This window comes from Streptomyces sp. NPDC006733 (assembly GCF_040636125.1).
Classification (GTDB): Bacteria; Actinomycetota; Actinomycetes; order Streptomycetales; family Streptomycetaceae; genus Actinacidiphila.
The window spans coordinates 1-114,527 of sequence record NZ_JBEYJD010000011.1; the positions used below are offsets into that span (position 1 = coordinate 1).

98 protein-coding genes, 1 pseudogene and 2 riboswitches are annotated in these 114,527 nt (G+C 71.9%); of the genes and pseudogenes, 40 read left to right on the forward strand and 59 right to left on the reverse strand.

Annotation, left to right across the window (positions count from 1 at the left end):
- The 3 genes from ABZ721_RS11970 to ABZ721_RS11980 all read right to left on the reverse strand — a co-directional run.
- The coding region (locus ABZ721_RS11970) for a hypothetical protein (RefSeq protein WP_358788506.1) at positions 1–210 on the reverse strand (210 nt) is incomplete at its 3' end.
- A 22-nt stretch (positions 211–232) separates the two neighbouring features.
- Positions 233–742 carry a protein phosphatase gene (locus ABZ721_RS11975; RefSeq protein WP_358788507.1) on the reverse strand — a complete coding sequence of 170 codons (510 nt, stop codon included), beginning with the start codon at positions 740–742 and terminating at the stop codon, positions 233–235.
- Between the two features lie 344 nt (positions 743–1,086).
- Entirely contained in the window at positions 1,087–1,479 is a 393-nt protein-coding gene (locus tag ABZ721_RS11980; protein ID WP_358788508.1) for a hypothetical protein, read from the reverse strand.
- Between the two features lie 337 nt (positions 1,480–1,816).
- Between ABZ721_RS11980 and ABZ721_RS11985 the strand changes: the two genes are divergently transcribed.
- Together ABZ721_RS11985 and ABZ721_RS11990 are read left to right on the forward strand one after the other, a co-directional pair.
- Complete coding sequence (locus ABZ721_RS11985) at positions 1,817–4,129, forward strand: molybdopterin-dependent oxidoreductase (RefSeq protein ID WP_358788509.1); 2,313 nt, start codon at positions 1,817–1,819, stop codon at positions 4,127–4,129.
- A gap of 134 nt (positions 4,130–4,263) precedes the next feature.
- Positions 4,264–4,815, forward strand: coding sequence for an EF-hand domain-containing protein (locus tag ABZ721_RS11990; RefSeq protein WP_358788510.1), 552 nt, complete (start codon positions 4,264–4,266; stop codon positions 4,813–4,815).
- Positions 4,816–5,046: 231 nt separating this feature from the next.
- Here the strand turns inward: ABZ721_RS11990 and ABZ721_RS11995 are convergent, their stop codons facing one another.
- Positions 5,047–5,409 carry a hypothetical protein gene (locus ABZ721_RS11995; RefSeq protein WP_358788511.1) on the reverse strand — a complete coding sequence of 121 codons (363 nt, stop codon included), beginning with the start codon at positions 5,407–5,409 and terminating at the stop codon, positions 5,047–5,049.
- A 190-nt stretch (positions 5,410–5,599) separates the two neighbouring features.
- Complete coding sequence (locus ABZ721_RS12000; RefSeq protein WP_358788512.1) at positions 5,600–7,642, reverse strand: glycosyl hydrolase; 2,043 nt, start codon at positions 7,640–7,642, stop codon at positions 5,600–5,602.
- Positions 7,643–8,286: 644 nt separating this feature from the next.
- On the opposite strand from ABZ721_RS12000, the gene ABZ721_RS12005 reads away from it, so the two are divergent.
- Positions 8,287–8,748 (forward strand): hypothetical protein, encoded by a 462-nt coding sequence (locus tag ABZ721_RS12005; RefSeq protein ID WP_358788513.1) that lies wholly within the window; start codon positions 8,287–8,289, stop codon positions 8,746–8,748.
- Positions 8,749–9,284: 536 nt separating this feature from the next.
- Here the strand turns inward: ABZ721_RS12005 and ABZ721_RS12010 are convergent.
- From ABZ721_RS12010 to ABZ721_RS12030, 5 genes are all read right to left on the reverse strand, one after another.
- Positions 9,285–10,688 carry an erythromycin esterase family protein gene (locus ABZ721_RS12010; RefSeq protein WP_358788514.1) on the reverse strand — a complete coding sequence of 468 codons (1,404 nt, stop codon included), beginning with the start codon at positions 10,686–10,688 and terminating at the stop codon, positions 9,285–9,287.
- A gap of 427 nt (positions 10,689–11,115) precedes the next feature.
- The gene (locus ABZ721_RS12015; RefSeq protein WP_358788515.1) at positions 11,116–11,580 is read right to left on the reverse strand and encodes a hypothetical protein; all 465 of its coding nucleotides are present in this window, start codon (positions 11,578–11,580) and stop codon (positions 11,116–11,118) included.
- Positions 11,581–12,055: 475 nt separating this feature from the next.
- Positions 12,056–13,036: a zinc-binding dehydrogenase gene (locus ABZ721_RS12020; RefSeq protein ID WP_358788516.1), complete on the reverse strand. Its 981-nt coding sequence runs from the start codon at positions 13,034–13,036 to the stop codon at positions 12,056–12,058.
- Between the two features lie 83 nt (positions 13,037–13,119).
- Positions 13,120–13,704, reverse strand: a complete 585-nt coding sequence (locus tag ABZ721_RS12025; protein WP_358788517.1) for a TetR/AcrR family transcriptional regulator — start codon at positions 13,702–13,704, stop codon at positions 13,120–13,122.
- A 131-nt stretch (positions 13,705–13,835) separates the two neighbouring features.
- Positions 13,836–16,838: a BTAD domain-containing putative transcriptional regulator gene (locus tag ABZ721_RS12030; protein ID WP_358788518.1), complete on the reverse strand. Its 3,003-nt coding sequence runs from the start codon at positions 16,836–16,838 to the stop codon at positions 13,836–13,838.
- A 70-nt stretch (positions 16,839–16,908) separates the two neighbouring features.
- On the opposite strand from ABZ721_RS12030, the gene ABZ721_RS12035 reads away from it, so the two are divergent.
- Positions 16,909–18,111: a hypothetical protein gene (locus tag ABZ721_RS12035; RefSeq protein ID WP_358788519.1), complete on the forward strand. Its 1,203-nt coding sequence runs from the start codon at positions 16,909–16,911 to the stop codon at positions 18,109–18,111.
- 141 nt (positions 18,112–18,252) lie between these two features.
- Here the strand turns inward: ABZ721_RS12035 and ABZ721_RS12040 are convergent, their stop codons facing one another.
- Positions 18,253–19,209: a DUF4331 family protein gene (locus ABZ721_RS12040; RefSeq protein WP_358788520.1), complete on the reverse strand. Its 957-nt coding sequence runs from the start codon at positions 19,207–19,209 to the stop codon at positions 18,253–18,255.
- 389 nt (positions 19,210–19,598) lie between these two features.
- Positions 19,599–20,813, reverse strand: coding sequence for an ROK family transcriptional regulator (locus ABZ721_RS12045; RefSeq protein ID WP_358788521.1), 1,215 nt, complete (start codon positions 20,811–20,813; stop codon positions 19,599–19,601).
- Between the two features lie 206 nt (positions 20,814–21,019).
- Here ABZ721_RS12045 and ABZ721_RS12050 point away from each other — a divergent pair, with 206 nt between their 5' ends.
- The 6 genes from ABZ721_RS12050 (at position 21,020) to ABZ721_RS12075 (ending at position 27,765) form a co-directional block, all read left to right on the forward strand.
- Positions 21,020–22,345, forward strand: coding sequence for an extracellular solute-binding protein (locus tag ABZ721_RS12050; RefSeq protein ID WP_358788522.1), 1,326 nt, complete (start codon positions 21,020–21,022; stop codon positions 22,343–22,345).
- On the forward strand, positions 22,342–23,343 hold the full coding sequence (locus ABZ721_RS12055; RefSeq protein ID WP_358788523.1) for a sugar ABC transporter permease: 1,002 nt from the start codon (positions 22,342–22,344) through the stop codon (positions 23,341–23,343). Before ABZ721_RS12050 ends, ABZ721_RS12055 begins: the two co-directional genes overlap by 4 nt.
- Positions 23,340–24,161 carry a carbohydrate ABC transporter permease gene (locus tag ABZ721_RS12060; RefSeq protein ID WP_358788524.1) on the forward strand — a complete coding sequence of 274 codons (822 nt, stop codon included), beginning with the start codon at positions 23,340–23,342 and terminating at the stop codon, positions 24,159–24,161. Before ABZ721_RS12055 ends, ABZ721_RS12060 begins: the two co-directional genes overlap by 4 nt.
- A 41-nt stretch (positions 24,162–24,202) precedes the next feature.
- Complete coding sequence (locus tag ABZ721_RS12065; RefSeq protein WP_358788525.1) at positions 24,203–25,492, forward strand: Gfo/Idh/MocA family oxidoreductase; 1,290 nt, start codon at positions 24,203–24,205, stop codon at positions 25,490–25,492.
- 211 nt (positions 25,493–25,703) lie between these two features.
- Positions 25,704–27,020, forward strand: coding sequence for a family 16 glycosylhydrolase (locus ABZ721_RS12070; protein WP_358788526.1), 1,317 nt, complete (start codon positions 25,704–25,706; stop codon positions 27,018–27,020).
- A 100-nt stretch (positions 27,021–27,120) separates the two neighbouring features.
- A complete protein-coding gene (locus tag ABZ721_RS12075) occupies positions 27,121–27,765 on the forward strand; it encodes a hypothetical protein (RefSeq protein ID WP_358788527.1) in 645 nt (214 codons plus the stop codon).
- A gap of 125 nt (positions 27,766–27,890) precedes the next feature.
- Here ABZ721_RS12075 and ABZ721_RS12080 read toward each other — a convergent pair whose 3' ends face one another.
- From ABZ721_RS12080 to ABZ721_RS12110, 7 genes are all read right to left on the reverse strand, one after another.
- On the reverse strand, positions 27,891–28,739 hold the full coding sequence (locus ABZ721_RS12080) for a class I SAM-dependent methyltransferase (RefSeq protein ID WP_358788528.1): 849 nt from the start codon (positions 28,737–28,739) through the stop codon (positions 27,891–27,893).
- A 101-nt stretch (positions 28,740–28,840) separates the two neighbouring features.
- On the reverse strand, positions 28,841–29,500 hold the full coding sequence (locus ABZ721_RS12085) for a DUF5825 family protein (protein ID WP_358788529.1): 660 nt from the start codon (positions 29,498–29,500) through the stop codon (positions 28,841–28,843).
- Between the two features lie 34 nt (positions 29,501–29,534).
- Entirely contained in the window at positions 29,535–31,436 is a 1,902-nt protein-coding gene (locus tag ABZ721_RS12090; protein ID WP_358788530.1) for a RiPP maturation radical SAM C-methyltransferase, read from the reverse strand.
- 180 nt (positions 31,437–31,616) lie between these two features.
- Positions 31,617–31,745 (reverse strand): hypothetical protein, encoded by a 129-nt coding sequence (locus ABZ721_RS12095; RefSeq protein WP_358788672.1) that lies wholly within the window; start codon positions 31,743–31,745, stop codon positions 31,617–31,619.
- Positions 31,742–33,616 (reverse strand): prolyl oligopeptidase family serine peptidase, encoded by a 1,875-nt coding sequence (locus tag ABZ721_RS12100; protein ID WP_358788531.1) that lies wholly within the window; start codon positions 33,614–33,616, stop codon positions 31,742–31,744. Before ABZ721_RS12100 ends, ABZ721_RS12095 begins: the two co-directional genes overlap by 4 nt.
- Positions 33,613–34,863 (reverse strand): MFS transporter, encoded by a 1,251-nt coding sequence (locus tag ABZ721_RS12105; RefSeq protein WP_358788532.1) that lies wholly within the window; start codon positions 34,861–34,863, stop codon positions 33,613–33,615. Before ABZ721_RS12105 ends, ABZ721_RS12100 begins: the two co-directional genes overlap by 4 nt.
- Before the next feature lie 737 nt (positions 34,864–35,600).
- Positions 35,601–37,004, reverse strand: coding sequence for a hydrolase (locus ABZ721_RS12110; RefSeq protein ID WP_358788533.1), 1,404 nt, complete (start codon positions 37,002–37,004; stop codon positions 35,601–35,603).
- A 1,194-nt stretch (positions 37,005–38,198) separates the two neighbouring features.
- Here ABZ721_RS12110 and ABZ721_RS12115 point away from each other — a divergent pair.
- The 3 genes from ABZ721_RS12115 (at position 38,199) to ABZ721_RS12125 (ending at position 40,804) form a co-directional block, all read left to right on the forward strand.
- The gene (locus ABZ721_RS12115; protein WP_358788534.1) at positions 38,199–39,113 is read left to right on the forward strand and encodes an NADP-dependent oxidoreductase; all 915 of its coding nucleotides are present in this window, start codon (positions 38,199–38,201) and stop codon (positions 39,111–39,113) included.
- 98 nt (positions 39,114–39,211) lie between these two features.
- The gene (locus tag ABZ721_RS12120; RefSeq protein WP_358788535.1) at positions 39,212–40,306 is read left to right on the forward strand and encodes an alkene reductase; all 1,095 of its coding nucleotides are present in this window, start codon (positions 39,212–39,214) and stop codon (positions 40,304–40,306) included.
- 9 nt (positions 40,307–40,315) lie between these two features.
- Positions 40,316–40,804 carry a MarR family winged helix-turn-helix transcriptional regulator gene (locus tag ABZ721_RS12125; RefSeq protein WP_358788536.1) on the forward strand — a complete coding sequence of 163 codons (489 nt, stop codon included), beginning with the start codon at positions 40,316–40,318 and terminating at the stop codon, positions 40,802–40,804.
- An 84-nt stretch (positions 40,805–40,888) separates the two neighbouring features.
- On the opposite strand, the gene ABZ721_RS12130 is transcribed toward ABZ721_RS12125, so the two are convergent.
- The 4 genes from ABZ721_RS12130 to ABZ721_RS12145 form a co-directional block, all read right to left on the reverse strand.
- Positions 40,889–41,293 carry a type II toxin-antitoxin system PemK/MazF family toxin gene (locus tag ABZ721_RS12130; RefSeq protein ID WP_358788537.1) on the reverse strand — a complete coding sequence of 135 codons (405 nt, stop codon included), beginning with the start codon at positions 41,291–41,293 and terminating at the stop codon, positions 40,889–40,891.
- Positions 41,294–41,641: 348 nt separating this feature from the next.
- Positions 41,642–42,631: a GlxA family transcriptional regulator gene (locus tag ABZ721_RS12135; protein WP_358788538.1), complete on the reverse strand. Its 990-nt coding sequence runs from the start codon at positions 42,629–42,631 to the stop codon at positions 41,642–41,644.
- Positions 42,619–43,263: an HD domain-containing protein gene (locus tag ABZ721_RS12140; RefSeq protein ID WP_358788539.1), complete on the reverse strand. Its 645-nt coding sequence runs from the start codon at positions 43,261–43,263 to the stop codon at positions 42,619–42,621. Before ABZ721_RS12140 ends, ABZ721_RS12135 begins: the two co-directional genes overlap by 13 nt.
- A gap of 335 nt (positions 43,264–43,598) precedes the next feature.
- Positions 43,599–44,282, reverse strand: coding sequence for a ScbR family autoregulator-binding transcription factor (locus ABZ721_RS12145; protein ID WP_358788540.1), 684 nt, complete (start codon positions 44,280–44,282; stop codon positions 43,599–43,601).
- A gap of 106 nt (positions 44,283–44,388) precedes the next feature.
- Between ABZ721_RS12145 and ABZ721_RS12150 the strand changes: the two genes are divergently transcribed.
- Both ABZ721_RS12150 and ABZ721_RS12155 read left to right on the forward strand, forming a co-directional pair.
- Positions 44,389–45,300 carry a ScbA/BarX family gamma-butyrolactone biosynthesis protein gene (locus ABZ721_RS12150; protein WP_358788541.1) on the forward strand — a complete coding sequence of 304 codons (912 nt, stop codon included), beginning with the start codon at positions 44,389–44,391 and terminating at the stop codon, positions 45,298–45,300.
- A 259-nt stretch (positions 45,301–45,559) separates the two neighbouring features.
- Positions 45,560–46,252, forward strand: a complete 693-nt coding sequence (locus ABZ721_RS12155) for an HAD family phosphatase (RefSeq protein WP_358788542.1) — start codon at positions 45,560–45,562, stop codon at positions 46,250–46,252.
- Between the two features lie 135 nt (positions 46,253–46,387).
- Here the strand turns inward: ABZ721_RS12155 and dhaL are convergent, their stop codons facing one another.
- The 7 genes from dhaL to ABZ721_RS12190 all read right to left on the reverse strand — a co-directional run bounded on the left by dhaL (position 46,388) and on the right by ABZ721_RS12190 (position 53,012).
- Complete coding sequence (dhaL, locus tag ABZ721_RS12160) at positions 46,388–47,101, reverse strand: dihydroxyacetone kinase subunit DhaL (RefSeq protein WP_358788543.1); 714 nt, start codon at positions 47,099–47,101, stop codon at positions 46,388–46,390.
- Between the two features lie 14 nt (positions 47,102–47,115).
- On the reverse strand, positions 47,116–48,111 hold the full coding sequence (locus tag ABZ721_RS12165; RefSeq protein WP_358788668.1) for a dihydroxyacetone kinase subunit DhaK: 996 nt from the start codon (positions 48,109–48,111) through the stop codon (positions 47,116–47,118).
- A 252-nt stretch (positions 48,112–48,363) separates the two neighbouring features.
- Positions 48,364–49,038 (reverse strand): HAD family phosphatase, encoded by a 675-nt coding sequence (locus ABZ721_RS12170; RefSeq protein WP_358788544.1) that lies wholly within the window; start codon positions 49,036–49,038, stop codon positions 48,364–48,366.
- Entirely contained in the window at positions 49,035–50,129 is a 1,095-nt protein-coding gene (locus ABZ721_RS12175) for an ABC transporter ATP-binding protein (RefSeq protein ID WP_358788545.1), read from the reverse strand. The genes ABZ721_RS12170 and ABZ721_RS12175 overlap by 4 nt, the downstream gene beginning before the upstream one ends.
- The gene (locus tag ABZ721_RS12180; RefSeq protein ID WP_358788546.1) at positions 50,126–51,007 is read right to left on the reverse strand and encodes an ABC transporter permease subunit; all 882 of its coding nucleotides are present in this window, start codon (positions 51,005–51,007) and stop codon (positions 50,126–50,128) included. Before ABZ721_RS12180 ends, ABZ721_RS12175 begins: the two co-directional genes overlap by 4 nt.
- Positions 50,995–51,849: an ABC transporter permease subunit gene (locus tag ABZ721_RS12185; protein WP_358788547.1), complete on the reverse strand. Its 855-nt coding sequence runs from the start codon at positions 51,847–51,849 to the stop codon at positions 50,995–50,997. The genes ABZ721_RS12180 and ABZ721_RS12185 overlap by 13 nt, the downstream gene beginning before the upstream one ends.
- A complete protein-coding gene (locus tag ABZ721_RS12190; RefSeq protein WP_358788548.1) occupies positions 51,849–53,012 on the reverse strand; it encodes an ABC transporter substrate-binding protein in 1,164 nt (387 codons plus the stop codon). Before ABZ721_RS12190 ends, ABZ721_RS12185 begins: the two co-directional genes overlap by 1 nt.
- 178 nt (positions 53,013–53,190) lie before the next feature.
- On the opposite strand from ABZ721_RS12190, the gene ABZ721_RS12195 reads away from it, so the two are divergent.
- On the forward strand, positions 53,191–53,940 hold the full coding sequence (locus ABZ721_RS12195) for a GntR family transcriptional regulator (protein WP_358788549.1): 750 nt from the start codon (positions 53,191–53,193) through the stop codon (positions 53,938–53,940).
- A 118-nt stretch (positions 53,941–54,058) separates the two neighbouring features.
- Here the strand turns inward: ABZ721_RS12195 and ABZ721_RS12200 are convergent, their stop codons facing one another.
- Complete coding sequence (locus tag ABZ721_RS12200) at positions 54,059–54,775, reverse strand: flavodoxin family protein (protein WP_358788550.1); 717 nt, start codon at positions 54,773–54,775, stop codon at positions 54,059–54,061.
- 212 nt (positions 54,776–54,987) lie between these two features.
- Between ABZ721_RS12200 and tsaD the strand changes: the two genes are divergently transcribed.
- The 4 genes from tsaD to ABZ721_RS12220 all read left to right on the forward strand — a co-directional run bounded on the left by tsaD (position 54,988) and on the right by ABZ721_RS12220 (position 58,119).
- Positions 54,988–56,067: a tRNA (adenosine(37)-N6)-threonylcarbamoyltransferase complex transferase subunit TsaD gene (gene tsaD / locus ABZ721_RS12205; protein WP_358788551.1), complete on the forward strand. Its 1,080-nt coding sequence runs from the start codon at positions 54,988–54,990 to the stop codon at positions 56,065–56,067.
- Positions 56,067–56,672, forward strand: a complete 606-nt coding sequence (locus tag ABZ721_RS12210) for a GNAT family N-acetyltransferase (protein WP_358788552.1) — start codon at positions 56,067–56,069, stop codon at positions 56,670–56,672. The genes tsaD and ABZ721_RS12210 overlap by 1 nt, the downstream gene beginning before the upstream one ends.
- Positions 56,673–57,034: 362 nt before the next feature.
- A complete protein-coding gene (locus ABZ721_RS12215; protein ID WP_358788553.1) occupies positions 57,035–57,808 on the forward strand; it encodes a heavy metal-responsive transcriptional regulator in 774 nt (257 codons plus the stop codon).
- Positions 57,805–58,119: a hypothetical protein gene (locus tag ABZ721_RS12220; protein ID WP_358788554.1), complete on the forward strand. Its 315-nt coding sequence runs from the start codon at positions 57,805–57,807 to the stop codon at positions 58,117–58,119. The genes ABZ721_RS12215 and ABZ721_RS12220 overlap by 4 nt, the downstream gene beginning before the upstream one ends.
- Positions 58,120–58,153: 34 nt before the next feature.
- Here ABZ721_RS12220 and ABZ721_RS12225 read toward each other — a convergent pair whose 3' ends face one another.
- Positions 58,154–59,155: a WYL domain-containing protein gene (locus ABZ721_RS12225; protein ID WP_358788555.1), complete on the reverse strand. Its 1,002-nt coding sequence runs from the start codon at positions 59,153–59,155 to the stop codon at positions 58,154–58,156.
- Between the two features lie 159 nt (positions 59,156–59,314).
- Between ABZ721_RS12225 and ABZ721_RS12230 the strand changes: the two genes are divergently transcribed.
- The 3 genes from ABZ721_RS12230 (at position 59,315) to ABZ721_RS12240 (ending at position 63,471) form a co-directional block, all read left to right on the forward strand.
- Positions 59,315–59,737, forward strand: a complete 423-nt coding sequence (locus ABZ721_RS12230) for a VOC family protein (protein WP_358788556.1) — start codon at positions 59,315–59,317, stop codon at positions 59,735–59,737.
- Between the two features lie 212 nt (positions 59,738–59,949).
- On the forward strand, positions 59,950–61,062 hold the full coding sequence (locus ABZ721_RS12235; protein WP_358788557.1) for a winged helix DNA-binding domain-containing protein: 1,113 nt from the start codon (positions 59,950–59,952) through the stop codon (positions 61,060–61,062).
- A gap of 105 nt (positions 61,063–61,167) precedes the next feature.
- Positions 61,168–63,471 carry an excinuclease ABC subunit UvrA gene (locus ABZ721_RS12240; protein WP_358788558.1) on the forward strand — a complete coding sequence of 768 codons (2,304 nt, stop codon included), beginning with the start codon at positions 61,168–61,170 and terminating at the stop codon, positions 63,469–63,471.
- A 5-nt stretch (positions 63,472–63,476) separates the two neighbouring features.
- On the opposite strand, the gene ABZ721_RS12245 is transcribed toward ABZ721_RS12240, so the two are convergent.
- The 5 genes from ABZ721_RS12245 to ABZ721_RS12265 all read right to left on the reverse strand — a co-directional run bounded on the left by ABZ721_RS12245 (position 63,477) and on the right by ABZ721_RS12265 (position 67,221).
- Positions 63,477–64,361, reverse strand: a complete 885-nt coding sequence (locus tag ABZ721_RS12245; protein ID WP_358788559.1) for a dioxygenase — start codon at positions 64,359–64,361, stop codon at positions 63,477–63,479.
- A complete protein-coding gene (locus tag ABZ721_RS12250; protein WP_358788560.1) occupies positions 64,358–64,525 on the reverse strand; it encodes a hypothetical protein in 168 nt (55 codons plus the stop codon). Before ABZ721_RS12250 ends, ABZ721_RS12245 begins: the two co-directional genes overlap by 4 nt.
- A gap of 139 nt (positions 64,526–64,664) precedes the next feature.
- The gene (locus tag ABZ721_RS12255; protein ID WP_358788561.1) at positions 64,665–65,336 is read right to left on the reverse strand and encodes a 3-oxoacid CoA-transferase subunit B; all 672 of its coding nucleotides are present in this window, start codon (positions 65,334–65,336) and stop codon (positions 64,665–64,667) included.
- Positions 65,333–66,001, reverse strand: coding sequence for a 3-oxoacid CoA-transferase subunit A (locus ABZ721_RS12260; RefSeq protein WP_358788562.1), 669 nt, complete (start codon positions 65,999–66,001; stop codon positions 65,333–65,335). The genes ABZ721_RS12255 and ABZ721_RS12260 overlap by 4 nt, the downstream gene beginning before the upstream one ends.
- The gene (locus ABZ721_RS12265; RefSeq protein ID WP_358788563.1) at positions 65,998–67,221 is read right to left on the reverse strand and encodes a thiolase family protein; all 1,224 of its coding nucleotides are present in this window, start codon (positions 67,219–67,221) and stop codon (positions 65,998–66,000) included. Before ABZ721_RS12265 ends, ABZ721_RS12260 begins: the two co-directional genes overlap by 4 nt.
- A gap of 83 nt (positions 67,222–67,304) precedes the next feature.
- On the opposite strand from ABZ721_RS12265, the gene ABZ721_RS12270 reads away from it, so the two are divergent.
- Complete coding sequence (locus ABZ721_RS12270; RefSeq protein ID WP_358788564.1) at positions 67,305–68,189, forward strand: LysR family transcriptional regulator; 885 nt, start codon at positions 67,305–67,307, stop codon at positions 68,187–68,189.
- Positions 68,190–68,229: 40 nt separating this feature from the next.
- Here the strand turns inward: ABZ721_RS12270 and ABZ721_RS12275 are convergent.
- The 5 genes and pseudogenes from ABZ721_RS12275 to ABZ721_RS12295 form a co-directional block, all read right to left on the reverse strand.
- Positions 68,230–70,056 (reverse strand): annotated as a pseudogene (locus ABZ721_RS12275) (alkyl sulfatase dimerization domain-containing protein).
- 181 nt (positions 70,057–70,237) lie between these two features.
- Complete coding sequence (locus ABZ721_RS12280) at positions 70,238–70,897, reverse strand: GAP family protein (RefSeq protein WP_358788565.1); 660 nt, start codon at positions 70,895–70,897, stop codon at positions 70,238–70,240.
- 13 nt (positions 70,898–70,910) lie between these two features.
- The gene (locus ABZ721_RS12285) at positions 70,911–72,287 is read right to left on the reverse strand and encodes a DUF1254 domain-containing protein (RefSeq protein WP_358788566.1); all 1,377 of its coding nucleotides are present in this window, start codon (positions 72,285–72,287) and stop codon (positions 70,911–70,913) included.
- Positions 72,288–72,307: 20 nt separating this feature from the next.
- Positions 72,308–73,621: a DUF1254 domain-containing protein gene (locus ABZ721_RS12290; protein WP_358788567.1), complete on the reverse strand. Its 1,314-nt coding sequence runs from the start codon at positions 73,619–73,621 to the stop codon at positions 72,308–72,310.
- A gap of 38 nt (positions 73,622–73,659) precedes the next feature.
- Positions 73,660–74,109 (reverse strand): hypothetical protein, encoded by a 450-nt coding sequence (locus ABZ721_RS12295; protein ID WP_358788568.1) that lies wholly within the window; start codon positions 74,107–74,109, stop codon positions 73,660–73,662.
- Positions 74,110–74,405: 296 nt separating this feature from the next.
- On the opposite strand from ABZ721_RS12295, the gene ABZ721_RS12300 reads away from it, so the two are divergent.
- A complete protein-coding gene (locus ABZ721_RS12300) occupies positions 74,406–75,503 on the forward strand; it encodes an AI-2E family transporter (RefSeq protein WP_358788569.1) in 1,098 nt (365 codons plus the stop codon).
- Positions 75,504–75,586: 83 nt separating this feature from the next.
- Positions 75,587–77,308: a SulP family inorganic anion transporter gene (locus ABZ721_RS12305; protein ID WP_358788570.1), complete on the forward strand. Its 1,722-nt coding sequence runs from the start codon at positions 75,587–75,589 to the stop codon at positions 77,306–77,308.
- 48 nt (positions 77,309–77,356) lie between these two features.
- On the opposite strand, the gene ABZ721_RS12310 is transcribed toward ABZ721_RS12305, so the two are convergent.
- The gene (locus tag ABZ721_RS12310) at positions 77,357–78,862 is read right to left on the reverse strand and encodes an MDR family MFS transporter (RefSeq protein WP_358788571.1); all 1,506 of its coding nucleotides are present in this window, start codon (positions 78,860–78,862) and stop codon (positions 77,357–77,359) included.
- Positions 78,863–79,021: 159 nt separating this feature from the next.
- On the opposite strand from ABZ721_RS12310, the gene ABZ721_RS12315 reads away from it, so the two are divergent.
- Positions 79,022–79,624, forward strand: a complete 603-nt coding sequence (locus tag ABZ721_RS12315; protein WP_358788572.1) for a TetR/AcrR family transcriptional regulator — start codon at positions 79,022–79,024, stop codon at positions 79,622–79,624.
- A 467-nt stretch (positions 79,625–80,091) separates the two neighbouring features.
- Here ABZ721_RS12315 and ABZ721_RS12320 read toward each other — a convergent pair whose 3' ends face one another.
- Entirely contained in the window at positions 80,092–80,925 is an 834-nt protein-coding gene (locus ABZ721_RS12320) for an enoyl-CoA hydratase/isomerase family protein (protein WP_358788573.1), read from the reverse strand.
- A gap of 122 nt (positions 80,926–81,047) precedes the next feature.
- Between ABZ721_RS12320 and ABZ721_RS12325 the strand changes: the two genes are divergently transcribed.
- Positions 81,048–81,437, forward strand: coding sequence for a helix-turn-helix domain-containing protein (locus ABZ721_RS12325; protein WP_358788574.1), 390 nt, complete (start codon positions 81,048–81,050; stop codon positions 81,435–81,437).
- Positions 81,438–81,636: 199 nt separating this feature from the next.
- On the opposite strand, the gene ABZ721_RS12330 is transcribed toward ABZ721_RS12325, so the two are convergent.
- The 8 genes from ABZ721_RS12330 to ABZ721_RS12365 form a co-directional block, all read right to left on the reverse strand.
- Complete coding sequence (locus tag ABZ721_RS12330; protein WP_358788575.1) at positions 81,637–82,686, reverse strand: LacI family DNA-binding transcriptional regulator; 1,050 nt, start codon at positions 82,684–82,686, stop codon at positions 81,637–81,639.
- A 296-nt stretch (positions 82,687–82,982) separates the two neighbouring features.
- Positions 82,983–84,431 carry a glycoside hydrolase family 30 beta sandwich domain-containing protein gene (locus tag ABZ721_RS12335; RefSeq protein ID WP_358788576.1) on the reverse strand — a complete coding sequence of 483 codons (1,449 nt, stop codon included), beginning with the start codon at positions 84,429–84,431 and terminating at the stop codon, positions 82,983–82,985.
- A gap of 243 nt (positions 84,432–84,674) precedes the next feature.
- The gene (locus tag ABZ721_RS12340; protein WP_358788577.1) at positions 84,675–86,336 is read right to left on the reverse strand and encodes a carboxylesterase family protein; all 1,662 of its coding nucleotides are present in this window, start codon (positions 86,334–86,336) and stop codon (positions 84,675–84,677) included.
- Between the two features lie 102 nt (positions 86,337–86,438).
- On the reverse strand, positions 86,439–88,790 hold the full coding sequence (locus ABZ721_RS12345) for a glycosyl hydrolase (protein WP_358788578.1): 2,352 nt from the start codon (positions 88,788–88,790) through the stop codon (positions 86,439–86,441).
- 38 nt (positions 88,791–88,828) lie between these two features.
- Positions 88,829–90,262, reverse strand: coding sequence for a glycosyl hydrolase (locus tag ABZ721_RS12350; RefSeq protein ID WP_358788579.1), 1,434 nt, complete (start codon positions 90,260–90,262; stop codon positions 88,829–88,831).
- A gap of 1,297 nt (positions 90,263–91,559) precedes the next feature.
- Positions 91,560–91,922 (reverse strand): hypothetical protein, encoded by a 363-nt coding sequence (locus ABZ721_RS12355; protein WP_358788580.1) that lies wholly within the window; start codon positions 91,920–91,922, stop codon positions 91,560–91,562.
- A riboswitch (cobalamin riboswitch) is annotated at positions 91,910–92,065 on the reverse strand. It overlaps the preceding gene by 13 nt.
- A 908-nt stretch (positions 92,066–92,973) precedes the next feature.
- Positions 92,974–93,152: riboswitch (cobalamin riboswitch) on the reverse strand.
- Positions 93,153–93,381: 229 nt separating this feature from the next.
- A complete protein-coding gene (locus tag ABZ721_RS12360; protein WP_358788581.1) occupies positions 93,382–93,510 on the reverse strand; it encodes a hypothetical protein in 129 nt (42 codons plus the stop codon).
- A 28-nt stretch (positions 93,511–93,538) separates the two neighbouring features.
- Complete coding sequence (locus tag ABZ721_RS12365; RefSeq protein WP_358788582.1) at positions 93,539–95,653, reverse strand: glycoside hydrolase family 2 TIM barrel-domain containing protein; 2,115 nt, start codon at positions 95,651–95,653, stop codon at positions 93,539–93,541.
- A gap of 242 nt (positions 95,654–95,895) precedes the next feature.
- Between ABZ721_RS12365 and ABZ721_RS12370 the strand changes: the two genes are divergently transcribed.
- Positions 95,896–96,666 carry a hypothetical protein gene (locus tag ABZ721_RS12370; RefSeq protein WP_358788583.1) on the forward strand — a complete coding sequence of 257 codons (771 nt, stop codon included), beginning with the start codon at positions 95,896–95,898 and terminating at the stop codon, positions 96,664–96,666.
- 113 nt (positions 96,667–96,779) lie between these two features.
- Here the strand turns inward: ABZ721_RS12370 and ABZ721_RS12375 are convergent, their stop codons facing one another.
- A complete protein-coding gene (locus ABZ721_RS12375; protein ID WP_358788584.1) occupies positions 96,780–97,193 on the reverse strand; it encodes an arsenate reductase ArsC in 414 nt (137 codons plus the stop codon).
- A gap of 89 nt (positions 97,194–97,282) precedes the next feature.
- Here ABZ721_RS12375 and ABZ721_RS12380 point away from each other — a divergent pair, with 89 nt between their 5' ends.
- From ABZ721_RS12380 to ABZ721_RS12390, 3 genes are read left to right on the forward strand one after another with little or no spacing between them, the layout of a single operon-like run.
- The gene (locus ABZ721_RS12380; protein WP_358788585.1) at positions 97,283–97,591 is read left to right on the forward strand and encodes a metalloregulator ArsR/SmtB family transcription factor; all 309 of its coding nucleotides are present in this window, start codon (positions 97,283–97,285) and stop codon (positions 97,589–97,591) included.
- Complete coding sequence (gene arsB / locus ABZ721_RS12385) at positions 97,588–98,679, forward strand: ACR3 family arsenite efflux transporter (protein ID WP_358788586.1); 1,092 nt, start codon at positions 97,588–97,590, stop codon at positions 98,677–98,679. Before ABZ721_RS12380 ends, arsB begins: the two co-directional genes overlap by 4 nt.
- Positions 98,676–99,743: an ArsO family NAD(P)H-dependent flavin-containing monooxygenase gene (locus ABZ721_RS12390; RefSeq protein ID WP_358788587.1), complete on the forward strand. Its 1,068-nt coding sequence runs from the start codon at positions 98,676–98,678 to the stop codon at positions 99,741–99,743. The genes arsB and ABZ721_RS12390 overlap by 4 nt, the downstream gene beginning before the upstream one ends.
- A gap of 29 nt (positions 99,744–99,772) precedes the next feature.
- Here ABZ721_RS12390 and ABZ721_RS12395 read toward each other — a convergent pair whose 3' ends face one another.
- Together ABZ721_RS12395 and ABZ721_RS12400 are read right to left on the reverse strand one after the other, a co-directional pair.
- Positions 99,773–100,267 carry an N-acetyltransferase family protein gene (locus ABZ721_RS12395; RefSeq protein WP_358788588.1) on the reverse strand — a complete coding sequence of 165 codons (495 nt, stop codon included), beginning with the start codon at positions 100,265–100,267 and terminating at the stop codon, positions 99,773–99,775.
- Complete coding sequence (locus tag ABZ721_RS12400; RefSeq protein WP_358788589.1) at positions 100,264–100,626, reverse strand: metalloregulator ArsR/SmtB family transcription factor; 363 nt, start codon at positions 100,624–100,626, stop codon at positions 100,264–100,266. Before ABZ721_RS12400 ends, ABZ721_RS12395 begins: the two co-directional genes overlap by 4 nt.
- A gap of 114 nt (positions 100,627–100,740) precedes the next feature.
- Here ABZ721_RS12400 and ABZ721_RS12405 point away from each other — a divergent pair, with 114 nt between their 5' ends.
- Together ABZ721_RS12405 and ABZ721_RS12410 are read left to right on the forward strand one after the other, a co-directional pair.
- Positions 100,741–102,105: an NAD(P)-binding domain-containing protein gene (locus ABZ721_RS12405; RefSeq protein WP_358788590.1), complete on the forward strand. Its 1,365-nt coding sequence runs from the start codon at positions 100,741–100,743 to the stop codon at positions 102,103–102,105.
- A 40-nt stretch (positions 102,106–102,145) separates the two neighbouring features.
- Positions 102,146–102,616 (forward strand): ArsI/CadI family heavy metal resistance metalloenzyme, encoded by a 471-nt coding sequence (locus ABZ721_RS12410; protein WP_358788591.1) that lies wholly within the window; start codon positions 102,146–102,148, stop codon positions 102,614–102,616.
- Between the two features lie 89 nt (positions 102,617–102,705).
- On the opposite strand, the gene ABZ721_RS12415 is transcribed toward ABZ721_RS12410, so the two are convergent.
- From ABZ721_RS12415 to ABZ721_RS12430, 4 genes are all read right to left on the reverse strand, one after another.
- Positions 102,706–103,290: a DinB family protein gene (locus ABZ721_RS12415; RefSeq protein WP_358788592.1), complete on the reverse strand. Its 585-nt coding sequence runs from the start codon at positions 103,288–103,290 to the stop codon at positions 102,706–102,708.
- Positions 103,291–103,355: 65 nt separating this feature from the next.
- The gene (locus tag ABZ721_RS12420; RefSeq protein ID WP_358788593.1) at positions 103,356–104,606 is read right to left on the reverse strand and encodes an NAD(P)/FAD-dependent oxidoreductase; all 1,251 of its coding nucleotides are present in this window, start codon (positions 104,604–104,606) and stop codon (positions 103,356–103,358) included.
- Positions 104,607–104,725: 119 nt separating this feature from the next.
- Positions 104,726–105,931 (reverse strand): NADH:flavin oxidoreductase, encoded by a 1,206-nt coding sequence (locus ABZ721_RS12425; RefSeq protein ID WP_358788594.1) that lies wholly within the window; start codon positions 105,929–105,931, stop codon positions 104,726–104,728.
- Positions 105,932–106,375: 444 nt separating this feature from the next.
- The gene (locus ABZ721_RS12430; RefSeq protein WP_358788595.1) at positions 106,376–107,830 is read right to left on the reverse strand and encodes a pre-peptidase C-terminal domain-containing protein; all 1,455 of its coding nucleotides are present in this window, start codon (positions 107,828–107,830) and stop codon (positions 106,376–106,378) included.
- Between the two features lie 319 nt (positions 107,831–108,149).
- Between ABZ721_RS12430 and ABZ721_RS12435 the strand changes: the two genes are divergently transcribed.
- The 6 genes from ABZ721_RS12435 (at position 108,150) to ABZ721_RS12460 (ending at position 114,512) form a co-directional block, all read left to right on the forward strand.
- Complete coding sequence (locus tag ABZ721_RS12435; protein WP_358788596.1) at positions 108,150–109,106, forward strand: ABC transporter substrate-binding protein; 957 nt, start codon at positions 108,150–108,152, stop codon at positions 109,104–109,106.
- Positions 109,107–109,188: 82 nt separating this feature from the next.
- Positions 109,189–110,112 carry an amino acid ABC transporter permease gene (locus ABZ721_RS12440; protein ID WP_358788669.1) on the forward strand — a complete coding sequence of 308 codons (924 nt, stop codon included), beginning with the start codon at positions 109,189–109,191 and terminating at the stop codon, positions 110,110–110,112.
- 16 nt (positions 110,113–110,128) lie between these two features.
- Positions 110,129–110,881 carry an amino acid ABC transporter ATP-binding protein gene (locus ABZ721_RS12445; protein WP_358788670.1) on the forward strand — a complete coding sequence of 251 codons (753 nt, stop codon included), beginning with the start codon at positions 110,129–110,131 and terminating at the stop codon, positions 110,879–110,881.
- Positions 110,878–112,113: a M20 family metallopeptidase gene (locus ABZ721_RS12450; protein ID WP_358788597.1), complete on the forward strand. Its 1,236-nt coding sequence runs from the start codon at positions 110,878–110,880 to the stop codon at positions 112,111–112,113. Before ABZ721_RS12445 ends, ABZ721_RS12450 begins: the two co-directional genes overlap by 4 nt.
- A gap of 38 nt (positions 112,114–112,151) precedes the next feature.
- A complete protein-coding gene (locus ABZ721_RS12455) occupies positions 112,152–113,474 on the forward strand; it encodes a cyanophycinase (RefSeq protein WP_358788598.1) in 1,323 nt (440 codons plus the stop codon).
- Between the two features lie 129 nt (positions 113,475–113,603).
- The gene (locus tag ABZ721_RS12460; RefSeq protein WP_358788599.1) at positions 113,604–114,512 is read left to right on the forward strand and encodes a MurR/RpiR family transcriptional regulator; all 909 of its coding nucleotides are present in this window, start codon (positions 113,604–113,606) and stop codon (positions 114,510–114,512) included.
- Positions 114,513–114,527 lie beyond the last annotated feature (15 nt).

Here is a 114,527-nt window from a genome sequence, read left to right on the forward strand (position 1 = left end):
CCCGACGTGCAGCAGGAACAGCGGTTCGCGGCCGTTGTCGACGATCCGCGACCGGTAGGCGTCGGCCAGCCAGTCCCACATGGCGTCACCTCGAAGGTCCGGGACGGTGCGCGGCTCCGGGCACACCACCAAGCCGGGAAGGTGCCCGCCCCGCAGCGTCCGCGCCCACCCCGGCTCCACCCCCGCCATCCCGCCGGCCCCACCGTCCATCCGGACGGTGGGGCCGAGCCGCTCAGCCGATGTCCAGGTCGGCGAGGAGGATGGCGAGGTCGAGACCGGTGGTGAGGTATTCCTCGAAGATCCCGTTGTTGAGGGCCCAGGGGGAACGCCGCTGCCGGATGAGGTCGATCGCGGTCGCCGGTGCGTAGCCCTGCTCGATGAGGGCCTGGCCTACGAGCAGGCCGGAGCGGTTGAAGCCGGCACAGCACCGGACCAAGGTGCGCTGCCCTTCGCCGATGGCCTGCGCCGTGTACTGGGCCAGTTGGTGGACGACGGCGAGCTGGGCGGAGGTGAGAGGGTCGTCGGGGATCTCGGCCACACGGTGCTCGACGCCGGGGGCAGGGCCATGGCCGGGGCGGGTGAACAGACTGATGACCAGTGCGAACTCACGGTCCACGACGGCTTGATGGACCTCGCCCTGGCTGTCCCTCCAGGAGTGGCCGCCCATCCACAGACCGGGCAGGATCTCGTTCCAGGGAGCCTGCGGCTCGGGGGTGCCGCGTTTCTGCTGACGTGTCCTCATGGGGATCCCCCTTCGCGAGACGCGGCAGACGCTCGTTGGTGTGCCCTCTGCTCGCATGATCCCTCGCACTTGCCCTCCGGGAGGCGGATCTCCCGGCCGTACGGGGCAGCTTGTGCCGGATCGTGGGCTCGGTCCACGGACGCAACAGAGCACACCGACGGCTCGGGAAGGTGAGTCCGCTGTCGGACGTGGCTCGGGGATGCGTTCCGTCGGCTGCGCGCACTCGGGCTGCTGCCCCGACCGGTCCATCGCCGCACCGACCAACGGATCACGCGACCCGGTGCCCGAGGCCGCCCCGGGCGCTGCTCACCCCCGCGTCGCGCAGCGCAGAGTCCTTCCCTCCGCTACGTCCGCTTGGGCCGAACTGATCCCGGACCATGCGGTCGGGTGACGCCGCTGGCGAAACGGGCCATCCGCTGACGAAGCCCCTTCCGGCGGCGCCCGGCGCCCACACGCGGCTGCGGCCCCCGTGCGTCCGGGAACTGCGCGGTGGTGAGGCTGCGCTGCCAGGGGTCGTCGGGCGACCGGACCGGGCTCTTGCGGTCCGCCTGCGCCCGCAACTCGCAGTGGGATTCGTAGGAGGTGATCCGGTACGCCTCGTTGTAGGCGGCCAGGGCGCCTGCGAAGGCGGTGCCGGCGACACCGCGGCGGCGCGCGACGGCCGCCACCCACCAGAGGAAGCCCATGATCGCGCCGAGGCATCCGGCGGCTATCAGGAACGGCAGCAGTCCACCCATGCCTTGAAGGTTACCGGGCAGGGAGCAGCCGGTCCGAGCACGGCGAGGTGGCCGTGGCCGTGCGCGGGGAGGGCCGAGACGGGGCTTCAGCCGCAGTGTGCCGCGGGGCAGGGCAGGGGCGCGGCTTCTGGGCTCCGGCGGCCGGGGGCTCGCGCCTGACGGCGCTGCGCGTCGACCCGGCCGGAGCTGCTGTGCATGGGCAGGCGCGGCCGACGGGGTTGGGTGGTGGGCCGCAGGGGAAGTCTCCGTCTCGCGGAGCGTCGACCGAAGGGAAGCCTCCTGCGCCGTGAGCAACCGCTGCCGAGGTCCGGGGAAGCTTCCGGAATGGAGTTGACGCATGGTGGAACGACGCCTGTCGGTAGCGACGCACTGGGGCAGTTTCGTCGCCGTCCTCGAGGCCGGCCGGTTGGTGCGCATCGAGCCCAGGGCCGACGACCCCGCTCCGTCGCCGATCGGCCCCGGCATGGTGACCGCCGCCGACGACAGCGCTCGCGTGTTACGTCCCGCCGTGCGGAAGGGTTGGCTCGACGGCAAGCCCCGCGCCCACGACACGGCCCGCGGCACGGACGCCTTCGTGGAAGTGAGCTGGGACGACGCGATCACGCTGGTGAGCGGGGAACTGCGCCGGGTGCGTGCGCAGCACGGCGACCGCGCGGTGTTCGGCGGATCCTATGGATGGGCCAGTGCGGGCGGATTCCACCAGGCGCAGGGGCAACTCCACCGGTTCCTGGCGCTGGGCGGCGGCTACACCGACTCCCGCAACACCTACAGCACGGCTGCGTTGGAGGTCATCCTCCCCCATGTGATCGGCGGGCATCCGTGGAGCTACCAGTCGCGGATGCCGATGTGGGACGAGATCGCCGACAACTGTGAGCTGGTGGTGGCGTTCGGCGGGCTGGCGCTCAAGAACAGCCAGATCAATCCGGGTGGGCTGGCCCGGCACCGGACGCAGGAGTTGCAGCGCCAATGCCGTGCGGCGGGGGTGCGGTTCGTGAATGTCAGCCCCATCCGCCGGGACACGGCCGGCTTCCTCGACGCCGAGTGGCTGCCCGTCGTCCCCAACACCGACACGGCCGCCATGCTGGGCATCGCCCACACGATGCTGGTCAACGGGTGGCACGATGCGGACTTCCTGCACCGGTGCTGCATCGGCTTCGACCGCTTCGCCTCCTACCTGCGCGGCGAGCTGGACGGCATCCCGAAGGACGCCGCCTGGGCGGCGGAGATCACGGGCGTCAGCCGTGAGGCGCTCATCGATCTCGCGCGTCGTCTGACCACCCAGCGCTCTCTCATCATGGTCAACTACGCGGTGCAGCGGGCCGACCACGGCGAACAGCCGATCTGGATGTCGGTCGTGCTGGCCGCCATGGCCGGCTCGATGGGGCGGCCCGGCTGCGGGTGGGGCGCCGGGTACGCGACGATGGACGCGACCGGCGTCGCCCCGGGCCGGGCCTTCGTCGCGACAGTACCCGCGGTGGCCAACCCGGTCGCGGACTTCATCCCGGTGGCCAGGATCGCCGACACCCTGCTGCATCCGGGCACGACCATCGACTACGACGGCCGGCGCCTCACCCTGCCGGAGCTCCGCCTGATCTACTGGTGCGGCGGCAATCCGTTCCACCACCACCAGGACCTGCACCGGTTGAGCCGCGCCTGGCAGCGCCCTGACACGGTGGTGGTGCACGAAGCCTGGTGGAACACCACGGCCAAGTTCGCGGACATCGTGCTGCCCGTCGCCACCACCTTGGAGCGCGACGACTTCGCCGCCGGATTCTCCGACCCCCACCTGGTCGCGATGCCGAAAGTCCGCGAGCCGGCGGGCGAGTCGCGCACCGACCACCGCATCTTCGCCGCCTTGGCCTCCCGGCTCGGTTACGAGCAGGAGTTCACCCAGTCGCGCTCCGAGATCGACTGGGTCCGCCACCTGTACGAGCAGACGCGAGCCCAACTGGGCGACGAGGCCGCCTTGCCGGGCTTCGACGACTTCTGGCGCGCCTCCACCGCCGAGCTGCCGGCGCTGACCGGACCGTTTCCCGGCAGCTTCGAGGAGCTGCGCTCCGATCCGCAGCGGTTCCCGCTGTCGACACCGTCGGGCCGGATCGAGATCTTCTCGCAGGAGATCGACTCGTTCGGCTACGACGACTGCGCCGGACACCCGGCGTGGTTCGCACCGGTGGAGTGGCTGGGTGCCGATCACGCGGACCGCTTCCCGCTGCACCTGATCTCGAACCAGCCCGCCTCCCGCCTGCACAGCCAGTACGACAACGGGGGCCACAGCCTCGATTCGAAGATCCACGGCCGGGAGCCCATGACGATCAATCCGCTCGATGCCGCGGCGCGCGGTATCGAGGACGGCGCGATCGTGCGCGTCCACAACGACCGCGGGAGCTGTCTGGCGGGCGCGGTCCTGTCGGACGACGTCATGCCGGGCGTCGTCCAACTGTCCACCGGGGCCTGGTGGGATCCGGTCCAGCCGGGCCGGAGCGGCACCTTGGACCGCCACGGCAACCCGAACGTCCTCACCGGGGATCGGCCGTGCTCGCGCCTGTCCCAAGGACCGAGCGCGCACAGTGCGCTGGTCGACGTCGCGCTCTACGACGGCCCACTGCCGGAGGTGCGCGCCTTCACCCCACCACCCCTCGAACAATGATCCGGCAACGTCCCGCCCCGGCGGGCCGGATGGCGCGTATCTCCACGTCACGCGCGTAGCGGGCGGGCTGTGGCCGGTCGGCTCGCCAGACGCCCATTTGCTCCTGCGTGACGACATGAATACTGTGCGCAATCGTGACTGCACTACAAGACCTCAAGTACGGCCAGTGGTTCAAGGGCGCCGACGTCGACGGCGACGGGTTCATCACCCAACAGGACGTCCGCAGGATGAGCGAGCGGTACCTCGCCGCGCGCGGCACCGCGCCGGACGCGGCCACCGCCCGCCGGCTCACCGAGGGTATGGACCTGTTCTGGACGAACGTGATCGCCCCGATGGATCAGGACGGGGACGGGAAGGTCGACCGGCGGGAGATGACCGAAGGGTTCCGGCGGGTCCTGACCGACCCTGCCCTGTACCCGGCGCAGATCGAGCCGGTGACCGACTGCTTCTTCGACCTCATCGACCTCAACGCCGACGGCAAGATCGACCAGGCGGAGTTCCAGCAGATGTTCGACGCCGTCGCCGGCGTCCCCGGCGAGGACTGCGCCGCGGTCTTCGCCGCGTTGGACCGGGACGGCTCCGGTGCGCTGGACCGTGCCGAATTCCACCAGGCGGTCACGGAGTTCTTCTACGGCGACGACCCGAACGCGCCGGCCAACCACCTGTTCGGCAGGATCGCCGGCTGACATCCCCCCACGCGGCCCGGCATCCGCACGCCCCCCACGGCTGGTGGGGGGCGTGCGGCGTGCGGACCTCGGGCCGGACAGCCCCAGGGCCCGCAGAACGCCGACCGGATCGACGCGGCAACGACGCACCGCCCGCGGCACATCCCGCGCTACGCCACCACGCGCACCACAGGCCTCGATCCGGCGACCCTCTGCGCCGAACCTGCTCCCAGGGCGCCGCTGAGGAGAAGGTCAGTGGGCCAGGAGCCCGATGACGAATCCCAGGATGCCGACGACGTCCCCGACCACCCCGAGCCACACCCTCCAGGGGGCGTTCTCGAGGCCCGGCCTCGGCGCCGCGTCGGCGCTGCCGCCGCCTTGCCGCATCGGGGCGTAGGAGCCGGACGGGCGGGCCGTTTTGGGAGTGAGCCACGACGGCGCCGCTGGTGTGCCCTGCCCGAAGGCGGCGCGGCGCTGTCGGTCGCGGGATTCGCGGACTCGTTTCACCGCCTCCCGCACCAGGGCCGCGTTGGCTGCCACGAGCAACGCCACCACCCAGGTCCACCAGGGCAGATACACGAAGTAGACGCTGTCGTTGTCGTTGTCGACGTTCATGGTCCCCCGTCCATGACGCGGTCGGCGCCCCGTCCAGCGGCCCTGCTACGACCGCTGGTCCTTTCGACTATGCCCGATTCCGGTGGGGCCGTCCCACCGGAATCCGCCTCCGGCCCGAACGCGCCCTGCTCCGGCCGCCGGCCGTACCCCGCCCGGCGCCGGCGCGGCACGCACCGGGGCCGGGGGTGGGTCAGGTGGCGGTGCAGGTGAGGGTGGGCGGGGGGTTGGGGCCGCTGAAGGTGCCGAGGAAGCCGAAGGACGCGCTGCCGGCGGCAGGCAGGGCGCCGTTGTAGGGCATATTGCCGGCGGTCACAAAGGCCCCCGTCTGGACGGCCGTGGCGTTCCAGGTGTTGGTGATCCGCTGGTTCCCGGCGTAGGTCCAGGTCACCGTCCACGACCTGATGGCGTGCGTACCGGCCCGGACGGTGACGTCGGCGGTGAAGCCCGTCCCCCAGGCGTTGGTGGTGGCGTAGGTCGCGGTGCAGGCCTCGGTGCCCGGTCCGGTGGTGGTGATGCTGAACGGGGCCGACGCCGCGGAGACGTTGCCTGCGGCGTCGCGGGCCTGGAGGGTGTAGCGGTAGGCGGTGGCGGCGGTCAGACCGGTGTCGGTGTAGGTGGTGGCGGTGGTGGTGCCGCCGATCCGGGTGCCGTCGCGGTAGACGTCGTAGCCGGTGACGCCGACGTTGTCGGTGGCGGCGGTCCAGGACAGGTGCACGGAGGTGGAGGTGGCGGTGCCCGTCAGGCCGCTCGGTGCGGTGGGGGCGCTGGCGTCACTCCCGCCGCCGGTGTGTTTGAAGTCCCCCAACTCGTCGAGCGTGGTCACGTACGGGTCGCGGTAGACGCGTTGGAGGAAGTCGAGGGAGTTGCTGGTGGTGTCCTGCTCGAACCCGGCCCAGGCGACGAAGTAGGCCCAGTCGGCGCGGTAGGCGCGCAGCAGGTCCGGGTCGGGGATGGTGCCCACCTCCGCCAACGCGGCGATCTTCGTGTCGCCGGTCAGGGACAGCTCCCGGTCGTAGGTGACCGCGACCGGGCCGTGGTCGCCGGCCGTGGGGTAGGAGTCGGCACTGACCAGGTCGACGACGTCGCTGCCGGGGTACCAGGCCGGGTCGACGGAGTTCCACACCCAGACCAGGTTGTGCAGGCCGTGCACGGTGGTGAGCCGCTCGTGCAGCAGCCGGTAGAGGGCTTTCGCGGGCCCGGGTCCCTTGGCGCCCCACCAGAACCAGCCGCCCTCGGCCTCGTGCAGCGGACGCCACAGCACGGGTACGCCCGCGTCCTGCAAGCGTTCGAGCTGGACGGCGATGGCGTCGATGTCGCGCAGCAGCAGTCGGTAGTCCGCGCCGGCGGGATCGGCGAGGGCGGCGGCCACGTCGAAGGTGGTGGCGTCGGTGTAGAAGCCGCGCCACCACTCCTTGCCCGGTTGGTCGATCAGGCCGCTGGGGGCGTTCCAGTGCCAGCACAGGCTCACGATGCCGCCCCGGACGTCCCAGGCGAGCGCGTGGTCGGTGTCGTGGCCGACCGTGCCGCGCTCCACCCGGCTGGGCGAGTAGTCCATCAGGTCCAGGCCCTCGATGGCCGGGGCCTTGCCGGTGGCGTTCTCCACCCACTGCGCGTGGGCGGCATCCTGCTGGCCGCTGAGGATGGTCTTGCCGTAGCCGGCGGCCAGGTACTTCGCCAGCGACTTCGCCTCGGGCGTGGCCTGCGGGTCGGTCAGCTCGCCGGTGACGGCGTGGGGCGGGCGCGGTGGTGCCGGGGTGAGCGCGATCGAGTCGATCAGGTACCAGCCCCAGTCGTTGCTGATGGTCACGGTATTGGCGCCGCTGCGGAGCAGCACGTTGCCGGCCGCCACCTCGGCGAACCCCGCGGTGCCCGGCAACGCGATCTCCCCCACGCCGGCATCGTTGACCAGCAGGTTGGCCTTCTTGTCGCCGAAGGGGCCGGCGTAGCGCACCGACAGCGTGTACAGGCCGGCGGGCTGGTCGGGCACGGTGATCGTCACCTGGTCGCCGGCCTGGTCGAAGTTCTCGACGTAGCCGGCGCCTTGGTAACCCGCGAGGGACGTACCGACGGTGACGCCGTTCAGCGCGCCGTCCTCGGCCTGGTACACCTGGGCCGCCGGGGCGTCGGCGGCCTGCGCGGGGGTGGGTTGCTGGAGCGCTGCCGCCGACAGGGCCAGCGCGCCGGCCAGCAGCAGTCCGCCTAATCTGCGGCGGCGCGTTGCGTGGGGGGACAAGGGAGCCTCCTCGTGCGGGGTGGGGAGGGTGCGACTCCCGTGTGGGAGCGCTCCCATCAAGCCAGGAGGACGTCCACCCGTCAAGCAGCGTGCAGGATTTCATCGGAGGGCGGCCACCGGCGGAGCGGGGTCGGCCCGACGAGGAGTCAGCACCCCTGGCGACGCAACCGGCGGTGAACGACCTGGCAGACGCGTGGGCTGGGGCACAGCAGCACCGGCGCCGACGAGACGCCGCGCGTCCTGCTCGGCCGCACCGGGCAGCCAGCTCCAGCTCCCGGTGGACGCCCTCAGTACTCCTACGCCCGCCGGGCGCCTGGGCGTCACCCCGACGGCGCCCCGTCAGCACACCAAGGCCCTGCGCGATGCGGGCCCAATGACCACGAGCCGTACGGGCGCGTCCGCGCTGCAGGTGCCGACGGCTCGGGGACATGAACGGCTCCGCGGAGTACACGGCAGCGCGTCGGGCGGGGACGGCGTTTAAGCGATGGCTTAAGTCCGTAGCCGGTGCACCCGATCACGAGCAGGATGCGTGCCGGAGCCCGGTTCGTGGAACCGGAGCGACGACCCGGGGCAGGGCAGACACTTCGGTGGGATCTGTCCCCGAGCACCTCGGTCGCCGCTTCGACGAGAGACAGGAGACGTCCGTGCACAACTTCGATGGGATGAAACGGCGCGCCCTCACCGCCGCCGCCGTCTGCGGGATCGTGGCCAGTGCCACGCTCTTCGGGGCAGGCACTGGGTCAGCCGCCGCGAACGCGGCGCCGCCCGGCTACTCCGGTCCGTTCCTGGGCGACTGCAAGGGCCACTGGGTCAAGACCATTCCCCTCCCGGACGGCTACGGGGAGATCAAAGTCTGGAAGGATCCGGCGGGCAGCGGCACGTACTGCGCCAAGACCTACGACAACCGTGAGGGCGACCACAACATGGAGGTCCGCCTGCGCCACTACGGGTGGGCGACCTGGTGGAACGACACGGGCGTGTACTCGACCTACGCCGGAGGCATCTACGTCTCCCAGGCCAACAGTTGGTGCACGTTTGTCGACGGATGGGTGGTGGTGAGCGGCACCAAGCACTGGGTGCCCGAAACCCTGGTCTGCGAGGACTGACCTGACTCTGCCGTGGGTGGCGGAGTTCCCGGTGCGGCAGAAGAGTCGACGGGCAAGGTCGGGTGGTTCCGCCGACCGGGGGGTGGGTCTGGCGCCGCACGCTCCGTCGTCCTCCGGCCGAAGCCGTTGACGAGCGGCCGCAAGCCGCTGGCCGTAGTCGGACGCGAGCAGCTCAGGAAGTGCCTTGTCGAGCAAGTCGGCGATCCGATGGATCGGCACCCAGACCGCCGGATCGTCGACAACATGGCTGAGGTCGGTCCTCTGGAGCTTCGCCAGCCAGTGCGACAGCACCAGTGCCTCATCTCATCACGCGTGAGCTTGATCATCACCTGGGTATCAATCATGCACACTCCTACAGCTCGGCCTGGCGGCCGCCGCACGAACCTCCTGGCCTTGCACCTTGACCCACGAGCGCAGGGTCACCCCGCACCCGTCCGACGCCACCCGCCCCGGGAGCCGGCACCGTCGGGTGGGACCGCTCCCCCGGGCGCCCCGCCCGCCGGCGCCGAGGGCGGGCGGACGGGGCGGCGGCGCGGTCAGCGTCGGCCGGTGGGTGAGGTGAGGAGCGTGGCCGCGGTGACCTGGTGCAGGTGGATGAGGAGGTCGTGCGTTCCCGCCAGAGCGACCCGAGGCTCCGTGTTGGGCGCGGGGTAGGCCGTGCCGATGAGCTTGACGGGGCGCGCGGTGGCCAGCCATGCGCGCGCCGCCGGCGGTGCGCTTCGCAGGTCGACGACGAAGTCGCGGGCGCGGACCTGGTCCAGCGTGTACTCCGTGCTGCCGGGCCGCGCCGCGCCCACGGTCACCTTCCGCATCACGCCATCCGGCCCGGTGGCGTTGAACGCGCCGCGGTCGAAGGTGGTGGCGACGCTCACGTAGCGGTCACCCAGCGCCTCGCGCAGGAAGGTGCCCTGGACCTTGGGGTAGGTGGCCGGCGTGTAGGTCTGCAAGGCCACGTGCGCGTTGTGGGCGGCCAGCAGGATCTTGCTCCCGGTGCGCTGCTGCCACCACACGACGTTCGCGGCCATGACCGAGTCGCGGTAGCGCATGCTCGCCGCCATCTCCTGCGGGTCGTGGTCGTCGTAGGCGAACAGGCGGGCCATCTGGTCGATCGCGGTGGCCTGCTGCACCGCCCATCGGTACGCCGCACCGTCCTCGCCCGGGCCCGGGCGCTGCCGCGCGAGCAACGCCACGGCGCGCGTCGTCCGCGCGGCGCGGGCCTGCCGCGCGGCGAGCGGCTGCGCCAGGTAGGTGGTGATGTACTGGTCCACGCTGGTGGCCGGGCGCAGGCCCTGGTAGAGCGCGGCCAGGCGCGCTGCCAGCTCGGGAGACGTCCGGGCCGCGTAGGCGTGCACCTGGTCGTACAGCTGCGGGCCGGCGTACGCGCTGTCGTTGCCCATGAAGCGCACCGGGTCGTCGGGGTGCTGGACGTTGTAACTGCGCATCCAGAGCACCAGGTCGCGGTATTCGGCGGTGTTCCAGCTGGCGTAGACGCTCTGGAACTCCTCGTCCATGATCTGGCGCAGACTCCCCGTGCCGTGCAGGACGTAGTCGTTCAGCCGTAGTCCGGCACTCCAACTGCCCTCCAGGGCGAAGGTGCGAAAGCCCTTCTCCGCCACGAGATAGCGGAACACCCGGTGCTTGAGCGTGAAGAACTCGTGCGAACTGTGCGTGGCCTCGCCCAGGCCCACGACCTGCGCGTCACCCACCATCCGGCCGAGGGCCCGCAGATCGTCGAGATCGCCCTGCGGGCTCGTGGAGCGCAGCGGGTGCGCGCTCCGGTCCAGGGCCGCGACCGGGGACGGGACGGCCGCGGCAACGCTAGGCGCGGACGCGGACGCGGACGCAGGGGCGGGTGCCGCGGTGGCGGCGGGCACGGCGACGAGCGTCGCACCGATCGACAGGAGCAGGAGGGCGGCCAGGGCCGGCGGGTGGATTCGCATGCCTCCAGACTGTCCGGGTCCAGGACCGGTGACCATGTGGCATGTCCCCGGTTCACCAGGGGGTTTGCCCTCCCGCGCGCCAGGGGTTCCCCTCCGTGCGGGTGTGCCCGGTCCACCGCGGCCCGGAGTGCTCCACCGTGGCAGGTGGGGGCGGGTGCCCTCCCGCCAGAGGCGCGCGGGGGGTGGGGTTCAGCCAGCCGCCCGGCACGCCCGCTGTGCGGCCCGTCGCCGAGAGGTGCGTGCTGAGTGACATGAGGACCGGATCGGGGCCGTCCTCGGCGGGGTGCCGCGAGCGCGGCAACCGCCCCACCCGCGAGGACGAACAGGCCGGGCCTTTAGCCGAACTGGCCCCGGCACAAAGTCGAGTCGGCGAAATGGATCCCCAGGCCGATGAGTTCGAATGTGGCCGGATTCCAGCCGAACCCCCTCAACTCGAACGGTAGGAACGGACGGGATCAGCCCATCCTCCGAGCCGACGGCAAACCCCGAAGCGCCGCGGAAGCCACCAGCGCCGACGGGCAGCCCCCGCATCAACCGTTGACCACTGGGGGCCGGCCAGGTCCTCCACGCCCCACCATGTCTTCACTGCCTTGTGACCGCCCAATCTCAGCAACGGCCACCGCGGAAGATGCAGGCCGACGAAGAACATCGACACGTCATCGCCGCACTTGGTCGTGTAGAAGTACCTTTCGACATCCGTATAGCTGGCGCCCAGTGCGCAGTCCAGGCCCATGGTTCCCCCGAGCCACGTCAGAGCCAGCTTGCCGCCGGCTGGGATCGAGGGAATCAGCACGGGGTTGAACCAGCGTTCGCGGTCCAGGCCACGGGTGAGTCCGGTTCGTGCAGCCTGGGCTACCACGATGTTGGTTGCAGGGCCCGTCCCGACGTTCACGAGCCACCACCTCGGCTCCCCACCGGCTTGCCCGCTTTCCCACATGAACTGGAGTACGGGCATGTGCGCCCGCCGACTGGACGTATACGCAACGATCAATGATCCCAGGGACACAAGTGCCGCCAAGATCGAAATTAAGAGAGCCAACACTGTCTTCCCCCTGGGCCGCGTCTTCAGCACATACCCAGAACACCGAGCGCATGAGCTACGAGGAGAAGGCGAAACCCACCGCCGCGCGAGGCCTGATCCCGGTGGGCCTCCTCGTCGCCGCACCCGTGGCGCTGATCGCCGGAGCGCCGGTTCGTCGCCGCTCCCTTCGCTCCGTCTGCCGGGACCAGGCCCCGGCCCTCCTCGACGCGGAGCACGGCCGCATCGGTGTCCACTGGTTCGCGGTCACCAACCCGGTGCTCGCTTGGCCCTGCTGGCCGACCGGGACTCTCGCCGCAGCCTGGCGCGCCGCGGTTGACCAAGGCGCTCAGCCGAGGACGACGACCATCTTGCCGAGGGCCTGTCCGGCCTCCATGACCCGGTGGGCTTCGGCAATCTCGTCGAACCGGAAGACCCGGGTGGGACGGGCCCGGAGGGTACCGGCCTGGACCTTGGCGTAGATCTGGTCCAACGGCACGTCGGTGAGCGGGAAGGCAGGGGTGCCCAGGACGAAGGCGCTGCCGAAGAAGCTGAGCCGAACGCCGCTGGGGAGGTCGGTGATCGGGTCGAAGTCCTGCACCGGCGCGAATCCGCCCAGGAAGCCGAGCTGGCACACCCGCCCGCGCGGTCGCACCAGCGCCAGCGAGTCGCGCAGCACCCGGTTGCCGACGACGTCGAACACCGCGTCGATGGCCAGGCCCCGCGCTCGGGCCTGGGCGGCCAGTGCGCCGTCGTCGACGAGCACGTCGGTGGCGCCGAGTTCTTTCAGCAGTGCCGCGTGCGCCGGGTTGCGGGTCGTGCCGAGGACGGTCGCGCCGTGGTCGACGGCGAGGTTGACGGCGGCCTGGCCGAGCGAGGACGTCGCCCCGCGCACGAGGACCGTCTCGCCCGGCTGCAGGTCCAGGTTGCCGAACAGGCCGCTCCACGCGGTCGCGTACACCTCGGGTACCGCGGCCAGGTCCGCCCAGTCCAGCGACGAGTGCACCGCCACCACGTTGCTCGCGGGCACGGTCACCCGTTCCGCGTAGCTGCCGTTGCGGGTCCGGCCCATGCCGCCGAGGAGCGCCACCACCCGGGTCCCGACGGGCAGGGCGCCGGAGGGGTCGGCCTCGACCACCCCGGCGCACTCGATGCCGGGGACGGCCGCCACCTCGCCCCAGGCTCCGCTGCGCATGTACGCCTCGGCGTGGTTGACGCCGAACGCCTGGACGCGGATGAGGACTTCGCCGGCGGTGGGGATCGGATCGGGCAGGTCGGTGAGGGTGAGGACCTCGGGGCCGCCGGGGGCGGCAATGACGATGGCCTGCATGTCACAATTCCATTCTTGAGTAGTCATTCAAGTATTGGGCCGAACAAAAGGCCACCGCGGACGGTGGCCCCTGTGGCGTGCGGTCAGCCGAGTGCGGCGAAGGCGTTGTCGACGATCGCCCGCAGGAGGACCTCGTCGGGGTTGGCCTTTCCGACGACCATCAGCCCCTGGCAGGTCGCGACCAGCAGCTGGGCGCTGCCCGCGCAGTCCAGCGCGGGACGCACCTGGCCCCGGCGCACCGCGTTCTGCAGTGCGTGGGCCATGCAGCGTTCGAGCCGGGCCAGATGGCCGCGGACGACGGCCGCCGCCTCGTCGTCCTCGGCGGCCTTCTCGATCGCCGTGTTGACCAGCAGGCAGCCCTGGCGGCCCTCGGGGCTGAGCAGGTCGCGCACCAGCCCGTCGAAGTAGCCGCGAATCTCGGCCACCGAGGCGCCGGCCGCCTCCAACTCACCGAGCTTCTGGGGGACGACCAGCGCGGAGTAGCGTTCCAGCGCCTTCACGAACAGCGCGTGCTTGCCGCCGGGGAAGGCACTGTAGAGGCTGCCCGGCTTCACGCCGGTCGCCTTCACCAGATCCTCGATGGACGTCGCCCGGTACCCGCGCTCCCAGAACCGCAGCATGGCTGCGTTCAGGACGGTGTCGGGCTCGAACTCGCGGGGTCGGGGCATGCGGCCAACATACATGAGCGGTCATTCAAGAACAACGGGGGGCAGTCGGCGCAAGGACGCTGCCCGGGCCCGCGGCAGGTGTCCATGCCGGGGCCCGCGGCCCTCCCGGGTCGCACGCGGCGTCGCCGGCCTCACCGGCCCGGTCGGCTCAGGGCCGCGGTCAACCGCAGGCGGATCTCGGCGGCCGTCGGCGAGCCCAGTTCCTCCGCCACGCCCAGGGCCTGCTGCCAGTGGCGGACGGCCGGCTCCCCTTCGGCGCGGGCCTGGTGGATCTGGCCGAGCAGGTCCAGGGTCTGGGCCTCGCCTGAGCGGTCGCCGCTGATCCGGCGGCACTCCAGCGCCTGCCGGCCGAGAGCCAGCGCCTGTTCGGTGTCGTCGGCCGCCAGGTGGGAGCGGGCCAGGGCGTCGAGGACACTGCCCTCCGGGCGGCGCTCGTCCCACGTACGGAACATCGTCAGCGCCCGCTCGAGGGCGGGCATGCTCCACGTCACCAGGCCCGCGTCGCAGTAGAGTTCGCCGAGGTTGGTCAGCGCGGTGGCCTCGCCCGGCTGGTCGCCGGACGCCCGGCAGATCGCCAACGCCGCCTGCTGGTAGCCGATCGCCTCGGCCTGTCGGCCCATCCGCCGCGAGGTGTTGCCGAGGTTGCTCAGTACGCCGGCCTCGCCGTTGCGGAAGCCGACCTCGCGCATCAGGGCGAGCGCGGCCACGTAGTGGCCGACCGCTGCCGGGTAGTGCCGCAGGTCGTGCTCCGCGACGCCCAGTCCCACCAGCAGCCGGGCTTCGGCCAGCCGGTCGCCGAGCACGCGGGCACTGGGCAGGGCCAGTTCGAGGCAGGTGATCCACTCCGCCCAGTGCCCGCGGGTCTCGAAGAATCCCCACAGGAAGCGCGCCAACTGCCAGGCGTGCCGGTGCCGGCCGGTCTGCGCCGCCGCCCTGATCACCGGGGCGAAGTTGCCGCGTTCGGTGTCGAGCCACGCCAGCGCGGCGGCCCGGTCGCGGAACTCCAATCCGGTGCTCGGCAGTCCGCTGTCGGCACGGTCGAGCCGTTGCGGGCGCAACCGTTCCTCCGCGTCGTCCACCGCCGCGAGGTAGAGGTCCAGCACCCGCCCCATGGCCGCACGTCGGTCGGTGATCTCCTCGGTCCGCCGGCACTCGCGGGCCGCGTAGACCTTGAGCAGGTCGTGCAGCCGGTAGCGGCCTGGCCGCGGTCCGTCGAGCAGTTGGCAGTCCACCAGGTTCTCGAGCAGCCGGTCCGTGACGGCCGGGCTCGTGTCGGAGAGCGCCGCCGCGGCGTGCAGCCCGATCTCCGTACCCGGGAAGAGGCCGAGCAGCCGGAACATTCGCCGCTGGGCCGGTTCGAGCGACCGGTAGGACAACGCGAAGGCCGCCGCCACGCTGCGGTCCTCCGCGGCCAGTTCGTCCAGCCGCCGGTCCTCGTCGGCCAGCCGGTCCCGTACGTGCGACAGGGTCCACCCCGGGCGGTGCCGCAGCCGGGCCGCGGCGATCTGCACGGCCAGCGGCAGCCCGCCGCAGGCCCGCACCACCTCGTCGGCGGCCCCCGGCTCGGCGGCGACCCGGTCCACTCCCGCGACCGCGCCGAGCAGCGCGACCGCGTCCGGGTGCGGCAGCATGCCCAGGCTCAGTACCTCACCGGCGTCCAGCCCGGACAGCCGGCGCCGGGAGGTGAGCAGGACCAGCGAGGTGTCCGACCCGGGCAGCAGGGGCCGGACCTGTTGGGCGTTCACGGCGTTGTCCAGCACCAGCAGGGCACGGAGCCCCGCGAGCCGCGACCGCCACAGCGCGGCCCGGTCGTCCGGCTCGGCCGGCACCCGCTCGCCCGGCACCCCCACCGCGAGCAGCAGTTTCTCCAGTGCGGCGGCCGCGGTCAGCGGGGGCCGGCCCGGGGTATGACCGTGCAGGTCGAGGTAGAGCCGCACATCCGGGTAGCCGTGTTGCAGCCGCCGGGCGGCGTGCACCGCGAGCGCCGTCTTGCCGACCCCCGCCATCCCGTCGATCGCGCAGACCCCCGACCGTGCGGCAGCCGCCGCGATCCGCCCGGTCTCGACCGCCCGGCCGGTGAAGTGGTCCGCGCCGCGCGGGAGGTTCATCCACGGCGCCCCGGCGCCTGCTGCGGGCTGTTGCGGTACGGGGCGGGACGCTGCCCGCTCCGCTGCGGGCCAGGCCTGCTGCCGCCCGGGCCCCGACAAACTCCCCTCCCGCCACCCCACTGCCGCCGCGCCCTGGACGGCCCCGGCCCCGCTCCCCGCCGCCGCCCCGGCGTCGTCCAGGAGCGTCGGGTCCGACCGCACGATCCGCTGCCGCAGGGCGCCCAGTTGCGGCCCCGGATCGAGTCCCAGCGCCTCAGCCAGCGCGGCGCGGGCCCGGTCGAAGGAGCGCAGGGCGTCGACCTGACGGCCGTCGCGGTACAGGGCCAGCATGAGTTGCGCCCAGGTCCGCTCCCGCAGCGGCTCCTCGTCCGCCAGCCGTCGCGCCGCCTCGATCGCCTCGTCGTGGCGCCGCTGGGCCAGCAGAACATCGACCCGGTCCCCGGCCACTGCCTGGCGCTGCTCGGTGAGCCAGGATCGCTGGGTACCGGCGAACGGCCCCGGGACCCCGCCCAGCGGTGGCCCCGCGAACAGGCCCAGCGCCTCACCGAACAGCCGCTCGGCTGCTCCGTTCTGCCCCGCCCGCCAGTGCGCGCGCCCCTGATCCCGCAGCCGCTCGAAGACCGCGAGGTCCGAGCCCTCGGCAGACAGCAGCAGCCGGTAGCCGGACGCGTGCGACTGCAGATGCCGGCCCGGCGAGCGGGGCGGCCGCAGCGGTTCCAGGACCCGGCGCAGCCCGGCGACGTAGGTGTGCAGGCCGCCCGCCGGATCCCGCGGCAGCCTCTCGCCCCACACGGCGTCGATCAGGTCACCGTGGTAGACGACCTGGTCGCGCCGCACCGCGAGCACCGCGAACACCGCGCGCTGCAACGGCGGCCCGAGCGGCGGCTCGCCGGCGCCCACGCACGCGCGCAGCGGACCGAGCAGCCGGACCGACAGCCGGCTGCGCGCGTCGTCGCCCTCCACACCCCACCCCCCGAACCCGCGGCCCGCGTCCGGCGCCGTGCGCGCCGCACGCGGGCGGGTCATCCAGACGCTGTCCAGACCGCCTTGCCAGGATGCCCGGCACACAGGACGCGTGGAAAGTCAGGAGCGTGTGATGGTGTCAATCAAACTCCGCAGGACGACAGGGAGCCGGACGGGGTGGCGCACGCGGCGGACGTGGTCGGCGCTGGTGTCCGCGCTGGCTCTGGGGGCGGTGGCACTGCTCGGCGCGCCGGCGGCGCACGCCGGACCCCGACCGGAGCCGTGGGTGTACTACGTCGGCGACGACGGCGCCCTGTGGGGCTTCACCCAGCAGACGGACGGCAGTTGGACGACCGCGGCACCCCAGGGGCCGACCGGCCAGACGCTGCCCGGCGCGCACGTGGCCGCGGCGCGGATCGCCGAAGGGCTGCCGTCGGTGTTCTTCGTCGGCGTGGACGGGGCGATCTACCAGGACTGTCCGCAGCTCACCAAGCCGGTGGCCATCACCGCCGCGCGGCTGGCGCCCCCGGGGGTGGCGATCGCCGCCGAGGTGGTGGGCGGACAGATCACCGTCGTCGCGGCGCGCCAGATCGCGAAGGCCACAACGAGCGCCCCCGCGCCGCTTGCGGCCCCCGCCCCGCAGGAGATCAGCAATCCCTGCTCGCCGCCGGTCAAGGTCCGGTTCAACACCTCCCCGGCCTACGCCGGCGGCGCGATGACCGCGGTCGGAACATCCAACGGCTACCACGACGTGTTCTTCGTGGACACGGCCGGGGCGGTGCGGGTGCAGTGGCAGGGACCGCAGGGAAGCACCCTGTACGAGAAGTCGCTGACCGCGCCCGGGACCGCCCAGCCCGGCGGCGGCATCACCGCGGTCAACACCCAGAGCCTCGGCGTTCCCGGTAGCGCCCTGACCCTGTTCTTCACCGGTCACGACGGCCAGGTACGGGTCGCCCACACCACGGAGCAGGGCTCGTTGACCGGCTCCGTACAGCCGAACACCAACGGGCCGGCGGATGCCCCGGACGGCGCGGCACTGTCGGCGGTGGCCGGGGCCAAGGGGCTGGCGGTCGGGTACGCGGCGTCCGACGGCGCCTTCTCGGTGGCCTACCTGTCCGCGAGCGGCACCTGGCAGAAGACCTACCGCACCGACGCGGCCGCCGACTTCGCCGCGGGCGCGCCGTCCGCGGTCACCGCCGGCGCCGACGGCGACTACGACTGGTACTGCGGCAACGGCCTGCGCCCCGTCCACCTGCACGGCCCGCTGCCCGGCCCGAAGTGGGAGGACGTCGGCCTGCCGAACGTGGCAGTCGGGGCGTCCTTCGCCGCCGCCTGACCCACCCGGCGAGGACACCGGGGGCGCGGCCCCGCCCGGACCACCTGGGCGGGGTCGCGCCGCGTCGCAGGGGCCGAACGGTGCGGGCATGCGCGCGGTGGGAGAGTGTCGGCGCGGCGGCGTCGGTTCACGTCCTTCGTGTCAGTGCGGGCTCCCCAGGAAGGGGAAGTCGGTGCGCAGGTCGGTGTGGGGGCGTAGCCCGTCGTGGGGTGCCGAGCCGTTGGTCAGCTGAGCGATCCCCAGGTTGATGACGTCGTCGGTGAGGTTGCGGCCGTTGGGGAACCCCTCGGCGCTGGTGAAGTCGTACGGCAGCAGGTCGGGGAGCAGGCCCTCCGCGAGGGTGGCGGCCCGCTCGCGGGGGTGGCCGGCGTGCTCGAAGACGCGGGTGAACTTGTCGAGGAAGCGCTCGCGGTCGTGGGCCGGCTCCTGCTGGTTCCACACGCGTTTGTCGTCGTCGCTCTGGTTGAAATTGGCGTCGATACCGGGCTGCCCAGCCCGATCGCCCTGCACCAGCCGGCCGTCGTGCGGCACCAGGACCCGGGCCCAGACCCCCACGCGCGGGTTCGGGCCGAGTGCGCGGTTGGGGACTTCCAGCACGATGCCGAACACGTTCTTGTCGGCGAAGAAGTCCTGGCCGGTCCACTGGAACTTGTCGGCCCCGCCGATGGGGTCGGCGAAGAACGGGTCGCTGCGGAGCCCGGCAAAGAATCGGTAGTCGCCGACCGCGGTGATCTGCGGCTCGGCGCCGAAGGTCACCGGGGCGTCGCGCAGGATCGTGTCCCCGGCGTCGAGGTCGGCTGCGGCCTCCCGGCCGGTCGCCAGTTGGAGGCCGGCGGTCTGCGTGTGCTCCTGGACCGGTGAGAAGCGGACGCGGAAGGCGATGTCGGTGATCGCGTCGGCGTCGGTGTCGACGCCGAACTCGTAGACGGACTCGTGGTCGACGGCGTCGTCGGTGATCGGTGAGGTCGGATTGATGTTCATCACCAGGATCGTCTTGCTCGCATCGCCGGGCTTCTGGAAGGCGTAGAGGTCGGTGATGTGGCTTCGGGGATCCCTGCTCGTGGGGCTGATGCCCAGGCCGGAGACGTGGTGTGCCATGGCGCGACTCCCATCAGGTGGAGGTGCGGACCGAATTGCGCGGCGGTGCGGTGGGGCGGTGCCGGTTCAGCGCGGGAAGCGCAGCGCCTCGGCAGGGCCCTCCCGCCTGGAACGATCACCCGGTGCGCGCCGTGGCGTAGGTCGTCGCGTCCCTCATGGCGTGAGGAACGTCGAGAGTACGATCTGCCAGTCGACCGCGGCTGTACATCCGTCATCCGACGTATTCCGCTGGACCGTGTGCCGTCGTCCTCCCCGGTCCCGAAGAGTGGCGGTCCTGAAGCGGCTACCAGGTGACGGGAAGGCGGGCGGGGCTCGCGCGCTGTGGGCCGGGGCTACAACGCGGTACCGAGGTGGGTCCGTGCCGCTCCGGCGGCGGGCACGACGGCCGGTCAGGGAGAGGCGCTGCCCTGCGCTGGGGGCTCGAATGCCCCTCGGTTGAGGGGGCGGCCCGTGGCGGGTGCACCGGCGACGCCGGTGTGGAGGACGGGGCCGACCGCGCTCGTGGTGCGAGCACCGAACAGCTCGGCGTTGAGGTGTTCCAGGGCCAGCCGGACGGCCCCGAGAGCAACCGCCTCCACTCCGACGGTCGAGGCCGCGACCTGCGGCGGGTCCAGACAGAGCTGGTCGAGATGGACCCGGACCGGCTCGGCGAGCGCCTCGCCGGCCTGGGAGAGTCCGCCGCCGATGACCACGAGATCGGGGTTGACCGTCAGGACCATGGCCGCGATGCCCTGCGCGAGGACGCGGGCGAAGCGGTCGACGCGGGTGGCCGCCTCGGTGTCACCGCCCTGCGCATCGGCGAAGATCCGCGCCGGGTCGGGGGCGGCGCGGACGTCGTTCATCGCGTCCCCCTCCCAGCCCAGGACCGCGAGTGCGCCGATCTCGCCGGCGGCCCCGCCCCGGCCACGGTGGAGCCTGCCGCCCAGAACCATGCCCGCGCCCGATCGTCTGCCGGTGATGAGCTGGATGAAGTCGTCCGCGTACCGCGCGGCGCCCCGCCAGTGCTCGGCAAGAGCGGCCAGGTTCGCGTCGTTCTCGACGTAGGCGGGGCACTCGAACCAGCTGCCCGCGATCCCCGCCAGGTCTACGCCGTTCCACTCGGGAAGCGGGGTGGACATCCGGATACGTCCGTGCGCATCGACGATGCCGGGCACACCCAGGCACAGGCCACGCAGCCGAACTTCCGGGTACGCGGTCAGGAAGGCCTCAGCGCGGTCGCGGATGCCCTCCAGCCGGTCCGGACCGCCCAGGCCCGGCGCCACGTCGGCGCTGCCGGATGCGACCACGGCGCCGTCCAGGTCCGCCAGAACCATACGGGCGCTGCTGACGCCGACGTCGATGCCGAGCACGTGGCCGGCCTCGGCGCGGAAGCGGTAGCGGCGCGCGGGACGGCCGATGCTCCGTTCCGGGGCGACCTCCTCGATCCAGCCCGCCTCGCCCAGCTCGGCGATCACGACGTCGACCGTCTGACGGGACAGCGCAGCCACCCGGCCGATCTGGGTGAGCGTCATCGGCTCGGCGTTGCGCAGCACCCGCAGCACAGCTTCGACGTTCAAGCGCCGCAGCAGGGCGGGGTCGCCGCCCGTGAGACCGGTGCCGTTCACGAGACCTCGCTTCTGGTCCTGGCCGCCCCCTGCGGCCTGCCGCTCATCATACGCGAGGTAGTTACGTAACGGTATTGCATAACCGTCTTGACCGGAGACGCAGACCACTCCTAGCATCGCCTCAGTTTCGCAACAGCTCGACATAATTAGGTCGGGCCTTCACCCCGGCCGTGCCCCGCAGGCCGACCTGCTTCGAGGAGCTCCCGATGTCCGCAAGATCCCTCCGCCGCACCGCGGCGATGTGTGCCCTGCTGGTGGCGGCCACCGGCCTGACCGCCTGCAGTGGCCTGACACCGGGCGGCGGTGCATCGAGCGCGACCCCCTCCGGGCCGGTCTCCACCGCGCTGCCCACCGGCAAGGCCACGCTCACCATCGCGAGCTCCGAGAACGCCGGCACCACCAAGGCCCTGGCCGCCGCGTTCCACGCCAAGCACCCGAACATCACGGTGGACTTCCAGTACACCGGTGTGGACGACTACAACAAGAGCCTGAACCTCAAGCTGTCCTCGGACAACCCGCCCGACCTGGCGCTGCTGAACAAGCTCGGCACGACCGTCAAAGCGAACCTGATCCGCAGCCTCGACCCGTACGTGCAGGCCTACGGCTGGGACGCCAAGTACCCGAGCACCCAGCTCGACCAGTGGCGGGCCTCGGGCGACGGCAAGCAGCTCGGCACCGGCCACCTGTGGGCGGGCCCGGCCGGGTTCTCCGTGGTCGGCGTCTACTACAACAAGGAGCTGGCGGCCAAGCTCGGCCTCGGCGTCCCCGCCGGCCGGGCCATGTTCGACGCGGCGCTCACGAAGGCCAAGGCCGGCGGCGTACTGCCGGTCCAGCTCGGCAACCTGCAGGGCCACTCCTCCTTCATCGTCCAGTCGATCGCCGACTCCGTCGACGGTGCGGCGAAGACCAGCGACTGGGTGAACGGCAACGCCGGCTCGACCATCAAGACCTCCGGCGGCTCCGACGGAGCGAACACCCTCGCTGCCTGGGCCAAGCAGGGGTACCTGCCGGACGGCGCCAACGGCACCGACCTGGCCGGCTCGGTCGCCGAGTTCACCAAGGGCAAGGGCCTGTTCCTCTTCGACGGCAGCTGGGACGCCCAGACCATCGACAAGGCGCTCCACGGCAAGGTCGGCTTCCTCCCCTTCCCCGGCGTCGACGGCAAGGCGACCGGCATCGGCACCTCGGTCGCCTACGCCATCCCCGCCAAGGCCAAGAACCCCGATCTCGCCGCGGCCTTCCTCGACTTCATGAACACCCCCGAGGCCGCGCAGATCCAGTTCTCCACCGGCTTCCTGCCCGTCGCCCACGCGGACACGGTCAAGGCGGACGCGGGCAACGTCATGAACGACATCGCCCAGGCCTGGAGTCGCGTCAACCAGGACAACGGCCTGGTGAACTTCTTCGCCAACACCGGCGCCACCATGAACGACACCCTCACCTCCCAGAGCCAGCAGCTCATCGGCGGGAAGATCGGCCCGGACGCCTACCTCGACGCACTGCAGAACGCTTGGACCAAGGACCACCAGTGACCAGCACTCCCCCGCACCCGCACCCGTCGGCGGCACGGCGTCGGGACTCCTCCGCCCAGGACGGTCCCCGCCGGCTGCGGCACCCGCGGGCCGAGGCAGCCACGCCGACCCGCACCCTGCACACCGGCCCCCGCCGCCCCCGCTCCCGCCGCATCGCCTACCTGTACCTGGCCCCCGCGCTCGCCCTGTACACCGCCTTCGTCGTCCTGCCCTGGCTGCACACCATGTGGCTGTCGCTCTTCGAGTGGGACGGCGTCACCCCCGGCACCTGGGCCGGCCTCGACAACTACCGCGCCGTGCTGGCCGACCCCGCGCTGCGCGCCTCGATCCTGCACGCGCTCGGATTCATCGGCTTCTACTCGCTGCTGCCGATCGCCCTGGGCCTGCTCCTCGCCGCCGTCATCGGCGGCCGGAGCGGACGCCGCTACCCGGTCAGCCGCACCATCCTGTTCCTGCCGCAGATCATCCCGCTGGTCGCCGTGGGAGTGACGTGGAAGTGGATGTACGCCACCGACGGCATCGTCAACCAGACGCTGCGCCTCGTCGGCCTCGGGTCGATCACCCGCGCCTGGCTGGGCGACTTCACCTGGGCGTACGTGGCGGTCGGACTGGTCGGCACCTGGGTGATGCTGGGCCTGTGCCTGATCGTCTTCCAGGCGGGCATCCAGAAGATCGACAGCAGCCTGTACGAGGCCGCCCGCCTCGACGGTGCGGGCCCGGTCGCCGAATTCTTCGCCGTGACCCTGCCGGGGCTGCGGGCCGAGATCGCCGTGGCGATGACCATCACGGTCATCTCCGCGCTCGCCAGCTTCGACGTCGTGTACGTCACCACCGGCGGTGGCCCCGGGGACTCCACCACGGTTCCCGGCGTCCTCATCTACCGACTCGCCTTCACCAACGGCGAGGTCGGGGCGGCCTGTGCGCTCGCCGTGGTCCTCAGCGCCCTGATCGCCCTGATCGTCCTCGCGATCAGCCGCATCACCCGGGAGAAGACATGACCCGCCGCTTCGAAGGCCTCGCCGGCCGGGCCGTGATGGCCGCCTTCACCCTCGCGGTCATCGTGCCGTTCGCCGGCATCGTCCTGGCCGCCCTCAACCCGCCCGGCACCGTCGTCGGCGGCCTCGCCTGGCCCACCCACCCGACCCTGGCCAGCTTCAGTCAAGCCTGGTCCGCCGCCGGCTTCGGCCAACTGCTGCGCAACAGCGCCGTCATCGCCCTCGGTGTCGTCCCGCTCGCCCTGGTGTGCGCCTCCCTGGCCGGGTACGCCTTCGCCACCCTGGAGTTCCGCGGCCGCAAGGTGCTCTTCGGCTTGCTGATGCTGGGCCTGGCGCTGCCCTACGAGGCGGCCGTCGTCCCGCTCTACTACGACCTGCGCGCCCTCGGCCTCACCGACACCCCCCTGGCGCTGATCTTCGCCCTGGTCGGCCTGTTCATGCCCTTCGGCGCGTTCTGGATGCGCGAGCAGTTCCTCGCGCTGCCCAAGGAGATGCTCGAGGCCGCCGCCGTCGACGGTGCCGGCAGTTGGACGGTCCTGTGGAAGGTCCTGCTGCCCTGCGCCAAACCCGCCCTGATCACCCTCGGTCTGCTCTACTTCCTCTGGGCCTGGAACCAGTTCCTGCTCGCCCTGATCCTGATCCAGGACCCGCGCGGGCGCACCGCCCCCGCCGGACTCGGCTTCTTCGTCGGCGCGCACACCATCGACGTTCCCCTGCTGTCCGCCGCGACACTGATCGTCATCGCGCCCGTGGTCGCCGTCTACCTCTTCTTCCAACGCCACTTCGTCGCAGGACTCCTCTCCGGCGCCGTCAAGGGCTGACGACCCGCCCCTTCCGCTTCCGTCCTGAAGGACACACCGCCATGAGCCATGCCCCATCGCCTGCCACCACCCCGTCCCGCATAGCGGGCGAGCCATTGCGGCTGCTGCTGATCGGCGCCGGGAGCCGCGGCTCCACCTACGCCACCTACGCCGCCGCCACCGGCCGCGCCCAGGTCATCGCCGTCGCCGAACCCCACCGCGGCCGGGCTGCGGCCGCCCGCGAACGCCATCCCGGCGCGGAAGTCTTCGACGACTGGCGCACCCTGGCCGAACAGGCACCCCCCGCCGACGCCGTCATCATCGCCACCCAGGACGCCGAGCACCGTGCACCGGCCGTCCGCTTCGCCGAACTCGGCTACCACATCCTGCTGGAGAAGCCGATGGCCACCAGCGAGGACGACGCCCGGCAGATCGCCGAAGCTGTCGAGAAGGCCGGTGTGATGCTCGCCGTCTGCCACGTCCTGCGCTACACCCCCTACACCCAGGGCGTGAAGGCCGTCATCGACTCCGGACGACTGGGAGACGTCGTCAGCGTCGAGCACCTGGAGCCGGTCGGCTGGTGGCACCAGGCCCATTCCTACGTCCGCGGCAACTGGCGGCGCGAGGACCAGGCCAGCCCCATGCTGCTCGCCAAGTCCTCCCACGACCTGGACTGGATCTCCTACATCGTCGGCGCGCCGGTGCGCAAGGTGTCCTCCTTCGGCTCCCTGATGCACTTCCGCGCCGAGAACCGCCCCACCGGCGCGGCCGACAACTGCCTGGACTGCCCGGTCGAATCCAGCTGCCCCTACTCCGCGAAGCGGCTGTACCTCGGCTGCCTCGGCGACGCGGACCGTGAGCGCTGGCCGCTGTCCGCCGTCACCGACGCACGCACCCCCGAGGGCGTCGAGCAGGCCCTGCGCGAGGGACCGTACGGGCGGTGCGTGTACGCCTGCGACAACGACGTCGTCGACCACCAGGTCGTCAGCCTCGAATACGAGGGCGGCACGACAGCCTCCTTCACCATGACCGGCTTCACCCCCTTCACCCACCGCAAGACCCGCATCTTCGGCACCCGGGGCAGTCTCGAAGGGGACGGCGTCCACGCCACCGTCACCGACTTCGTCACCGGCCACGAGGAGACCCTCGTCCTCGGCGTGGACGGCCCCGATGCCGGCAGCGGCCACGGCGGGGGCGACGAACGCCTCGTCGACGCCTTCCTCGACGCCCTGTCCACCGGTGACCGGGCCCACATCCTCTCCGACCCCGCGACCAGCCTGGAGAGCCACCTCGTCGCGTGGGCGGCCGAACACGCCCGCCACACCGACACCATCCAATACCTGACGGGCTGACCGCACCACACCCCCTCGCAGCCTCCGCCACCGGCGCAGCCCCCCGGCCTGCCCGGCCGGAACCCGGCTCCCCCGGCGCTCCCCACGCCCCGGCGGCATGAGCTCGGCCACGCCCACCCCAGACCCCGGCCCCCGACGGAGGACCCCCTGCCCGCCACCCGGGACCGGTCCCCATGCACCACCTCCACCCCGTCCCCGAAGGGAAAGCATCATGGCAGCACACCCCGGCACCACGCCGGCCCCCACCCGGCGCCGCCGGTCCCTCACCCGCAACGCCCTGACCTGTACGGCCGTCGCGGCAGCCCTCCTGCTCCCTGCGGTCAACGCCCACGCCGCGGACTTCCCGCCCAACCCCACCACCAAGAGCGGCTACACCCTGGACTTCGACGAGGAGTTCGACGGCCCCAGCCTCAACACCAGCAAGTGGCTGCCGTCCTACCTCCCGCACTGGACCTCCACCCCGCAGAACGCCCAGGCCCGCTACACCATCGCGGGCGGCACCCTCACGGAGCGGCTCGACGCCGACACCCCCGCCTGGAACGCCCAGTACGACGGCACAGTCAAGATCTCCAGCATCCAGACCTACGAGCACGACAACTGGCACCGCTTCAACGGCTCCATGCCCAACGACCACCACGAGCCGGACTTCAACGGCTACTCCACCAAGTACGGCTACTTCGAGATGCGCGCGAAGAACTCCAACGTCGGGGGCGGCGGACACCAGGCGCTGTGGCTGGTCGGTACCGGCGACACCACCCTCGGCAACGCCAACTCCGAGATCGACATGGTCGAGACGTTCTTCTCCAACCCGAAGAACTGGCGCATCGCCGCCTACGGCTGGAGCGACCCCAACTTCCTCGGCGACTGGTACCTGTCCGACAACCCGGTGCCCAGTGGCAGCCCCACCACCGAGTACCACCTCTACGGCATGGACTGGACCCCCACCCAGCTCAACTTCTACTACGACAACCAGCTCTACAAGACCATCAACGACGCCCCCAACTCGCCGATGGGCATGATCCTCGGCCTCTACACGGACGCCGGCTCCGGCGTCCACAACAACGTCTGGCCCAAGACCTGGAACGTCGACTACCTGCGGGTGTTCAAGGACAACGCCGGCTACCCCGAGAGCTCGGGCTACCAGCGGATCAAGAACCACCAGACCGGCCAGTTCCTGAACATCGAGAACCAGACCGGCAACGTCCAGTACGGCACCGTCCCCGCCACCTACTGGAGCTCCCAGTGGACGAAGGAGACCACCACCGACGGCTACACCCGCTACCGCAACCGCTGGACCGGCGAGTACATGAACACCACCGCCGGCAACGCCGTCGTCCACTACGGCAGCCTCCCCGCCACCGACACCACCAGCCAGTGGACCGAGGAGCCCGTCTCCGGCTACACGCGGCTGAAGAACCGCTCCACCGGCACCTACGCCCACACCGAGAACCTCACCGGCAACCTCCAGCACGGCGCCGCCCCCAGCACCTGGTGGACCAGCCAGTGGACCTTCGAGCCCGCCTCCTGACCCCCCTCCCCACGAGGTCCTGAACCCCGCTGACCCCAACCGTGCCGGCCGCCCTCTCCTCTCGGGGGCGGCCCGCACCCCACGCCCGAGGACAGCCACCATGCGCAAGAGCACCGCCGCCCCACTCCTCCTCGCCGCGGCCCTCCTGGCCGCCGGATGCGCCCCCGACCACAGCACCACCGCCGACAGCGCCGCCGCACCCACGCCACCCGGGCACTCCGGGCAGAGCCTGTGGCACGTCATCGACGCCGACGGCAAGACCATCACCCAACTCCCCGACGATGACCCGGTGGTGACCGTCGTCCGCAAAACCGTCGTCCTGCACTCCGGCGCGGTCGACAACCGCGCCTACCGCACCATCGCCGACAGCGCCGCGCAGGAGTTCGCCTTCTACAACGCGGACTTCGCCGACGCTCTCCGCGCCCAGCACTACGACGCCGGACTCGCCGACCTGTTCACCACCAACCACCTCGCCACCCACCAGACCGACATCGCCTGGTACCAGTCCACCTTCCCCAAGGACATGAAGACCGCGAAGGTCGAGATGGACAGCACCATCGAGTTCACCGCCGCCGACCAGAGCTACCTCGACACGAACAAGTTCGAACTCCACAGGCCCTACACCCAGCACCGCACCGTCAGCCTCGCCCTGGCCCACGGGAAATGGGCCATCGTCGCCATCGAGAAGGGCCGCCTCACCCGGCAGGCGCCCACGCTGCCCAAGCCCACCACCTCGCCCTCCTGAGGTCCGCACCGTGCGCGCGCAGCACGCCATCACCTGCAGCCGCGCCCCGCAAGCCATCGCGATCGGCGGCGGCCTCAGCGACGCTGGGAACCTGCTGTGCGGGAGGTAGGGAGCCGAGAGGCGCCCTACCGGCGGATCGCCGAGATCAGCCCGCCGGGCTGCTCCTCGCGCTGCGGTGGGGTGCCGACGGGTCGGCCATAGACGGCAGCACGCTCGCGCAGAGTATGGCTGTCGGCATCCCAGCCGTGCCCACCCAGCCAGCTCACCGGGTCGTCAGGCATCTCCGACACCCACAGGGACGCCGCCGATCCCGGCGCAGCGTCCGCGCCGAAGCGCTCGAGCACGCCGCGCGAGCCCAAGGTCAGCCCCATCCGACTGCCTGTCGCCGACAGCGCGCTGACCCGGGCCAGCAGCAGTTCCACCGCGTCCTCGGGCAGATAGATCAGTAGGCCTTCTGCGATCCACACGGTCGGCGCCGCCGGATCGTGCCCGGCGGCCGCCAGCGCGCCTGGCCAGTCCTCCCGCAGATCCACCGCGACGGTGATCCGTTCGCAGCGTGCCACGGCCCGCTCCTGGCGCAGCACCGACGCCTTGAAGTCCAACGGTGCGGCGGTGTCCACCTCGAACAGCCGCGTACCCTCGGGCCAGTCCATCCGGTAGGCCCGGCTGTCCATGCCGGCGCCGAGCAGCACGACCTGGCGGACCCCGGACGCGGAGGCCTGCCGCAACAGGTCGTCGAGGAACTTCGTCCTGATGACGATCGAGAACGACACGGCCAGCCGGCGCCGTCGTGCAGCCTCGTCATCGGGCGACGGCGAGGAGGGCCACAGGCCGCCGGCGGCGGCGAATGCCTGCGCCAGAGGGTCACGGAACAGCGCGTCCTCGCGCCCGGTCTCCAGCGCCCGCACCCTGGCCACTCCCACCGCCGTGGCCCACACTCCCGACGGCCGCACCCGCTCCTGCTCATCAGTCACCACGCCAGCGTAGATGATCCCTTCCCAGGGGTCCGCGGTCCGATGGGGGTCCGGCGCGGCCGTCCGCGCACCGCCGTGGTGGTGCGGGGCGAGCAGGACCATCAGATCACCAGCGGTGCTTCCGACCACCGGCGGACGCGGTAGGGGGCCCACCACAGGTGGTCGCCGAAGCGCAGGACGAGGGTCTCGGCCATGAGGTCGTCCAGGATCGGGGTGGGGATGGCGTCGGCGGGGGCTCCGTCGGTGAGGGTTTCGATGGCCTGGTGGTACTCCGGTTCGTCGATCGTGAAGCGGCGCAGTTCGCCGTAGCGGCGGTCGCGGACCTGCATGAAGCCGGGGCCGTACCGGAAGACGCATTTGCAGATGTAGTAGGTGTTGCGCCACTCCAGCGCTGTCGCGGCCGGGTCGGCGGTGCCGAGGACGGCGGTCGGCGGGTGCAGATGGCTGTAGTGGCGCCAGGCGTCGGGGTCCGGGCCGGTGTGGAGTTGCCAGTCGACCGCGATGGCCAGGCTGGACAGGTCGCCGACGAAGCTGAGCGCCTGGACGGTCCAGGCGGCGTCGGCGGGGTCCGTGACGTCGATGGGGCGGGGCAGGGTGACCTGCCGGGCTCCGGCGGTGAACAGCCGCTTCGCGGCCTCGCCGCCGGACATGTCGATCTCGTAGGTGCCCAGGGACATGCCCGGGAGCGCGCCCACCTCGGGTTCGTAGTCGCGTGCGGCGGTGATGGTGAAGGGCGCGGTGCCCGTGAGTGCTGGCGTCATCGTCGTCTCTCCGTGAGGCGGTCGTCGGCGGTGGTCAGACGGTCGTCGCGGCGAGTTCGGCGTCGCGGGCGGAGGTGTGGCGCATGAAGTCGATGCGCAGGAACTCCTCGTTGCGGGCGGGCGGCGCGATCTGCACGAACTGCCCGCTGTCCTCGAAGACCACCCCGAGCTCCCGCCACCGCGCCAGGACCTGCCGCAACGCCTCCTCCCCCACCGGGTGGGCGTCATGGAGTTTGCGGGCAGCGGCCTTCACCGCGTGCGGCTGGTCGAGCAGCCGGAACAGGGCCAGTTCGAACGGGTCCGTCAGTTCCAGGTAGGTCCAGTCGAAGGAGCGGCGCTTGCTGACCAGGACGATCCGGTCCTCCAGATCGCAGTGCGTCAGACGACTGCCGGCGTAGTTCCGCTTCCAGTGCGCGATGCCCTCGTCGAGGCGGCGGACGACATCCTCGTCGATCCCGCGCGGCGGCACGTCGAAGACGTAGGCGAGGTCGAACATCTCGGCGTCGGGGAGGTCGTAGGTGAGCCGGTACGGCTCGCCCGGTCGCAGCTCGGAGAAGCCGAGCTCGGGGTTGTTGAAGTAGGGGCTGAAGCGCTCGATGGCGATCCGGGAGGACGGGCCGACCGGCGGGTTCAGGTGCTCCAGCGCGGCGAGTTGCGCCACCACGTCGTCGTAGTCCTCGGCGTCCTCGCCGGGGAAGCCGTGCAGGTAGTTCCAGGCCACCGAGAGCCCGACGGTGGCGGCGTCGCGGAGCATGCGGACGTTCTGGCCGCCGGTGACGCCCTTGTCCATCAGGGTCAGCACACGGCTGTTGAGGCTCTCGATGCCCGGCTGGACGAAGATCAGGCCCGCGTCGGCGAGGGTCTGGAGCTGCCCTTGCCGCATGTTGGACTTGATCTCGATGTGCATGCGCAGGTCGTAGCCGCTGTCGATGATGCGCGGCAGCACGGACTTGACGTACCCCATGTCCAGGATGTTGTCGACGACGTACATGTCCAGGACCCGGTGCTTGGTGGCCAGCTCGATGATCTCGTCGTAGAACACGTCCGGGCTCTTGCTGCGGAACTGCATGAACGATCCGTTCAGGCCGCAGAACGTGCAGTGGTGCTTCTCGCCCCACCAGCACCCCCGTGCTCCCTCGACCACCAGCTTCGGCTCGACCCAGTGCCGTGCGTGGGAGGACGCGAGGCGCTCGAAGTACCCGGAGTAGTCCGGCGGCAGGATCGCGGCTGGCGGCAGCGGCGTGGTGGCCATGGCGTTGACCACGGAGGATCCGTCCTCACCCCGCCAGCACAGCCCCGGCACGTCTCCCAGCGGCTCGCCGGCGCCCAGCGCGTTGAGCAGCGCGGGGAACGACACCTCGCCCTCACCGCGCAGGACGTAGTCGACGAAGGGGAAGTTGCGGTGGACGGATTCGCCCTGCTTGCCGTCGCAGTTGGCGCCCCCCATGGCCGTCTTGATGTGCGGGGCGAGGCGCTTGACGTACTTGGCGGCGGCCAGCGCGGCGGTGTTCTGCTGGAACGTCGAGCTGAACCCGACGACGTCCGGGGCCAGTTCCACGATGCGTTCGGCGATGTGACGGACGAAATCGGGTGCGGTCACGTGCAGGGCCTGCGTCATCGCCATCCGCGGCCCGCGGACCCGGGTGCGCATCGCCTCGGTGAACTCGGCAACCCGCCACTTCGGGTCGTCGTAGAGGGCGGAGGAGAACACCCAGTCGCCGCATCCCAGGAAGTAGGAGCCCAGGGCGTAGTAGGAGTAGTCCTCAAGGGTGAATTCGGTGGTCTTGGTGATCCAGTCCACGTATTCGATATTGGCGTGGAGCACGTCCGCCGTGGCGCCGGGAACGCGCTCGTCGACGCTGCGCTTGAGAATTCCGAGAGCCAGCGACGGGAGGTCGATCGGGGCCCAGGGCATGTTCACCAGGAGTACGCGCATGGCTGGCCTCTTCTCATGTGATCCAGGTACGGAGTCGGGCATCGGTCCGGCCACCGGCCGAGCCGGTCTCGGACCGGTCGGGCTCGTCGAACGCGTCGAGCCCTCAGCAGCGGAACCGGACGGCCGGAGGGCGGGGTCGGGGCCGGCCGCGCTCCGCAGAGCGTGGCCGGCCCCCATGCACTACATGTCCTCGTCCTCCATCTCCTCCGCGGAGCGGAGGTAGACGACGACGCCGACGCCGGGCTTACGGCTCTCCTCGTCGCCATCGAGCGGGTCGCCGTGGATGATGTCCTTCTGCATGATGTTCACCTCCTCTCCTGGTGTGGGGGCGGCTCGGCCCGCACGGGTGCCGAAGGCAGCCCGCGACCGAGAAATCTGAGGGACCGCTTCATCACGGCCAGGTGCTCCGCGCCGTCGTAGCCGTCGTGGCCGGAGTCCAGCCACATCAGCTCGTGGGCCACCCCGCCCGCGCGCAGCACGTCCAGGTACGCCTCGATCTGTTCCGGCGGGCACTTGGCGTCCTGCCGCGCGGCCACCACCAGCAGGGGAGCGCGGATGGCGGCCGCGTAGGAGGACGGGGAGGCGTGGGCGTAGGCATCGGGCACCTGCTCCGGCGTGCCGCCGAACAGCGCGGTGTCGAGCGCCTGGAGCGCGGGCGTGGAGTGGTGGAAGGCCGTGACACAGTCGGCGAGCGGCTTGACCGCCACCCCGACGTCCCACAGCTCCGGGCGGGTCCCCATGGCCAGCAGCGTCAGGTACCCGCCCCACGAGGTCCCGCACAGGCCCACCGAGCCCGCGCGGCCGATGCCCCGCTCCAGCAGCTCGGCGCGCGCCCGCACCAGGTCGGCGACCTGGGTGTGGCCGACGCCCTCGGAGTAGGCGGAGCGCCAGCGCGGCCCGTAGCCCGTCGAGCCCCGGTAGTTGACGCGGGCCACGGCGTATCCCGAGCCGACGAGCGTCTGCACCATGGGGTCGTAGGCGTCGCGGTCGTGGTCGGCCGGGCCCCCGTGAACGAGCAGGATCAGCGGATACGGCGCGGAGCGGTCCGCGGGCGTCGTGACGAGGGTGTGCACCGGGCCGTCGGGCCCGGGCGTCCATAACTCCTGGCGGTGGCCGAACCGGGGAAGACGCCACTGACTCTGCCCGGGCAGCTCCGCACCCGCCAGGGACATCGCGCGCGGCACGTTGACCGCGTCGGTCCAGATGACGTGCACGTCACCGTCGGCGGCCGGGAGCGCGTCCAGGATGCTGCCCTCCGGGGTCGGGACGGGCAGCAGCTCGCGGCGCTCCAGGTCGGCGGTGAACAGCCGGCTGCGCCCGTGCCGGTCCTGGCGCACCAACAGCCGCGGGCTGCCGGGGCCGGGATACCAGCGGGCTGTGGTCTCGGTGTCGAACGTGCACCAGGGCAGCAGTTCCAGGCCGCTCCCGGGGGACCACGTGCCGAGGCAGTAGCGGCCGTGCCGTTCGCGCAGGACCAGCAGCAGGGGGCGGCCCGGCGCCGGTGCGGGACCGGGCGAGGGGCTGGGGGTCGGCGCGAAGCCGAGGGCCCAGGTGCGCTCTTCGGTGCCGGAGAGCACGGCGACGGTGGTCCCGTCCGGGGTCAGCAGCGTCACGGCGCGGGCGGAGTGCGCCGGACCGGACACCGCCAGCAGCTCACCGCCGGGCGCCAGGTCGCACAGCGTTCCGGAGTCCGGCGTCCGCAGGACCGGTGTGCCGGCACCGCCGCGCCGGCCCACATGGACGCTGAGCCCGTCGGGGGTCCGGATGCCGACGGCCACCGCGCCCCCGGCCGCCAACGCCAGTCCGGCGGGCCGCCCGTGCGGCACCCCGGTCAGCGCCGGGTGGTCCGGGCCGCCGTCGAAGGGCTGGGTGCGCCAGCAGCCGCGGCCGCCGCGGTCCTCGTCGAACCACCAGACGGCCTCGTCCTCGTCGAGGGCGCACAGCAGCGTGCCGTGCGGGCGGGCGGTCACCTGCCGTCCGGCGCCGGTGGCGCGGTCCCAGGTGAAGATCTCGCACCGGCCGTCGGCGTCCCCGGTGTAGACCATCCGGTCCGGGTGGCGGGGGCTGGTCACCGGCAGGACCGGCCGGTAGACGCCGTAGGTGCGCGGGGCCGTCTTCGGCGCGGCTGCCTTCTGTGCGGCCGCCTTCGGCGCGGTCGTCTTCGGCGCGGCCTGCGTCACGGTGTGCCTCCCACCACGAGCTGGGCGCGGAGCGTCGCGTACAGCGCCAGCCCGGCGAAGGCGCCCGCGCAGCCCAGCGCCACCCAGCGGCCGCCGTACGCGGTCACGAGGACCCCGGCCGCGACCGGTGCGAGCACGGCGACCCCCTGCCCGGCGGTGGACAGGACGGTTCCCATCCGGGCCAGCAGCCGGTCGGGCGTGACCAGTACCGCCTGGGTCTGCAGGACCACGATCACGGACGGCACGATCAGCGACACGCCGGCCAGCAGCAGCCCGTAGGCCCAGGTCCGGGAGGCGAACGCGAGCCCGGCGGCTGTCGGCACCATGGCCCACGACGCGCCCGTCACGATCCGCCCGGCGGGCACCCGCCGCACCAGCCACGGCGCGGCGAAGGAGCCCAGCAGTCCGCCGACTCCGGCCAGGGTGAGGATGAGGCCGATCGAGGAGGGGCTGGCGCCGCGGGCGTGGGAGGCGAACACGGCGTGGAAGTACAGCGCGCCGAGCAGCGCGTTGATCCCGGCGGTCCACACCACCACGAAGCGCAGGAAGGGTTCGGCCCACACGAAGCGCAGTCCCTCGGCGAGGTCACGGGTGAACGACGCGGCCGGCCCCTCCCGCACGGGTGTCAGGTCCGCGCGGATCGCCTTGCTCAACCCCGCGACCAGCAGGAACGACGCCGCGTCCGCGAGCAGCGGCACCCAGCGCGCCAGCTGGTACAGCACGCCGCCCAGCGTCGGCCCGACGATCTGCACGGCCTGGTCCCGCGCCTGCAGGTAGCCGATCGCCCGGGTGTACTCCCCCGGTGGCACCAGCCGCCGGATCGTCCCGGAGGCGGCAGCCCCGTAGGTGGCGCTGGCCGCTTGCTCGATGACGGCCGCGACGAGGATGTAGCCGAGGACGACCTGCCCGAGGGCCACGGCCACGAACACCGATCCCATGGCGGCCGCCGCGACGAGAGCCGCGGCGTACATCATCGGCTTGCGCGGCCACCGGTCGGCGTACACGCCGGCCACCGGCGCGATCACCAGCCCGCTGACCAGGGACACCGACGCGACGAGGCCGGCGAGACCGGCCGGATAGCCGGCACCCAGCAGGATCAGCGGCAGGAAGAGCGAGGATGCGCAGGTACCGAGGCCGTCGACCGCACCCGCGGTCCAGAAGAGAAAGAAGTCCCGTCTCCGAAAGGGGGACGGGCTGTCGGGTAAGAGGGGGTCCGAGCTTTTTAACTTCTCTCCTGCGGAATCCATCAAGAAACGCGCCAGGAGGAAACGGCCGATACGAACGAACCCACAATGCCCCCTGCATTAGGCGGACTTGCCGTTGTTGAGGATCGTGAGCGTATCGAACAGTAACGCCCATCACAACACTGTGTTCGATTCCAATTCTTGATCATGGAGTTCAGGGTTCCGGGCCATCCGGGAATTGATCTTTGGGAATCCACCCAGAAACACCGCGCCGACCTGCATCGATAGGCAAAGGGCGCCGGCAGCTCGATGCCACGGCCCGAAGACGGCGCCGAGGGCACGGAGGCGCCCGGCCCTAGCCCTGCTCAGCCTCCGCCTTCACCGTGACGCCGCTCCTGGGATCGACCCAGGTATCGCTCGTGAGCGTGGCTGAATCACGTCAGGAGGTTTCCCCGACCATGACGTGAATTCTCGGCCGGAAGAAGGGGAAGTCCACTCGTCGGCAGGCCGCGCCCATCCGGCCCGAGCATGAAGTCCGTCCTGTCGAGCGACCTTTGAGCCCCGCGGAGGCAAGCAGGTCAGGCCCCGCGAAGTGGGGCGGTCAGGCTGCGCGCCGGCGGTGGAGTGGTCGGTGGTTCGGGACCAGCGAGATGGGTGCCGCTCCGCGGCGCCCTTTGCCGTGCCTTGGAAAGTGGCGGGTGACCACCGATGGCCGCGAAGGGTCCGGTTCGCGCCATTCTCGGGTGCGGACGTCGGACCTTCGTAGTGGTGCGGACACTGGGGTGGAGGGGAACCCTGGCCTAGTGACCCACCACGTCCATATTGTCCATCTTGAGCTGGAAAGCCTCGAGGTGGAGAGACTTGTCCGTGACCCCGACACTGATCCAATTGCCCGGACCCCCCGGGTGGTCACACCCCTTTCCCAGCCACTGGTCCCGCTCGACGAAGGCGTTGCCGCAGACGACGCCGTCACTGAGGCTCATGGTGAACTGGTCCAACTCCAGGCCCTTGCCCGGGGTTCCCACCGTCAAGTCCTTCATCTCCGCGGCGGACGTCCATGAAGGCGGGAACCCGACCGTCTCCATGAACGCGTTGCCCGATGCCATCCTGCTGCCGGACACGGCGATGTTGACGGCCTCGATGGAGCGGCCCTCGTTCTGCGTGCCGGCGATGTCGCCGTCGCACACCGTGTGCTGCCAGCCGATGCCGGCCACGTAGGCCCGGTAACAGACGTGCCGGCCCGGGGACTTCTCGTTCAGCGCGGTGACCGCGACCGCCGCGGTGTCCGGCTTCGGCGCGGGCTTTGGCTTCGGCTTGGCCGGCGCTCCTCCACCGCCCCCGGCCACGGCGCGCGGCGCGGTCGGCGATGGGGACGGCGGGTCGCTGGGCTTCGGGGGCACCGAGGTGGGAGGCGGGGGGAGGGTCGCCACAGCGGGCTGCGAGACCTGCGGGCTGGCCTGGCTGGTCACCGCGGCCGTCTTGGTGAACCAGAGGATCAGGAAGGCGACGACGAGAGATATCAGCAGGGTGAGCAGCGTGGCGAGCCAGCGCGGGAGGAATGCGCGCTGGATGTAGGTGCCGTCGACGTCGAGGGGCGTGGTACCGGAACGCCGTACGGCCAGGCGGTAGGGCCGCTGCTGTTTGTGGCCGAACCAGATGAGCTGGCGGGGTCGGAGCGTCGCGTTGACGAAGGCGGCGCGCCCCGGCTCGATCTGGACGTTGGCGGGGTGGATCTCGTACGAGAGCTCGTCGCCGTTGTCGTTGCCCGTGATGGAGGCGGTGAGCGGGGTGTTGCCGACGTTGTCGATGGCGAGCTTGGGCCGTCCCCGGAAGCGTCCCTTGACGGTGTGCGGGACAAGTTCGGCCCGTATCTCGGTGAACGCCGTGATGGTGAGGTTGCCCTCGGGGACCGTGGTCGCCTCGGGGTGCTCCCTCGGAATGATCCGCACGGCGTACGGGTTGGGCCCGGCGGCGGCGTCCGGGGTACGCGGCGGCGCGAAGGTGAGTTGGACGGCCCCGGTACTGCCCGGGTAGAGCCGGAGGATCGGCGGCTCCACCGTGACGTAGGGCGCGATCTCGCCGACGGGGTCGAAGCGGTATTCGTCCACCACGTCGCCGGTGTTGCGAAGCCGCAGTCGTACGGCGGCGGTACTGCCCGCGTCTACGGTGGTTGACGCCGGCTCAAGGGAAGTCCATAGGCTCACTGAACGAAACTACCGGCGGAGCAGGTGCCCGGGCAGCCGGCTGGGGGCACAGTCGGTGTCCCCGCAGACGTGCCTGGCTGCCCTCAAGGTACGGCGGCACTGCCCTTCCGTCCCCCGGTGGGCCCCGGCTGAACTCGTACCTATGTCGCGTGCTCGCCCGACCCGGGCACAGCAACCGACGCAGCGGTGGCCCGCGCGGACCAGCGGGAAGCCCGCCTCCCATCGCGGGCTGTGGTCAGAGCGAGAAGGGCGCCCCGAGCATCCAGCGCGACGCCATCGGTAGGCCCTCAGATCCCGTACCACCCACTCCCCGAGGCGGTCCGGTGGGAAGCGACAAGCCCTCTGTGCGCTCCCGCGGGCAGCCAGCGGTCCCTCGGGCTCCTTGACAACGCGAAGAACCTGGAGACGGCCCGGGACGAGGGCTCGATCGCTGTCATCTCGCGCAGGCCGCCGGGTCCGGGGACCCGCGCTCGACCCCGACCCGGGGAACGGCCGCACGGTCGCGTCCCGATCGCTCACGATGCCCCTTCGCTCCGGACCCGCCGAGGGCTTACCCGGCCCGGGCCGCCACAAGCTCGGCCCCCGCGGCGGCCGGCCGCCGCATGTCGACCCGGTCGACGTCCGTGAGCGCCACGCGGTCGCGTGCGGGATCAACCGGCGCAAGAGGCACCGAGCCGTGGCCACCCGCTACGACAGCCTCGCGGTCAGTGCCTCCCCCCAAGGCAACCTGGGGTGCGATTCCGGCCTGCCACTCCCGTGCTGCCAACGATCAGTCACGGGACAACTCTGAGTACGGCAACGGTCGGGGGGGTTGACGTGTGGGCGGTCTCTGGTGGTGTGTGGCCGCGTCAGTTCGTAGTGACTGGTGCGGGCTGGGAACGGTCGTCGGCAGCGCCAGCGCGACCAGTGCAGGACGTGGTCGGCGAGGTTGGCGCGAGGCGGTGCCAGGCGGTGCCAGGCGGGAGATCCTGCAGAGGACGGCGGCCGCGGTCACGGCATCGCAGAGAGACGCCCGCCGCCATGCGCCGCTCGGGCCTTCCAACCTCACCGCCCCACCCCACCTGACCAGCGAAGAGATGCGGCGAACGACCGAGAGCGGCAGATTGCTTGGCTAGCCACATAATCGGTGCTACTTTTTATGTGGCTAGCCACATACAAGGGGTTGGCGGTTCCTCCCTGAAGGAGACAGCAGTCATGAAGGCCATCGTTTTCGACACGTTCGGCGGCACCGAAGTCCTGCACGAGGCGGAGCTCGAGATCCCCCAGCCCGGCCCCGGTCAGGTCCGGGTGCGGATCCGGGCGGTCGGCGTCAACCCGGTGGACGGGAAGATCCGTTCCGGGGCCATGGAGGACATCTTTCCCACCGCGCTGCCGGCCGTGCCCGGCGGGGAGATCGCCGGGGTAGTCGACGCCGTGGGCGAGGGCGTCGAGCGGCTGGCGGTGGGCGAGGAGGTGCTGGGATGGTCGGACACCGGTTCCTACGCCCAGTACGCCCTGGCCGCGGAGACCATCCTGGCCCCCAAGCCGGCCGGTCTGGACTGGACGCACGCCGCCGCCCTGCCGGTGGCCGGTGACGGCGCGGACCGGGCCCTGGACCTGCTCGCGGTCCAGGCCGGTGAGACGCTGCTGATCCACGGCGCGTCCGGGGCGCTGGGCACCATCGCCGTCCAACTCGCCGTCGCCCGCGGCGCCCGCGTCATCGGCACCGCGGGACCGGGCAACCAGGAGTACGTGACCTCGCTCGGCGCCACCGCGCTGGTCTACGGCGACGACCTGGTCGCGCGGGTCCGTGCCCTCACCCCGCACGGCATCGACGCGGTCCTCGACGCCGCCGGCAAGGGCGCGCTGGAGGACTCCATCACCCTGCGCGGCGGCACCGACCGGATCGTCACCACCGCCGACTTCCGCGCCCGCGAGCTGGGCATCGTCTTCTCCGCCGGGCCCCAACGCCGCTCAGCGGCTCGGCTGGCCGAACTCGCCCTCCAGGCCGCCGACGGCACCCTGGTCACCACCGTCGGGGCGACCCACCCGCTGGCCGACGCGGCCAAGGCCCAGGAGGCCAGCGACGCCGGCCACAGTTGCGGCAAGCTCGTCCTCACCGTCGACTGACCACTCCCCCGGGCCTCGGCCCCCCGCCCCCAGGGGGCCGGCCCCCGCACCACCAGGTCCAACCGACCGCCCCGCGTTCCCCACCTGAGGAGAGCCCTGTGCCCGCCACCGATCTCAGCCCCCTATGGCAGCCCACGCACGCCGGGGACATCCAACTGCCGCACCGGCTGGTCATGGCCCCGATGACCCGCGACCGGTCCACCGCCGAGGGCGTGCCGACCGAACTCAACGCCGAGTACTACGCCCAGCGCGCCTCGACCGCGCTCATCATCAGCGAGGGCACCCAGCCGTCTCCCGACGGGCAGGGCTATCTGCTCACGCCCGGCATCCACTCGCCGGAGCAGGTGGCCGGCTGGCGCGAGGTCACCGACGCCGTGCACGCCGCCGGCGGGCGCATCGTCCTCCAGCTCATGCACACCGGGCGCATCGCCCACCCCGACAACACCCCGCACGGCCGGCAGCCCGTGGCGCCGTCCGCGGTCCGTCCCGCCGGGGTGATGTTCACCGCGACCGGCCCGCAGGAGATGCCCGAGCCGCGCGCCCTGTCCCTGGACGAGGTCGCCACAACCGTCGAGGACTTCCGCCGGGCCGCCGCCTACGCCATCCAAGCGGGCGCGGACGGCGTGGAGGTCCACGGCGCCAACGGCTACCTCATCCACCAGTTCCTGTCCGGCAACGCCAACCACCGCACCGACCGCTACGGTGGCTCCCTCGCCCACCGCATCCGCTTCGCCGTCGAGGTCGCCACCGCCGTCGCGGACGAGATCGGCGCCGGGCGCACCGGCATCCGCCTGTCCCCCGGCAACCCGTACAACGACATCCACGAGGACGACGTCCACGCCCTGTATCCGGCGCTGGTGCGTGCCCTGGCCCCGCTGGATCTCGCCTACCTGCACCTGATCCACGCCGGCGACGAACCACTGCTCGCCACGCTGCGCTCGCGGTGGCCGGGCACGCTGGTCCTGAACCGGCCCGGCGCCGACCTGCCCACCCGCGCCCTGGACGTCGCCGAGGGGCGTGCCGACGTCATCAGCGTCGGCGCGATGGCGCTGGCCAACCCCGACCTGGTCGACCGGATACGCTCCCAAGCGCCGTTGAACACCGCTGACCCGGCCACCTTCTACAGCGGAGGCGCCACCGGCTACACCGACTACCCGACCCGCACCACCCACAGCACCCCCCGCACCGCCTGAGGAGCAACGATGACGGACCCCGCGGCACCACCCCCGAGCACGGCGCTCCAGGGGAGCCTGAGCTACGCCGTGTTCCGCCTCGCCCGGGCCCATCGCGGCCACGCCGCCGGCATGCTCCGTGACATGAACCTGCATCCCGGGCAGGAACTGCTGCTGATGCAGCTGTTCGACCGTGACGGCCAGACGCAGTCCGAACTGCTGGATGCCGTGGGCCTCGACCACTCCACGGTCTCCAAGTCGCTGCGCCGCATGCAGGAAGCCGGGCTGCTCACCCGCGAGCCGGCCGAGCACGACCGGCGCGTGATGGTCGTCCACCTCACCGACCAGGGCCGTGCCATGCAGCAACCCATCGCGGACATGTGGCGCAGCCTGGAGGAGATCTCCGTGCGGGACCTGACCGCCGAGCAGATCGCGGCGTTCACCGCGACCGCGTACACCATCGAACAGTCCGTCAAGGACCGCGGTCAGGACAGCCGGCCATCCAGCCGTCGGTCGTGACGTCGATGGTGCGGGGCACCGAGACCGTGGATCATCTCGGCCGAGATCGCCCACGCCGTCACCGGGCGTCGGCTCCTTCGTCGTCTACCGGAATTCACCGAGACCGAGCGCATCCCGTATCTCGCTGAGCTTCGCGGTCGCCCCCGGGGTGTGCTCGCGCGCTTGGTCAGCGAGTCGCAGGGCGTCGTCGATCTCGCCGAGCTTCTGGGAGGACAGGACGGCCTCCCGCTCCATCAGGTCGTCCCGGGACACCGTGGTCAACCACGTGCACGGAGTGAAGCCTGGACGCGGGAACGCGAGCCGCAGCACGCCTTCGAACGGCAGCCCTTCACGGGAACCCACCATCACTTCGATGCCCAGACCGCTGATGTCGACGCCTGCCGGAGCGACGACCTGCATCACCCGGATCCCGGACGTGTCCTCTCCCGACAGCAGTACAACCAATCGCCGCTCGTCGAACTGGACCCACCAGACTTCGCCACGTTGCACAAGTCCTCCAGATACCGGACGGCAGGCAGACGCCGCGCCCCTGACGCGCTGGGGAGACGGACGCGGCCACCGTTGACCATCGGTGCATGAAGACAAACGATCATACGATGGCCACAGGTCGCAGCGTAGGCCCTGCCCGCTGGCAGGAAGGCTTCGAGGCCTGATGAGCCGGACAGCGGGGCGGAGCACGCGGGTGGAATCCGGGCGCCGAGCCCGGAAGTTGGCACTCGGCCTGCTGTCCGACCCCAGCGCAGCCACAACCGGCGACCAGCCGCTCACACATGAAGGTCACGATCGACGGCGGGAGTATTCGGCGGGGACGGTCTTGTCCTGGGCTGGCCCAGCCCCTCAGGGCGCCGGTCTGGTGGAGCGAAAGCGCGCCCGGTAGGTCGTGGGCGCGATGCCCAGGGTGTGCTGGAAGGTGCGGCGCATGGTTTCCGACGACCCGAACCCGGACCGGCTCGCGACCGTTTCGACGGGCTCGTCACCGGCCTCCAGCAGGAGCTGTGCGCTTTCCAGCCGTACCGCTTCGAGGTACTGGCCCGGTGACATGCCGGTCTCGCCGCGGAACAGGCGGGACAGATGGCGCGGGCTGACGCCGACGTCCCGGGCGAGCGAGTGCAGGCTGTGCGGCGCTGCGGGGTCGGCCACGACCGTGTCCATGACCCGTCGCAGGTGCGGGTGCCGGGCCTCGCGCGGCGTCAGGCGCGCGCTGAACTGGGACTGCCCCGCGGGGCGGGCCATGAAGACGACGAGCTCGCGCGCGACGTCGCGCGCCAGGTCGGGGCCGTGGTCGTCCTCGACCAGCGACAGCGCCAGGTCGATGCCGGCGGTGACGCCGGCGGACGTGGTGACGGGCCCGTCGGTGACGAACAGCGGGTCCGCTTCCACGTGGACCTGCGGGTACGCGGCCGCCAGTTCGTCGGCCAGGCGCCAGTGGGTGGCCGCGCGTCGCCCGTCGAGGGCGCCGACCTGCGCCAACAGGAAGGCGCCCGCGCAGACCGACGTCACCCGGTCCGCACGGCGCACCACCTCGGTGACGCACTCGACGACGGCGGCGTCGGCGACCGCCTGCCGCCAGTCGCGTCGGCCGGCGACGACCACTGTGCTGAGCCGTGGCGGAAGGTCTCCCGCGCCGCCGTCCACGCCGATCCGGACCCCGGAGGAGGTCCGCACGTCCGCGCCGCTCGGCGAGACGGTCCGCACGTCGTAGCGGGCACCGAAGTGGTTGGCGGTCCCGAACACCTCCGCCGGGCCCGTCACGTCCAGCAACTGCACGTCCTCGAAGGCGATGACGGCCACCACGCGCGGCGTCGTGCCCCCCGTTACTCGGGCCATGGGGAGTCCAGGATGGTGCGGACGAAGTCACCGCGCTCGAAGCCGGGCACGTAGTGGGCCAGGACGTCGGCCTTGACGTTGCCGAAGGTGGTTTCCGGCTTGGGCCGCACGCCCTCGGTGAAGGCCTGCAGGATGCGCCGCTTGAAGTCGGGGCGGGGGTGCAGCGCCACGACGGCGGAACGCTCCTCCGGGGAAAGGGCGTGGTAGCCGATGCCGAGCACGTCGGTTTCCACGCCGGCGGTCACCAGCGCCACTTCAGGCTCCATGTGCTGCGGGATGCCCGGGGTGGTGTGCAGGGCGATCGCGGTCCACACCCGGCGGATGCTGTCCTCCGGCACGTTCCTGGCCTGGAGGAAGCGGCGGGCCTCGTCGGCGCTGTCCACCTCGAAGCGCCGCCCGCTGTGGTGGAACGGCTCCCCCAGCCCGAGGTCGTGGAACATCGCCGCGATGTAGAGCAGCTCCGGATCGAAGCTGAGATCCCGGTGGCGGCCTTGCAGGCTGCCGAAGAAGTACACCCGCCGCGAGTGGTCGTAGATCAGATCGTTCGTGCGGTCCCGGACGAGTTGCGTCGCCTCACCGGCCAGTTTCGAATCCGGGACCTGCACGCCTGCTGCGGAACGGCCGTTCGCCACTACTACCACCTGCTTCGTCGTCTGCCGGGGCGTTCGCCCACACCCCCAGTCTCCGAACCGGGCCGCGCGGGCGCCATGGCCACCGGGCCACGTAGCCCACAGATACGGACATCCCGCAGTATGGCCGCCGACTGGGCACCGCCGTCGAAACGGGGGGCGGCTCGCCGGGGCGGGTGCAGCGGGCCGGAGTGGGAGTCATCCCGCGATCCGTTCGCCGTCACCGCCGTCACCGCCGTCCGAGGGCGGTGCCGAAAGGACCGCCCTGTGCCCGTCAACGCTCTTGGCCCGGCAGGGGCCTCGCGGATCCCGCCGGGCGGCTCGGAGTGGGGTTCTGCTCAGGCCGGCGCCTGGGAGGGTCGCGCGGGGGCTTCGCCCGTGGCGGCTGCCGGGATGTGGGGGTGTCCGATGACGTGGGCGAGGAGGGCGGGCGGGTCGGGCTGGGCTTGGAGGGCGGCCAGGAGCAGGAGCCACAGGTTGTGCAGCTCGTCCTCGATCTGCTCGCGGGACCCCAGGGCGTCGGAGACGGTGTGCAGGCCGAAGAAGGCACACACGACGCCATGGGCGGCGGTGCAGGGAACGATGCCCGGGGCCAGGGTGCCCTCCTTGCGGGCTTCGGTGAGCAGCGCGCTCACCACGTCGATCCAGCCCACGAAGGGGGCCGGCAGCGGGGCGTTGATGGCTTTGCGTTCCATCCACAGGCGGGCGCCGGCCCGGACGACGATGTCGTCGCGGAAGGCGCGGGCGACGCTGAAGCTGAGGGCGACCAGCTGCTCCAGGGCCGGGCGCCCGGAGGCGCGGTAGCGCTCGACCAGCTCCGGCCAGGTGGCGAAGTGCTCCTGCAGGACCGCCAGGGCGAGGTTCTCCTTGCTGGCGAAGTGGAAGTAGATGGCGCCGCTGGTGCGGCCGGAGGCCGTACTGATGTCGCTGATGCTGGTGCCCGCATAGCCGTGTTGGTCGAACAGCTGTGCCGCGGTTTCCAGCAGGGTCCGCCGGGTTGTTTCCGCACCCCTTGTGTCCATGCTGTGTTGCCCTTCTCGTTGTCCGTCGGGAGAAATGTAGTGACTCCGTGCGGCATTCGGCGGCACCGGAAGGGTGGCGTTGTCCGAACTGATGTCTGCTCATCCTATGAAGGCATCTCCCGGCGCCCCGGCCGGAGGGTCTCGACCGCTGCGGTGGTCGCGCACGCTCGCCCGGGAATTGGTGCATCGGAGTTCCGTCGCGGAGGTCTTGTTGACCGATGTGCGACGAACCGGGAGGTGGACGTTCGACGCGGCAGCGTCGTGGTCTCCCTCGCATCCGACGTTTCCCCGCGACGGTGCACGGCTGCATCATCCGCTGCTGGTGGTCGAGACGCTACGCGAACTGGGGATTGTCGTTCCCCTGTCCTATTTCGGGGTCGCGAAGACCACGCGGTTTGTCATTACCGACATGTTCTTCCGGCTCGACCCGCGCGCGGAGCCGACCGCGGGGTACGGCGCGACCGAAGTCACCTGCCGGGCCGAGGTGGGCAATCCGCGCATCCGGTCCGACGGCACGCTCACCGGGCTGCGGCTCACCGTGGACCTGCTGGCGGGCGGGCGGGCGTTCGCGCGGGCCGGGGGCGGGGTCCGGTTCGTGGCCGCCGACCGTTTCGCCGCACTGCGCGGTGGGCGCGGGAGCGTGGACGAGCAGCTGCCCGGCGAGCCCGGCGGGCGCCCGGAGGCGGCGCTGCTGGGCGTACCGCATGGGCGCGACATCGTCATCGGGCTTGAGGACGGGCACGCTGTGGTGCACGCGGCCGACCGGCGCCATCCGTTCTTCTTCGACCACGCCGTGGACCACATCCCGGGCATGCTCCTGCTGGAGGCGGCCCGGCAGGCCGCGGTCGTCGCCGGCGGGACCGCCTTCGTGCGCCCCCGCGCCGGGCGGCTGAAGGCCCTGCGCTTCACCGAGTTCTCCCCCGCCGCACGCATCGAATGCGCGCCACGCCGGAGCAAATGCGGGTTCCGGATCGTGCAGGGGGGCGTGACCAGCGCTTACGGCGTCCTGCAGTACTGACACGCGCCGATAACCGTATGGAATTCGTTGACTACCCCCGGTCATCGACCTAGCGTAACGATCGTTATGTTCGTGGCGGCGGGAGAAATTCCGCCGTTCGCCGACACCTGTCCGGACCTTTTACAGCCGCGCCCGGGAGCCCTCTCCCGAGGCATTCACGTACCCACCTGGCGAGCCGCCAACGGCCGCCCGGCCGGGCTCGACTGCGGCCGCGGACTGGAATGCATTCGCCGAACGATCGAGTAGAAAGCACACACTCATGAACTCTGCCTCCCTCCTTTCCTGGACCCCGGTCGCCGTCGTGTTCGACTGCGACGGAACCTTGATGGACACCGAAAAGCATTGGCAGGACGCCCGCGTACGGGCTCTGGCCGAAATCGGATTCACTCCGACGGCGGAATTCGCCGAACAGGCCAAGGGCCTGCACTACACCGAGTGCGGCCAGATGCTGGCCACGTTGGCCGGACGGCCGGATCTCGGGGAGCGGATGACGCAGCGCCTGCTGGAGCACTTCCAGGCGCTGGTGGCCGACCGGCCGATGACCATGCCCGGGGCGGTCGAACTCGTCGAGGCGCTGGCGGGGTCCATGCCGCTGGCCGTGGCGAGCAACTGCCCGATGGAGGTGGTCGAGTCGTGCCTCGACACCGCCGGCCTGCTCCAGCACTTCGGCCACATCGTGGTGCCCGACGGGCCGGTCCGCCCCAAGCCGCACCCGGACGTCTACCTCCAGGCCGCCCGCCTGTGCGCCACCGAGCCCAGCGACATCCTGGCCATCGAGGACTCCCACTGCGGCGTCCTGGCCGCCCAGCGCGCCGGCATGCGGGTGCTGGGCACCGGACCGCGCCCGGCCGACGCCACCGCGGCACTGACCGACCTGTGGGTGGACTCCCTCGACGACCCGCGGGTCCAGCAGTGGGCGCACACCCGCATCCCGGCGCTGGCCACCCGCTGACGCCGGTGCCCGGTGCGCCCTGCCGTCCGGCGGGGCCTCCGACCACGGCCCGCCCGACGGGTTCCCGGGGCGCACCGCGCACCACCTCCCCGCCGGCAGACGATGGCCGCTGCACGGCTCGACCGGCCACCCGATCTATCCTCCGGCCGCCGGCCGGTCCGAGCCGGTGGCGCGCAGCTGCGCCGCCACGTCGACGACGGTGTCCTCAGCTGAGGACAAGAAGAGCGCGACGCCCACGGCTCCGGGGTCGGGCACCCCTTCGGCCCGGCTGCCGACATAGCTCGCCCGGCCCCGGCGGGCGCTCATCCGGGCCGTGTCGCGCACTCCCTGCCAGGCGGCCTGCGCGGCCCCGCGCAACGCGGCGGCGGGGTCCCCCGACGAAGGCCACGCGGTGAGCGCGGCGCAGGCCGGGAAGAGGGCGTCGACCAGCGTCTTGTCGCCCGGTGACGCGTCGCCGACCCGCTGGATGGCCGCCAGACCGCCGTTCAGTCCCGTCGCCAGCGCGGAGACGTTCAGCTCCCCGGTGGCGGCGATGGCGGTGGCCAACTCCTGCAGCAGCAGTCCGAACAGCGGGCCGCTCGTGCCGCCGACGTCGTCCAGGAACGCGGAGGCCGCGGCCTGGAAGGGGCCGCTCTCACCTCCGCTCTCCTGGGCGTCGATGGCGCGCAGCGCACCGCGCAACCCGGTGGTGAGGTTGACGCCGAAGTCGCCGTCGCCCAGCAGCTGGTCGAGTGCGGTCAGTTCGGCCTCGGTGGCCAGCGCCGACGCCGCGAACCGGCGCAGCCAGGCCTCGGCGAAGGTGGTGCCGGAGCGGGGGGAGTCCTCGGCGGCGAGAGAGGGGTCGAGCATGGCGCGCCTCCTGATCAACGGGGCCAGGCAGGCGTCCGTGCCGGCGCGTCGTAGAACTTCACGACGGCGTCGTCGGCCTGCATCAGCGTGAGGGAGAAGCCCCTCATGTCCAGCGCGGTCACCAACGAGCCCACCAAGGAGCGCTCCAGGACCAGCCCGAGCCGGTCCAGGAGCTGGGCCGTCTCGTGCAGGACCGCGTACAGCTCCAGTTGGGTCACCGCGCCCAGCCCGTTGACCAGGACGATCACGCCGGTGCCGCGCCGGAGGGCCAGCGCCTGGACCAGTGCTTCGGTCATCGTGGCCACCAGTTCGTCCAGCGGCCGCCGCGCGATCGAGCTCTTGGCCCGCTCGCCGTGGATACCGACCCCGAATTCGAGCTCATCGGGTGGCAGGGTGAACGCGGGCCGGCCGGTGGCGGGCGAGGTGTGGGCGGCCGAGGCGACGGCCAGGCTGCGGGAGCGAGCGGCCAGCTCCGTGCCCAGCTCGGTGAGCTCGCGCAGCCCCAGGCCGGTGTCGGCGGCCGCGCCGAGCACCTTCTCGATCAGGACGGTCGCCGCGGTGCCGCGGCGGCCGACGGCCGTGTCGGGGGACTCCGAGGCCAGGTCGTCGTCGATCAGCACCCGCGCGCACGCGATGCCCTGCTGCGCGAGGCGTTCGGCCGCGATCCCGAAGTTGATGCGGTCACCGGTGTAGTTCTTCACCAGGTGCAGTACGCCACCCGGCTGAGCGACCGCGCACGAGGCCTGGAAGATCTGGCGGTTGTGCGGGGAGGCCATGAGCCGGCCCGGGCACGCCGCATCGAGCATGCCGGCCCCGACGAACCCCAGGTGCAGGGGCTCGTGCCCCGAGCCGCCGCCGGACACCAGGGCCACCCGGCGGGTGGGGGCGGGGTGGCGTGCCTGCACGAAGCCGTCGTCGGGGTGCCAGCGGACGAGATCACCGTGGGCGCGGGCGAACCCGGCCAGCCCGTCGTCCACCAAACGGTCCATGGAATGGGCGAAGTACACCATGCCGACCTCCCAGCGCCCTTGCGAGCGGGAGACACGGCCGCCGGCACCCGTCGGGCGCCGGCGGCGCCCAGTGGTGCGCACGGGGCGCCCGTCTCCTCCCGATCATCGTCGGGTGTCCCGTGGCAACCGGCAACCGGTGATCGTCGCGCGACCCGCCCCGGAACGGCCTCCGCCCCGGCAGCGCACGGCGCAGGCGCGGGCAGCCACCGCGTCCCCCGTCAGGCCGCACCTCCCCCGGTGCGGGCCTCCGCCTCACCCGTGGGCGCCGCCGGGCCGTGCGTCCTCGACCAGGGAGCGCAGCAGGGCGGGCCCGGCCTGCTCCAGACTGCGCAGCACCGTGCGGCCCGGGGCGGGCGGGATCGGGACGACGGACGGGACGGCCAGCACCTGGCAGCCCGCGGCCTCGGCGGACGCCACCCCCGTGGGGGTGTCCTCCACGGCGACGCAGCGGGCCGGGGAGGCGCCGAGCAGCCGGGCGGCGGCCAGGTACGGGTCGGGGGCCGGTTTGGTGCGGGTGGTGTCGTCGGCGGTGACGGACAGGGCGAAGTGCTCGCGGCCGAGCACATCGAGCACCAACTCCACGACGCGCCGCGGTGACGCCGTCACCAGGGCCGTCGTCACCCCCTGTGCCCGCAGGTCGGCCAGCAGGGCGGTCACGCCGGGCAGCGGCCGGACCTCGCGGGCCACCAGGGCGGCGAAGCGGGCCTCGAGCTCGGCCGCCAGCTGCGCGTGGGGGCGGTCGGTCCCGGTGGCCGTGCGCAGATGGCCGGTGGTGTGGGCGACCGACCGGCCCAGCACGTCGGGGACGTCCGCCTCGGTCAGCGGGTAGCCGAGGGTGGACGCGGTCGCGGCGGCCGCGTCCCACCACACCCCTTCGGTGTCGACGAGCGTGCCGTCCATGTCGAAGAGCACCGCCTGCAGCGTCACGCGGCGGGTCCGTCGACGAGCACCGGGCGCTGCGGCAGGGTCACGGTGACGCTCGCGCCGGCCGGCAAGGTGGCCGCGCGGTGGCTGGGCACGTCCGCCTTGACGGTCGCACCGTCCGGCAGCGCCAAGGTCAGCCGGGTGACCGCGCCGTGGAAGGCGGCGGTCAGCACCCGGGAGCGGCCGTCGGCGTCCGCGGCGGCCTCCAGGGCCTCCGGCCGGACCAGGACGTCGACCGGGCCGTGCGCGGGGGCGGTACCGCGCACCGGCAGCCGCTGCCCGAACACCTCCACGTCCCCGTCGGCCATGACGCCCGGCAGCCGGTTCATGGTGCCGACGAACTCGGCGACGAACGCGGTCGCGGGCGTGTCGTACAGCTCGGCGGGGGCGGCGACCTGCTCGAGCCGGCCGTCGCGCATCACCGCGACCCGGTCGGCGGTCGACAGCGCCTCCTCCTGGTCGTGGGTGACGAACACGGTGGTGATCCGCAGCTCCTGCTGCAGCCGGCGGATCTCCTCGCGCAGCGTGACCCGGACCTTGGCGTCCAGCGCCGACAGCGGCTCGTCCAGCAGCAGCACCTTGGGCCGCAGCGCCAGCGCGCGGGCCAGCGCCACGCGCTGCTGCTGACCGCCGGAGAGCTGGTGCGGGTAGCGGGCGGCGTGCTGCGGCAGCCCGACCAGCTCCAGCAGCTCATGGGCGCGCGAGCGGCGCTCGGCGGCGCCGGTGCGGCGCATCTTCAGGCCGAACGCGACGTTGTCGGCGGCCGTCAGGTGCGGGAACAGGCTGTAGGACTGGAAGACCATCCCGGCATCCCGGCGGTGCGCGGGCACCGCGCTGATGTCCTGGCCGTCGAGGAGCACCTGGCCGGCGTCGGGCCGCTCGAAGCCGGCCAGCATCCGCAGGGCGGTGGTCTTGCCGCAGCCGGACGGGCCGAGCAGCGCCAGCAGTTCCCCGGGGCGGGCGGTCAGGTCCAGGCCGTCGAGGGCGACGGTGGCGCCGAACGCCTTGCGCAGCGACCGGAACTCGACGGTGGTGGCCGCCGTGGGCGACGACGGGGCGGACGACGGGGCCGGTGGGGCCGTGGCGGCGGTCATGCCACCTCCTGTGCGGGAGTCAGGGCAGCGGCCGCGTCGCGGCCGGCCCGGCGGGATGTGCGGGGCAGGGAACGGGTTCGGTCGCGGCCCAGGGCGGCGAACACCAGCAGCAGCAGCCAGGTGACCACCAGGCTCAGCACCGAGACGGCCACCGACAGCTGTGCTTGGTCGCCGCCGGTGTTGACGATCCACACGGCGAACGGCTGGTAGCCCAGCAGCGCGCCGACGGTGTACTCGCCCAGGACCAGCGCCAGGGTGAGGAACGACGCGTTGAGCAGGGCGCCGCGCAAATTGGGCAGCACCACCTGCAGTACGGCGCGCGGTGCGCTCGCCCCGCAGCTGCGGGCGGCCTCCACCAGCACGCGGACGTCGACCACGCGCAGGCCTGCGTCCAGCGCCCGGTAGGCCAGCGGCAGCGCCATCACCGTGTAGGCGAGGACCAGGACGAACGGGAACCGCTTGTCCTGCACGGCGGTGAAGGTCTGGAACAGCGGGGTGCGCGCCAGGTGCTCGGGGCCCCAGCGCAGCACGCTGCTGTAGCCGGAGACCAGCGCCACCGACGGGACGACCAGCGGCAGCGAGCAGATGATCTCCAGCACCGGCCGCAGCCGCGGTGCGCCGAGCCGGACCGCGACCAGCGCCGGGACCAGCAGCAGCATCACCAGCACGATGGTCGCGGCGGCCAGCTCCACAGTGAGCAGCAGGCTGTCGGCGAAGCCGTCCGCGCCGAGGATGCCGCGGTAGGCCCCCAAGGTGAAGCCCTGGCCCGGCACATCCACGGTGAAGATCACCGAGGCGGCGACCGGGATGAGGAAGTACAGGCCGGCCAGCAGGCCGACGGCGCCGCGCCACAGCGGCGTGCGGGTCAGTCGAGCCATCGGGCGCTCCTTCGCTGGAGGGGGACGTAGACCGCCATGACGAGCCCGGCGACGACGACCATGTCCAAGCTGAGCGCGAGCGCGATGTTGCCCTGGCCGACCAGGACGTTGCCGGACAGGGCATCGGCGATCTGCACGGTGATCAGCGGCACCGAGCCGCTGCCGAGGGCCGCGGCAGTGGCGTAGGCGGCGAAGGCGCTGCCGAACAGCAGCACGTAGCCGCCGAGCAGGGACGGTGCCAGGACCGGCAGGGCGACGTGCCGCCAGTACTGCCAGCCGGTGGCGCCGTTGTTCTGCGCGGCCTCGCGCCACTGCGTGCGCAGCCCTTCCAGCGCCGGGGTGATGGCCAGGACCATCAGCGGCAGCAGGAAGTACAGGTAGACCACGACCAGGCCCCAGAACGTGTACAGGCTCCAGCCGGCCCCGGTCAGGCCCAGGTGCTCGGTGAGAACGCCGGCGTTGCCGAGGGTGGCGATGAACGCGAACGCGAGCGGGACCCCGCCGAAGTTGGCGAGCACCCCGGACGCGGCGAGGACACCCTCGCGCAGGGCGCGGTGACGCGAGGTCACCACGGCCTGCGCGAGCGGCAGTCCGAGCACGGCGGCCAGCAGCGCGGACAGCGCGGAGAGCTTGACGCTGCTGAGCAGCCCGGTGAGGTAGGCGCCCTGCACGGAGTCCGTGAGGTTCGCCGTCGTCCACCGCGCGCCGCCGGGCGCGTCGTTCGACGTACTGAAGGCGCCGGTCAGCATGGCGGCGGCGGGCAGGCCGAACGCCACCAGCATGAACAGCACGAGGGGCAGCGCCGCCAGCATCCCGGCCGGCGCCTTGGTCTTGCGCAGCATCAGGAGACGGCCTTGGCCCAGCCCTGGGTGACGGCCTTCTTGGCCGCGTCCACCTGCGCAGGCGTCGGGAAGGCCGGGGTGCCGGCGACGGCGGGCAGCTTGGCGGCGGCCGCGGCGTCCAGGGTGCCGGCGCCCTTGAGGGCGTCCATCAGCACCGGGCGGGCGTATCCCTTGAGCCACAGGTTCTGGCCCTCGGCGCTGTAGAGGTACTCCTCCCACAGCCGGGCGGCGGCCGGGTGCGGCGCGTCCTTGTTGACGGCCTGCGCGTAGTACTGGGCGTAGACCCCGTCGCTGGGGATCGACACCTTCCAGTCCACGTTCTTGGACTGGAACTCGTCGGTGTACCCGGCGTTGAGGTAGTCCCAGTCGATGCTGATGGGCGTCTCGCCCTTCTGGACGGTCGCCGGGGTGGACTCCACCGGGTTGTAGTTGCCGGCCTTCTTCAGCTGCCCGAAGAAGTCCAGGCCGGGCTGGATGTTGTCGAACGAGCCGTGGTTGGCGATGGCCGCCGCGTACACGCCGCCGAAGGCCGAGCCGGACTTCGTCGGGTTGCCGTTCAGCGCCACCTGGCCCTTGTACTGCGGCTTGAGCAGGTCCGCGAAGGTCGCCGGGCACTCCTTGACGCGCTTGGCGTCGCAGCCGATCGACACGTAGCCGCCGTAGTCGTAGTACCAGCGGGCCTGGACGTCCTTCTGGGCGGCCGGGATCTTGTCGTAGTCGGCGACCTTGTACGACGCGAACAGGCCCTGCTGCGCACCGCTCAGGGCGAAGGCGCTGCCGAGGTCGACGACGTCGGGGGCACGGTCCTGGCCCTTGCGGGAGGTGATCGCGCTGAGCTCGATCTGGCTGGAGGCGTCGGGGTTCTCGACCTCGACCTTGATGCCGTACTTCTTGCTGAAGCCGTCGATGAGCGCACCGTAGTTGGCCCAGTCGCGCGGCAGGGCGATCGCGTTGAGCGTGCCCTCCTTCTTCGCGGCGGCGACCAGGGCGTCCATCCCGCCCAGGTCGGCGGCGGAGGTGGCGGTGGCGGCGCTCTTCTTGCCGTCGGCCGCGGTGGTCTCGGTGGGTGCGGCGCCACAGGCACTGAGGCCGAGCGCGGCCACGGCGAGGACACCTGCGAGGGCGGCAGCCCGGGGACGGGGCAGAAACACGGGACTCTCCATGGACATGGCCAGGGTTGGCTGTACAACTTGAACGACGCGAGCCCAGTACGCCGGAGGTCCGTGTCGGGAAGGTGAACGGATCACTGAGTCCCGGCGGCGGTCGCACGAACGCCGCGAGCGCCCCGGAACCGGGGGCTAGGCTCGGTGGCCGGAGCGGGGAAACGAGCGAGGGAGCAGCGTGGCGGACGGCCGGCAGACGATGTACCGGAAGGTGGCCGCCGACCTCCGGCAGGCCATCGCCGACGGCGCCTACGGCTCCGGCGGCCGCCTGCCCGCCGAGAGCGAACTCGCCGCCCGCTACGGCATCTCGCGCGGCACCGTGCGCCAGGCGCTGGCCGTGCTGCGCTCCGACGGCCTGGTCACCTCCCGGCGCGGCACCCGCCGGGTCGTGCTGGGCACCGCCCGGGTGCAGAGCTTCGCGGAACTGGTCAGCTTCGCGCGCTGGGCCCGCTCCATCGGCGAGGAGCCCGGCGGCCGGACGGTGGAGATCGTCTGCGGCCCCGCCGACGAGGTCGAACGCGAACGCCTGCGCCTGGAGCCGGGCGCCGAGGTCTACCGGGTGCTGCGGGTGCGCACCTTGTCGGGCGTCCCGGTGATGGTGGAGCGGTCCGTCTACCCCGTGCACGTGGGCGCCCTGGTCGCGGCGCTCGATCCGCTCGCCGTCTCGCACACCGTGCCGCTCCAGGAGCGCGGCGTGCTGTTCACCGACGCCCACCACACCATCGACCTGGCCCTCGCCGACGCCGACGACGCCCGGCTGCTGGAGTGCGCGGTGGGCGACCCGCTGCTGCGCGAGCGGCGGCACACCACCGACCCGGCGGGCGCGCCGGTGGAGTGGTCGCAGGACCGCTACCTGCCGGGAACGGTGGTCTTCAGCGTCCACAACTCCACGGCGGTCACGGCCCTTTCGCGCCAGACGGGGATCTGACGGACCATCGGTTGCCGCCCCGTCGCGCGGGCGATGTGCGCTTCGCGCGCCGGCCGTCCGGGGTGGTGGCCGTGGACGGGGGTCGGGTGCCCGGCGGCGACCGGACGGCCCGCTGCGGTCAGCGGTGTTCGGGGTTCTCGAAGTCGAAGCGGCAGCCGGCGTCCCACTCGGAGCGCTGGTTCCCGTAGGCGGGGATGCCGCCCGCGTCCTTGAGCATCCGCGCCAGGTGCAGCAGGTTCCACGTCATGAACGTGGTGTTGCGGTTGGTGAACTCGTTGTCCGGGCCACCCGAGCCCTCGTCCAGGTAGGAGGGGCCGGGGCCTGCCTCACCGATCCATCCGGCGTCGGCCTGGGGCGGGATGGTGTAGCCGAGGTGCTGCAGGCTGTAGAGGATGTTCATCGCACAGTGTTTGACCCCGTCCTCGTTGCCGGTGATCAGGCATCCGCCGACCCGGCCGTAGTACGCGTACTGCCCGGCGTCGTTGAGGATCGACGAGCAGGCGTACAGCCGCTCGATGACCTGCTTCATCACCGACGAGTTGTCCCCCAGCCAGATCGGTCCGGCGAGGATCAGGATGTCGGCGGCCATGACCTGCCGGTAGATGCCGGGCCAGGCGTCGGCGGCCCATCCGTGTTCGGTCATGTCGGGCCAGACGCCGGTGGCGATGTCGTGGTCCACCGCCCGCAGGACCTCGACCGCCACCCCCTGGCGCTCCAGGATGCCGCGGCTGACGTCGATCAGGCCCTCGGTGTGGCTGCGCTCGGGGGAGCGCTTGAGCGTGCAGTTGATGACCAGGGCGCGCAGGTCGCTGTAGGACGGCGTTGATTCCGGCATGCGGGGGCCTTCCGTTCTCGGACGGGCGGAGTCCCCCACCACTCCACCAGGCGGATTGCTCCACCGCCAGATGCGGATAGGCCGGAGGCGTGAGAAGCCCCGGTAGCCGAAATCCAAGATGGGCGCTCCCCGCGCGGGACAGGCGGGCCCGACCTCCCCTATTCTTATTGCACACATATTGCAATAGCGATCTAATGGCAGAAGGGGGCGGCATGGCGCGCTCGACAGTGGTGTTGGGGATCGAGTCGTCCTGTGACGAGACCGGCGTAGGCCTGGTGCGCGACGGCGTGCTGCTGGGGCACGCGGTCGCGTCGAGCATGGACGCACACGCCCGCTACGGCGGGGTGGTGCCGGAGATCGCCGCCCGCGCCCACGTGCACTCCCTGCTGCCGGTGGTACGCCGGGCACTGGACGGCGCCGGGTTGGGCCGTGCGGACATCGGCGCGATCGCGGTGACGACCGGCCCCGGACTCTCCGGCGCCCTGCACGTCGGGCTGGCCGGGGCGAAATCCCTCGCCTACGCGCTGGACGTGCCGCTGTACGGGGTCCATCACCTGGCCGGGCACGTCGCGGCCGACACCTTGGAGCACGGCCCCCTGCCCAACCCCTGCGTCGTCCTGATCGTCTCCGGCGGCCACACCTCGCTGCTGCTGGTGCGCGACCTGGCCCGTGACCGGATCATCCACCTCGGCGACACCCTGGACGACGCGGCCGGCGAGTGCTTCGACAAGGTCGCCCGGGTCTTCGGGCTGCCCTATCCCGGCGGCCCCGCCGTGGACCGGGCCGCCCGCGGCGGCGACCCGCACGCGGTCCGCTTCCCCCGCCCGCTGACCGGGCACCGCGACGCGCCCTACGACTTCTCCTTCTCCGGACTGAAGACAGCCGCGGCCCGCTGGGCGGAGCAGTTCCGCGGCACCGGCCGCGAACTCCCCCTGGCCGACGGCGCCGCCTCCCTGCAGGAAGCCGTCGCGGACGTGCTCACCCGCAAGGCGCTGGCGGCCTGCGCCGAGTACGGCGTGGGAACGCTTCTCATCGTCGGCGGCGTCGGCGGCGTCGCCGCCAACTCCCGCCTGCGCTCCCTCGCCGAGCAGCGGTGTGCCGCCGCGGGCGTCGCCCTGCGGGTGCCGGCGCTGGGACTCTGCACGGACAACGGGGCGATGATCGCCGCCGTCGGCGACCTGCTGGTACGGGCCGGAGGGCACCCCGCCCCGCTGGACGTATCGATCGCCCCCTCCGCACCACTGGCCTTCGCGACCCTGCACCCGGTCGCCCGCACCGTGCGAGCCGCCTGATGACCACCACCCGCACCCCCCGCATCCAGCACCTCGGCGCCGCCGACGTCCTCGAGCACGCGGACGCCCTGCAGCGCCTCTACACCGCGGTGTTCAGCGCTCCTCCCTGGAACGAGGACGAGCAGGACGCCGCCCGGTTCCGCGCCCGGCTGGCCGCCGACGCCCTACGGCCGGGGTTCGTCGCCGCCCTCGCCTGGGACGGAAGCGTCCTCGCGGGCTTCGCCACCGCCTGGACCACTCCCCCGACCCTCCCCTCCGAGCGCTCCTACCCGCAGGTCACCGCCGCCCTGGGGCCGGAGCGGACCACAGCGTGGCTGGGCGGCGCGCGGCAGGTGGACGAGCTCGCCGTCGGACCCGGGCACCGGGGCGGCGGCCTCGGCGCCACGCTGCTCGCCGCGATCGCCGACGGCGCCCCGGACGGCCGGTGCTGGCTGCTGACCTCCCTGCGCGCCACGTCCGCCGTGCGCTTCTACCAGCGCCTGGGATGGACCCAACCCATCCGCCCCGCCCCGGGCGACACCGGGATCACGGTCTTCCTCAGCCCCCACCACCCCGCCCGCACCGCTGCCGACTCCCTCATGGACGCGGCAACAGAGGGACGGTAACCAGGGGACCGGCCCGAGCGGCGGCCGGTCCCGGCACGGTCGTGGCCGCCCGGTGCGTGCTGGTAGCGACGGCATCGGCCGGGGCATTGGCGCCGCACCAACGCTATGTCGATCACTTCCGAAGTGATCCCGGCCGCTGAGTCCGTATCAGCAGGGGCACAGGACAGGCCGAGGGCCTCACACCCATCAGGTAGGAGGCCACCGCCTGGAGGGCGTCGCATCCGCCCGGCGCGCGGCCCGGCCCACCGGGCAGACCGGGCCGGAACGGGACTGACGCAGTGGCCAAGGCACCGGCCGGGGAGGTGCGTCGCGGCTCGCAGCGCTTGACCTTCGAGTCGGGTCGAAGGTCTACCGTCGCCGGTGTGACGACCTACCGCATCTCACAGCTGGCCGAACGCTCCGGCGTCCCGGCCACCACGCTGCGCTTCTACGAGGACGCCGGACTGCTCTGCGCCGACCGCACCCCGGCCGGATACCGGATGTACGGCGAGGCGGCGGTCGAGCGCCTGGCGTTCATCTCCTCGGCCAAGCTCCTGGGCCTGGCCCTGGAGGAGATCCGCGACCTGCTCGACGTCCGCGAACAAGGGGTGTGTTCCTCGGTCCGGGCGCAGATGCTGGCACTGGTCGCGGACCGGATCACACAGACCGACGGCCGGATCGCCGAACTCCGCGCCTTCTCCGCGCACCTGGCCGCCGTGCACACCGAACTCGCGGGCCCGGCGCCCGCGGGATCGTGCGGTCCGGAGTGCGGCTGCACCACGACCGGCCCGGCGCCGGCCGGGCCCGTGCCGATCACGCTGGCGCCCCTCCGCCCTAGCCCGGCCGCCACCCCCTGGCAAGACACCCCGGTGACCTGCACCCTGGACGGCGCCGAGCGGAGCGAGCGCACCGCGCAGTGGCAGCACCTGGTCGCCCAGGCCGGCGGCCGCGAGGACATCCCCGACGGCGTAAGGCTGTCCTTTCCCGCCGACGTCGAACTCACCGGCACGGTCGCCGCGCTCGCCGCGGCGGAGCAGCGCTGCTGCCCGTTCTTCGACTTCACCCTGCACCTGACCCCGACCGCGCTGCAACTGGAGGTGCGGGCGCCCGAGTCCGCCGCCGGGATGCTGGCCGACCTCTGCGGAGCCACCACATGACCGCCCCTGCTCCCCGCCCGTCCCGTCCGTGGGGCACCCTCGGCGCCGGCGCGGCCGCTGTCGCCGCCTGCGCGGTGTGCTGCGCGGGCCCGGTCCTGGCCGTCCTCGGCGGCATCGGCGCCACCTCCGCGATCGCCGCCGTGTGGATGCCCGTCCTGGCGGTGGTGGCCGTGGCCGCCGCACTCGGCGCCCTCCGCGTACGGCACCGGCGCCGGGCGGCGGCCTGCCGCACGGCCCCCGGACCGGCCGACCTTGGTATGCCGACCGTCGGCCCGGCCCCGCAGGCGACGGCCAGCCCCACCGCGCGCTGAGGCGCACCGGCCACCACCTGCACGCGGGGTGCTCTCAGCGCACCGGGCCGCTCGCCGGTCCGGCGGTGCGGGCGGCCTGGCCGTAGCGGACGGCGAGATCCGCGAAGGCGGCGGCCAGTTGGGGTGGGCCGATGACGTCGATGTCGGTGTCGAAGCGGCCGAGGGCGGCGGCCAGTCCGGTCCAGGACCAGGAGCCGAGGATCAGCCGGCAGTGGTGGGGTCCGAGTTCCTCGACGATGCCGTCCTGGGCGAAGGGGACGACGTCGGCGGCCGGGAGGCGGAGAATGACGTCGCCGCGACAGGGCCAGTCGGCGGTGGTGCCGTCGGTGCCGCGGAAGCGACCGGTGACGAAGGTGGCGACGGTGCCGCCGGGCAGGTCGCGCGGGGCGAAGCGGGGGCCGGTCGGGGTACGGGGCCGGACGCGGTCGACGCGGAAGGTCCGCCAGTCCTCGCGATGGAGGTCCCAGGCCACCAGATACCAACGATGGCGCCAGGTGACCAGGTGGTGGGGGTGCACGCGGCGAACGTCCTGGCCTGCCGTACCGGCCCCCGCCGCGTAGTCGAAGCGCAGCTCCTCGCGGGCGCGGATCGCACGGCCGAGATCCAGCAGGACCTGGGCGGCGACCTCGGGGGCGTCGCCGGCCGCCGGGGGCACGGGGACGGCGGTGATGCGCAGCAGGTCGATGCGGTGGCGCAGGCGGGGCGGCATGACCTGGCGGAGGGTGGCCAGCGCGCGGGCCGCGTCCTCGGCGAGGGTGGGGCCCGCGGCCACGGTCTGCAGCGCGACGGCCAGGGCGACGGCCTGCTCATCGTCGAACAGCAGGGGCGGCAGGTGCGCGCCGGCCTGCAACCGGTAGCCGCCGGCCGGCCCCTTGACGGTCGTGATCGGGTAGTCGAGTTCCCGCAGGCGGTCGATGTCGCGGCGCACGGTGCGCGAGGTGATGCCCAGCCGCTCGGCGAGGTCCTCGCCGGACCAGTCGCGGGGCGTCTGCAGCAGCGCGAGCAGCGCCAGCAGGCGGGCGGACGTCTTCTGCATGACCCCATCCTGCCCGGAGTACCGGACACACCCTGTCCTCTACCCCTGCCATCGTGGCACCTGAGCCGCCAGGGAGGCATGCCCCCTGGTCACGGCACCACTGCTCGGCATCGACGGCCGAGCGGCGCACAGGGGTCACACCGAGGCAAGGAGCAGGTCATGTCCGTCACGACCACCACTCACCTGAACTTCCGGGGCACCGCCCGGGAGGCACTGGACTACTACCAGTCCGTCTTCGGCGGAACCACCGTCGCGGTCACCTACCAGGACGCGGGCGCCGTACGCGACGACAGCGAGGCGGACTGGGTGATGTGGGGCCAGGTCACCGGCGCCGACGGCTTCCACATCATGGCCTACGACGTGCCCTCGCAGCTGCCCTGGAACCAGGGCGAGAACCCGTTCTTCGTCTCCGTGCGGAGCGCCGATTCCGACGAGATCAGCACCCTGTGGGGCAAGCTCGCCCAGGGCTCGACCATCGTGAGCCCGCTGCAGCCCGCGCAGTGGGCGCCGCTGTACGGCATGCTCACCGACCGCTTCGGCATCACCTGGGTGCTGGACGTCGCCGCTCCGTACAACGGCTGACCAGCCGTCCGGGCCGCCGCAGCCCATCGGGCGGCCCGGACGCCGACCCCCGACGACAACGAAAGGCAGTGAAACAGCGTGACGGCAAGGAAGCTGGGACGGGCCGACCCCGACGGCGGAGCCTGCGGCCCGGGTGCCGTGATGTTCGGCAGGATGGGCCGGTGTGAACACCACAACGGCGCGCCCAGGGGCGACCGGGCTCGGGAGCGGCCATGACCGTCCTTGACGCCCGCGCCCTCAACCGCGCCACTCTCGCCCGCCAGCACCTGCTCGAGCGCAGCGCCCTCGCCGTGCCGCAGGCTGTGGCCCACCTGTGCGGGCTGCAGGCGCAGGAGCCACAGGAACCCTTCACCGGGCTGTGGTCCCGCCTGGCGGCCTTCGCGCCCGCCCACCTGGACGACGCGCTGACCGGTCGCACGGTGGTGCGCACACACCTGATGCGGCGCACGGTCCATCTCGTCACCGCCGACGACGCGCTCGCCTGGCGCGCCCGCCACGACACCATGCTGCGCCAGCGCGTGCTGGGGACCTACCGGAGCGAACTGGCCGGCATCGACGTGGACGCGGTCGGTGCCGCGGGTCGCGCGGTCATGGCCGACGGGCAGCCGCGCACCATGACCGAGCTCGTCCAAGCACTTGAGGACCGCTGGCCCGGTCCGCCCCGCCGAGTGCTGGGCGAACTGCTCGTCGCCGCCCTCATCCCCATGGCCCAACTCCCGCCCCGCGGCCTGTGGCAGCGGACCGGCGGCGTCCGGAACCTGCCGTTGAGCACCTGGCTGGGGCGGGACGTCGACCCGCTGCCCGCGGAGGACGGCGATCCGGTCGGACAGCGCCTGCTGCACCGCTACCTCGCCGCCTACGGGCCCGCCGCCAGCGCGGATCTGCGGGCCTGGTGCGGCCTGGCCGGCCTGCCCGCCGCCCTCAAGGCCGCCCGGGACGAACTCGTCGTCTTCCGCGACGAACGCGGCCGCGAACTGCTCGACCTGCCCGACGCACCGCGCCCCGACCGCGACACCCCGGCCCCCGTCCGGTTCCTGCCGGCCTTCGACAACGCCATCCTCGGCTACCACGACCGCAGCCGCATCATCGACGCCGCCCACCTCGGGCTGTCCGTCGCCGGCCACCGCACCGTCCTGGTCGACGGACGCGTCACCGCCACCTGGACCGTGCGCGAGCAGCAACTCCGCATCAGCCCCTTGCGTCCCCTCACCGCCCCGGAACAGAAGGCTGTGCACACCGAGGCGCAGGACCTGGCCACCTTCCTGGACGCCTCCATCGAGGACATCCGCCTCGACACCGCAGCGAGTGCGCCCGCGCGGGGTTGAGGGACGTCCGCGAAGCAGCTGAACGCCGGTCCCCGCGCGCGAGAAGCTGCGGCCTGCCCGCGTGGGACGGCGGCTCCCCAGATGGCGAAATCTATGATGGCGGCCATGGTCACTCACGCTGGAGCAGGCGAAGCCGTCATCCGTGTCGTCGGGGCAACGACCAACAATCTCGCCAATGTGACCGTCGACATCCCGAAGAAGGCACTGACGGTCGTCACCGGCATTTCCGGCTCCGGCAAGTCCTCACTCGTGCTGGACACGATCGCCGCCGAGGCGCAGCGCCTGGTCAACGACTCGTACCCGTCGTTCGTGCGCAACCGGCTTCCGCAGATGCCGGCGCCCGAGGTGCAGTCGATGAGCGGGCTGACGTTCACGGCCATCATCGATCAGCGGCGGTTCACCGGCAACGCCCGGTCGACCGTCGCGACCGCCGCGGACCTGGCCCCGCTGATCCGACTCGTCTTCTCCCGGATCGGCGAGCCCTCGGCCGGCTACTCGCCCGCGTACTCCTTCAACGACCCGGCGGGGATGTGCCCCCACTGCGAAGGGCTCGGCACGGTCGTCGATATCGATGTCGACGAGCTGATCGACCCGGAGAAGAACATCAACGAGGGCCCGGTGCGGTTCAGCCAGTTCCGGCCCGGCGTCTACCGCTGGAAGCGGTTCGCCTACTGCGGACTGTTCGACCGGGAGAAGCCGCTGAAGGACTACACCGCCGAGGAGATGGACCTCTTCCTCTACGCGGACCAGCTCAAGCTGCCCAACCCGGACCCGCGCTTCCCCAGGACCGCCCGCTTCGACGGCGTCGTCACCCGCATGCGGGACGTGTTTGTGAAGAACCGCCCGACGAAGATCTCCTCGCAGGTGCGCGAGGAGTTGGACCACCTGACGACGCATCGTGTCTGCCCGGAGTGCGACGGCGCGCGCCTGAACGCCGCCGCCCGCGCCAGCCTCATCGACGGCCGGTCGATCGTGACCTGGCTGGCGATGTCCGTGGCCGGACTGCGCAAGCTCCTGGACACGGTGAAGGACCCCCGGGTGGAGCCGGCCCTCGCCGGCATCCGCCACACCCTGGACGCCCTGCTCTCGGTCGGACTCGGCTACCTCTCCTTGGACCGCGCGTCCGCGACGCTGTCGGGCGGCGAGGCACAACGCGTGAAGATCGTCCGGCACCTCGGCAGCGCCCTGACCGACATCACCTATGTCTTCGACGAGCCCTCGACCGGCCTGCACCCCGCCGATGTGCAACGCCTCAACCAGCTCCTGCTGCGCCTGCGCGACGCGGGCAACACCGTCCTGGTCGTCGAGCACCACCCGCAGGTCATCGGCATCGCCGACCATGTGATCGACGTGGGGCCGGGGGCCGGTGCCCAGGGCGGTCTGGTGCAGTTCGAGGGGTCCCCGGCGGCGCTGCGCGCGGGCGACACGGTCACCGGACGGTTGCTGTCGACGCCCCTGACGTTGCGGCGAACAGTCCGCACGCCGCGGGGCCACGCCCGCGTCAAGAACGCCACCGCCCACAACCTCACCGGCTTCGACGTCGACATCCCGATCGGCGTCCTCACCGCGGTCACGGGTGTGGCGGGGTCGGGCAAGAGTTCCCTGGCGACCAGCGAACTGCCCCGCCAGCATCCCGAGTTCACGGTGGTCGGGCAGGATCCGCTGCGCGGCGGGGTGCGGTCGATGTCGCTGAGCATCCTCGGCGTGGCCGACAGCGTGCGTGCCGCGTTCAGCGCCGCCTCCGGACTGGAGGCGGCCTGGTTCAGCTTCAACTCCAAGGGCGCCTGCCCGCTGTGCAAGGGCAAGGGGTACATCACCACCGAGCTAGCCTTCCTCGACGACGTGGCGACGCCCTGCGACGTCTGCGCAGGGGAGCGCTTCAACCCGACCACCCTGGAGGTCACGCTCGACGGGCACACGATCGCGGACGTGCTGAAGATGTCGGCGGGCCCCCTGGCAGCGCTCCTCCCCGACCACCCCGACATCGTCGGGGCGATGCAATGGCTGGAGCGGGTCGGGCTGGGCTACATCGCCGTCGGGCAGTCGCTCGACACCCTGTCCGGCGGGGAGAAGCAGCGCCTGTTGCTGGCCCGCCACCTCAGCAGCTCGCCCGACTTCGCCGAGGAGCGGATCGTGCTCGACGAGCCGACCACCGGCCTGCACCCCAGCGACGTGGAACGCCTCGACGTGCTCTTCGCCGAGCTGGTGGACGCCGGCGCCACGTTGGTCGTGGTCGAGCACAACCTGCGGGTCGTCGCCCAGGCCGACCACGTGATCGACATCGGGCCGGGCGCCGGGGCCGATGGTGGCCGCCTGCTGTTCGCCGGCCCGCCGGCCGAGCTGAAGCGGCGCAAGGACTCCCTCACCGGGCGCGCCCTGGCCGCAGCCGCCCAGGGCCGCGCCCGCTGAGGCGGTCAGCCGGCGGCGTCGGGGACGAGCACCAGGTCGAAGGCCATGCTCGTCCAGGCGCCCTGGGCGTGTGATCCGTCCGGTGCCGTTCCGGCGGTGTGGTGGTCGACGGCCACGACCAGGCTGTCCTTGACGCCGAACACCGCGTCGCAGCCCAGGTAGGGATCGCCCGCCACGAACACGTGGGTGATCAAGGGGCGGTGGCCCGGCGCGGTGGCCTTGAAGTGCAGGTGCGCCGGCCGCATCGGGCCGCGCCCGGCAGCGGCCAGGAGATCGCCGACCGGACCGTCGTGAGGAATCGGATACGGCGTCGGCAGCACCGTCCAGAAGCGGTAGGTGCCGTCGGGACCCGTCCGCAGCCAGCCGCGCCCCGCCGAGCGATCGCCGGGGTACTGGACGTCGTAGAAACCGTCCTCGTCGGCTCCCCAGACATCCAGCCGCACGTCGGGGAGCGGGCTGCCGTCCGCGGAGCGCACCTGCCCCGAGACATGGCATGGTGTGCCCGCCGCCCCGTGGGCGAGGTCGCCGCCGAGGGGGATCTCGGGGGCACCGTCGACGAAGAAGGGGCCGAAGACCGTCGCCTCGGTCGCCCCGGGAGCTCGCGTCTCGTTGATGGCCACGGCCAGCATCGACAGGCCCAGCACGTCGGACAGCAGGATGAACTCCTGGCGGCGGTCGTCGGTGAGGTGTCCCGCGCGGGTGAGGAACGCGATCGCCCGCTCCCACTCCGCCTCGGTGAGCCGGACCTCGCGGGCGAAGGAGTGCAGGTGATGGACCAGGCTCTGCATCACCTCGCGCAGCCGCGGGTCGGCGGTCCGGTCGAAGCTGGCGAGCACCTCATCGGTGACCGCCTGCTCCCGGTCGGCGGCGGCATCGTGTTCGGCGGTCATGCGGCCCCTCTCGCAAGTGCGCTGCCGGCCCAGGCTGCGGGCAGCGGATGCCGCAGGCCGTCCGGGGTCACGGCGCGCGGACGGTCGGTGGGCGCGAGCGCGAGAACACCGCCGAGGACGGTGGCGATGTCCCCCTCGTAGCAGGCGTCCTCCCCGGTGCGCACCGTCGCCTCGACTTCCGGTGGCGTGGGTACTGCGTGCCGTCATGGACTTCTTTCTACTGCCTTCGCTCGGGCGCCGCACGCACCGCGCGGGGGCGCACCCCCGCGTCGCCGGTGAACGCCCCGCGGCCGACCGCTGACGTCAAACGCGGGCGGGCAGGAGCGGCAGGTCCAGGCGGCCGGCGAGTTCCTCGACGGTGGTGCCGAAGGTCTCGCGCACCACCACGCCCCGCGCGGTGAGGTCGAAGACGGCGAGGTCGGTGTAGACGCGGTCGACGCAACCGGTCCCCGTCAGCGGGTAGGTGCAGTCGGCGACCAGCTTGGGGGCGCCGGTCTTGGTGAAGAGCGTCATCATCACGAAGACCTGCTTGGCCCCGATCGCCAGGTCCATCGCGCCGCCGACGGCGGGAATGGCGTCCGGGGCGCCGGTGTGCCAGTTGGCGAGGTCGCCTGCCGCCGAGACCTGGAAGGCGCCCAGGACACAGACGTCCAGGTGGCCGCCGCGCATCATGGCGAAGGAGTCGGCGTGGTGGAAGTACGCCGCTCCGGGCAGTTCGGTCACGGGGACCTTGCCGGCGTTGGTGAGATCGAGGTCGATCGCGTCGCCCTGGGCCGCCGGGCCCATGTGCAGCATGCCGTTCTCGGTGTGGAGCACCACGCCGGAGTCGGCCGGCAGGTGGTCGGCGACGAGGGTCGGCTGGCCGATCCCGAGGTTGACGAAGGCCCCGTGGGGGATGTCCCGGGCGATGAGCGCGGCGATGTCGTGCGGGCCCAGGGGGCGTCGGTCGCCGTCGGCGGGGCGGTGGGGGGTCACGCGGTGGCCTCCTGGACGACGCGGTCGACGTAGATGCTCGGCGTCACCACGGTCTCCGGGTCGAGCATCCCGGTCGCGACGACTTCGCGGACCTGCGCGATCACGGTGGTCGCGGCGGTGGCCATGACCGGTCCGAAGTTGCGGGCGGTCTTGCGGTAGACGAGGTTGCCCATGCGGTCGGACCGGTGGGCGCCGATCAGCGCGACGTCCCCCTTGATCGGGTACTCCAGCACGTGGGGGCGGCCGTCGATGACGCGGGTCTCCTTGCCCTCGGCCAGCAAGGTCCCCGCTCCGGTGGGGCAGAAGAACGCGCCGATCCCGGCACCGGCCGCCCGCATCCGCTCGGCGAGGCTGCCCTGCGGCACCACCTCCAGCTCGATCCGGCCCGCCCGGTACAGCGCGTCGAAGACGTAGGAGTCGCTCTGCCGGGGGAAGGAGCACACGACCTTGCGGACCCGACCCTTCGCCAGCAGCGCGGCCAGGCCGGTGTCGCCGTTGCCGGCGTTGTTGGACACCACCGTCAGATCCGTGGCGCCCTGGCGGATGAGCGCGTCGATCAGCGCGACGGGCATCCCCGCCATCCCGAACCCGCCGACCAGCACCGTCGAGCCGTCCTGGATCCCGGCGACCGCCTCATCGGCGTGGTCACACAGCTGCATGGTCATCGCCTCGTCGCGGGCGCGGCACTGGTGCCGGTCACGTTCTCCAGGACCACCGCGAGCGCCTGGCCGACGCCGATGCAGATCGCCGCCAGGCCCCAGCGCTCGCCGGACTCCCGCAATCGGTGGGCCAGCGTGCCCAGCAGCCGGCCGCCGGAGGCGCCCAGCGGATGGCCCAGCGCGATGGCGCCGCCCTTGGCGTTGACGATCGACGGGTCGATGCCCCATGCGTTCACGCAGGCCAGCGACTGCACGGCGAACGCCTCGTTGAGCTCGACCGCGGCGACGTCCGACCAGCCGATGCCCGCGCGCTGCAACGCCCGGTTCGCTGCCTCCACCGGCGCGAAGCCGAACAGCTGCGGGTCGAGCGCGAACACCCCGCGCCCGGCGACCCGGGCCAGCGGATCGATCCCGATCCGGGCCGCGGCCGCCCCCGAGCCCAGGAGCACCGCCGAGGCTCCGTCGCTCAGCGGCGAGGCGTTGCCCGCCGTGATCGCGCCGTCGGGACGGAACGCCGGCTTGAGCGCGGCGAGCTGGTCGACCGTGGAACCGGGCCGGATGCCCTCGTCACGCCGCAGGGTCTCTCCCTTGCCGTCCGCCTCGACCGGCACCACCAGGTCGTCGTAGAAGCCGGCGGTCCAGGCCTCGTCCGCCAAGGTGTGCGACCGGACGGCAAACGTGTCCTGCTGCTCCCGCGAGCTGGGGTAGCGCTCGGCGAGCTGCTCGTTGGCCTCGCCCAGCGAGACCGTCCACTCCTTGGGCATGCGGGCGTTGACCAGCCGCCACCCCAGGGTGGTGGAGACGGCGGTCATGTTGCCGGCGGGAAAGGCCCGGTCGGGCTTGGGCAGCACCCATGGAGCCCGGCTCATCGACTCGACCCCGCCGGTCAGCACGATGTCCGCGTCGCCGGTCTCGATGGCCCGCGAGGCCATGAGCGCCGCGTCCAGCGAGGAGCCGCACAGCCGGTTCACCGTCGTGGCGGGCACCGAGGTGGGCAGTCCGGCCAGGAGCACGGCCATCCGGCCGACGTTGCGGTTGTCTTCGCCCGCACCGTTCGCGTTGCCCCAGATGACGTCGTCGATCGCACCCGGCTGGAGGTCCGGTGCCTTGGCCAGAACCCCGCGCACGGCGAGCGCCGCGAGGTCGTCCGGCCGCGTGGCGGACAGGGCGCCGGAGAACCGGCCGAAGGGTGTTCTCGCTGCCGCGTACACATAGCTGTCGGTCACAGTCCGAACGGTAGGCGGGCGGGCTCATCACGTCCAAGACCGAGTTGTTCGCCATTGATAAGCGTTGTTTATAGAATGGGCGCATGGAGCTCCGACAGGTCCGCTACTTCCTCACGCTCGCCGAGGAGTGCCACTTCGGGCGCGCGGCGGCCCGCCTGCATGTCGCCCAGCCCGCCCTGTCCCAGCAGATCAAACAGCTGGAGCGGGAGCTGGGCACCCCGCTGTTCCACCGCTCCACCCGGCACGTCGAACTCACCGAGGCCGGCCGGCACCTGATCGGCTACGCCCGCACCCTGCTGACCGAGGCCGACCGCGCCCGCGCCCACATGACGGAACTCGCCACCGGCCACGCGGGCCGCGTCTCCCTCGGCTTCATCGGCACCGCCACCTACGACGTCCTGCCGCGCGTCGCCCGGGCCGTACGGGCCCAGCTGCCCGCCGTCACCCTGGAGCTGCGCGGCGAACTGCTCGCGCCGCAGCTCGCGGACGGCCTGCTCGACGGCACCTACGACCTCGCGGTCTGCCGGTCCGGCCCCTGGACGGAGTCCGTGCACACCACGCTGCTGCGCACCGAACCCCTGATCGCCGTCCTGCCGGCGCACCACCCGCTGGCCCACGCCGAGCGGATCGCGCTGGCCTCCCTGGCGGAGGACCCGTTCGTCATCCATCCCGCCCAGGCGCGCTCCGCCATGCACGACCGCGTCCTGGCCGCGTGCCGCCGCGCGGGCTTCCAGCCCCCGTCCCTGGTCGAGGTCGGGGAGACCGCCACCCTCGTCGTCCTCGTGGCTGCCGGACACGGCGTGGCCCTCGTACCGCAGTCGGTGCAGAGCCTGCGGCTCGACGGCGTCACGTACGTGCCGCTCGCCGAGACCGAGACCATCGACCTCGTCCTGGGCCGCCGCACCGTCGACCGCTCCCCCGCGGTGGCGCAGGTGGCCTCGCTCATCGCGGCCTGCGCCGCCGCCTGACGACCCCGGGGGACGCTCACCGGCCCCGGGGCCAAGGCGACTACGGCGTGACGATGGCGAAGGACTTGTCGGGCTCGGTGACGTAGGAGAACAGCCGCGACAGCGCGGCGGGATCGCCCTCGTGCTGCACACCGTCCAGGCCCTTGCCCGCGAACACGCCCAGCAACTGCGGCTTGGTCAAGGTGAGCGTGCAGTCGGCCGGGCGCTTCGGGGCGGCGTCCTGGGCGGTCGCGCGATGGGTGAGGGCGCCGTTGTGGAGGGTCAGCCGGTAGCGGCGCCCCTCGTCGGTGAGGGCGAAGTCGATCGTCACGTCCTCGTCCCAGGCGCGCGGGCCGTCGATGCGCACCGCCAAGGAATCGATCAGCATCTCGGTCGTCAGGGCCATCGCCATCTCCGGGTTGGCCGGGTCCAACTGCACGGTCCCCGGGCCCTCGCGCAGCTCCACCGCCGCCATCAGGTAGAAGTTCCGCCACGGGCCGTTCTCCGCACCGTGCCCGAGCTTCTCGTAGACGCCGGCCAACGCCTCTTTCGCGGCGGTGTCGTCCGGATGGGCGAAGACCAGGTGGTTCAGCAGCGTGGCGGCGAAGCGCAGGTCGCCGTCGGCGATGTAGCCGCGGGCCTTGGTCAGCGCGGCCTCGGGGCCGCCGGCCAGGTCCACGTAGCGCGTGGCCTGCGCGACCGGCGGGTGCTCCCACAGGTGGGCCGGGTTGCCGTCGAACCAGCCCAGGTAGCGCTGGTAGATGGCTTTGGTGTTGTGGCTGAGCGTGCCGTAGTAGCCCCGGGCGTGCCAGGCCTGCTCCAGCGCGGGCGGCAGCTGCATCTCCTCGGCCAGCTCCGGGCCGGTCAGGCCCGCGTTGAGCATTCGCAGCGTCTGGTCGTGCAGGTAGGCGTACAGGTCGCGCTGCTGCTCCAGCAGCTCAACCACCTTCTCCTCGCCCCAGGTCGGCCAGTGGTGCGAGGCGAAGGCCACGTCGTAGGCGCCGTCGAAGAAGCCGACCGCCTCGTCGAGGTACCGCGACCAGATACGCGCGTCGCGCACGACCGCCCCGCGCAGCGTCAGGATGTTGTGCATGTTGTGGGTGGCGTTCTCCGCCAGGCACAGCGCGCGGCGCTGCGGGAACAGGAAGTTCATCTCCGACGGCGCCTCGGTGCCCGGCGTCAGCTGGAAGACGATCCGCACGCCGTCGACGGTCTCCTCCTGCCCGGTGGCGGTGATGTCCAGTGTCGGCGGGATCAGCGAGAGGGTGCCGGTGGAGGTGGTCATCCCGAGTCCGGCGCTGACCTGGCCGTCGGGGGCCTTGGGCAGGCGGTCGCCGTACATGAACATCGCCCGGCGCGTCATCGCGTTGCCCGCGTAGACGTTCTCGCTGACCGCATGCTCCAGGAACCCGGCCGGGGCAATAATCGGCACGTCGCGCTCGGTGCCCTTCGGCAGGACCCCGCGCGCGCCGCCGAAGTGGTCGCCGTGCGAATGGGTGTAGATCAGGCCGGCGACCGGCCGGTCGCCGCGGTGCTCGCGGTAGAGCGCGAGCGCGGCCGCGGCACACTCCGTGGAGATCAGCGGGTCGATGACGATCACGCCGGAGTCGCCCTCGACGAGCGTCATGTTCGACAGGTCCAGCCCGCGAACCTGGTAGATGCCCTCGGTGACCTCGTACAGGCCCTGCTTCACGCACAGCTGCGCCTACCGCCACAGGCTCGGGTGGACCGTGTCGGGGCACTCGCCCCGCAGGAAGCCGTAAGCGTCGTTGTCCCACACCACCCGCCCGTCGGCAGCGGTGATCACAGCCGGCACCAGTGCCCCGAGGAAGCCCCGGTCGGCGTTGTCGAAGTCGGTCGTGTCCTCAAAGGAGGGCAACTGGCGCATACGAATGCTCCATTCAGCACCGGTCCGGAACGCTGCGGGGACCGGCAGTTCGGGTGGCGGGCGCCGGTCGGTGCCGGCCCCGGCGGAAGCCGGACTACCTTTGGGAATTCTGTCCCGGATATACAGATTGCGCACTATGGCGGCCGGGGGCGGACACAGCCTGCGGTTCACCGCCCACCGCTCACGTGGAGAGGCCGCTGATCGCGTCGCCGACGTACTTCGTGCCGAGGACGACCAGCACGACGGTCATGATCGCCGAGTTGTGCCGGCTCATCCAGGCCTTCCACTCCCCCAGCACCGTCGCCGACCGGCGGCCGCCGAAGAGGTAGACGGCCAGCGGCAAGGTGGCGCACAGGGAGGCGATGAGCACCATCAGCCCGGCCGCGACGGCCTTGCCGCCCGACCCGGCGGTGCTGGAGGCAATGGAGACCGCGCCGCCCACGGCGAGCACGAGGTTCTTGGGGTTGGCCACCGCGAGGGCAGCCGCCAGTCCGGCCGCCTTGCCCGGGGTGACGTGGTCGAGGACCTGCATCCAGCGGGGCTGCGGGGCTTCGTGGTCCCCGCGGGGCCGGCCCCGCCACTGCTGGACACCCATCACCAGGAACAGCGCGCCCAGGGCCAGCTTCAGCCAGAACGTCCAGTCGGCGGGCCGACCGTCATCCTGCCCGGCGTCGGCGCCCGATCCGGCCAGCACGATCACGGTCACCAGCACGGCGAGGGACACCGTCCACCCGGCGGCGAAGGCGATGCCGTTGGAGCGGCCCTTCGGGGTGGCGAGCATGAGGATGACGGCGATCAGCGGCAGGGGGCTGATGGCGATACCGACCGCAGAGGCCAGCATTTGGCCGATGGCGTCACCCATGGCGGGCCTCGATCGCGGGGATGCGGTATGTGCCGTCGAGTACCGGCTGCTGCGGAGTGTAGAGGCGGATCATGGGCCGGAAGTCCCCGCCAGGGGTCGGGAGCCAGTTCGCGGCCTCGTCGGGGTGGGCCGGCCGGTCCTTCTGGAGGTACAAAGTCAGCGAGCCGTCGGCTCCGTGGACCAGGCCAGAGGTGCGGTCACCGATCGAGTACCGGTCCGCGGTGTTGTCCACGAGGTAGTAGTGCGGGGTGTCGTACATGGTCACCGACCAGAAGGAGTCCACCGGCGGGGGCTGTGCGAAGCACAGCGTGTAGGCGTGAGCGCCGTTGAGCTGACGGCCGTCGGCGTCGTGGAAGGTGTGGGCGTACACCGCTTCGTAGCCGTGGTTGCCCCACAGTGCGGCGCGCGCGGCCACGGCCCGCAGCAGATACGACGACGCGCGGTCGGTGGCCTTCCACTCCGGCGAGTCGATCGTTCCCACGCCGAGCCAGTCGGTGTTGTAGTCGAACAGGTGCGGGTTCATCTCCCACGCCCCGGGCTTCTGACCGCAGCTCGTAGCGGGACGGGACGCCTCCTCCACTCGAGCAGCGCCCTGCGCCAACCCCTGCACCAGCGCTCGGGTCAAGCTGGGGTCGCAGGAGGTGTAGGGAGAAGGGCCGCTCGCCAGCAGTCCGAGCGGGGAGAAGCGTTCCTGGTAGCGGCGGTCCTCAGGGGCGGGCGGAAAGGCGGCCATCCATCCGCGCAGTTGCTCGAAGAACCGCAGCGGCTCGGGGACGTCCGACTGGAGCGCGGGCAGCCCGTGGGCGGTTCCGGGCGTGAGCGGGGTCAAGGTGAACTGCTGCTGCAGCGCCTGGACCCGGTCCATGTCCGCCGGTCCGTCGCAAGCGTTGCGCCCCACGATGGAGGCGACGGCGGTCGGAGCAATGATGACGCCGCGGACCGTCTCGGGCGCGCTGCCGCTCCACCCGGGCGGCGCGATCAACCAGTCACCCGCGCGGGTTCCGGTGGGCCGCCGGCCGAGGTAGGCGAAGTTGTTGCTCCAGGCGTCCACGAACTGCAGCACGTAGTAGGCGCCGGCCGTGTCGGGGACATGCAGCAGCAGCGGTCCGACGGAGAGGTCCAGCTGGGCGATCGAGTAGACCGTGTCGTTGTTGACGGACACGAAGTGGGCGTCGGGTGCGGCCAGTTGAGGAGAGTGCGCGAAGTGGTTGAAGGGGGCCGGTTTCATGGACCCGAACCCCTGGTGCAGGCACACACCGACCATGGACAGGTCGAAGACCAGCGGATAGCCGTACACATATGCTTCGGCGGCCAGCTCGGCGAGGCCGCCTGCGGACGCGCTGCGTGGGGTCGCACCGGGATTGGGCATGGCGGGGTCCCTTCGGGTCGTCAGGCGCGCACGGAGAGCTGCGGCATGCTCCAGCTGTGATCGAGCACGGACGGTTCGGGCCCGTAGACCCGGATGGCGATGGTGAAGGGGCCGTCGGGGGCGGGCAGCCAGTTGGCCGCCTCCTTGGGGTCCTGCGGCCGGTCCTTGCGCACGTGCAGCGTCAGGCCGCCGTCATCGTCATGGACGAGCCCGGGGGTGCGGTCCCCGATCGAGTACCGGTCGATGGGGTTGGCCACCAGGAGCCGTTCGGGCAGACGGTACATGGTGGCCGACCAGAAGAAGCGGGCCGGTGGCAGCTGTCCGGGCGGGAAGTGCACGACGTAGTCACGGGCGGAGGCGTCCGGGGGCCGGCTGCCCTGGTCGTCCTGCGCCCACCCGGCGTACCAGGCTTCGGCGGCGGGCAGGCCGTACAGGCCTTTGCTCACGCCGACCGCCCGGGTCAGGTAGTCGTCGCCGTGTTCGGCGCGGGTGCCGAACCAGCCGGTGGAGTCGACCGCGTCGTGCTGGGCCGCCGCCAACGCCGCGCGCGCGTCGGCGATGCCCTGCTCGACCGCCGCGCGCAGCTCCGGCGACAGGTCCGAGGACTCGAATTCCCCGGTGCCGTCGACACCGAGCCGGGCCAGCCGCCCGCGCAGGTCGCGCTCCGCCTCCACGACGGGGAAGAAGCGCAGCAGGAAGTCCAGGAGCGTGAAGAACTCGACGCTGTCGAGGGCCTCCTCCCGCCACACCGGCCACAGCGGCTCCTCCGGCGCGGCGGGGGCCGGACGGCCCAGGTACGCGGACAGCGGCTGCAGCCGGTACTGCTCCTGGATGTCGCGCAGTGCCGCGACGTCCTCGGGGCCCGCCAGGTAGGTGCGCCCGAGGATCCCGACGAGGAAGGTGTCGGCGCGCAGGACGCCGGCCATGTTCTCCGGCACGTCGCCGTCGAAGTCCGGGCCCGCGACCAGGTAGTGGCCGGCCTCCTGCCCGGTCGTGCGGGCCCCGATGTACCCCACGTAGGACGTGTCCAGGTCGTGGAAGGGCAGTACGTAGTACCGGTCGACCGCCGGGACGGACACCACCCACGGCTCGGCCCGCAGGTCGAGCCAGCCCCAGGAGTAGGGCGTGTCGTTGTTGGGGGTCACCACGTCGGTGTTGGCCGGGGTGAAGGGCTGGGAGTAGTGCCGAAAGCGCCCGAAGCCGCCGACCGAGCGGGGGTCGTCGAGGTCGACGGCCTGCGGGTACATCGTGCGGTAGTTCTCCAGGAGCGGATACCCCCACACCCACGCCTCTGCCGCGATCGTGCGCGCGTCCTGCGGGGACGGGTCGGGCATGGCGACAGCTTCCCTCGGTCGGCGTGCGGACGCTTCGGTCACCGTGCGGACGCAGACGTGCGGTCCGAGCGGTCCGCGCACAGGGCCCAGATGACGAAGACGTCGATGGCGATCGAGATGATGGCCCACACCGGGATGTACGGCAGCCACACGAAGTTGACCACGATGCTGAACGCGGCCAGCGCCACACCCGCGCCCCGGGCCCAGCCGGCACCCGACAGGATGCCCCAGCCGACCACGGCGAGCAGCACGCCCAGGACGAGGTGGATCCAGCCCCAGGTGGTCAGGTCGAACTTGAAGACGTAGTCGCCCAGCCGTGAGTAGACGTCGTCCTTGGCGATGCCGACGATGCCCTTGAGGACGCCGAGGACACCGTCCACGAGCAGCAGAATGCCGGCGAACACCGTGCCGCCCGCCGCCCAGGCGCTGGGGCGGTCGGACGGGTCGGGGTTCTGCGGAGTGCTGACGGGCGGTGCTGCGTGCGTCATGGCGAGCTCCTTCGTCGGCGGGCGTGCCGGGGACCGGCATACGCTCAGCGTTCGGGGCCGACCGGCCGGGGGACATCGGAGCGCGGCCATTCGGGTGACATCCCAGGCGCCGTTCCGCCCCGCAGCGCCGCGTGCGCGCTCACCCATTGAGGTCACCCCGGCGGCGGTCCGCGCGGAACGCGCGCCTAATGAGGAGCGCATCACCCCGCCGGATGCGCGCCCCGCGCCACGACGTCCGCACCCCGCCTTGAGGACCCGGCGCCGCACCGTGCGCGATCGAAGGAGCCGCTGAGGCGATGGACCCAGACGCCACCGACGCCGTCCACGCCGGGGAGCGATCACGCCGCGAGTGGTGGGACACCCTGCCGCCCACCGTGCGCGCGGCCACGGCGTGGAGCGGCGCACTCCTGGTCATGGCCGGGCTCGGCCTGCTGGCCGTGGCCTTCACCGTGGCCCTGCGGGCCGCCGTCGTGCCCGCCTTGATCGCGCTGCTGATCACCGCCCTGCTGGTGCCACTCGACCGCCGCCTGCGGAAGGCCGGACTGCCGCCGGCCGCCGCGGCCGCACTGACCTGCGTCGCACTGGTCGTCATCATCGACGGCGCCCTGTGGATGCTGGTCACCCTGCTCACGGACGCCGGCTCGCAGATCATCGACTCACTGCAGGACGCGGCCGACCGGGCCTCGGGCGACGGCCCCGTCGCCAAGGCCGTGCGTGGCGCCGCCGACGGGCTCAGCGACCTGGGCCACAGCGCCGCCGGGGCCGTCGCCGAGGGGGTGGTGTCCGGCGTCGGGCTCGCCGCCCAGCTCCTGATGACCGGCATCCTCACCCTCGCCCTCGCGTTCTTCCAGCTGAAGGACCGCGACCGTGCGGTACCCGCGCTGCGCCGGATGGTTCCCGGTCGGCACGGGGACCTGCTGGTGCGGATGGCGCGCCGGGCGTACGAGGCGATGGCCGGATTCATGCGCGGCACCACCGTCGTCGCGGCGGCCGACGCCGTGTTCATCGCCGTCGGTCTCACGCTGCTGGGCGTGCCCAACGCCTTCGGGCTGGGCGCCTTGGTGTTCGTCGGCGCGTACGTGCCCTACGTCGGGGCGTTCCTGACCGGCGTGGTGGCCGTCCTCGTCGCCTTCGCGGACGGCGGGCTGACCCTTGCGCTGGGCGCGCTGGCCGTCGTTCTGGCCGTCCAGATGATCGAGGGCGTGGTGCTGCAGCCGGTGGTGCAGAGCCGCACCGTCTCCCTGCATCCGGCGCTGGTCATGCTGGCCGTGACCGCCGGCGCCTCCCTCGGCGGCCTGGTCGGCACCCTGCTGGCCGTCCCGCTGACCGCCGCGGCGCTCGGGGTGATCAGGGAACTGCGGCAACCTCCGGCGAGCGGCGACCGCAGGCCCTGAGGGCGGTCACGGAGCCCAGCCGAGTTGCGGACGGCCGCCGAGACACCAACGATCATGCATACGGTCTGGCTACTGGAGGTGCGATGGACCACCACCCCGTGCGCACCCGCCCGGCGCCCCGCCACTGGCCGATGCCCGACTGGATGGGCCGCTACAGCAGCAAGTGGCTGCGCGGCGACACCCTCGGAGCGCTCACCGCCTGGGCCCTGATCGTCCCCGAATGCGTCGCCTACGCCCAGATCGCCGGGGTCCCTCCGCAGAACGCGTTCTACGCCGCCCCCGTCGCCCTGCTCGCCTACGCCCTGCTGGGCCGCTCCAACTTCCTGATCGTCGGCGCGACCTCCGCGGCAGCGGTACTCTCCGCGACAGCCGTGACCAGCGTCAGCAGCGACCCCAAGGACGCCGTCGGCCTGTCGGCCGCCCTCGCCGTCATCGTCGGCGCGATCCTGCTGGCCGCCGGACTCGCCCGCCTCGGGTTCATCACCAACTTCCTCGCCGAACCGGCCCTGGTGGGATTCCTGTTCGGCATGGCACTGACCATCGTCGTCCGCCAGGCCGCCAAGCTGGTCGGCGTCTCCAGCGGCGACGGCAACTTCTTCGAGCGCGTGTGGGCTGTGCTGAGCAAGGCCTCCGACTGGTCGCTGGCCACCCTCGCCGTCGGCGCGGCCGCCCTGGCGCTGCTCCTCGTGCTGGAGCGCTTCGTCCCCCGGCTCCCTGCCTCGCTCGCCGTGCTCATCCTGGGACTGGTCCTGTCCTCGGCGCTGCACCTCAAGGACCACGGCGTCGCCATCGTCGGCAAGATCCCCTCCGCCGTCCCCGTACCGCACCTGCCCGGCATCCCGGCCGCCGACTGGCTCGCCCTGACCGCCGGAGCCTTCGGCGTCGCCCTGGTCGTCTTCGCCGAAGCGTTCAGCATCGCCAACCGCTTCGCCCGCGAACACGGCGAAGAAGTCGACACCAACCGGGAGATGGCCGCCGTCGGCCTCAGCAACATCGCGGTCGGCCTGGTCCGCGGCTTCGTCGTCTCCGGCAGTGCCTCCCGCAGCGCGGCCGCGGCCGGCGCGGGCAGCCGCACCCCGATGGTCTCCCTCATCGCCGCCGGCCTGATCCTGCTGACCGGGGCCTTCCTCACCCCGCTCTTCACCGACCTGCCCGAAGCGGTGCTGGGGGCCATCGTCATCGTGGCCGTGCGCGGCTTCATGAAGACCGCGGAACTGCGCCGCTACGCCGCGTTGGACCGCCCGAGCCTGTGGGTGGCGCTCACCGCGCTGTTCGGTGTCCTGCTCTTCGACCTCCTGCCCGGCCTGCTGCTGGCCGTGGTGCTCTCCCTGGTGCTGTTCGTCGCCGCCGCGAGCCGCCGCAACGTCGCCGTGCTGGGCCGACTGCCCGGCTCCCGGCTGTTCGCCGATGCCGCGATCCACCACGACGCGACCACCACCCCAGGGGTCCTGGTCGTCCGCCCCGACGGCAGCCTCTTCTTCGGCAACGTCAACCGCGTCCGCCTGGCGGTCCGCGACCTGGTCAAGAGCGCCGACCCGGCGCCCCGCGTGGTCGTCCTGGACCTCACCGGCAGCTACCAACTCGGCGTCCCGGTCCTCGACACCCTGGAGGAACTGCGTGAGGAACTGGATCGGCAGGACATCGCCCTGCACCTGGCCCGCGTCCGCGCCGAGGCCGCCCAGCAACTCGCCCGGCACGCGCTGACCGAGCACCTCGGACCCGACGCGATCCACGACTCCGTCGACGCCGCGGTAGCCGCGGCAACAGCCGCCATCGCCCCTCCGGCCGCGCCGCACGCACCGTAGCTCCCGGCCGCCCCGCGAACGAGGAAGTGGCCGACCGGCCGCAGTGGATCAGCGGGTTGCTGCCCGTGCCTCGTCCGTCGGGGAGGTCTTCGGGATCGGCGGGCCCGCCTTGCGGAGCGGGGTTTCGATGACGTACAGCGCCGCGACGAAGGCGACCGCGCACAGGATCGCTCCGGTGAGGAAGATCTGCTGGGTGCCGTTGGTGAGCGCGTTCAGGTAGGCATCCTTGGCTCCCGTGGGCGGGTGGGACTCGATGGCGCGGGTGAACAGGGAACCGAAGACGGCGACGCCGAGGGATCCGCCCAGAGTGCGGAAGAGGGCGACCGCGCTCATGGCGGCGCCCATGTCACGCATGGCGACGCTGTTTTGGGCGATGGTGCCGGCCATCTGCTGGGTGAGGCCGAGCCCCATCCCGACAAGGACCATGTACGTGCAGGTCAGAATGCGGGATGTGTCGGGTCCCATGGTGGCCAGCAGCCCGAGGCCGACGGCCAGGAGGCCGGCGCCCAGGATCGGGAAGATTCTGTATGTACCGGTGGCGGACATGACCTTGCCCGCGATGGTGGAGACGATCACGACAGGGATCATCAGAGGCAGCATCAGAAGACCGGAGTGGGTGGCCGAGGCGCCCTGAACGGTCTGCTGGAACAGCGGCAGGTAAAGGCCCGCACCGAACATGACGACGCCGGAGGCCAGGAGCAGGCCGATGGCCAGCGGGAAGTTCCGGTGACTGGTGAAGATGGTCAGCGGGAGCACGGGTTCCGCGGCCCGCCGCTCCGTACGGACGAACAGGTGGAGTCCGAGCACTGCGACGGCGCCCAGGCTGAGGATCTGCCAGGAGCTCCACGCAAAGGTGGTGCCCGCCCAGGTCGCGGCCAGCACGATCACGCTGATCGTGACGGCCAGCACGGCGATGCCCAGCCAGTCGATCCGCGCCTTGATACGCCGGGTGGGCAGATGCAGCGTCCGCCACAGCCACACCAGGGCGAGCAGGCCGAGGGGCAGGTTGATGTAGAAGGCCCAGCGCCAGCCCCAGTTCCCGGTGATGAAGCCGCCGAGGAGCGGGCCGCCGATGGTGCCGATCGCCATGACGGAGGCGGTCATACCCTGGTACCTGCCGCGTTCGCGCGGCGGTACGAGAGCGGCGATGAGGGCGAACGCGCCCGCGCCGATGCCGCCTGCGCCGATGCCCTGCAGCGCGCGGAAGGCGATCAGTTCGGGCATGGACTGGGCAGCGCCGCAGAGCGCGGAGCCGGCGAGGAACACGGCGATCGAGACCAGGTACATGGGTTTGCGGCCGAACAGGTCCCCGCACTTGCCCCAGATCGGGGTGGTGACGGCCGTGACCAGGGTGTAGGCGGTCACCACCCAGGAGATGTGCTCCAGACCGCCGAGATCACCGACGATCGTGGGCATCGCGGTGCCCACGACCATGTTGTCGAGCATCGACAGCAGCATGGCGAGCATGACGCCGAGCAGCACCCAGCGGGCGTTCCTGGGTATGTCCTCCGGGGCCGTCGGAAGTCCGGCGGGGGACGCAGGAGATGTGGACATGACGAATCACTCCCTCAGGGAGGTATGCCGAAAGAGAAGGGGGAAGCCGGTGGCCGGACGGGGTGCAACGCGGCGACCATTCCACAGAACCACAACGATCCTAATAGTGCAACAACTCTACTTTTCGATGCGACTCGCGTTCTGAGGTAGGATGCAGGCATGGGAGCGACACGGATCCAGGAACCGCAGACACCGGGGCGCCGCGAGCGCAAGAAGGCGGCCACCCGCAAAGCCCTCGCCGACGCCGCGCTCCACCTGTTCCTGGAACGGGGCTATGACCACGTGGGGATCCGCGAGATCGCCGACACCGCCGATGTCTCGACCGCCACGCTCTTCAAGCACTTCCCCAGCAAGGAAGCGCTCGTCTTCGACATGGACGCCGACCGCGAGGCCAGCCTGCTCGACGCCGTCCACCAGCGCCCAAAGGACCAGTCACTCCTGGCCGCACTCCGGGGCTACGTGCTGGCCAGAGCGAACATCTCCCAGGACGCGGAAATGGCACAGTTCCTCGAACTCATCCGCTCAACCCCGGCACTGAGCGAATACGCCCACCGCATGTGGATGCGCCACGAGGGCGCACTCGCCCAGGCCATCACCGAGGCAAGCGGCGCCCCGCAGGAGGACCCCACCTGCGCGGCACTGGCCCACTTCGTCCTCGAAACCGCCGCCTTGGCGCGCGCGAGCACCGATCCCCAAACGGCCGTCGAGAGCGCCTTCGACCTCCTGGAACACGGCTGGAACGCCACCGGCCAGGGTCCCTGACAGCAGGGCACCCACAGCCCGTCGGCCGCTATGACGGGGCAGCTTGATGATCCTCTCGACGAATCTCTGCAGGGCAGCACTAGATCGCGCCGATCCACTCGACGAAGTTCGACAGGTCCCCCGCGTCCGCGCGCTGCAAACGGCGCAGGGCAGCAGCGTCTTCGCGGGCCCGCGAGGACGCCGAGCGTCACACCCTCCGCGACCGGTTGGGGCAGGGCTGCTTTGACCGCCCCAACCGGACGGCCACCGCAACTGATCGCGGCAGGGCACGGGGCGGAGTACGACGCGCTGAACACCGGGCACTTGGAACCCACCCGGTTCCGCCGGCTGCGGACCTCACGACCCCTGCCCAGAGCGGCCGGCGGGCAGATCGTCCGCGCGGTCGGCGTGGGCGACCGGCTGCGGCCGGACGCGCCGACCAGCCCTGACCGGCTGCTCTGCCCCGTGTACGGGGCCTGCTGCCGTTCCTATCCGGGCAGTCCCCGGAGCAGGCCTTCCAGATCGCGCTCGCCGTCGCGGGTCTGGGCACCGTGGGCCAGTCCGCCGCGGATCAACCGCTCCGCCGCCGGGCGAACAAACTGGCCCGCCCAGGCGTCGTGCTCCCGCAGGAGACCCTCGGCCAGGTCCTCAGGGACGATGGCGCGCTTGGCCGCCGCGATCACCCCCTCGGGCAAGGCTGCGATGTTGCGGGCGAGGCGGTCGACGATGTCATCGAGTTCGTCAGCAGGGACGGCCCGGTTCACCCAGCCGTAGCGCTCCGCGGTTTCGGCGTCGTACAGGTCGGCACCCAGCACTGCCTCCAGGGCGCGATTGCGGCCGACCCGGCCGGCAAGGTACTGCGTGCCCCCTCCGCCAGGGACGATGCCCATGAGAGCTTCGATCTGGCCGATCCCGGCGTGACCGATCGCAGCGAACGCCATGTCCGCGGCCGTGACGAACTCCGCCCCTCCGCCGCGCGCCATCCCGGCAAGCTTGACGATGGTCACCTGGGGCTGGTGCCGGAGCAGCTCCCCCAGAGCCTGGAAGACGTTGACGCCGTCCGGGAGGTCGGCCGCGAGCTTGTCGAAGGCGTCCGGCGTGTCGACGAGCGACATGTCGACGTGGGCGATGAAGAACTCCGGGCTGGCGCTGTCGAACACGATCACCCGAACCGACTCGTCGTCCCTCAGCGCGGTCAGCAGGTCCCGGAGGTCAGCCATCAAGGCGACGTTCAAGACGTTGACCGGTGGGTTGTCGAGGGTGACGCGGGCGATGCCGTCCTTTAGGCGCACCCGCAGGGTCGCATAGCCGTCGTGGTCCATGGAGATCTCCGATCGGTACCTGGTAAGCATCTAGGTTCCTGATGCATACTTACCGTGCGATGGGGGGCGACCGGCGTCAATAACGCACTTTCGGCATCGCAAGGATCGCGGAGGATACCGACATGGCCAATTCTGACAACGGCGCCGACGCTGGCAGCGACACCGTCTACCGGTCGGACTGCCCCAGCCGCCCGATCCTCGACCAGATCGCTGACAAGTGGTCGATGATGGTCATGGAGGTTCTTGACAAGCCCACTCGGTTCAACGAGATCAAGCGCCGTCTTGAGGGCGTGACCCAGCGGGTCTTGACTCAGACCCTGCGCCGCCTGGAACGCAACGGGATGGTCGTGCGCCGCGTGCTGCCGACCTCGCCGGTCGGGGTCGAGTACTTCCTCACCCCGCTCGGCGCATCCCTGCGCGAGCCGTTCGGCCGGTTGTACGACTGGACGGTCGACAACGCCGACGAGATCCGGGCGCACCAAATGGACTATGACCGACGCGTTCAGAGTTGAGAAGGCATGCCCGAACGCCCCATCGCCCTGAGCGCACTCGCTCCGGGCGCCGCTCTCGGCGTCCGGGCCCCCGCCTGCCGCAGAAGTTCCCAGATGGCCCTCTCGCCAGCAGGCCGCGGCAGGCGCATCAGCAGGCGACCGGCCGCCGAGCGCTGAGAGCGGACTGCCGTCGCGGCGGTGCGCCGCGGGCGACCGGGTCCTAGCGGCGCTGCGCGGGCGGCGGCGGTGCGGTGGAGCCGCGCGGGACCAGGCTGGGGGCCTGGGCGGCGTGCGAGACCGCCTCGCGGTGCAGCATCACGTCGAAGAGGGTCTCGGTCACGTCGGCGCCGAAGGAGAAGATGTCGTGCTGCATGGCCGACAGGGTGGGCCGGGTCAGCTGGCACAGCTGCGAGTCGTCCCAGGCCAGCACGGACAGGTCGTGCGGCACGGAGAGGCCGAACTCGGCGATCACGCCGAGCGCGGTGACGGCCATGAGGTCGTTGTCGAACACGATCGCCGTGGGGCGCTCCGGGGACAGCAGCAGGTTGCGGCAGGCCCGGCTGCCCTGGTCGGCGGAGAAGTCGGCGATCACCGTGCGGGCGTTCAGGCCCAGTTGCCGCGCGGTGTCCGTGAAGGCCTGGGTGCGGATGACGCTGTGCCCGAGTTCGGCCGGTCCGCTGACGCGGGCGATGGTGCGGTGGCCGAGGGCGGCCAGGTACTGCACGGCTTCGGCGGTCGCGGCGGCATCATCGGTCCACACCGAGGTGAAAGGTCCCGCCAGCGACGGGTGGCCGACCACGACGGCCGGCAGGCCGATCTCCGACAGCACCGGGATCCGCGGGTCGTCCGCTCGCAGGTCGACGAGGATGGAACCGTTGACCCGGTTGCCCTGCCACCACGCGCGCTGCACGTCGATCTCCTCGTCGCCCTCCACCAGGCGCAGCAGCAGCGAGCAGGCGCGCCGGGACAGCACGCTCTCGATCCCGGAGATGAACTCCATGTAGAACGGTTCGAGGCCCAGCATCCGGGCCGGCCGGGCGATGGCCAGGCCGACGGTGTGGATCGCCCGCCCCGACAGTGACTGCGCCGCCTGGTTCGGGCTCCAGCCCAGGTCCCGGGCCGCCTGCAGGATCCGCTCCTTGGTCGTGGAGGAGACCCCCGGCTTGTTGTGGACGGCGATCGTGACCGCCGAGGGCGATACCCCGGCACGTTTCGCCACATCCTTGATCGTGGCCTTGCGGCCCTCCCCCGACGCTGTCGTGCGAGCCACCAGGATGTCCACCTTCAGATCGTTGCCGGCATACCGGGCCCCGGCAGGTAGAGCGCGCGAGTACCCACGATCCCCGTGCCGGCCCGGTACAACACCCGTCACCTTAGCCCGCGGCCACGGGGAGCACCATGGCCTTCCGGCAGGCCCGCCTGCGGCGGACACCTGCGCGTGGCACCGCCGCCGGGCGAGTGTGCTGCAGCGTTTTATGGGTGCGGTGCGCCGGTGGCAGGCGCCGCGCTGCGGGCACGGGGCCCGGTCCGGGGTGGCGCCCCCGGGCCGGGCCCGATCGCGTGCGGTCAGCGGCCGCCCCAGGTGTAGGTGACGGTGGCGCCGGGGGCGACGCTGGTGGTCACGTCGACGCCCGGCGCCTTGATGGCGGTGGTGTGCGCGGCCGTGGTGCTCGGGTTGTACACGACCAGGGCGATGCTGCCGTCGGGGTTGGCGAACGCCGACGTCTGCACCGGGCTCGGGTCGCCCTCGGTGGCGGCGATGCCCGCGGCGATCCGGACCGCGCCGGGCCGGGTGAAGCGGGAGAAGTGCGCGAGGGTGTAGTAGTTGCCGGTGTAGGTGACCGCGCCGGTGGTCGAGTCGATGTTCACGGTGCCGTTGCAGCCCGTGCAGCCACCGGTGTGCGGGCCGTGGTTCTCGTCCAGTGCGAGGTTCCAGAAGATCATGCTGCGGGCCCAGTTGTTCATCGCCCCGATGGTGCGGGTGATGCCGCCGCCGCTGCACTCGGTCTCGAAGATGTCCTTGCCGGGGAAGGACGCCTTCAGCGCGGTCTGCGCGCTGGGGTCGCCGTAGTAGCAGTGGTAGGCGGTGCCAGAAATCCATTTGGCGGCAGGTGAGTTGAGCAGGTCGAAGGGGTGGTTCAGCTCCGGGTCCTCGCCCACGGCGACGTGGGCCTGCACGTCGAAGGGGTGCTCGGCCCAGTTGTGGTCAAAGCCGAGGATCTTGGTGTGCAGGCCGGCGGCCCGCAGGGCCGGGCCGAGCCGCTCGATGACCTTCGCCTCCTGGGCGACCGGCAGGTCGGTGCCGGGGTAGTCGGTGCGCAGCAGGGCCTGCGGTTCGTTCTGGATGGTCAGGTAGTCCACCGGGACGCCGGCCGCCGCGTACGCCTGCACGAACTTCACCAGATAGCGGGCGTAGGCGTCGTAGATCTTCGGGGAGTCAATGAGCTTGCCGTCGATCATCGAGCCGCCGGTCTTCATCCAGGCCGGCGGGCTCCACGGACTGGCGATGATCTGCAACCGCGGGTTGAGGGCTCTGGCCTGCCGCAGCAACGGCAGGATCTGCGGCTTGTCGTGGGCGATCGAGAAGTGCTGCAGGGCGTAGTCGGTCTGCCCGGCGGGCAGGTCGTCGAAGCTGTAGCCGTAGGTGGCGAAGTCCGAGGCGCCGATGGGCTGGCGCAGCATGCTGAGCCCGACGCCGTGCTGCGGGGAGAACAGCTGCGTCATCAACGCATCGCGACGCTGCTGGTCCAGGCGGTACAGCACGGTGGCCGAGGAGTCGGTGACGGAGGCGCCGAACCCGGTCAGCTTCTGGAACCGCAGAGTAGGGTCGACGTGGACGGTGGTGTCGGCCGTGGCCGAGGTGGTGGTGACCGCGGTCGGGGCGTCCAGCTGGGCGCCGGTGGTCTGGGCGTCGGAGGCCCACTGCTGGACCCCGGCAGCCATAGCGACGCTGTGGTGCGGGGCGGCGGGGCTGGCGGAGGCGGTGCCGGCCTGGGTGGTGGCCAGGGTGGTCAACAGCGCGAGACCGGCGGCCAGGGCCGCTGCGCGGCTTCCCCGGAATCTGCCGGATCGCGCGGGCCTGCGCGGGCTCGGTGCGGGGGTGAGTGCAGGGTTCGCGGACGAAGGGGGCTGCATGTCGCTCCAGAGGGTGTCGGGATACGCGGACGGAACAGCCCGCGTAGGGACGACGGCCGGCGTGGGACCGACCGCCGGGTGCACCGGGGCGGGCCGTTCACGAGGAGCGGACCGCCCCGGGCGTCACTGGGTGCGGATCAGACCGTGGGCGTTCCAGAAGTCGCAGTGGTGGTCGGCGGTGAAGCCGGCCGTCAGTGCGGCGTGCGGCAGACGGAACTGCAGCGTCGCGGGCCGGTCGGCGCGGTAGGTCGGCCACGGGCCCTGGCGCGGGTCGGGCCGGCCGGTGGCGACGAACGCACCCCACTGGGCGCGCATGGAGCGCGCCAAGTGCTCCTGCGCGGCGTTCAGCCCGGTCAGGAACTTCTGCGATCCGTCACTGCGGGTGAAGGTGAACAGGTACTCCAACTCGGTGGTGTGGTAAGCGCCCCAGGTGAAGCCCGGGGTGACGGCCTCGGCCGGTGCGGTGGCGTCCGCGAACTCGTACGCGTAGGTACGGGTCCGCGGCGCCAGCGCGTTCTCGATCGTCCAGGCGCGGCAGACCCGGTCGGGATCGGAGGCGATCGCACCGGCCGCATCGGCCGGGGTCCGGTCGGCGTACAGGTCGAGGATCTGCTCGGCCAGGTGCGGATAGGAGCTCCGCACCCAGGCGGCCAGGGAGTCGACGGTGGCCGGTTGGGCGATGCCCGGGTACGGCCGGTTCTCGTCGTGGGTGTTGCCCACCAGGACGGGGACGTGGGTGAAGCGGCCCGCGGCGATGGCCTGCCGCGGGTCGAGCGGCAGCACGGTACCGCCGATCGTCGGCGTGCCGGACGGGCCCGGCCGGTCGAGCAGCGTTCCGACGTCCTTGCCGCGCAGGCACTGGGCGGCGGTCGCGGGGTCGCCGCAGCCGACCGAGGCGGCGAACGCCGTGCCCGCCTCCTGGGCCGGGCCCAGGGGCTGCGCGTCGCACGCGCCGCTCTCGATGATCGCCCGCGCGAACAGGCCCTGCGCGGGCGGGGCCGCCAGCATCCGGCACACGGCCCGGCCGCCCGCCGACTGTCCGGCCACCGTCACCTGCTGCGGATCGCCGCCGAGCGCAGAGGCGTTGGACCGCAGCCAGCGCAGTCCCGCGATCTGGTCCATCAGCCCGTACTGACCCGACATGCCGTCGCTCGCCTCACCGCTGAGCGAGGGAAGCGCCAGAAACCCCAGCCGGCCCAGCCGGTGATTGACCGTCACCACGACGGCGCCGGTCTCGGCGGCCAGCTCCGCCGCCTGGTACTGGCTGCCGGAGCCGTTGATGCCCCCGCCGCCGAAGACCCAGTACAGCACCGGCGCACGGCCGGCACGGACCGCCGGGGTGTCCGGCCGCCACACGTCGAGATACAGACAGTCCTCCGTCTCCGAGCGGGGGCCGTTGCTGTTCTCCGTCTGCGGGCACACCGGACTCGGTCCGGAGGCGTCCCGCACACCGCGCGAGGACGGCGCGGGCTGCGGCGGACGCCAGCGCAGCGCACCCACCGGTGGGGACGCGAAGGGGACCCGCCCGAAGAAGTCCACGCCCGGTGCGGCCCGGCGCCCGGACAAGACGCCCTGCTGGGTGTGGACCTGCGGCGCACCGTGCACAAGGCCCTGGGGCGGGAGCGGTGTGCGCGCGCCGGCGTCCGGAGCGACGGTGAGGGTCGCGGCGAGCGCCGCGGCGACGGCCAGGAAGGCACCGGCCAGGCGTCCGGCCCGACGGGTCCGTCCGGTTCGACGGGTCCGTCCGGCCCGTCCGGTTCGACTGAGGTCAACAGCTGGGAGCACGAGTCATCTCCTCGACGGAATGCGGGCTGGTCTTTGTCCGACGCGTCAGCCGGCCGTCCGGCGTGCGCCCGGATGGGGCGCTACGCCGGCGCGCGTGCCCGGTCAGGAGGACCCGGGCATGGGGTGCTCCTGGAAGAATTGCCACATGAGGGAGTTGGCGCTGATCTCGTGGGTGACGGTCCCGTTGCCGTTGTCCTGCGGCGAGTCCGGCCATGTGTGGCCCCCGTTGGAGATCGTGTAGAGCTGGACGTCAGCACCGTCGCGGCAACCGCTGTAGAGGGTCCTGCTGACGTGGGTGGTGACCTGCGCAGTCGTCGGCCCCGCGGTGCAGCCGTCGAGCCCTGCCCATGCCTCCTGGGCCAACGGCACGGAGTATCCCCATACCGGGCCGTTCCCGCCGCCGTTGTACGGGTTGGTCGTGTCCTGCTGCCCATGGAAGGCGATCACCGGCACCGCGCGGGACGGCGTGCAGGTCGACAGGTCCGGCTTGCTGTTGTCGGCCGGGCTCGGCCGGCCCGCCCGGATACCGGACACCGGCGCGATGGCCGCGACCTTGTCGGCGAGCAGGCAGGCCAACGCGGACGTCATCCGGCCGCCGCCGGAGTAGCCCGTCGAGAACACCCGCTTCGGGTCTACGCACGCATTCACCGTGAGGGTGTCGATGACCTGCCGCAGGAAGCCGACGTCGTCACGGGTACCGCTGGGCGTGACGTACGGAACGTTCCAGATGAAGCCGCTGGCCGCGGGCACCACCCCGGTCGGCGCGGCCACGATGAAGCCGCCCGCGTCCGCCGTGGGCGCCAGGTTGCTGTAGGCCAGCTGCCCGGCACCGGTGGACTGGCTGCCGTGCAGGTCCAGGACCAGCGGCAGCCGAGCCCCCGCTGCCCGGGACGGAACGTGCACGAGGACCTGGTACGTCTTGCCGCCGAAGGAGACGGGAGTGTTGTACTCGCCGGCCCCCAGGCTGGGGGTGCACGAGCCGGGCGGGGTGGTGCTGCCTCCGGTGGGCAGGTGCCAGGTCTGCCAGGCGTTGGTGTTGCGGTCGTAGATCTGCAGGCGGGTGGCGTTGGCGGTACTGCCGCCCGGAACGTCCAGGTACCGGCCGGACTGCGGGTTCTGCAGATGCCCGTCGGACTCCGCGCTCCACTGCTGGGCGCCGGAGCCGTTGCAATCCCACACCTGCAGCTTCGTCCCGTTCACGGTGCCCTGACCGGTCACATCCAGGCACTTGCCCAGCGCCCGGATCGTCCCGTCAGAACCGATGGTCCACGACTGCGCTGCGCTGCCGTTGCAGTCGTAGAGCTGCACCGCGGTGCCGTTCGCGGAACTCGCCGCCGCCACGTCCACACACTTGCCCCCCACACCCGTGATCGCGCCCGTGTGCGCACCACCGGGCGGAGTCGTCGGCGGGGTGCCCGTCGGGATGGTGATCTCGCCCCGGTTGTAGGTGCGGGCGTCGTAGTAGCCGGCCTTGATGGAGTCGTTGGAGTTGTAGGCCGGGTCGGTCAGCCAGTTCATCCACACGTTCCAGTAGGTCCACTTGGGTTGCGTGGCCATCTGCGCTGGCTGCGGGACGCTGCCGACCTCGGCCAGCGCCATGGGCTTGGTCTTGGCGATGTTCTGGAGCGCCTGGTACCAGTCGGTGGACGGGAACTTGTTGACCCAGACGTCGAGGCCGACGACGTCCACGTAGCTGTCGCCGGGGTAGTAGCTCGCCGCCTGGGAGGCACCGCCGGCGACGTCCTTCGGAGACCACACCCAGATGAGGTTGTCCAGGCCCTTGGCCTCCAGGTAGTCGTGGGTGATCTGGAACAGCCGGGCGCTGCCGTTCGCACCGGGGCGCCCGCCCCACCAGGCCCACCCCTCGTTCAGCTCGTGCTGCGGCCGGAACAGCACCGGGATCCCCGCGTCCTTCAACTGCTGGAGGTACGGCACGAACTGGTCGAGCTTGCGCTGGTAGGCGGTGCTGAGTGCGCTGCCGTTGGTGATCAGCTGGCTCCACTCGGCGTCGGACAGCTTGCTGCCCTTGACCGGGTTCGCTCCGCCTTCGAAGGAGCAGGTGGCCACGTCGGGGCGGCAGGCGTGCATCATCAGCCCGGGAAGGGTGCCGTTGGCCCATTCCGTCTTGGCTTCGTTGATGACGGTCTGGCGGTTGTTGATGTCGTCCTGGCTGAATCCGAAGTCGCCGTTCCAGACGCCCGGGTACTGGCCGGTGATGTCGTGGGCCTTGCGCACCCACTGGGCCGGGTCGCTGTTCGCGCCGCCCTGCTGGCCGGACAGCACGTGGTTGCCGGTCAGGTTCTTGAGGTAAGCGATCTCGTCGGCCTTGGTGACTCCGGCCGGGGCGGGCGGGGCGGCGGAAGCGGTGCCCCCGATGAGGGTGAGGGCGAGCGTGGTGGCCGCAGCCGCGCTGCCGCCTGCCAGGAGCGCGCGTGTTCGGGCGCGTAGGGACATGAGGGGGTGCCTTTCGAGTGGGGGGCGGCGTGAGGTCGTCAGGCGGGCAGGTGCCAGGTCTGCCAGGCGTTGGTGTTGCGGTCGTAGATCTGCAGGCGGGTGGCGTTGGCGGTACTGCCGCCGGGCACGTCGAGGTACCGGCCGGACTGCGGGTTCTGCAGATGCCCGTCGGACTCGGCACTCCACTGCTGGGCGCCGGAGCCGTTGCAGTCCCACAGCTGCAGCTTCGTCCCGTTCGCGGTGCCCTGACCGGTCACATCCAGGCACTTGCCCAACGCCCGGATCGTCCCGTCGGTGCCGACCGTCCAGGACTGCGCACTGGAGCCGTTGCAGTCGTACAGCTGCACCGCGGTGCCGTTCGCGGAACTCGCCGCCGCCACGTCCACGCACTTCCCCCCCACACCCGTGATCGCGCCCGTGTGCGCACCACCGGGCGGAGTCGTCGGCGGGGTACTCGTCGGGATGGTGAACTGGCCCTGGCTCAGGACCCGAGAGGAGTTGAAGGTCGCCTGCAGGCCCGCGGTGGAGTTGGCCGAGGTGAGGTACTCGGACCAGATCATGAACCAGGCCCACTGGGGCTGCGAGGCGAGCTGGGACGGTGTCGGGACGGTGCCGACCTCGGCCAACGAGATGGGCTTGCCGTGGGCGACGTTGAGGATCGCCTGGTACCACTCGTTGCTGGGCCAGTTGTGCACCCAGGGGTCGAGGCTGGCGACGTCGACGTAGCTGTCACCCGGGTAGTAGCTGGACACCGAGGCCGCGCCGCCGTCGACGTCCTTGACGTTCCAGACCCAGACGAGGTTGGCCAGGCCCTTGGACACCAGGTAGTCGTGGGTGATCTGGAACAGCTTCGCGCTGCCGTTCACCCCCGGCCGGCCGCCCCACCAGGCCCAGCCCTCGTTCATCTCGTGCTGGGGCCGGAACAGCACCGGGATCCCGGCGTCCTTCAACTGCTGGAGGTACGGGACCGCGCCATCCAGCTTGGCCTTGTACTGGTTGTTCAGCGTGGCGCCGCTGGTGGTCAGCTGGCTCCACTCGGCGTCCGACAGCTTCGCGCCGTTGATCCCGCCGTTGAACTCGCAGGTCGCCACGTCCGGCCGGCACATGTGCCAGGTCAGGCTCACCAGGGAGCCGTTGGCCCACTCGGTCTTGGCCTGGTTGATCATCGTCTGGCGGTTGGCGACGTCAGCTGCGGTGAAGCCCAGCTCGCCGCCCCACAGGCCCGGCCACTTGCCGGTGAGCGCATGCGCCTGGATGGTGTACTGCGACGGGTTGCTCAGCGGCTCCTTGTTGTGGACACCGCTGACCACATGGTTGCCGCTGATCTGCTGCAAGTAGCTGATCACGGCGGCGGGGGTCGAGGCGCCCGTCGCCGACGCCTGCGAGGGCGTCGTGGCCAGCCAGGCCACCGCAGCGAGCGGCAGCGCGGCGAGCACGACTGCGGTCTTGCGCGTGAAGATCTTCGGTCTCAATGGAGAACCCTCTCATGCGGCCCGTGGGGGGAAGATGTTGGTAGAACGTTGCATGCGGGCGGTTCTGGGACGGCGTCCCGGCCGTTCCTGATATCGTTGTCGCCCCCCAAATGGGGCTGAACCAACGCCTGGAAGCTAGGACTCCGCCATCACCGTGTCAATGGATCGGACAGAGCCCATGTAAAACGTGCGAGTAACGAGGTCTTGTATGCAATTAAGCGCATGATTGTCGGGTTGGCCCTGATTTTTCGATGGGATCCAAATGCCCCAGAGCGACCGCAACACGGCGCCTAACAGGGCTCCATGACGGGTAATCGCGACATACCCCCACACCCGCTCGGCGTTTGCTGAACCATCGTCCGAGAACTCGAAAGTTACTGGAACGGTATATGGACAGTGCCGGAAGACACGTCTACTGTGACGCCGCTCCCCTCTGCTCGACACCTCGGCAGCACTGGCCCGGCAACTTCCACCCCCGGCCAGCACCTCCCGCCAGACGTAAGGACCCAGGGATGCGGCGAGAGGAACGGGCCGCCCGCGGGGGCACAGGACGAAAGACCCGGCGGCGGGATTGCCTGGCGAGCCGCCCAGGTGACGGACAACGACCCCGCCCCGCAGGGGCCGGTTCGCCGCGTCCGGGCGTGAGAAATCCGCGGCGGCCGGCCCGGCTGGTCAAGATACTGAGACCGAGAGCCCCGTCGCTGAAGGAGCTGTGACCGTGGAGGATCCGCAATTCACCCTGCAGTTGACCGACTCGGGCAGTGGTGGGCCAGAGGCTCTGCGCGCGGTCAGAGCACTGACCGGGCTGAGCCTCTGGCGCAGCAAGCTCCTGTTGGAGAGCACACCTGCGACCGTTTTCGAGGAGGGTGTTCCGCTCGAGGTGGCCCTCCACGCTGTACGGCGGTTGCAGCAGACCGGAGTGGGTGCGGCCGCCCAGTGCACCTGGTGCCAACGGTCAGTGCCCGGCGCCGGGGCCCCGCTCGACCCGGGCCCCTGTGAGTCCCGGTACTGGCCGACCGCCCACAGCGCCGCGAACTCCCTCATCGCCTGCGACTGCCGCTTCTGCACCACCTACGGGCCTGTCGCCGCAGCCGTCCTGCCCTACACCGGCGGTGACCAAGGACTTCCGGTGGTTCGCGGACGGGATCGGTGATCGGCGCCGCGGTGCCCAGCCGGACTCCCGAGTACTCAGCGCGTCGGCTTCGGCCCTCCTCGATGGCATGGGGGTGCTTCGGGCGAGGTGGCCGCCTGGCCGACGTGGGAGCCGGTCGAGCCGGCGGCCGTTCTCAAGGTGACGTCAGAAGGCGGTCAGGGTCGAGACAAACCGGTCGCCGGTCTTGATGCGGAACTGGCAGCCGCCCACCGCGATGGAGGTTGCGTTGACGGCAATGTTCCAGTGCTCGGCGGCACCCGCGGTCTCGGCGGCTAGGCGGCTGACCGCGTAGCCGTCGAACGACGGGTACCAGGTGCCACCCCCGGAGAAGTGCGCCCGTCTCGCGGCGGTGTCGAGGACCGCGGTCGGCGTCGCCACCGGATCGGGGTGGGCGGCGCCGTTCGTGCCGTCGCGCTGGTGGGTGCCACCGGCAGCGGTCGTGACGCCGTGGCCCCGGGTCAGGACGACGCCGTTCTGCAGACCAGGACAGCGCGAAGCGAGGCACATCGCACGGTGGGCTCTCCGCGTGGCAGCACGGAAGGCTGCTCACGGTTGCAGGTCAGCACCGGATTCCCACCGGCTTTCCCCCCACGCGGGCGCATGAAATTGTCGGTCCGTCAGCTCGGCGGACCGCGTCCCGTCGCAGGGCTCTCCGCCTCCCGGCGGGCCGAGTTCGCCGACCGGGGGTGGCTGGCCGCCGCGCCGCCGGTCGAACTCCCACAGCGCGCCGCGGCGGAAGGCGGGAACGGAGCGGCCGTGACAGCCGGGGACCCTGGTCACGGGCTCGGGAAAGTATCCGGGCCGGACACTGCGGTACACGCGGATGACGGCCGCGGAGGAGTAGCCGAGCCACTGCGCGGCGTCGTGGATGGAGACGACGTCCGAGGCCGCACCCGCGTACAGGGCCCGGACATCCACGGACGCCAATGCGGTACGGCGCGCCGCCAAAAAGGCCGCGTACCAGCTCGTGAACGCCTCCTGCTCCCACCAGTCCTGCCGTTCGATCCGTGCCACCCGCTCCGGATGCCGCAGCTCCCCCGGCGCCTGCGCCCGCAGCTGGTACCAGCGCGCCACGGTGGTCCGCCCGGCCCGCGTGTAGTCGATGATCCAGTCCCGGTTCACCAGCCAGGTGCCACGCCGGTCGATCCGCTGCGGAGCGAACTGCCGACGACTCATCGCGCCCTCCCGCGGGTCCTGCCCGGCGTGGTGACCTGGCCGTGGTGGCCTCGGTGCCGGTCAGCGCCCCGTCGAGGAGGTCGTCGGCGGGCACCACACGAGAGGGGCCGGTCGTGCCGGCGGGGTGTCGGCCTGCGACGAAGCAGGATGAGTTGGTGGTCCATAGATGCCTGCTCTCATCAGGTGAGATCCAGGGGGAGGCACGGCGAGACCGTCGGTGGGCGCACGGGTGGGTGCGCTGCCGACGCGACCGTAGGACGGCGAACTGCGAGGCGGGTGCCTCGAAGGTCTATGAGTGCGCGGTGAGTTGTGCGCGCTCTGCGGGGTCACCAGGGGCGTGGGTACGGACCGGTGCCATGCGTGTCTGCTCCATCCTCGTGGAAAACACGGAACGTTCCGCGGCCGGTATCCTGACTCCCGGATCCCCGCGTGCCGCCCGCCTTCCCGGCAGACCTCGCCAGTGGCGTGCAGACGGCAGCACACTCCCCGGTCACAGTGGCGGGACCGTGCCGGATTCACACCGGCTTCCCTGCACCGCGGACCTTGCGGCACGAACCTATAGTCGGCTGTCCGAGTACGTCCACCCCCTCTCCGAACGGGTCCGCGGACAGGTTTGGTCGTGGCGCTGCGGTCGCATGGGGAAGTCGCCCTGCTCGGCCGCAAGAACGGCCGCGGTCCCACGCCTACGACCGGGGTTGAGGGGCCCGGCACCGCGGGGCGTACGGCAGCCGGTCCGTCCACCGCACGCCCCGCCCCCGTGCCCGCCCATCACCGCGGCCGCGCGTCGGCGTCAGCTGCCGTAGCGCAGCGCGATGGTGTCTCCGAGCCGGATGACGGTGTCGCGGTCGGCCGCGACGGCCGCTCCCCCGTCGATGCCCGTCTTCCGCGTCGAACCGCCGCTGTTGGGCGTTGCGTTCACCGCGGCGGCGCAACGGTTCAGGGTCGGCTCACGTTGTGAGGGTCCAGGTGACGGTGTCGGTGTGGGTGGTGCCGTCGATGGTCGCGGTGACGGTGATGGTGTTCGCCCCCGGGCGCAGGGTCACGCCCGTCCAGGTGAAGACCCGGTCGGTGCTGCTGCGCGTGCCCAGTGCGGTGCCGTTGAGTACGGCGGTGACATTGGCCGCGTTGGAGTAGACCTTCAGCTGCGTTGCGGCGACGGTCCGGGCGGTCCAGCGGCGGCTGGTGATGTACAGCGTCGGTGTGGCGGCCCAGTTCGCCTTGTACCAGTAGAAGGCGTCCTTGCGGGTCGCCCGGTCGCGGGTGACCAGCCCCTTGTCGTTGATCCCGGGCCGGCCACCCTCGTTGCGGCCGTCCGAAGCGAAGTCGAACATGCTCCACACGAACGTGCCCCACACGAAGGGCCGGGCCTTGAGCTGCCGCCAGGACGCCTCGTGCAGCAGCGCCTGGTACTCCTCCGGGTGGAACTGGCCTCCCGGGCTGGGCTGGGAGGGGTTGAGCGCGTGCTGGGTGATGTTGGCGCCGGCACCGTACTCCGACAGGCCGAAGGTGCGGTCGGGCTCGGCCCGGTGCAGGTTGTCGGCCCACGGTCCCAGATCGTTGTAGGTGCCTCCGTACCAGCCGTAGTACTTGTTGAACGCGGTGGTCTCCGCGTGGCCGGCGACTTTGGCGTCGTTGCCCAGGTTGTTGGCGTAGGTGCTGAGGCGGTCCGGGTCCTCAGCGGTGACGAGCGCGGCGAGGCCGGCCAGCAGCGTGTTGGTGGGGGTGTCGTCGCGGCCCTGCTCGTTGCCGATGCCCCAGAAGACGATCGACGGGTGGTTGTAGTTCTGGCGGATCAGCTCCCGCAGCTGGTCCTTGGTGCTCGCGGTGAAGGCGGCCGAGTTCGTGGTCCCGTTGACCAGGGGGACCTCCGCCCACACCACGAGGCCGGCGGCGTCCGCGAGGGTGTAGTCCTTCTGGTCGTGCTGGTAGTGCGCCAGGCGCACCGCGGTGGCGCCGAGTTCGCTGATGAGGGCGAAGTCCTGCGCGTGGTCGGCGTCGCTGACCGCCCAGCCCGCGCCGGCCCGGTCCTGGTGCAGGTTGACGCCGTGCAGGCCGTAGGGTTTGCCGTTGAGCGTGAAGCCGGTGGCGGGGTCGAGGCTGAAGCTGCGCAGGCCGAGGGGCTCGGTGACCACATCCGTGACCGTGCCGGCGGCCGCGTCCCGGATCTCGACGCTCGCGCTGTACTGGTGGGGATCGGCCAGGCCGTTCCATCGGCGGGGGTTGGCGATGGTGAGCGTCTGCAGGACGTCCAGCCCCGTGTTGGCGCCGATGGTCTGCGGCGCGCTGCTGCGGTCGGCCACGATCGTGCCGTCGGTGTCGGTGACGACAGCGCGCACCACCAGCGAGCGGCTGGTGGCGTTGTTGTTGAACACCTTCGCGGTCACGTCGACGGTTGCCGACGCGGCGGTGACACTGCGCTGGCGCAGGTAGATGCCGGGGCCGGCGTAGTCGAGCATCCGTACGGCGAGCTTGTCGACCGCGTAGAGGCTGACGTTGCGGTAGATGCCGCCGTCGAAGGTGTAGTCGGCGCTCAGCGGGGCGATGTCCGGATCGGGGGCGTTGGTGACCTTGACCGCCAGCACCTGGTCCGTGCCCGGGGTGAGCGCGGTGGTGGCTGCGAAGCGGAAGCGGGAGTAGCCGCCGCGGTGCTGACCGAGGCGGACCCCGTCGATCCACACGTCGGCGACCTGGTTGGCGCCGGCGAACTGCAGGAAGAGCATCTTGCCCGCCAGGTCGGCGGGCACGGTGACGTGCTTGCGGTACCAGCCCACGCCCCGGTAGTAGTTGCCGCCGCCGTCCGCGCCGTCGGCGGCGTTCCAGGTGTGCGGAACGCTGGTGGCCGCCCACGCGCCGTCGTCGAATCCGGGCTGCTCCGCTCCGGCGACGTCGCCCTGGTGGAAGCGCCATCCCGCATTGAGGCTGATCCAGGTGCGCAGGGCGGGTGGAGCGTAGGGCACGGCGGCGGGCGGTGCCGCGGCAGCGGCGGTGCGGGCGGCGAAGGTGGCCAGGACACCGCCTGCCGCGGTACCGAGCACCTGCCGTCGGCTGGGAAACAGGTTCATCGCATGCCCTCTCCGGGGTGGGGGGGACGAGGTCTCGCACGGCACGCGCTCGTCACGCACCACAAGGCGCCCGACTCCAGACAGGTTCACTGATGTGAACGATGATCGCGGATATGAAGAGCGGTGCGAGAGGACGCTAGGCCCAGAGCGCCGCGTGGGTCAACAGTGCTGCGAGCACCGCCCTGCGTCCGACCCCGCGGCGGGCCGCACGGCCCCATCCTTCGCGACACCCGAGCTGCGCAATGGCAACGAATGGCAAGCGCTTTCCATGCCTGGCCGGACCCGAGCTCGGCGGTCCGGGACCGGTCCCAGACGCCGACGGGACCACCCGCCCGGCCACACCCGACCTCGACCTGCCCGGGGGCGGCCCGCTCGACTCCCACGTCGCCCTCGTCGACGCTCAGGGACGCCCCTCCCACCGCCGCCCCCTGCACCGGTTGGCCGTCACCGGCGCGACGGCTGGCTCACGCCACCAGGCCAGCTGGCCCCAGCTCCCCGACGCCGCAGCCCCGCAGGCCGCCGCGGGCCCCTGGGTGACGACCGGCTCGGTCCTGCGCGGCTCCTGGGAGGTCCGCGCCGTCCGGGTGGACGGCGAGCCCGCGGGCCTGCGGCTGCGCATCGGCGGCTGGGCCGTGGCCCACGACCGGCCGCCGGAGCACCGCAGCACCGACCACGGCGCCGACGTGCGGTCCGCGGACGGCCACCAGGCGCGCTGCGCGGCCCTGCTCGGGTCGATGCGCGCGGGCGTCCGCACCTCCGCCGGTCGCACCTCGTACGGCACGCACGCCGCGGTCGGCTACCTCCAGAGCACCGCGGCCGTCCGCCCCGGCGAGGTGTACGTCGCGGCGATCGCCCTGGGCCGCGCGCTCACCGCTCCGCCGACAGTGACCGTCCGCACGGGCGACGGTGACGGCGCCTGCGATGACGTGCTGGTGTCCTGGCCGGACGGACACCACGACGTCCTGCGACTCGACCACTCCCCCACGCCGCCCATCCCTGCGGAAGGCTCATGATGCGGTCGGCGAGGGCCGCGAGGTAGCGGGCGGCGCCCAGGGCGGCCGCGCAGCCGGTGGCCGCCGCCGCCCGGCGGGACCGGAGACGCCGGCGGTGACGTCGCGTATCTCGCTCACGCGGCGGGTTCCGGGGCGATCTCGGCGATGAGGTTCTCGACGAGGACCTTGATCTCGTCGCGGATCGGGCGGACGGCTTGCACGCCCTGGCCGGCCGGGTCTTCGAGCTTCCAGTCCAGGTAGCGCTTGCCGGGGAAGACGGGGCAGACGTCGCCGCAGCCCATGGTGATGCACACGTCGGATGCCTGGACGGACTCGCTCGTCAGGACCTTGGGGGTCGCGGCGGAGATGTCGATGCCGACCTCGCGCATGGCCTCGACCGCGGCGGGGTTGACCTGGGCGCCGGGGGCGGAGCCGGCGGAGCGGACCTCCACGCGGTCGCCGGCCAGGTGAGTCAGCCAGGCGGCGGCCATCTGGGAGCGGCCGGCGTTGTGGACACAGACGAACAGCACGGAAGGCTTGTCGGCCATCGGGGTCTCCCTGGTCTGACGACGGATCGAGCGCGGTCGATATCAGCACTCGGTGGTGTCAGCCACCACTGATGTGAAAGTATCAGTGCATGATGACGTCAGTCGACACTGACCTGATGCGGGTACTCGCCGACCCGCTCAGGATGCAGATCGTGACCCTGTTGGCCCGCGAGACGCTCTGCACCACGCACCTGGTCGAGGAGACCGGCGCGAAGCAGACGAACCTGTCGAACCACCTGAAGGTGCTGCGCGAGGCCGGGGTCGTGGACACCGAGCCGTGCGGGCGGTTCACGTACTACAAGCTGCGCGCGGACGTCATCGCTTCGCTGGCCGGCCAGTTCGCCGAGCTGGCCGAGTCCGCCCGCACCGCAACCGAGAACAAGAGGGCCTGCCCGTGACCCCCACCGCACCGTCCGCGACCCTCGACGAGCCCGGAGTCGTGGCGAAGCTCTCCACCCTGGACCGCTTCCTCGCCGTGTGGATCCTGCTCGCCATGGCCCTCGGCCTCGGCCTCGGGCGGCTCGTCCCAGGTCTGGACGACGCGCTGGCGAAGGTCGAGATCGGCGGCATCTCCCTGCCGATCGCCGCCGGGCTGCTGATCATGATGTATCCGGTGCTGGCCAAGGTCCGCTACGACAAGCTGGATTCCGTCACCGGCGACAAGCGGCTCATGGTCTCCTCCCTGGTGATCAACTGGATCGTCGGCCCCGCGGTCATGTTCGCGCTGGCGTGGATCTTCCTGGCCGACCTGCCCGAGTACCGCACCGGCCTGATCATCGTCGGGCTCGCCCGCTGCATCGCCATGGTCATCATCTGGAACGACCTCGCCTGCGGCGACCGCGAAGCCGCCGCCGTCCTGGTCGCCCTGAACTCCGTCTTCCAGGTCATCGCGTTCGGCCTGCTGGGCTGGCTCTACCTCGACCTGCTGCCCGGCTGGCTGGGCCTCGGCGACGGCGAGCAGCTCGACATCAGCATGTGGAAGATCGCCCTGAACGTCGTGATCTTCCTCGGTGTGCCGCTGGTCGCGGGCTTCTTGGCCCGGCGCTTCGGCGAGAGGTCGATGGGCCGGGAGACGTACGAGAACACCTTCCTGCCGAAGATCGGCCCGTTCGCCCTCTACGGCCTGCTGTTCACGATCGTCATCCTCTTCGCCCTCCAAGGGAAGACGATCACGGACCAGCCCGGCGACGTCGTCCGGATCGCACTGCCGCTGCTGGTCTACTTCGCGATCATGTGGTTCGGGACCTTCGCCCTCGGCAAGGCCATCGGCCTGAACTACGGCCGCACCGCGACGCTCGCCTTTACGGCGGCGGGCAATAACTTCGAGCTCGCCATCGCGGTCGCCATCGCCACCTTCGGCGTCACCTCCGGGCAGGCGCTGTCCGGTGTCGTCGGCCCGCTCATCGAGGTCCCGGTGCTCGTGGCACTGGTGTACGTGTCGCTCGCCTGGCGCCAGAAGTTCGCCCCGACCCAGCCGGGTTCATGACGCAGAGCGTGTCCGTGGTGGTGATCGGCGGCGGCCAGGCAGGGCTCGCCGCCGGCTACCACCTGCGCCGCCTGGGAATCGAGTTCGTCATCCTCGACGCCCAAGCAGCGCCGGGCGGCGCCTGGCAGCACGCCTGGGACTCCCTGCACCTGTTCTCGCCCGCCACGTTCTCCTCCCTGCCCGGCCGCCCGATGCCGCACCAGAGCGGCGAGGTCTACCCCGACGCCCAGCACGTCGTCGGCTACCTCACCGACTACGAGAAGCGCTACGAACTGCCGGTCATCCGCCCGGTCCAGGTCCACAGCGTGCATCCCGCTGTCGCTGGACTGCGGGTGGAGACGGACACCGGCACCTGGCACGCGCAGGCCGTGATCAGCGCGACCGGTACCTGGTGGCGCCCCTTCCTGCCCGCCGTCCCCGGCCGGGATGTCTTCCGCGGTCGGCAACTGCACACCGTCGACTACCGCAGCCCGCAGGACTTCTCCGGACAGCGCGTCATCGTCGTCGGCGGTGGCAACTCCGGCGCGCAGATCGCCGCCGACCTCGCCGAACACGCCGATCTGACCTGGGCCACCGCCCGCCCGCCGCGCTACCTGGCCGACGACATCGACGGTCGCGCGCTGTTCGACGCCGCCACCGCCCGCCGCCGCGCCCTGGAAACCGGTGGCGCGGACACCGGAGGCGTGGCCGGACTCGGCGACATCGTCGCCGTCCCACCCGTACGCGCCGCCCGCGACGCCGGCCTCCTCCAGGCAATGCCCATGTTCACCCGCCTCACCGAGGCCGGCCCCATCTGGCCCGACGGCAGTCGCACCCCCGCCGCAGCGATCATCTGGGCCACCGGCTTCCGTCCGACCTTGGCCCACCTCGCCCCGCTTCGCCTTCGCGATCGGGATGGCCGCGTCCCTACCGTCGGCACCCGGGCCATCGACGAGCCGCGCCTGCACCTGCTGGGCTACGGCGACTGGACCGGGCCGGCCTCGGCCACGCTCATCGGGGTCGGCCGCCCCGCGCGCGATGCCGCCCGGGACCTCAGCGCCCTCCTTCGGTCCAAGGACTGCTAGCGGCACCCCGACCGGCTGGATGCGGGCTGTCAGCCGATCCGCGGGCTGCGGCGCTCCAGCAAGACGACGTCGCGCCACACGCCGTGGTGGCACCCGATGCGCTCGCGGGTGCCGATGGTCCGGAACCCGGCTCGCGCGTGGACGGCGAGGCTGGCGGTGTTCTCGGGGAAGATCCCGGACTGGATCGTCCAGATGCCCGCCGCCTCGGTCGACTCCACGAGCGCGGCCAGGAGGTGCCCGGCGACACCCCGGCCGCGTGCTTCGGGGTGGACGTACACGGAGTGCTCGACGACGCCGGCGTACGCGTCGCGGTCGGAGACCCGCGTGGCGGCGACCCAGCCCAGCAGCGTGCCGTCCGCGTCGAGCGCGGCGAACCGGTGGGCAGGAAGCTTTGCCGCGTCGAACTGCGCCCAGGTGGGGGCGGTGGTCTCGAAGGTGGCGTTGCCCTCGTCGATACCGGCCTGATAGATCGCCAGCACCGCGTCCGCGGACGCGGACGCCAGCGGCGCGATGGTGACGGTCATGCGGTGGCGGCGCGGGCGAGGAGCTGGCCCATGGCGGCGAGGACCGACGGCTCGACCCGGTAGTACACCCAGGTCCCGCGCCGCTCGGAGGACAACAGGCCAGCCTCCCGGAGCTTCTTCAGGTGGTGCGAGACCGTGGGCTGGGAGACCCCCACGTCGGAGATGTCGCACACGCACGCCTCCCCGCCCTCGTGCGAGGCGACCAGCGAGAACAGCCGCAGCCGCACCGGATCGCCGAGCGCCTTGAACATGACCGCGGTCCGCTCGGCCTCTTCCGCCGTCAGCGGGCGCTCGGACAGGGGCGGGCAGCACGGGGCCACGGCCTCCGGCTCCAGCAGCGGCAACGCGTTCCTCGACATGCCTCCATCCTCCCCGCAAATTCGATGAATGTCTATCTTGACGATTGTCGATGCACGGTGCCATTCTGAGGGCACAAGACATAGACATGTATCGAATCAACCGGGGAGCCCGCCGTGACCGCATCCACCGAAGCCCTGCCCGTCGTCGTGATCGGCGCCGGCCCGATCGGCCTCGCGGCCGCCGCCCAGCTGATCGAGCGGAACCTCCGGCCGCTCGTGCTGGAGGCCGGCCCGGCCGCCGCGGCGGCGGTGCGGCAGTGGTCGCACGTACGGCTGTTCTCCACCTGGTCCGAGCTGGTCGACCCGGCCGCGGAAAAGCTCCTCGCCCCCACCGGCTGGGTCACGCCGGACGGTGCCACCTACCCCTCCGGCGGGGACTGGGCCGAGCGGTATCTGCAGCCCCTCGCCGACGCCCTCGGCGACCGCGTGCGCTACGGCGCCACGGTCACCGGCGTGTCCCGCGCCGGTCGCGACCGCATCGTCGACGCCGACCGTGAGGCCCAGCCCTTCACCGTCCACCTCACCACCGCGGACGGCAGCCAGGCGCGGATCCTCGCCCGCGCGATCATCGACGCCTCCGGCACCTGGTCCACCCCCAGCCCGATCGGCAGCGACGGCCTGCCCGCCCTCGGCGAACGCACCGCGGCCGACCGGATCGCCTACCGCATCCCCGACCTCACCGACCCGGCCGTTCGTGCCCGGTACGCCGGCAAGCGCACCGCCGTCATCGGCTCCGGCGCCTCCGCCTTCACCGCGCTCGCCCACCTCGCCGACCTCGCCCAGGCCGAGGACGGCACCGGCACGCACGCCACCTGGGTCCTGCGCCGCGGCATCTCCGGCTCCACCTTCGGCGGCGGCAGCGCCGACCAGCTCCCCGCCCGCGGCGCCCTCGGCCTCGCTGCCAAGGCCGCCGTCGACGACGGCCACGCCGACGCCGTCACCGGCTTCCGCACCGACACCGTCGAACGCGCCGGCGACGGCCGCCTGATCCTCGTGGCCGATGACGGCCGCCGCCTGGACGCCGTCGACGAGGTCGTCGTCCTGACCGGCCTGCGCCCGGACCTGTCCTTCCTGTCCGAGCTGCGCCTCGGCCTCGACGAGCGCCTCCAGGCCCCCGTCGCCCTGGCCCCGCTCATCGACCCCAACCAGCACTCCTGCGGCACGGTCTACCCGCACGGAGTCAACGAGCTCTCCCACCCGGAGAAGGACGTCTACCTCGTCGGCATGAAGTCCTACGGACGCGCCCCCACCTTCCTGGCGATGACCGGCTACGAGCAGGTCCGCTCCATCGCCGCCCACCTCGCCGGCGACCAGGAAGCCGCCGAACGCGTCGAGTTGACCCTGCCCGAGACGGGCGTCTGCGGGGGCGCCGGCCTCTTCGACCAGCCCGTCGCGGAAGAAGCCGGCGGGGGCGGCTGCTGCGCCGCACCGGCCACGCTCACCATCGGCGCCCCCGCCACCTCGGGCGGCGGCTGCTGAACCGCGCCCTCACCCCGCCCATCCATCAGGAGGTATCGTCATGTCCCGCGTACAGCTCGCTCTCCGCGTCCCCGACCTGCAGGCGTCCATCGCCTTCTACACCCAGCTCTTCGGTACCGCACCGGCCAAACTCCGCGATGGCTACGCCAACTTCGCCATCGCCGAGCCCCCGCTCAAGCTCGTCCTGATCGAGGGCAAGGACGACGAGGACACCCGCATGGACCACCTCGGCGTCGAGGTCGACACCAGCGAAGCCGTCCATGCCGCCACCACCCGCCTGGCCGCCGCGGGCCTGGCCACCGATGTGGAGAACGACACCACCTGTTGCTACGCGCTGCAGGACAAGGTCTGGGTCCACGGCCCGGGACGTGAACCCTGGGAGGTCTACGTGGTCAAGGCCGACGCCGACACCCTGGCCAAGTCCCAGCGCAGCAGCTGCTGTGCCGCACCGGCTGCCGCGGAGGCCGACACGGCGGAGCCGGTCGCGGCAGCGTCCACCAACTGCTGCTGACCACGTGAGCGACGTTCACACCAGCGGGGATACGACCGGTACGGGGGTCCGGTCGCATCCCCGCGCCGTCCTGCCCGCCCGACCGCCTTCTACGCCTCGGCCGATGAGGCCGATCGGGCGGCCTGCTCGATCTTCGCGTAGTAGGCGGTGCGGGCATCCTCATCGATCCGCGTCTCGTGTTCGGGGCGCATCCCGGTGCGGCCGTCGATACTTTCGCGCAGGATGTCGGCGTGCCCGGCATGCCGATTGGTCTCGCCGAGGACATGGACCAGGATGGCGAACAGATTCGTGTTGGGAGACGGCTCCGGCCACCACGGCACGTGGCCGGGAGTGTCGAGGGCCAGCTCGTCGATCGTCGCGTCCGAGCGTTCCCATGTACGCCGGTAGGACGCGATGATCTGATCGCGCGCCTCGTCCTCAGCCGCCCACAGGTCGCTGCCGTCGTGGTCCTGCCACCGAGGCAGTGGTTCCGGGGACGGTCGGCCGAAGACCTCACCGAAGTACCTGGCCTCGACGGCGGCCACGTGTTTGACCAGGCCGAGGAGGTTGGTTCCGGTCACCGTCAAAGGTCGGCGGGCGTCGTATTCGGACAGGCCGTCGAGCTTCCAGAGCAGAGCCCGGCGGTCCCGCCGCAGTCGCCCGTGCAGGCTGTCCTTCGCGAATCCATCGATCATGCGGCATGAGCCTGCCATGGGCTGCTCACGGCCTCAAGATCCCGTACGGGACGGCCCGGCGGTCGTCAGGTGCCGCGGTGCAGGTCGGCGAGGATCTCGCGGGCGGCGCGGCTGCCGGAGGCGAGTGCTCCCTGGACCGATCCGGTGGCCCGGTGGTCCCCGCAGACGTAGCGGCCCTTCGCCAGGCGGGTGGTGCGCACCAGGGGGTGCGGGGCCGTCATGGCCGGCAGCGCGTCGGGGACGGTGCGGCTGCCGAGGTGTTCCCAGCCGCTGGTGTCGGTGCCGTACAGCTCGGCGAGGCGGGCGCGCACGGCGGCCTCCTGGCCGGGGGCGTCCGGCGTGAGCAGCGAGCTGGAGATCAGGGCCCGGCCGTCGGCGCTGTAGGTCGGGGTGACCTCGGTCAGGACCGAGGTGTGCAGGAGGAGGCCGGTGGTGTCCACCAGGAGGGTGGGCTCGGCCAGCGGCGAGCGGTCCGCCGCGTGATAGTGCGTGGTCACGGTACGTCCGGAGGGGATGTCCAGGTCCGGCAGCAGGGCCTGGGCGGCGCGTGCTCCCGTGGCCACCACTACGGTGTCGGCGGTCAGGTCGCTGCCGTCGTGCAGCGTGACACCGGTGTCCCGCAGGTGCTGGACCGGGGTTTCCAGGCGCAGCGTGCCGCCGGGCAGGGCGTCGGCCAGTTGGTCGGGCACGGCGCGGATGCCCGTCGCGGGCAGGCAGAGGGTGCCGCGCAGCATGCTGCGCCAGACCAGGTGGAAGAAGCGGCTGGAGGTCTCCAGGTCGGCCTCGAGGAACACGCCCGCCAGGAAGGGGCGGAAGAAGGCTTCGGTCAGGTCACTGGAGATGCCGGCGGCGGACAGGGCGGCGCGGGTGGTGGTCTCCGGTCCGCGACGCAGCAGGGCAGGGGGTGCCAGCAGGTCGCGTGCGCTGAGCACCGCCAGGGCCGCCAGGTCGCGTGCGGAGGCGAAGCGGCCGGGGAGCAGGTCGGCGAGGGGATGCGGGCGCCGGGTCGGGTCGCCGAGCCGTACGCGCCGGCCAGCGTGGTCCAGCAACATGCCCGGGGTGAAGGGCCGCAGTCGCAGGGCGGCCAGGTCCAGGCGCTTCTTGACCTGCGGGTAGGAGGTGTTGAACACCTGGAAGCCCCGGTCGAGCCGGAATCCGTCCACCACATCGGTGCGCATCCTGCCGCCGGCGGCGTCCGATGCCTCCAGCAGCCGCACCGTCAGACCCGCCCGCAGCAGGTCCGCCGTGCAGGCCAGCCCGGCGAGTCCGGCGCCGATGACGATGACGTCGGTGTGCGTTGTTCCTGCGGTTGCCACGCGTTGGCCTCTCACTCACTCGCCCGCTCGACTGCGCTGCGTAGTCGTCACGCTACCGTGAAGTGTCGGCCGTTCGTCCCGGTCTACCGGAGCGTGGTGCGGAGCATTCGCGTGAGTCCCTACGGGATGTCGATCAGCGGGCAGCGGGTGCCGGTGTAGATCGTGGGCATGCAGCGGTTGCAGTGGATGCACAGCGAGCGGGTGGCGGGGTCCTGGGCGATGCGCCGCGGCAGATCGGGTTCGCGCAGCAGCGCGCGGGCCATGGCGACGAACGCGAAGCCCTCGGCCATCGCCCGGTCCATGCCCGCGCGGTCGGTGACGCCGCCCAGGAGGATCAGCGGCAAGGTGAGCGCCGCGCGGAACCTGCGCGCCTGCTCGAGGAGGTACAGCGGCTCGTAGGGATACGCCCGCAGGAACGACCGGCCGAGTGTGCGCAGGCCGAGCCGCTGCGGCAGGGGGAACTGGGCCGCGAACTCCTTCAGCGGGGCCTCCCCGCGAAACAGGTACATCGGGTTGAGCAGCGAACTGCCGGCGGTGAGGGTGAGGGCGTCCACCGAGCCGTCCTCCTGCAGCCAGCGCGCCACCTGGAGGCTGTCGTCGAGGGACAGCCCGCCGCGCACCCCGTCCGCCATGTTGAGCTTGGCGGTGATCGCGATGCGGTCGCCGACCTGCTCGCGCACGGCACGGGCGAGTCCCAGCGCGAGGCGCGCCCGATGGGGCAGCGAGCCGCCGAACGCGTCGGTGCGGCGGTTGAGCCGGGGGCTGAGGAAGGCGCTGGCCAGGTAGTTGTGGCCCAGGTGCAGCTCGACGGCATCGGCCTGGGCGTCCACGGCCAGTTGGGCGGCGGTCGCGTGGGCGCGGATCACCCGGTCCAGGTCCTCGGGGGTGGCGGCCCGGTCGCGGCGCAAACTGACGGGGTTGAACCCGCCCATCGGCGACAGGGCCGGGAGCTGGTTCGAGCGGGCATTGGCCACGGGTCCGGCGTGTCCGAGCTGCAGGGCGACGGCGGCGCCCGTCTCGTGCACGGCGGCGGTGAGCCGGCGCAGCCCGGGCAGCGCCTCGGGCCGCATCCACAGCTGCGCCCGCTGGGTCCGGCCCTCCGGGGCGACCGCGCAGTAGGCCACGGTGGTCATCGCCACGCCTCCGGCGGCGGGACGGCGGTGGTATTCGATCAGCGCGTCCGTCACCAGGGCGTCGGGGGTGACGCCCTCGAAGGTCGCCGCCTTGATGATCCGGTTGCGCAGTCGGACGGGACCCAACCGGGCCGGGTGGAGCACGTCCGGCACCGTACCGGCAGGCTCCCCGGGCGGGATGACAGCGGTCATGCGCCGAGCATCCCAGATACCTGACGACCTGTCAGCCATTGTCGCGTGCCCGGACCCAGCACCACGGCGGGTCACTGCTGCGGGTCGGTCGGCGCGGCCCGTACCCGGCCACCTGCCGGTCCGCGGCCTGCGCGAGGACCTCGGCCGGTGGTCGCGGTCCGTCTTCCACGCGTGCCCCGCCCACCGCCCGGTGGCAAGGGAGCGCCGGCCTGCCGCACCGGGCCCACGGCGAGCCGCCCCTGCACGTGCTACCCATGATGGAAGCGGTCACCGCAGCGGCGGACACCGCCGGCCCGGTGGCCGGCGACACCCGCTTCACCGCCATTGAGCCACTGCCGGACGGCTGGGACCCGTACGCGGCGACGCCCGGCTGACCCGGCCCGCACCGCACGTCGTCCCCCCGGTTCGAGAGACGGCCGGGAGGCCGACGTGCGGGCCGACCCGTCAGGCCTTGGTGACCGTGCAGCTGTACGGGGCCGAGCCCGATCCGCTGTAGGCCTCCAGGTCGAAGTAGTGGGCACCGGAGCTGGTGGCGGTGTAGCCGAGGGACTCGGTTGCGCCCTTGCCGTTGTTGACCGAGCGCACGAGGGTGCTGCCGGAGGAGTTGAGCAGGTACAGGTCGGCGTCGTAGGCGCTGGGGATCGTGCAGGTGACGGTGATCCACTGGCCGCTGATCAGGCTGACCTTGAAGTAGTCGCGGTCGGCGGTGGACTTCATGCCGCCGGTGATCGTTGCGGGGTAGGTGAGGGCGCTGATGTCGTTGGCAGTGGTGCGCGTGTCGTTGGCCTCGGCCTCGGTGTACGACGAGCCGCCGCCTCCTCCGCCGGGCGTGCAGGGGGTGACGGGGGTGCCGCTGTACAGGTTGCTGTCGGGCACCCCGTTGGTGACGCTCTTGAGGTAGTAGCCGCAGGTGGGGCGGTTAGCGAAGTCGAAGGTGGAGCCGTTGGTCAGGCGCCAGATCTTGTAGTTGGAGAACGTCAGCGACTGCCCGGAGACGGCCCGCTCGGGTGTGTGGTCGCCGAGGACGACGTAGGCGTCGGACCCGGTCAAGGTGGCCAGCCCGTTCTTGTCGAGGAACAGGGAGCCGCCGCCCTGCTCGATGCCGACGCCCCAGGCCTTGCCCGAGGTGGTCAGCCCGTCCTTGAGAGCGCGGGCCACGAACGCCATGGTGCGGCCCATGCGGTCGCGAGTGACGAAGTGGGAGTCGTTGATGGTGTCGGCGTAGTGCGGCCAGCTGAACATGCCGGTGGTGAAGGTCACCGTGGAGTCGTAGGGGTTGGCCAGCGCCGTGGCCGAGTCGGTGCCGCTGCTGCCGCCGCAGGCGTCGTACACGATGGCGCTGTTGATGTGGGTGCCGGCGCTTCCGCCGCCGGAGCCGCCGCCCTTGGCCACCACGGACTGCACCGACGCCTGCAGGGACGTGCCCTTCCAGGAGGCGTACACGCACTGGTTGCCGCCGGCGAAATAGACGAACTCGGCGTTGCGGATGTCCGTGTTGACCTGCGCGCTGTTCCCGTCCGCGGCCGAGGTGAGGACGTCGGTGGTACAGGAGTTGACGCCGGTCAGCCCGGTGATGACATCGCATTCGGGGGTGTCGCTGCCCGAGCTGGGCGCGGAGTCGGCCAGCACGGTGACGTCGAGTGAGCCGGTGCCGCCGGTGATGGCGGCGATGGCCTTGGCCATCGTGGCCGGCACCACGGCGCCGTCGCCGTTCATGGTGAACGCGGGGCCGTTCCAGCTGGTGCGGCTGACGTCCGCGGTGCTGCCCAGCCGGACGCGGGTGACCGAGGCGTGGGCCGGCTGGGACAACGCAAGGGGCGCGGTGGTCACGACGAGGAGAGCGGCCAGGACCAGCGCCGGCCGGCGCAGCCCGAAGAGGTGGTGAACGCGGGAACCCACGTGGTTCCTCCAATTGCCTGGGGGGGAGGGGGTGCCGCCTCGAGCGAGGCGGGGAACAGCGGGTGCCATCGAACGGCGTGAACAGAAAGTACACACGTCGCGCATTCATGGATAGATGTTTGGCCGACAGCACCCGAACTCCGCCGAACAACGCGATTGATGAGCCGCTACGGCTGCCGAGGACGGTAGCGCGGCCCCGTTACGTTCATGTAACCGGCGTTACATCTGGCGCTCATGCTCAAAGATATGTAACTTCTTCGCCTGGAAGCCGGTTCGGTCCCCGCCGACCCGGCAGCGCCCGCCGAGGAAAGGTCCCACCATGACGCGCCCCATCCCCCGTCGCAGACTCGCCGCCGCCCTGGCGGTCTGCGGCACCCTGCTGCTCAGCTCCTGCGCCGGCGACAAGAGCGGCGCGACGGCGACCACGGCCGCCCCGGCGACCGTCACGGTGGCCGGGGTGACGATCACCGCGGACCCCGCGCTGCACTCGGCCCTGCCCGACGCGGTGAAGAAGTCCGGCGTGGTGCGGGTGGCCAGCGACCTGCCGTACGCGCCGTTCGAGATGTACAAGACGGTCGGCGGCACCGAGATGACCGGCGCGGACTTCGACCTCGGCCAGGCGCTGGGCGCCAAGCTCGGCGTGCGCTTCACCTTCAGCGCGCAGAAGTTCGACGGCATCGTCCCCGCCATCCAGGCCGGCAAGTTCGACGCCGCGATCTCCGCGATGACCGACAACAAGAAGCGCGAGCAGGTCGTCGACTTCGTCGACTACTCCGCCTCGGGCACCGGCATCCTGGTCGCCAAGGGCAACCCCGCGCACATCGCCACGCTGGACGACCTGTGCGGCCACAAGGCCGCCGTGCAGTCCGGCACCAACCAGCAGAAGCTGCTCGCCGCCCGGCAGGACGCCTGCAAGGCCGCGGGCAAGGACGCCATCACCGTCCAGACCTTCCCCAAGGACTCCGACGCCCAGCTCGCCCTGCGCAGCGGCAAGGTCGTCGCCGACGTGCTCGACAAGCCCGCCGCCGGCTGGACCGCCAAGACCGCCGACAACGGGGCGGTCTTCGAGGTCGTCGACGACCCGGCCGCCCAGGGCGGCTACAACGCCTCCCCCAACGGGATCGCGATCTCCAAAGACCTGCCCGGACTCACCGACGCCGTGCAGAAGGCACTGCAGTCGCTGATCGACGACGGCACCGTCACCAAGATCTTCGACCAGTACGGGATCGCGTCCATCGTGGTCAAGAAGGCGGCCAAGAACGGTGCGGTGGACTGACGTGCCCGCCACTCCCCTTCCGGCTGCCGCGGCAGCCGGCACCTCGCGCCCGGGACCGGTCGGCGACGCCGCAGCCGAGCAGCTGCAGACGGTGCCCGTACGCCACTGGGGCCGCTGGGCGGCGGCCGCGCTCGCCGCCGTCGGCCTGGTCGGCTTGCTCGGCTCCCTGGCCAAGAACCCCAACCTGCACTGGGACGTGATCGGGCACTACCTGCTCGCCGACCTCGTCTTCCAGGGCCTGGTCACCACGCTATGGCTGACCGTCGCCGCGATGGCGCTCGGCCTGGGCCTGGGCACCTTGGTCGCGGTGCTGCGGCTGTCGGCCAACCCGGTGCTCCGGGGCCTGTCCTCGCTGTTCGTCTGGGTGTTCCGGGGCACCCCGCTGCTGGTCCAGATCATCTTCTGGGCCTACGCCGCGGCCCTGTACAAGCACGTGATGATCGGGATCCCGTTCACCCACGTCACGTTCGTCCAGTTCGACACCAACACACTCCTCACCCCGGCCATCGCCGCCCTGCTCGCCCTGGGCCTGAACGAGGCCGCCTACGCCTCGGAGATCGTGCGGGCCGGCATCCAGTCCGTCGACACCGGCCAGAGCGAGGCGGCGCACTCGCTGGGCATGCCCCCGTCCCTGACGATGCGCCGGATCGTGCTGCCGCAGGCGATGAAGGTGATCATTCCGCCGATGGGCAACGAGACCATCAACATGCTCAAGACCACGGCCTACGTCTCGGTGATCGGCGCCCACGACCTGATGTCCAACATCCAGGACGTGTACGCGCAGAACTACCAGGTCATCCCGATGCTCGTGGTGGCCAGCCTGTGGTACCTGGCGCTGACCAGCCTGCTGAGCATCCCGCAGGCCCGCCTGGAGCGCCGCTACGGCCGCGGCGGCGCCGGTACGGCCGCCGCCTCGCCGCTGCGGCGGATGTTCACCGGAACCGCCGGCCGCTTCCTGGCGCCGCGGCCGACCCGCGGCGCCGACCGCACCGAGCAGGAGAGCTGAGGGCATGTCCGTTCCCATGGTGCACGCCCAGGGCGTGCGCAAACACTTCGGCCGGCTCGAGGTCCTCAAGGGCATCGATCTGACGGTCGACCGCGGTCAGGTGTGCTGCCTGCTGGGGCCCTCCGGCTCCGGCAAGTCCACCTTCCTGCGCTGCATCAACCACCTGGAGAAGGTCGACGCCGGTCGGCTCACCGTCGACGGTGACCTCGTCGGCTACCGCCGCCACGGCGACAAGCTGCACGAACTGCGACCGCGCGAGGTCGCCGCCCGCCGCCGCGACATCGGCATGGTCTTCCAGCGCTTCAACCTCTTCCCGCACCTGACCGCCCTGCAGAACATCATGGAGGCGCCGGTCAACGTCGCGGGCACCAACCGGACGGACGCCCGCACCCAGGCCCAGCGCCTGCTGGACCGGGTCGGCCTGGGCGACCGCGCGGACCACTACCCCGCGCAGCTGTCCGGCGGGCAGCAGCAGCGCGTGGCCATCGCCCGGGCCCTGGCCATGGAACCGAAGCTGATGCTGTTCGACGAGCCCACCTCCGCGCTCGACCCGGAACTCGTCGGCGACGTCCTGGACGTGATGCGCGACCTGGCCGCCGACGGCATGACCATGGTCGTGGTCACCCACGAGATCGGCTTCGCCCGCCAGGTCGCCGACACCGCCGTGTTCATGGACGAGGGCGTCATCGTCGAGGCCGGGCCCCCGCGCCAGGTCCTTCTCGACCCGGCGCACGAGCGCACCCGCGCCTTCGTGTCGAAGGTCCTGTGAGCACCACCGCCCGGCAGACCCCTTCCGCACCGTCCGCCGCCACCCTGCTGCCCCTGGCGCAAGCCGCCCTGCCGCGCTTCCTGTCCGACCTCGCCGACCTGGTCGCCATCGACTCCGGCTCCCACAGCCCCGCGGGCGTCAACCGCGTCGGCCACTTCATCGCCGCCCGGCTGGCCCCGCTGGGCTTCCGCACCGACCACCTCCCGGTCCAGGGGCCGCAGGGCCGCCCCGTCGGCGACGTACTGCTGGCCCGGCGGACCGGCAACCGCCCCCCGGCCCGGGGCGGCCGGCGCATCCTGCTCATCGCCCACATGGACACCGTCTTCGAGGACGGCACCGCCGCGGCCCGCCCCTTCCACCTGAACGGCACCCGGGCGCACGGTCCCGGCGTCAGCGACGACAAGGGCGGGCTGCTCGCGGGGCTGACGGCCCTGGAACTCCTGGCCGCCACGGGCTTCGAGGACTACGCCGAACTCGTCCTGCTGGCCACCCCCGACGAGGAGATCGGCTCCCCGGCCAGCGGCGCGGTCACCCGAGCCGTCGCCGCGGAGATGGACTACGCGCTGGCGCTGGAGTGCGCCCGGGAGAACGGGGACCTGGTCCTGGCCCGCAAGGGCGTCAGCGACCTGGAGATCACCGTCACCGGGCGCGCCGCCCATTCGGGCATCGAACCCGAGCGCGGCGCCAACGCGGCCCTGGCCGCCGCCCATCTGCTGATCCAGCTGCAGGCACTCAACGGCCGCTGGGAGGGGGTGTCGGTCAACGTCGGCGTGATCCGCGCCGGAACGCGGACCAACATCGTCTGCCCCGAGGCCGAGTTGCGGGCCGAGATCCGGGCCACCACCGTGGCCGGACTGCACCAGGCCCTCGGCACCGTCAGGGAACTCGTCGCCCGCACCGACGTGCGAGACACCCGGGCCATCCTGCGCCAGGGCGACATCTGCCCGCCGATGGAGGACAGCGCCGCCGCCCGCACGCTGTTCGCCCAGGCCCGCGCGGCCGGCGCCGGCCTGGGCCTGGAGTTCGGCGGCATGGCCACCGGCGGGGTCGGGGACGCCAACCTCACCTCCGGGGCCGGCACCCCGACCCTGGACGGGCTGGGCCCGGTGGGCGGAGCCGACCACTCCCCCCAGGAGTGGCTGGACACCACCAGCGTCCCCGCCCGCGTCGCCCTGCTCGCCGCGCTCATCGCCCGCCTGGGACCCGGTCCCGGCGCACCCGCTCTGCCCTGACACCCCGCACCGCCCACCCGCTCGTCCTGGAGGCCCGCATGGCATCGCCCGCCCGCACCCCGCGCCCGCACCGCTACCGTCCCGCCCTGAGCAGGGCCGCCGTCCTGGCGGCGGCCCTGGCCGTGGTCGCCGCCACCGGCCCCCTCGCCGCCGCGCACAGCGACCGCCACCCGCAGCAGCCCGGCGGCACCCTGATCCTGGTCGGCGGGGGCCTGAAGGAGGCCAACGCCGAGATCTACCACGAGATCATCAACAAGGCCGGCGGCGGCGGGCACGCCCGCATCGGCGTCCTCACCGGCGCGTCCGTGCCGCCCAGCCAGGACCCCGCCGCCGGGGATCCGGCCACCTGCAGCAACTCCGAGTGCAACGGCGCCTACTACGCGGGGCTGTTCACGTCCTACGGCGCGGCCGACGCCCAATGGATCCCCATCGACCTCGACCACCTCGCCAACGCCGACGCAGACCAGGTCGTCGCCCAGGTCAACTCCATGACCGGCTTCTTCTTCGGCGGCGGCGACCAGTACCGCTACCTCACCACCATGCTCCACGGCGCCGCCCACACCGACTCCAAAGTGCTGGCCGCGATCCGGACCAAGCTCGCCGCGGGAGCCGTCGTCTCCGGCTCCAGCGCCGGCGCCCAGATCGCCGCCGGCCCCGACATGGTGACCGGCGGCGACAGCTACCAGGCCCTGCGCGACGGCAGCGCCCCCGGCTACTTCGACGACCCCGCCAAGCTCGGCTACGTTCCCGCAGGCGGCTTCGGCTTCCTCTCCACCGGCCTGCTGGACACCCACACCGGCACCTACGGGCGCGAAGGCCGCGCGATCCGGCTGGCCGCCGACACCGGCCAGGAGCGGGTCTTCGCCCTGGACGAGAACACCGCCCTGGAGGTCGAGCACGCCGGCACCCGCCGCCAGTCCCTGCACGTCCTGGGCGAGCACGGGGTCAGCGTCCTGGACCTGCGCCACGCCCGCACCACCCGCACCGCCGGAGCCGGGTGGTCCGTGCGCGACGTGCGCTACAGCTACCTGACCGCCGGCGACGGCTACGACGCCGACCGCTGGACGGTGCTGCCCTCCCCGGCCAAGGCCGCCCTGCACCCCGCCGCCACCGGCCCCGTGCCGGCCAACCACGACGTATTCGCCAGCGCCGCGAACGACCGGGCGGCGCCCTACTCCTTCGTCGGCACCGCCCACGCCCTGCTCGCCACCACCCGGCGCACCGCCACCGCCACCACCTTCGAGAGCGGGCCGACCTTCCGGGTCGACTTCACCAGGACCGCCCGGACCCGGTCCTGGAGCGCCGACGGCACCACCGCCACGTCCTTCCAGGACCTGACCGTGGCCATCGGCCCGCAGTAGCACGCTCCGCTCCGGCCGCCGGGCACACGCCCCCGTCCCGTGCCCGGCCCGCCGACGCGCCCTTCGACACTAGGCTCCATCGAGCAGGCAACCGCCCCGTTCCACCCCGCCCGGAAGGACCGCTCCCCCATGGTCGCTGGACCGCTCGCCGAAGAGCTACGCCGTCGTCTCGGTGAGTGCAGCCCCGCGGAACGCAAGGTCGGCCGCGTGCTGCTCGCCGGCTGGCCCGCCGCCGGCTTCGAGACGGTGGCCACGCTGGCCGACCGCGCCGCCGTCAGCGCACCGACGGTGCTGCGCTTCCTCGGCCGGATCGGCTACCGCGGCATGCCCGACTTCCAGGCCGCCCTGCGCACCGAACTCGACGCCCGCAACGCCTCCCCCCTGACCCTCTACGACGCCGGCGTCCTCGGCACACCCGCCGAGGACGCCGCAGACCGGAGCGCCGCGAGCGGGGAACCGGCGGTCGATGCCGCCACCCTGCTCCAGCACAGCAGCGCGGTCTTCAGCGCCGCCGTGGCCCGCAGCCTGGCCGAGACGCCCCCGCACGACCTCGAACACGCCATCCGGCTGCTGGCCGACCGCAAGCGCCGCGTCACCCTGGCCGGCGGCCGCTTCACGCAGTTGCTCGCCCAGTACCTGGGGCTGCACCTCATGCAGCTGCGCGACGACGTCCGCTTCCTTCCCGACCGCGATGTCGAGCGCACCGCCGTCCTCACCGCCCTGACCCGCCGCGACATCCTGGTGATCTTCGACTACCGCCGCTACGAGGACGACAAGGTCACCATCGCCGAACTCCTCCGGGAGCAGGGCGGCAAGGTCGTCCTGTTCACCGACGCCTGGCTGTCGCCGGTCGCCACCCACGCCGACGTCGTCCTGCCCAGCCAGGTCGCCGCCCCCTCGTCCCCCTACGACAGCCTCGTGCCGACGCTGGCCGTCGTCGAGACCGTCGTCGCGGGCATCGTGCGGGCGCTGGGCGAAGAGGGCCACGCGCGCATGCAGCGCGGTGAGGAGACCGCCCGGCGCGCCGGACTGTACTGACACCCGGCCGGAGCA

Excerpts from the sequence above, each read along its gene's own strand:
- ABZ721_RS11975 (WP_358788507.1), bottom strand. The coding sequence starts at position 742 with ATGAGGACACGTCAGCAGAAACGCGGCACCCCCGAGCCGCAGGCTCCC.
- ABZ721_RS11980 (WP_358788508.1), bottom strand. The coding sequence starts at position 1,479 with ATGGGTGGACTGCTGCCGTTCCTGATAGCCGCCGGATGCCTCGGCGCG.
- ABZ721_RS11985 (WP_358788509.1), top strand. The coding sequence starts at position 1,817 with ATGGTGGAACGACGCCTGTCGGTAGCGACGCACTGGGGCAGTTTCGTC.
- ABZ721_RS11995 (WP_358788511.1), bottom strand. The coding sequence starts at position 5,409 with ATGAACGTCGACAACGACAACGACAGCGTCTACTTCGTGTATCTGCCC.
- ABZ721_RS12010 (WP_358788514.1), bottom strand. The coding sequence starts at position 10,688 with ATGCGAATCCACCCGCCGGCCCTGGCCGCCCTCCTGCTCCTGTCGATC.
- ABZ721_RS12020 (WP_358788516.1), bottom strand. The coding sequence starts at position 13,036 with ATGCAGGCCATCGTCATTGCCGCCCCCGGCGGCCCCGAGGTCCTCACC.
- ABZ721_RS12025 (WP_358788517.1), bottom strand. The coding sequence starts at position 13,704 with ATGCCCCGACCCCGCGAGTTCGAGCCCGACACCGTCCTGAACGCAGCC.
- ABZ721_RS12030 (WP_358788518.1), bottom strand. The coding sequence starts at position 16,838 with ATGACCCGCCCGCGTGCGGCGCGCACGGCGCCGGACGCGGGCCGCGGG.
- ABZ721_RS12035 (WP_358788519.1), top strand. The coding sequence starts at position 16,909 with ATGGTGTCAATCAAACTCCGCAGGACGACAGGGAGCCGGACGGGGTGG.
- ABZ721_RS12040 (WP_358788520.1), bottom strand. The coding sequence starts at position 19,209 with ATGGCACACCACGTCTCCGGCCTGGGCATCAGCCCCACGAGCAGGGAT.
- ABZ721_RS12050 (WP_358788522.1), top strand. The coding sequence starts at position 21,020 with ATGTCCGCAAGATCCCTCCGCCGCACCGCGGCGATGTGTGCCCTGCTG.
- ABZ721_RS12060 (WP_358788524.1), top strand. The coding sequence starts at position 23,340 with ATGACCCGCCGCTTCGAAGGCCTCGCCGGCCGGGCCGTGATGGCCGCC.
- ABZ721_RS12065 (WP_358788525.1), top strand. The coding sequence starts at position 24,203 with ATGAGCCATGCCCCATCGCCTGCCACCACCCCGTCCCGCATAGCGGGC.
- ABZ721_RS12070 (WP_358788526.1), top strand. The coding sequence starts at position 25,704 with ATGGCAGCACACCCCGGCACCACGCCGGCCCCCACCCGGCGCCGCCGG.
- ABZ721_RS12075 (WP_358788527.1), top strand. The coding sequence starts at position 27,121 with ATGCGCAAGAGCACCGCCGCCCCACTCCTCCTCGCCGCGGCCCTCCTG.
- ABZ721_RS12085 (WP_358788529.1), bottom strand. The coding sequence starts at position 29,500 with ATGACGCCAGCACTCACGGGCACCGCGCCCTTCACCATCACCGCCGCA.
- ABZ721_RS12090 (WP_358788530.1), bottom strand. The coding sequence starts at position 31,436 with ATGCGCGTACTCCTGGTGAACATGCCCTGGGCCCCGATCGACCTCCCG.
- ABZ721_RS12105 (WP_358788532.1), bottom strand. The coding sequence starts at position 34,863 with ATGGATTCCGCAGGAGAGAAGTTAAAAAGCTCGGACCCCCTCTTACCC.
- ABZ721_RS12115 (WP_358788534.1), top strand. The coding sequence starts at position 38,199 with ATGAAGGCCATCGTTTTCGACACGTTCGGCGGCACCGAAGTCCTGCAC.
- ABZ721_RS12125 (WP_358788536.1), top strand. The coding sequence starts at position 40,316 with ATGACGGACCCCGCGGCACCACCCCCGAGCACGGCGCTCCAGGGGAGC.
- ABZ721_RS12135 (WP_358788538.1), bottom strand. The coding sequence starts at position 42,631 with ATGGCCCGAGTAACGGGGGGCACGACGCCGCGCGTGGTGGCCGTCATC.
- ABZ721_RS12145 (WP_358788540.1), bottom strand. The coding sequence starts at position 44,282 with ATGGACACAAGGGGTGCGGAAACAACCCGGCGGACCCTGCTGGAAACC.
- ABZ721_RS12150 (WP_358788541.1), top strand. The coding sequence starts at position 44,389 with ATGAAGGCATCTCCCGGCGCCCCGGCCGGAGGGTCTCGACCGCTGCGG.
- ABZ721_RS12155 (WP_358788542.1), top strand. The coding sequence starts at position 45,560 with ATGAACTCTGCCTCCCTCCTTTCCTGGACCCCGGTCGCCGTCGTGTTC.
- dhaL (WP_358788543.1), bottom strand. The coding sequence starts at position 47,101 with ATGCTCGACCCCTCTCTCGCCGCCGAGGACTCCCCCCGCTCCGGCACC.
- ABZ721_RS12165 (WP_358788668.1), bottom strand. The coding sequence starts at position 48,111 with ATGGTGTACTTCGCCCATTCCATGGACCGTTTGGTGGACGACGGGCTG.
- ABZ721_RS12175 (WP_358788545.1), bottom strand. The coding sequence starts at position 50,129 with ATGACCGCCGCCACGGCCCCACCGGCCCCGTCGTCCGCCCCGTCGTCG.
- ABZ721_RS12180 (WP_358788546.1), bottom strand. The coding sequence starts at position 51,007 with ATGGCTCGACTGACCCGCACGCCGCTGTGGCGCGGCGCCGTCGGCCTG.
- ABZ721_RS12185 (WP_358788547.1), bottom strand. The coding sequence starts at position 51,849 with ATGCTGCGCAAGACCAAGGCGCCGGCCGGGATGCTGGCGGCGCTGCCC.
- ABZ721_RS12190 (WP_358788548.1), bottom strand. The coding sequence starts at position 53,012 with ATGGAGAGTCCCGTGTTTCTGCCCCGTCCCCGGGCTGCCGCCCTCGCA.
- ABZ721_RS12200 (WP_358788550.1), bottom strand. The coding sequence starts at position 54,775 with ATGCCGGAATCAACGCCGTCCTACAGCGACCTGCGCGCCCTGGTCATC.
- tsaD (WP_358788551.1), top strand. The coding sequence starts at position 54,988 with ATGGCGCGCTCGACAGTGGTGTTGGGGATCGAGTCGTCCTGTGACGAG.
- ABZ721_RS12210 (WP_358788552.1), top strand. The coding sequence starts at position 56,067 with ATGACCACCACCCGCACCCCCCGCATCCAGCACCTCGGCGCCGCCGAC.
- ABZ721_RS12220 (WP_358788554.1), top strand. The coding sequence starts at position 57,805 with ATGACCGCCCCTGCTCCCCGCCCGTCCCGTCCGTGGGGCACCCTCGGC.
- ABZ721_RS12225 (WP_358788555.1), bottom strand. The coding sequence starts at position 59,155 with ATGCAGAAGACGTCCGCCCGCCTGCTGGCGCTGCTCGCGCTGCTGCAG.
- ABZ721_RS12230 (WP_358788556.1), top strand. The coding sequence starts at position 59,315 with ATGTCCGTCACGACCACCACTCACCTGAACTTCCGGGGCACCGCCCGG.
- ABZ721_RS12235 (WP_358788557.1), top strand. The coding sequence starts at position 59,950 with ATGACCGTCCTTGACGCCCGCGCCCTCAACCGCGCCACTCTCGCCCGC.
- ABZ721_RS12240 (WP_358788558.1), top strand. The coding sequence starts at position 61,168 with ATGGTCACTCACGCTGGAGCAGGCGAAGCCGTCATCCGTGTCGTCGGG.
- ABZ721_RS12245 (WP_358788559.1), bottom strand. The coding sequence starts at position 64,361 with ATGACCGCCGAACACGATGCCGCCGCCGACCGGGAGCAGGCGGTCACC.
- ABZ721_RS12260 (WP_358788562.1), bottom strand. The coding sequence starts at position 66,001 with ATGACCATGCAGCTGTGTGACCACGCCGATGAGGCGGTCGCCGGGATC.
- ABZ721_RS12270 (WP_358788564.1), top strand. The coding sequence starts at position 67,305 with ATGGAGCTCCGACAGGTCCGCTACTTCCTCACGCTCGCCGAGGAGTGC.
- ABZ721_RS12280 (WP_358788565.1), bottom strand. The coding sequence starts at position 70,897 with ATGCTGGCCTCTGCGGTCGGTATCGCCATCAGCCCCCTGCCGCTGATC.
- ABZ721_RS12285 (WP_358788566.1), bottom strand. The coding sequence starts at position 72,287 with ATGCCCAATCCCGGTGCGACCCCACGCAGCGCGTCCGCAGGCGGCCTC.
- ABZ721_RS12290 (WP_358788567.1), bottom strand. The coding sequence starts at position 73,621 with ATGCCCGACCCGTCCCCGCAGGACGCGCGCACGATCGCGGCAGAGGCG.
- ABZ721_RS12295 (WP_358788568.1), bottom strand. The coding sequence starts at position 74,109 with ATGACGCACGCAGCACCGCCCGTCAGCACTCCGCAGAACCCCGACCCG.
- ABZ721_RS12300 (WP_358788569.1), top strand. The coding sequence starts at position 74,406 with ATGGACCCAGACGCCACCGACGCCGTCCACGCCGGGGAGCGATCACGC.
- ABZ721_RS12305 (WP_358788570.1), top strand. The coding sequence starts at position 75,587 with ATGGACCACCACCCCGTGCGCACCCGCCCGGCGCCCCGCCACTGGCCG.
- ABZ721_RS12310 (WP_358788571.1), bottom strand. The coding sequence starts at position 78,862 with ATGTCCACATCTCCTGCGTCCCCCGCCGGACTTCCGACGGCCCCGGAG.
- ABZ721_RS12315 (WP_358788572.1), top strand. The coding sequence starts at position 79,022 with ATGGGAGCGACACGGATCCAGGAACCGCAGACACCGGGGCGCCGCGAG.
- ABZ721_RS12320 (WP_358788573.1), bottom strand. The coding sequence starts at position 80,925 with ATGGACCACGACGGCTATGCGACCCTGCGGGTGCGCCTAAAGGACGGC.
- ABZ721_RS12325 (WP_358788574.1), top strand. The coding sequence starts at position 81,048 with ATGGCCAATTCTGACAACGGCGCCGACGCTGGCAGCGACACCGTCTAC.
- ABZ721_RS12345 (WP_358788578.1), bottom strand. The coding sequence starts at position 88,790 with ATGTCCCTACGCGCCCGAACACGCGCGCTCCTGGCAGGCGGCAGCGCG.
- ABZ721_RS12355 (WP_358788580.1), bottom strand. The coding sequence starts at position 91,922 with ATGTGCCTCGCTTCGCGCTGTCCTGGTCTGCAGAACGGCGTCGTCCTG.
- ABZ721_RS12365 (WP_358788582.1), bottom strand. The coding sequence starts at position 95,653 with ATGAACCTGTTTCCCAGCCGACGGCAGGTGCTCGGTACCGCGGCAGGC.
- ABZ721_RS12370 (WP_358788583.1), top strand. The coding sequence starts at position 95,896 with ATGGCAACGAATGGCAAGCGCTTTCCATGCCTGGCCGGACCCGAGCTC.
- ABZ721_RS12375 (WP_358788584.1), bottom strand. The coding sequence starts at position 97,193 with ATGGCCGACAAGCCTTCCGTGCTGTTCGTCTGTGTCCACAACGCCGGC.
- ABZ721_RS12380 (WP_358788585.1), top strand. The coding sequence starts at position 97,283 with ATGATGACGTCAGTCGACACTGACCTGATGCGGGTACTCGCCGACCCG.
- ABZ721_RS12390 (WP_358788587.1), top strand. The coding sequence starts at position 98,676 with ATGACGCAGAGCGTGTCCGTGGTGGTGATCGGCGGCGGCCAGGCAGGG.
- ABZ721_RS12395 (WP_358788588.1), bottom strand. The coding sequence starts at position 100,267 with ATGACCGTCACCATCGCGCCGCTGGCGTCCGCGTCCGCGGACGCGGTG.
- ABZ721_RS12400 (WP_358788589.1), bottom strand. The coding sequence starts at position 100,626 with ATGTCGAGGAACGCGTTGCCGCTGCTGGAGCCGGAGGCCGTGGCCCCG.
- ABZ721_RS12410 (WP_358788591.1), top strand. The coding sequence starts at position 102,146 with ATGTCCCGCGTACAGCTCGCTCTCCGCGTCCCCGACCTGCAGGCGTCC.
- ABZ721_RS12415 (WP_358788592.1), bottom strand. The coding sequence starts at position 103,290 with ATGATCGATGGATTCGCGAAGGACAGCCTGCACGGGCGACTGCGGCGG.
- ABZ721_RS12425 (WP_358788594.1), bottom strand. The coding sequence starts at position 105,931 with ATGACCGCTGTCATCCCGCCCGGGGAGCCTGCCGGTACGGTGCCGGAC.
- ABZ721_RS12435 (WP_358788596.1), top strand. The coding sequence starts at position 108,150 with ATGACGCGCCCCATCCCCCGTCGCAGACTCGCCGCCGCCCTGGCGGTC.
- ABZ721_RS12445 (WP_358788670.1), top strand. The coding sequence starts at position 110,129 with ATGGTGCACGCCCAGGGCGTGCGCAAACACTTCGGCCGGCTCGAGGTC.
- ABZ721_RS12455 (WP_358788598.1), top strand. The coding sequence starts at position 112,152 with ATGGCATCGCCCGCCCGCACCCCGCGCCCGCACCGCTACCGTCCCGCC.
- ABZ721_RS12460 (WP_358788599.1), top strand. The coding sequence starts at position 113,604 with ATGGTCGCTGGACCGCTCGCCGAAGAGCTACGCCGTCGTCTCGGTGAG.